The organism is Serratia sp. Ag1 (assembly GCF_000743355.1).
Taxonomy (GTDB): domain Bacteria; phylum Pseudomonadota; class Gammaproteobacteria; order Enterobacterales; family Enterobacteriaceae; genus Chania.
In genome coordinates, this window is sequence record NZ_JQEI01000026.1 from 230,686 (window position 1) to 314,704 (window position 84,019).

The 84,019-nt window shown below is 51.0% G+C and carries 83 protein-coding genes, 4 tRNA genes and 1 other annotated feature; of the genes, 69 read left to right on the plus strand and 18 right to left on the minus strand.

Features of this window, described 5'->3' with window-relative positions; genetic code table 11:
- Positions 1-242 precede the first annotated feature (242 nt).
- The 3 genes from cysJ (at position 243) to cysH (ending at position 4,609) form a co-directional block, all read left to right on the plus strand.
- Positions 243-2,051 (plus strand): NADPH-dependent assimilatory sulfite reductase flavoprotein subunit, encoded by a 1,809-nt coding sequence (gene cysJ, locus IV04_RS17060; protein WP_037401905.1) that lies wholly within the window; start codon positions 243-245, stop codon positions 2,049-2,051.
- Positions 2,051-3,766 carry an assimilatory sulfite reductase (NADPH) hemoprotein subunit gene (gene cysI / locus IV04_RS17065; protein ID WP_037401908.1) on the plus strand — a complete coding sequence of 572 codons (1,716 nt, stop codon included), beginning with the start codon at positions 2,051-2,053 and terminating at the stop codon, positions 3,764-3,766. Before cysJ ends, cysI begins: the two co-directional genes overlap by 1 nt.
- A 108-nt stretch (positions 3,767-3,874) precedes the next feature.
- Entirely contained in the window at positions 3,875-4,609 is a 735-nt protein-coding gene (gene cysH / locus IV04_RS17070) for a phosphoadenosine phosphosulfate reductase (RefSeq protein WP_037401911.1), read from the plus strand.
- Between the two features lie 38 nt (positions 4,610-4,647).
- On the opposite strand, the gene IV04_RS17075 is transcribed toward cysH, so the two are convergent.
- On the minus strand, positions 4,648-5,358 hold the full coding sequence (locus tag IV04_RS17075) for a helix-turn-helix transcriptional regulator (protein ID WP_037401914.1): 711 nt from the start codon (positions 5,356-5,358) through the stop codon (positions 4,648-4,650).
- A gap of 141 nt (positions 5,359-5,499) precedes the next feature.
- Between IV04_RS17075 and IV04_RS17080 the strand changes: the two genes are divergently transcribed.
- From IV04_RS17080 to IV04_RS17205, 27 genes are all read left to right on the plus strand, one after another.
- The gene (locus IV04_RS17080) at positions 5,500-5,859 is read left to right on the plus strand and encodes an antiterminator Q family protein (protein ID WP_072010912.1); all 360 of its coding nucleotides are present in this window, start codon (positions 5,500-5,502) and stop codon (positions 5,857-5,859) included.
- A gap of 748 nt (positions 5,860-6,607) precedes the next feature.
- Positions 6,608-7,948: a DUF1073 domain-containing protein gene (locus IV04_RS17085; protein WP_072010913.1), complete on the plus strand. Its 1,341-nt coding sequence runs from the start codon at positions 6,608-6,610 to the stop codon at positions 7,946-7,948.
- Between the two features lie 201 nt (positions 7,949-8,149).
- On the plus strand, positions 8,150-8,560 hold the full coding sequence (locus IV04_RS17090) for a DUF4054 domain-containing protein (RefSeq protein WP_037401918.1): 411 nt from the start codon (positions 8,150-8,152) through the stop codon (positions 8,558-8,560).
- Between the two features lie 72 nt (positions 8,561-8,632).
- Complete coding sequence (locus tag IV04_RS17095; protein WP_037401920.1) at positions 8,633-9,028, plus strand: hypothetical protein; 396 nt, start codon at positions 8,633-8,635, stop codon at positions 9,026-9,028.
- Complete coding sequence (locus tag IV04_RS17100) at positions 9,012-9,566, plus strand: hypothetical protein (protein ID WP_037401922.1); 555 nt, start codon at positions 9,012-9,014, stop codon at positions 9,564-9,566. The genes IV04_RS17095 and IV04_RS17100 overlap by 17 nt, the downstream gene beginning before the upstream one ends.
- Before the next feature lie 3 nt (positions 9,567-9,569).
- Positions 9,570-11,048: a DUF3383 domain-containing protein gene (locus IV04_RS17105; protein WP_037401925.1), complete on the plus strand. Its 1,479-nt coding sequence runs from the start codon at positions 9,570-9,572 to the stop codon at positions 11,046-11,048.
- Between the two features lie 15 nt (positions 11,049-11,063).
- On the plus strand, positions 11,064-11,504 hold the full coding sequence (locus IV04_RS17110) for a DUF3277 family protein (RefSeq protein ID WP_037401927.1): 441 nt from the start codon (positions 11,064-11,066) through the stop codon (positions 11,502-11,504).
- A 2-nt stretch (positions 11,505-11,506) separates the two neighbouring features.
- Positions 11,507-11,905, plus strand: a complete 399-nt coding sequence (locus IV04_RS17115) for a phage tail assembly chaperone (RefSeq protein WP_037401931.1) — start codon at positions 11,507-11,509, stop codon at positions 11,903-11,905.
- Between the two features lie 35 nt (positions 11,906-11,940).
- Positions 11,941-12,090 (plus strand): NTP pyrophosphohydrolase, encoded by a 150-nt coding sequence (locus tag IV04_RS26845; RefSeq protein ID WP_072010914.1) that lies wholly within the window; start codon positions 11,941-11,943, stop codon positions 12,088-12,090.
- 33 nt (positions 12,091-12,123) lie between these two features.
- Entirely contained in the window at positions 12,124-13,659 is a 1,536-nt protein-coding gene (locus tag IV04_RS24740; protein ID WP_152562907.1) for a hypothetical protein, read from the plus strand.
- The gene (locus IV04_RS17125; protein ID WP_051916845.1) at positions 13,659-14,294 is read left to right on the plus strand and encodes a phage baseplate protein; all 636 of its coding nucleotides are present in this window, start codon (positions 13,659-13,661) and stop codon (positions 14,292-14,294) included. Before IV04_RS24740 ends, IV04_RS17125 begins: the two co-directional genes overlap by 1 nt.
- The gene (locus IV04_RS17130; protein WP_037403533.1) at positions 14,291-14,590 is read left to right on the plus strand and encodes a hypothetical protein; all 300 of its coding nucleotides are present in this window, start codon (positions 14,291-14,293) and stop codon (positions 14,588-14,590) included. Before IV04_RS17125 ends, IV04_RS17130 begins: the two co-directional genes overlap by 4 nt.
- 33 nt (positions 14,591-14,623) lie before the next feature.
- Positions 14,624-15,580: a hypothetical protein gene (locus IV04_RS17135; protein ID WP_037403531.1), complete on the plus strand. Its 957-nt coding sequence runs from the start codon at positions 14,624-14,626 to the stop codon at positions 15,578-15,580.
- The gene (locus IV04_RS17140; protein ID WP_037403530.1) at positions 15,570-16,325 is read left to right on the plus strand and encodes a Gp138 family membrane-puncturing spike protein; all 756 of its coding nucleotides are present in this window, start codon (positions 15,570-15,572) and stop codon (positions 16,323-16,325) included. Before IV04_RS17135 ends, IV04_RS17140 begins: the two co-directional genes overlap by 11 nt.
- A complete protein-coding gene (locus IV04_RS17145; RefSeq protein ID WP_037403529.1) occupies positions 16,325-16,678 on the plus strand; it encodes a hypothetical protein in 354 nt (117 codons plus the stop codon). Before IV04_RS17140 ends, IV04_RS17145 begins: the two co-directional genes overlap by 1 nt.
- On the plus strand, positions 16,675-17,859 hold the full coding sequence (locus tag IV04_RS17150; protein ID WP_037441152.1) for a baseplate J/gp47 family protein: 1,185 nt from the start codon (positions 16,675-16,677) through the stop codon (positions 17,857-17,859). Before IV04_RS17145 ends, IV04_RS17150 begins: the two co-directional genes overlap by 4 nt.
- A complete protein-coding gene (locus IV04_RS17155) occupies positions 17,856-18,524 on the plus strand; it encodes a DUF2612 domain-containing protein (protein ID WP_037403528.1) in 669 nt (222 codons plus the stop codon). The genes IV04_RS17150 and IV04_RS17155 overlap by 4 nt, the downstream gene beginning before the upstream one ends.
- A complete protein-coding gene (locus IV04_RS17160) occupies positions 18,517-19,071 on the plus strand; it encodes a hypothetical protein (RefSeq protein ID WP_051916846.1) in 555 nt (184 codons plus the stop codon). Before IV04_RS17155 ends, IV04_RS17160 begins: the two co-directional genes overlap by 8 nt.
- A gap of 1 nt (position 19,072) precedes the next feature.
- A complete protein-coding gene (locus tag IV04_RS17165; protein ID WP_037403526.1) occupies positions 19,073-19,492 on the plus strand; it encodes a tail assembly chaperone in 420 nt (139 codons plus the stop codon).
- A gap of 24 nt (positions 19,493-19,516) precedes the next feature.
- Positions 19,517-20,569 carry a hypothetical protein gene (locus IV04_RS17170; protein WP_037441155.1) on the plus strand — a complete coding sequence of 351 codons (1,053 nt, stop codon included), beginning with the start codon at positions 19,517-19,519 and terminating at the stop codon, positions 20,567-20,569.
- Positions 20,570-20,571: 2 nt separating this feature from the next.
- Entirely contained in the window at positions 20,572-20,982 is a 411-nt protein-coding gene (locus IV04_RS17175; RefSeq protein WP_037404120.1) for a tail assembly chaperone, read from the plus strand.
- A gap of 9 nt (positions 20,983-20,991) precedes the next feature.
- The gene (locus IV04_RS17180) at positions 20,992-22,347 is read left to right on the plus strand and encodes a prophage tail fiber N-terminal domain-containing protein (protein WP_037404113.1); all 1,356 of its coding nucleotides are present in this window, start codon (positions 20,992-20,994) and stop codon (positions 22,345-22,347) included.
- A gap of 13 nt (positions 22,348-22,360) precedes the next feature.
- Positions 22,361-24,382 carry a pyocin knob domain-containing protein gene (locus tag IV04_RS24745; RefSeq protein WP_051916847.1) on the plus strand — a complete coding sequence of 674 codons (2,022 nt, stop codon included), beginning with the start codon at positions 22,361-22,363 and terminating at the stop codon, positions 24,380-24,382.
- A 134-nt stretch (positions 24,383-24,516) separates the two neighbouring features.
- The gene (locus IV04_RS26600) at positions 24,517-26,283 is read left to right on the plus strand and encodes a pyocin knob domain-containing protein (RefSeq protein ID WP_051916848.1); all 1,767 of its coding nucleotides are present in this window, start codon (positions 24,517-24,519) and stop codon (positions 26,281-26,283) included.
- Between the two features lie 61 nt (positions 26,284-26,344).
- Positions 26,345-26,725: a phage holin family protein gene (locus tag IV04_RS17195; protein WP_037404112.1), complete on the plus strand. Its 381-nt coding sequence runs from the start codon at positions 26,345-26,347 to the stop codon at positions 26,723-26,725.
- Positions 26,715-27,020 carry a phage holin family protein gene (locus IV04_RS17200; RefSeq protein WP_051916849.1) on the plus strand — a complete coding sequence of 102 codons (306 nt, stop codon included), beginning with the start codon at positions 26,715-26,717 and terminating at the stop codon, positions 27,018-27,020. Before IV04_RS17195 ends, IV04_RS17200 begins: the two co-directional genes overlap by 11 nt.
- A complete protein-coding gene (locus IV04_RS17205) occupies positions 27,013-27,585 on the plus strand; it encodes an N-acetylmuramidase family protein (protein ID WP_037404110.1) in 573 nt (190 codons plus the stop codon). Before IV04_RS17200 ends, IV04_RS17205 begins: the two co-directional genes overlap by 8 nt.
- 24 nt (positions 27,586-27,609) lie before the next feature.
- On the opposite strand, the gene IV04_RS17210 is transcribed toward IV04_RS17205, so the two are convergent.
- The gene (locus IV04_RS17210) at positions 27,610-28,905 is read right to left on the minus strand and encodes an aminopeptidase (protein WP_231566324.1); all 1,296 of its coding nucleotides are present in this window, start codon (positions 28,903-28,905) and stop codon (positions 27,610-27,612) included.
- Between the two features lie 404 nt (positions 28,906-29,309).
- Between IV04_RS17210 and cysG the strand changes: the two genes are divergently transcribed.
- The 5 genes from cysG (at position 29,310) to IV04_RS17235 (ending at position 34,222) form a co-directional block, all read left to right on the plus strand.
- Positions 29,310-30,740 (plus strand): siroheme synthase CysG, encoded by a 1,431-nt coding sequence (cysG, locus tag IV04_RS17215; protein ID WP_037404108.1) that lies wholly within the window; start codon positions 29,310-29,312, stop codon positions 30,738-30,740.
- 35 nt (positions 30,741-30,775) lie between these two features.
- Positions 30,776-31,684 (plus strand): sulfate adenylyltransferase subunit CysD, encoded by a 909-nt coding sequence (gene cysD / locus IV04_RS17220; protein ID WP_037404107.1) that lies wholly within the window; start codon positions 30,776-30,778, stop codon positions 31,682-31,684.
- Positions 31,685-31,695: 11 nt separating this feature from the next.
- Positions 31,696-33,135, plus strand: a complete 1,440-nt coding sequence (gene cysN / locus IV04_RS17225) for a sulfate adenylyltransferase subunit CysN (RefSeq protein WP_037404105.1) — start codon at positions 31,696-31,698, stop codon at positions 33,133-33,135.
- A complete protein-coding gene (cysC, locus tag IV04_RS17230) occupies positions 33,065-33,751 on the plus strand; it encodes an adenylyl-sulfate kinase (protein WP_081893240.1) in 687 nt (228 codons plus the stop codon). The genes cysN and cysC overlap by 71 nt, the downstream gene beginning before the upstream one ends.
- Positions 33,752-33,907: 156 nt before the next feature.
- Positions 33,908-34,222 carry a DUF3561 family protein gene (locus tag IV04_RS17235; RefSeq protein WP_037404102.1) on the plus strand — a complete coding sequence of 105 codons (315 nt, stop codon included), beginning with the start codon at positions 33,908-33,910 and terminating at the stop codon, positions 34,220-34,222.
- A gap of 41 nt (positions 34,223-34,263) precedes the next feature.
- Here IV04_RS17235 and IV04_RS17240 read toward each other — a convergent pair whose 3' ends face one another.
- From IV04_RS17240 to IV04_RS17250, 3 genes are all read right to left on the minus strand, one after another.
- A complete protein-coding gene (locus tag IV04_RS17240) occupies positions 34,264-34,986 on the minus strand; it encodes an amino acid ABC transporter ATP-binding protein (protein ID WP_037404101.1) in 723 nt (240 codons plus the stop codon).
- Entirely contained in the window at positions 34,970-35,689 is a 720-nt protein-coding gene (locus IV04_RS17245) for an amino acid ABC transporter permease (protein WP_051916854.1), read from the minus strand. Before IV04_RS17245 ends, IV04_RS17240 begins: the two co-directional genes overlap by 17 nt.
- Before the next feature lie 71 nt (positions 35,690-35,760).
- Entirely contained in the window at positions 35,761-36,531 is a 771-nt protein-coding gene (locus IV04_RS17250; RefSeq protein WP_037404097.1) for a basic amino acid ABC transporter substrate-binding protein, read from the minus strand.
- Positions 36,532-36,926: 395 nt separating this feature from the next.
- On the opposite strand from IV04_RS17250, the gene ftsB reads away from it, so the two are divergent.
- From ftsB to rpoS, 8 genes are all read left to right on the plus strand, one after another.
- Complete coding sequence (gene ftsB, locus IV04_RS17255; RefSeq protein ID WP_037404096.1) at positions 36,927-37,247, plus strand: cell division protein FtsB; 321 nt, start codon at positions 36,927-36,929, stop codon at positions 37,245-37,247.
- 3 nt (positions 37,248-37,250) lie between these two features.
- Positions 37,251-37,958 carry a 2-C-methyl-D-erythritol 4-phosphate cytidylyltransferase gene (gene ispD, locus IV04_RS17260; RefSeq protein ID WP_037404095.1) on the plus strand — a complete coding sequence of 236 codons (708 nt, stop codon included), beginning with the start codon at positions 37,251-37,253 and terminating at the stop codon, positions 37,956-37,958.
- A gap of 10 nt (positions 37,959-37,968) precedes the next feature.
- On the plus strand, positions 37,969-38,442 hold the full coding sequence (gene ispF / locus IV04_RS17265; RefSeq protein WP_037404094.1) for a 2-C-methyl-D-erythritol 2,4-cyclodiphosphate synthase: 474 nt from the start codon (positions 37,969-37,971) through the stop codon (positions 38,440-38,442).
- Positions 38,443-38,446: 4 nt separating this feature from the next.
- Positions 38,447-39,493, plus strand: coding sequence for a tRNA pseudouridine(13) synthase TruD (gene truD, locus IV04_RS17270; RefSeq protein WP_037404092.1), 1,047 nt, complete (start codon positions 38,447-38,449; stop codon positions 39,491-39,493).
- The gene (surE, locus tag IV04_RS17275) at positions 39,474-40,235 is read left to right on the plus strand and encodes a 5'/3'-nucleotidase SurE (RefSeq protein WP_037404091.1); all 762 of its coding nucleotides are present in this window, start codon (positions 39,474-39,476) and stop codon (positions 40,233-40,235) included. Before truD ends, surE begins: the two co-directional genes overlap by 20 nt.
- Entirely contained in the window at positions 40,229-40,855 is a 627-nt protein-coding gene (locus IV04_RS17280; protein WP_037404090.1) for a protein-L-isoaspartate(D-aspartate) O-methyltransferase, read from the plus strand. Before surE ends, IV04_RS17280 begins: the two co-directional genes overlap by 7 nt.
- A 352-nt stretch (positions 40,856-41,207) precedes the next feature.
- Positions 41,208-42,173 carry a murein hydrolase activator NlpD gene (gene nlpD / locus IV04_RS17285; protein ID WP_037404089.1) on the plus strand — a complete coding sequence of 322 codons (966 nt, stop codon included), beginning with the start codon at positions 41,208-41,210 and terminating at the stop codon, positions 42,171-42,173.
- 53 nt (positions 42,174-42,226) lie between these two features.
- Positions 42,227-43,225, plus strand: coding sequence for an RNA polymerase sigma factor RpoS (gene rpoS / locus IV04_RS17290; protein ID WP_037404087.1), 999 nt, complete (start codon positions 42,227-42,229; stop codon positions 43,223-43,225).
- 76 nt (positions 43,226-43,301) lie between these two features.
- Here the strand turns inward: rpoS and mutS are convergent, their stop codons facing one another.
- From mutS to IV04_RS17310, 4 genes are all read right to left on the minus strand, one after another.
- Positions 43,302-45,857: a DNA mismatch repair protein MutS gene (gene mutS, locus IV04_RS17295; RefSeq protein WP_037404086.1), complete on the minus strand. Its 2,556-nt coding sequence runs from the start codon at positions 45,855-45,857 to the stop codon at positions 43,302-43,304.
- Between the two features lie 462 nt (positions 45,858-46,319).
- Complete coding sequence (locus tag IV04_RS17300) at positions 46,320-47,771, minus strand: carboxylesterase (protein WP_037404085.1); 1,452 nt, start codon at positions 47,769-47,771, stop codon at positions 46,320-46,322.
- A 271-nt stretch (positions 47,772-48,042) separates the two neighbouring features.
- On the minus strand, positions 48,043-48,510 hold the full coding sequence (locus tag IV04_RS17305) for a glycine zipper 2TM domain-containing protein (protein ID WP_037404084.1): 468 nt from the start codon (positions 48,508-48,510) through the stop codon (positions 48,043-48,045).
- 364 nt (positions 48,511-48,874) lie between these two features.
- Positions 48,875-49,318, minus strand: a complete 444-nt coding sequence (locus tag IV04_RS17310; RefSeq protein WP_037404083.1) for a periplasmic heavy metal sensor — start codon at positions 49,316-49,318, stop codon at positions 48,875-48,877.
- Between the two features lie 344 nt (positions 49,319-49,662).
- Between IV04_RS17310 and zraS the strand changes: the two genes are divergently transcribed.
- Together zraS and IV04_RS17320 are read left to right on the plus strand one after the other, a co-directional pair.
- Positions 49,663-51,102: a two-component system sensor histidine kinase ZraS gene (gene zraS, locus IV04_RS17315; protein WP_037404115.1), complete on the plus strand. Its 1,440-nt coding sequence runs from the start codon at positions 49,663-49,665 to the stop codon at positions 51,100-51,102.
- Positions 51,089-52,438, plus strand: coding sequence for a sigma-54-dependent Fis family transcriptional regulator (locus IV04_RS17320; RefSeq protein ID WP_037404081.1), 1,350 nt, complete (start codon positions 51,089-51,091; stop codon positions 52,436-52,438). Before zraS ends, IV04_RS17320 begins: the two co-directional genes overlap by 14 nt.
- A 75-nt stretch (positions 52,439-52,513) precedes the next feature.
- On the opposite strand, the gene IV04_RS17325 is transcribed toward IV04_RS17320, so the two are convergent.
- A complete protein-coding gene (locus tag IV04_RS17325; RefSeq protein WP_037404080.1) occupies positions 52,514-53,251 on the minus strand; it encodes a carbonic anhydrase in 738 nt (245 codons plus the stop codon).
- A 229-nt stretch (positions 53,252-53,480) separates the two neighbouring features.
- On the opposite strand from IV04_RS17325, the gene mltB reads away from it, so the two are divergent.
- The 14 genes from mltB to luxS all read left to right on the plus strand — a co-directional run bounded on the left by mltB (position 53,481) and on the right by luxS (position 64,660).
- Entirely contained in the window at positions 53,481-54,557 is a 1,077-nt protein-coding gene (gene mltB / locus IV04_RS17330) for a lytic murein transglycosylase B (RefSeq protein WP_037404078.1), read from the plus strand.
- 295 nt (positions 54,558-54,852) lie between these two features.
- On the plus strand, positions 54,853-55,341 hold the full coding sequence (gene pncC / locus IV04_RS17335; RefSeq protein WP_037404077.1) for a nicotinamide-nucleotide amidase: 489 nt from the start codon (positions 54,853-54,855) through the stop codon (positions 55,339-55,341).
- Positions 55,342-55,452: 111 nt separating this feature from the next.
- Positions 55,453-56,517, plus strand: coding sequence for a recombinase RecA (recA, locus tag IV04_RS17340; RefSeq protein ID WP_037404076.1), 1,065 nt, complete (start codon positions 55,453-55,455; stop codon positions 56,515-56,517).
- Between the two features lie 95 nt (positions 56,518-56,612).
- Complete coding sequence (recX, locus tag IV04_RS17345; protein WP_037404114.1) at positions 56,613-57,110, plus strand: recombination regulator RecX; 498 nt, start codon at positions 56,613-56,615, stop codon at positions 57,108-57,110.
- 133 nt (positions 57,111-57,243) lie between these two features.
- Positions 57,244-59,871: an alanine--tRNA ligase gene (gene alaS, locus IV04_RS17350; protein WP_037404075.1), complete on the plus strand. Its 2,628-nt coding sequence runs from the start codon at positions 57,244-57,246 to the stop codon at positions 59,869-59,871.
- A 253-nt stretch (positions 59,872-60,124) separates the two neighbouring features.
- On the plus strand, positions 60,125-60,310 hold the full coding sequence (csrA, locus tag IV04_RS17355) for a carbon storage regulator CsrA (RefSeq protein ID WP_004091602.1): 186 nt from the start codon (positions 60,125-60,127) through the stop codon (positions 60,308-60,310).
- 312 nt (positions 60,311-60,622) lie between these two features.
- A tRNA-Ser gene (locus tag IV04_RS17360) sits at positions 60,623-60,715 on the plus strand.
- A 3-nt stretch (positions 60,716-60,718) separates the two neighbouring features.
- Positions 60,719-60,795 (plus strand) — tRNA-Arg (locus tag IV04_RS17365).
- Between the two features lie 60 nt (positions 60,796-60,855).
- Positions 60,856-60,932 (plus strand) — tRNA-Arg (locus IV04_RS17370).
- 52 nt (positions 60,933-60,984) lie between these two features.
- Positions 60,985-61,061, plus strand: a tRNA-Arg gene (locus IV04_RS17375).
- Between the two features lie 277 nt (positions 61,062-61,338).
- Positions 61,339-61,905 carry a fructose-1-phosphate/6-phosphogluconate phosphatase gene (yqaB, locus tag IV04_RS17380; protein WP_037404074.1) on the plus strand — a complete coding sequence of 189 codons (567 nt, stop codon included), beginning with the start codon at positions 61,339-61,341 and terminating at the stop codon, positions 61,903-61,905.
- A complete protein-coding gene (locus IV04_RS17385) occupies positions 61,902-62,330 on the plus strand; it encodes a YqaA family protein (protein WP_037404073.1) in 429 nt (142 codons plus the stop codon). The genes yqaB and IV04_RS17385 overlap by 4 nt, the downstream gene beginning before the upstream one ends.
- An 84-nt stretch (positions 62,331-62,414) precedes the next feature.
- Positions 62,415-63,977, plus strand: coding sequence for a glutamate--cysteine ligase (gene gshA / locus IV04_RS17390; RefSeq protein WP_037404072.1), 1,563 nt, complete (start codon positions 62,415-62,417; stop codon positions 63,975-63,977).
- Between the two features lie 167 nt (positions 63,978-64,144).
- Positions 64,145-64,660: an S-ribosylhomocysteine lyase gene (gene luxS / locus IV04_RS17395; RefSeq protein WP_037404070.1), complete on the plus strand. Its 516-nt coding sequence runs from the start codon at positions 64,145-64,147 to the stop codon at positions 64,658-64,660.
- Between the two features lie 68 nt (positions 64,661-64,728).
- Here the strand turns inward: luxS and IV04_RS17400 are convergent, their stop codons facing one another.
- Together IV04_RS17400 and IV04_RS17405 are read right to left on the minus strand one after the other, a co-directional pair.
- Positions 64,729-66,018: an HlyC/CorC family transporter gene (locus tag IV04_RS17400; protein ID WP_037404068.1), complete on the minus strand. Its 1,290-nt coding sequence runs from the start codon at positions 66,016-66,018 to the stop codon at positions 64,729-64,731.
- A 62-nt stretch (positions 66,019-66,080) separates the two neighbouring features.
- Positions 66,081-66,872 carry an inner membrane protein YpjD gene (locus IV04_RS17405; RefSeq protein ID WP_037404065.1) on the minus strand — a complete coding sequence of 264 codons (792 nt, stop codon included), beginning with the start codon at positions 66,870-66,872 and terminating at the stop codon, positions 66,081-66,083.
- A gap of 166 nt (positions 66,873-67,038) precedes the next feature.
- Between IV04_RS17405 and ffh the strand changes: the two genes are divergently transcribed.
- The 5 genes from ffh (at position 67,039) to rplS (ending at position 70,656) form a co-directional block, all read left to right on the plus strand.
- Positions 67,039-68,400 (plus strand): signal recognition particle protein, encoded by a 1,362-nt coding sequence (gene ffh / locus IV04_RS17410; protein ID WP_037404064.1) that lies wholly within the window; start codon positions 67,039-67,041, stop codon positions 68,398-68,400.
- 216 nt (positions 68,401-68,616) lie between these two features.
- Positions 68,617-68,865, plus strand: a complete 249-nt coding sequence (gene rpsP, locus IV04_RS17415; RefSeq protein ID WP_037404063.1) for a 30S ribosomal protein S16 — start codon at positions 68,617-68,619, stop codon at positions 68,863-68,865.
- Between the two features lie 18 nt (positions 68,866-68,883).
- On the plus strand, positions 68,884-69,432 hold the full coding sequence (gene rimM / locus IV04_RS17420) for a ribosome maturation factor RimM (RefSeq protein WP_037404062.1): 549 nt from the start codon (positions 68,884-68,886) through the stop codon (positions 69,430-69,432).
- Positions 69,433-69,484: 52 nt separating this feature from the next.
- The gene (gene trmD, locus IV04_RS17425) at positions 69,485-70,252 is read left to right on the plus strand and encodes a tRNA (guanosine(37)-N1)-methyltransferase TrmD (RefSeq protein WP_037404060.1); all 768 of its coding nucleotides are present in this window, start codon (positions 69,485-69,487) and stop codon (positions 70,250-70,252) included.
- 47 nt (positions 70,253-70,299) lie between these two features.
- Positions 70,300-70,656 (plus strand): 50S ribosomal protein L19, encoded by a 357-nt coding sequence (gene rplS / locus IV04_RS17430; RefSeq protein WP_037404058.1) that lies wholly within the window; start codon positions 70,300-70,302, stop codon positions 70,654-70,656.
- A 118-nt stretch (positions 70,657-70,774) separates the two neighbouring features.
- On the opposite strand, the gene IV04_RS17435 is transcribed toward rplS, so the two are convergent.
- Both IV04_RS17435 and IV04_RS17440 read right to left on the minus strand, forming a co-directional pair.
- A complete protein-coding gene (locus IV04_RS17435; RefSeq protein ID WP_037404056.1) occupies positions 70,775-71,539 on the minus strand; it encodes a YdiY family protein in 765 nt (254 codons plus the stop codon).
- Positions 71,540-71,785: 246 nt separating this feature from the next.
- Positions 71,786-73,132: an anaerobic C4-dicarboxylate transporter gene (locus IV04_RS17440; RefSeq protein ID WP_037404054.1), complete on the minus strand. Its 1,347-nt coding sequence runs from the start codon at positions 73,130-73,132 to the stop codon at positions 71,786-71,788.
- A 656-nt stretch (positions 73,133-73,788) separates the two neighbouring features.
- On the opposite strand from IV04_RS17440, the gene IV04_RS17445 reads away from it, so the two are divergent.
- Positions 73,789-74,862: a 3-deoxy-7-phosphoheptulonate synthase gene (locus IV04_RS17445; protein ID WP_037404052.1), complete on the plus strand. Its 1,074-nt coding sequence runs from the start codon at positions 73,789-73,791 to the stop codon at positions 74,860-74,862.
- 6 nt (positions 74,863-74,868) lie between these two features.
- Complete coding sequence (gene tyrA, locus IV04_RS17450) at positions 74,869-75,990, plus strand: bifunctional chorismate mutase/prephenate dehydrogenase (RefSeq protein ID WP_037404050.1); 1,122 nt, start codon at positions 74,869-74,871, stop codon at positions 75,988-75,990.
- A gap of 56 nt (positions 75,991-76,046) precedes the next feature.
- Here the strand turns inward: tyrA and pheA are convergent, their stop codons facing one another.
- From pheA to bamD, 4 genes are all read right to left on the minus strand, one after another.
- Entirely contained in the window at positions 76,047-77,204 is a 1,158-nt protein-coding gene (gene pheA / locus IV04_RS17455; protein WP_037404049.1) for a bifunctional chorismate mutase/prephenate dehydratase, read from the minus strand.
- An 81-nt stretch (positions 77,205-77,285) separates the two neighbouring features.
- Positions 77,286-77,412, minus strand: a sequence feature (Phe leader region).
- A complete protein-coding gene (locus IV04_RS26605) occupies positions 77,364-77,411 on the minus strand; it encodes a hypothetical protein (RefSeq protein WP_197062210.1) in 48 nt (15 codons plus the stop codon). Its footprint overlaps the feature before it by 48 nt.
- Before the next feature lie 126 nt (positions 77,413-77,538).
- Positions 77,539-77,877: a ribosome-associated translation inhibitor RaiA gene (raiA, locus tag IV04_RS17460; RefSeq protein WP_037404048.1), complete on the minus strand. Its 339-nt coding sequence runs from the start codon at positions 77,875-77,877 to the stop codon at positions 77,539-77,541.
- A gap of 309 nt (positions 77,878-78,186) precedes the next feature.
- Entirely contained in the window at positions 78,187-78,918 is a 732-nt protein-coding gene (bamD, locus tag IV04_RS17465) for an outer membrane protein assembly factor BamD (protein ID WP_037404046.1), read from the minus strand.
- Between the two features lie 133 nt (positions 78,919-79,051).
- Here bamD and rluD point away from each other — a divergent pair, with 133 nt between their 5' ends.
- The 3 genes from rluD (at position 79,052) to clpB (ending at position 83,463) form a co-directional block, all read left to right on the plus strand.
- Positions 79,052-80,029, plus strand: coding sequence for a 23S rRNA pseudouridine(1911/1915/1917) synthase RluD (rluD, locus tag IV04_RS17470; RefSeq protein WP_037404044.1), 978 nt, complete (start codon positions 79,052-79,054; stop codon positions 80,027-80,029).
- Positions 80,029-80,760, plus strand: coding sequence for a purine nucleoside phosphorylase YfiH (yfiH, locus tag IV04_RS17475; RefSeq protein WP_037404043.1), 732 nt, complete (start codon positions 80,029-80,031; stop codon positions 80,758-80,760). The genes rluD and yfiH overlap by 1 nt, the downstream gene beginning before the upstream one ends.
- Before the next feature lie 129 nt (positions 80,761-80,889).
- Entirely contained in the window at positions 80,890-83,463 is a 2,574-nt protein-coding gene (clpB, locus tag IV04_RS17480) for an ATP-dependent chaperone ClpB (RefSeq protein WP_037404042.1), read from the plus strand.
- The last annotated feature ends 556 nt before the right edge of the window (positions 83,464-84,019 follow it).

Below are 84,019 nucleotides of genomic sequence, written 5' to 3' on the forward strand. Positions count from 1 at the left end.
AACGCGATCCATTCCAGGCTGATTTTAAAAAATTATTAATTTTCAGAAAGATATAATTTTTTTATTAGTGCTTTAACCGTTATCCCTTACCAGAAAAACAGCTTAGTCATTTTGGTTATTATTTATTGCTATCCCTTATTTAATCGTTGCTATAGCACTCGGTAACCTTACAAACTCTCCTGAATCTCTCAGGTAAGCAAACAGCGACTGACACTGGCTAAGCATAGGATATCCGTACCGCGATGACGACTCTGGCTCCCCCAACATCTTTGCTCCCGCTGACTCCCGAACAGCTGGCTCGCCTTCAGGCTACGATTGGTGAGTATTCACCAACGCAACTGGCGTGGCTGTCGGGTTATTTCTGGGGAATGGTTAACCAGCAACCGGGAGCTGTCGCCACTGTGCCAGCGGTTCCTGCTGCCGCTGCGGCCAGCAGCATTACCGTGATTTCCGCTTCACAGACCGGTAATGCCCGCCGTTTGGCGGAACAACTGCGTGACGATCTGCTGGCGGCGAAACTGAGCGTCACCCTGGTGAATGCCGGGGACTACAAGTTCAAGCAGATCGCTCAGGAACGCCTATTGGTAGTGATAGCTTCTACCCAAGGCGAGGGCGAACCGGCAGAAGAAGCGGTCGCGCTGCATAAATTCCTGCATTCGAAAAAAGCACCCAAGCTCACCGACACGGCCTTTGCCGTATTCGGCTTGGGGGATACGTCTTACGAGAATTTCTGCCAGTCCGGTAAAGATTTTGATGCCAAGCTGGCCGAGTTGGGTGCAGAACGTTTGGTTGAACGTATTGATGCCGATGTGGAATATCAGGCATTGGCGCTCGCCTGGCGCAAGCAGGTGGTTGAGGTGATGAAAGGGCGTGCGCCCACCGAAAACAGTGTACCGGGTGTTTTGGCGGCAGGTGCTGTCGCTCTGCAAGGCAGCAACCTTTACAGCAAAGAACAACCGTTGACCGCCCAACTGGCGGTGAAGCAAAAGATCACTGGCCGCGCTTCTGATAAAGATGTGCGCCATCTCGAAATTGATCTCGCGGATTCCGGTTTGCGTTACCAGCCGGGGGATGCGCTGGGGGTCTGGTTTGACAACGATCCCGAGTTGGTGAACGAATTAGTGCAACTGCTGTGGATGAAGGGTGATGAACCGGCTGAAGTTGAAGGTAAAACCCTGCCGCTGCGTGAAGCGCTGCGCTCGCACTTCGAACTGACGCAGAACACCACGCCGATCGTAGAGAAATACGCCGCGCTGTCGCGTGACGAAAAACTGATTAGCCTGCTGGCCGATAAAACCAAGCTGCAGCACTATGCGCATAATACGCCAATTGTCGATATGGTGCGCCAGGCTCCGGCGGATTTGCATGCTGAGCAGCTGATCGGGTTGTTACGCCCGCTGACGCCGCGCCTGTATTCGATCGCCTCGTCTCAGGCCGAGAATGAAAACGAAGTGCATATCACCGTGGGTGTCGTGCGTTATGACATCAATGGCCGTGCCCGTGCTGGCGGTGCCTCCAGTTTCCTGGCGGATCGCCTGGAAGAAGAGGGCTATCTGCGGGTATTCATCGAACACAACGACAACTTCCGTCTGCCAGCCAATCCAGAAACCCCAGTGATTATGATTGGCCCCGGCACCGGTATTGCGCCGTTCCGCGCCTTTATGCAGCAGCGTGAAGCCGATGGTGCAACCGGTAACAACTGGCTGTTCTTCGGCAACCCGCATTTTACTGAGGATTTCCTGTACCAGACTGAATGGCAACGTTATGTAAAAGACGGCTTACTGACCCGCATCGATCTGGCGTGGTCGCGCGATCAGCCGCATAAAGTTTACGTGCAGGACAAACTGCGCGAACAGGGGGCAGAGATTTGGCGCTGGATCCAGCAAGGTGCGCACATTTATGTCTGTGGTGATGCCAATCGCATGGCAAAAGACGTTGAAAACACATTATTAGCACTGGTGGCCGAGCACGGTGGTATGGATACCGAGCAGGCAGATGAATTTTTAAGTGAGCTGCGCTTTGAGCGCCGTTATCAGCGAGATGTGTACTGATGAGTGATAAACACCCTGGGCCTTTGGTGGTGGAAGGCAAACTGGCCGATGCCGAACGGATGAAGAAAGAGAGCAACTTCCTGCGCGGCACCATCGCGGAAGATTTAAACGATGGCCTGACTGGCGGTTTCAACGGCGACAACTTCTTGCTGATCCGTTTCCATGGCATGTACCAGCAGGACGATCGTGATATTCGTGCCGAGCGTGCCGAGCAAAAGCTGGAACCGCGCCACGCCATGATGCTGCGTTGCCGCTTGCCGGGGGGGATTATCACCCCGCAGCAGTGGTTGGGCATCGACAAATTCGCTGAAGAAAGCACCCTGTACGGCAGCATCCGTATTACCAACCGCCAGACGTTCCAGTTCCATGGCATCTTAAAAGGCAATGTGAAACCGGTGCATCAATTGCTGAACCGCCTGGGGCTGGATGCCTTGGCAACCGCCAATGACGTTAACCGCAACGTGTTGTGTACCTCGAACCCGGTGGAGTCCGAACTGCATCAGCAAGCCTACGAGTGGGCGAAGAAAATCTCTGAACACCTGCTGCCACGCACCCGTGCTTATGCAGAAGTGTGGCTGGATCAGGAAAAGGTGGCGACCACCGATGAAGAGCCGATTCTCGGGGCGACTTACCTGCCGCGCAAGTTCAAAACCACGGTGGTGATCCCGCCGCAAAACGACGTCGATCTGCACGCCAATGACATGAACTTTGTCGCGATTGCTAAAAATGGCAAGCTGGTGGGCTTTAACCTGTTGGTGGGCGGCGGCCTGTCGATCGAGCACGGTAATAAGAAAACTTATGCGCGCAAGGCAAGTGAGTTCGGCTATATCCCGCTGGAGCACACGCTGGCAGTGGCGGAAGCGGTGGTCACTACTCAACGCGATTGGGGCAACCGTACCGATCGTAAGAATGCCAAAACCAAATACACGCTGGAGCGGGTCGGTGTGGACACCTTCCGCGCCGAAGTGGAAAAACGCGCGGGCATTACCTTCGAGCCAGTGCGCCCGTATGAATTTACCGGGCGTGGTGATCGTATCGGTTGGGTAAAAGGTATTGATAAGCAGTGGCACTTGACGCTGTTTATCGAGAATGGCCGCCTGCTGGATTATCCAGGGCGCCCGCTGAAAACCGGCATGGCCGAGATTGCCAAGGTCCACAAAGGGGATTTCCGCCTGACGGCCAACCAGAATCTGATCGTGGCTGGCGTACCAGAGAGTGAGAAGGCGAAGATCGAAGCATTAGCGCGTAAGCATGGCCTGATCGACGATGCGGTCAGCGAGCAGCGCAAAAACTCGATGGCCTGCGTGTCTTACCCTACGTGCCCACTGGCGATGGCTGAAGCTGAACGATTCCTGCCCGAATTTGTGACTAAAGTGGAAAGCATCATGCAACGCCATGGCGTGGGTGATGAGCACATTGTATTGCGTATCACCGGTTGCCCGAACGGCTGTGGCCGTGCGCTGCTGGCAGAAATTGGGCTGGTGGGCAAAGCCATTGGCCGCTACAACCTGCATCTGGGCGGTAACCGTGAAGGCACGCGTATTCCACGCATGTACCGTGAGAATATAAATGAAGCTGATATTTTGCAGGAAATCGACCAATTGGTAGGCCGCTGGGCGCAAGAGCGTAAAGCGGGTGAAGGGTTTGGTGATTTCACGATTCGTGCCGGGATCGTCCGGGCTGTGGTGGATTCAGCGCGGGATTTTTGGGACTAACCTTGCTGGCTTTCTTCACATTGGGTGCAGTAGCTAAGTTTGTGCACCTTACTGCCCTCTCTCCCGCTGGGAGAGGGGGCACATCATTATTTTCAGGAGGCAAACAACATGGCTGAATTCGATCTGGTAGCGCTGAATGCACTGCCGAAATCCGGGCAGGCGTTGGCACTGGCGGTGGTCAACGGCCAGTTGGAACACCTTTCGGCGCAGGAGCGGGTCGCGTGGGCGCTGGAGCATTTACCGGGTGAATTCGTGCTTTCCTCCAGCTTCGGTATTCAGGCAGCGGTCTGTCTGCATCTGGTCACCCGCATCAAGCCGGATATCCCGGTAATTTTGACCGATACCGGCTACCTGTTCCCAGAAACCTATCAGTTTATCGATCATCTGGTCGACAAGCTGCAGCTTAATCTGCAGGTATTCCGTGCCGAGCATTCACCAGCCTGGCAGGAGGCGCGTTACGGTCAGCTATGGGAGCAGGGCGTTGAGGGTATTGAAAAATACAATCAGATCAACAAAGTTGAACCGATGAACCGCGCGCTGGAAACGCTGGGCGCGCAGACCTGGTTTGCCGGTTTACGCCGCGAACAGTCTGGCAGCCGTGCCAACCTGCCGGTGCTAGCGGTACAACGTGGGGTATTCAAGATCCTGCCGATTATTGATTGGAGTAATCGCCAGATTTACCAGTATTTGACTGAGCACGGGCTGAGTTACCACCCGTTGTGGGATCAAGGGTATCTCTCGGTAGGGGATACGCACACCACCCGTAAGTGGGAACAGGGCATGAGCGAGGAAGAAACCCGCTTCTTCGGCCTGAAGCGCGAGTGTGGTCTGCATGAAGGTTGAGGCCATTGGCAATGAGAGGGGGAACCCTCTCATGCTTGTTACCATAAGGTCGAAGACCAGAAGACCCGCCCAATAATATGGATGCGTTGCTCAAATTCCTGACGGTTCAAAGACTCATCAGGATATTCGGCGCTATTAAAACTCTTGATGATCACCCCACCATCCGGTTTGGCCACCAACTGCTTAACGCGGATTAAATCACCATCTCGAATCGCGTAATAATCGCCATCAATGATTGGAAATTGATTGGCGGTATCGATACCGACGACATCACCACTGCGCAACAGCGGTGCCATACTATTACCGATCACTCTCACCACGCGCGCATCGCGCGCATTCACGCCCAAGCGGCGCAGGGTGTAGCGCCGAAACGGCAAGCGATAGATTTCCCGCTCTTCTTCAGGCATGGCACCACTACCTGCCGAGGCTTCAACGTCAAGCACCGGTATATCAATGAACTCCTTATGATCCTGCTCCATCGATTCCCACTCTTCGACGCGTAAACGGCTTTCTTTGACTTCATCAGGTTTAGGTAATGTTGCCGTTGAGTTTGCTTCACCAAACAACAGCCATTGTGAGGTAACTGACAAGGCAGCGGCCAGTTTCTCCAGGTTGCGTGGCGAGCGGGTCTGCCCGGTCTCAATTTTATTGATGGATTGCTGGCTGACCCCAACTTTCTCTGCCAACGCTTTTTGGCTCAAGCCCAGTTGCTCACGCCGTTTAGCAAGGCGTTCACCTAAAGTTTGCATAATTCGTCTCCTGTTCCCCTGATTGTAAATGAAAAAAATGCAATAACAACCTATGAGCGATGATACAACTTAGTTATGTTGATTTAACAACTATAGGTATGTACTATACAACAACTACACTTAGTTTGTCTTGGAGCAAAAATGAACAATATAAAATCGAGCCTTGAGACGTGGGGAAACTGGGCCCGCTGTAATCTGGGAACCGAGTACTCAACGGTAAATATCACTTTTCAGGAAGCGCTGCCAATGAGCGGCTCCAACCGGATTCGCATTGACGACAAAGAAGGCATGCTGATAGACGCCGCCGTTGCAGGGCTTAAACGCTTTGATTTATTGGCTTATAAACTGATTGTTGCTCACTATGTCTATCACGTCAGCCAGAACCGCCTGGCGAAAGAGATCGGTAAAGCGCAGAGTTATGTCGCAAATTTATTGCGCGTGGCAGAAGCCTTTATCGCCGGGCAAATCTTCTCTTATACCGAGAACGCAGTTAGCGCCTGAAGCCACTTTCCACAGGCTTTCCTGAGATACCGCCGCAAGGCGGTATTTTTTTGTATTCAGAAAACCCCCAGCTAGGCTGGGGGTTCCGTAAAGCTTCCAGCTTTGAGTCGGCTCTTTTAATGGCCAGTAACGCTTGTGGTCAGGTAGCAACAAAGCACCTCTGGAGATAGATAAGCCGCTAATAGTTGATGAGAAAGGCTTAGCGCATACCCGATGAATGAGAGAAGTACCAACACGTTACTTATTCAGTGTCTTGGGGGGTAAGTACAAAGGAAACTGTCATATGCGCTAAGGAAGATATGTGTATAGAAAGATGTGATGGTAACTACAGTCGCCCTTACATTGATGTAGCCCGTTTACGGGCAGTAAGTAACAGAAGTAATGCAAATGTGAGGTAGTCATGCGCCTGTTAGGGCGCGGCAGGTAAGAGAGCCTTACAGGCGCATATGAAAAACCTCCGGCTATGCCGGAGGATATTTATTTTTCACAACCAAAATAAAGATAACAACAAAAAAGTGTTGATATAATCTGATTAACAGGTATAGTAACAACTATAAGGTCAAAGAGTTGTATCTTGAACTCAGCCACCTGAAGCCCTTCTCTCTATGTGAAGGGCTTTTTTGTTTGTGTTTCTGATAAGGCACTCATGACATATGTCGCGGTTGCCGCTCTTTAGGTTCGACTTTAACCAAGGGGAACAACCTGGAAGAAAAATTTTAAAAATTATTCAACTAGATAGGACGGGAGAATGGTAATAGATACCTCACTCAATAATCAGTTGGCGAAGACTTCGTCAACCCAACAGGGCAATGGCGAAGTGACGCTGCGGCCAGGGATTCGTGTGCCCCCCTTTTCGGGGAGCGTGAGCCCTCTTCCTGAAAGAGTCAGTGAGCAGCGGTCATTAATTGATATGGCTTACCGTTCATCATGGCTGGTCGGCGCGGCGGTAGATACCGTCGCAGAGGATATGACCCGTAATGGGATCACGATAACTTCCACTCTGGAGCCTGATGCAAAACAGCATCTGCAGGGGGTCTGGGCGAGCTTGGCCCTGTGGAATAGCCTGAATAACGTCATTAAACAAGGGCGACTATATGGTAGTGCACTTGGGGTAATCCTGCTTGATGGTGACGATATGTCCACACCTTTGCGGGTAGATACCGTGAAAGTGGGTGCATTCCGCGGCATTGTTCCTGTGAATCGCTGGCAGGTTTCACCTTCGTTGAGCGACAGAGAAAGTGCGCTGGGGCCTGATTTAGGGCAGCCACGTTTCTACCAGGTGACAGATACTTCAAGTGGTATTCCGCCGTGGAAGATCCATTACAGCCGGGTCATACGCATTGATGGCATTACTCTGCCCAGCCAGTTCACATCGGATGAAAATGGCTGGGGTATCAGTGTGATAGAGCGCATCTATGACCGGATACTGGCATTTGATAGCGCGACAACCGCCGCCGTGCAACTGATGAACAAGGCTCATCTGCGTACTTACAGCGTGGCCGATCTGCGCAAAATTCTGGCTATGGGTGGGCCAGCGAGAGAAGCATTGCTGGCACAAATGACCGCTATTCAGCAAGGGCAGTCTATTGATGGCTTAACGCTAATGGATGCCAGCGATAAGTTTGAAACCCATGCCTATCACCTCAATGGGTTGCCCGAGGTTCTGGCGCAGTTCGCACAACAGCTCTCCGGGGCGCTTAACATTCCATTGGTCAGGCTGTTTGGTCAATCTCCGGCAGGTTTTACCACGGGTGATGTGGATTTGGCGAATTACTACGATGGCATTGCGGCACAGCAGGCGCGGCAGCTACGCCGCCCCGTCTATACCCTGATGTCGCTTCTACATCGTTCGGTACTAGGTAAACCATTACCCGATAATTTTGCATTTAGTTTCAATCCGCTATGGCAGATGTCAGAACTTGATCGGAGCAAGGTCGCCATGCAGACCGTTGAGGCAATAGGCAACGCCGTAAATAGCGGCGTGATGACGGCTTATGCGGGCGCTGAACAGTTACGTGACTCATCACCGGTTACGGGGATCGGCTCCACCATTCGCCAAGAAGATTTAGCCAGTCTGCGTCAGGGCTGAGAAAGCCCTTTCACGAGGATTAATCACCATGAAATATTTTTTTAATGCCCGGCTCGATAACACCCGTTATCGCTTAGCCGAGGGTTTCCTATTGTGTTTTGGCACACCGCTGGTGCACCGAGCAGTGCCTCCAGCAACGCCGAAAACGGGGCGGAACCGTCAGTTGCCAATAGTGGAAGCCATTAAGGGGAGGCATTGATTATGCCACCGTCCAACAACCAGACGCTGCCCGCCGAGGCACAGTTTCGTACTGATTTTCCGCAATTCAGCGATGTGACCCGCTATCCCTCGGCCCAGATTGCCCTCCATCTGGCTTTGGCCGATCGGCTACTGGATGAAGCACGCTATGACTTGCTCTACCCCTATGTGGTTGAGCTGTTCGTGGCTCACTACCTGACCTTATTTGCAACTGATATGCGGGCCAGCACGCTGGGGGGGAACAGCGGTGACAACAGTGGCGTAATGGCGGCTAAGTCGGTGGATAAAATCAGTATCCGCTACGACAACTGCGCCACCCTCAATCCTCAGGCGAGCTGGTGGAATCATACCCGCTACGGGGCTGAGTTTTACGACCTGCTGCTGCTGTTTGGGGCAGGAGGGCGACAGTTATGATCGCTAACATAATGAAACATAGCGTGAATTCTGTTGTACCTCATCAAGATAAAGGAGCATCAGGAGGTGGCCATGCCGCTACTTGATGTCACCGAGATTCTGCTGGATGCCGATTTTGCCGACTCGACGCTGATCGTCACGCGCAATTTGTTGCAGACGGACGATGATGGCGTCACCAGCGTTGTCCGGCAATCCATGCCGTTTATCGGTGTGGTCACGGTGAACCATGCGCTGATGACCCAGCGCATGCCACCGAGCCAGACGATCAGTGGCTCAATACAGATAGTCACTTTGGAGAGGTTAACTCAGGGGCAAAGTGGGCGTGATGCCGATGTTGTCACTTATCAAGGACGTGACTACCGAGTGACCTTTGTCGATCCCTACCTTGCTTATGGTGCCGGATTCGTACTGGCCCATTGTGAACTGATGCCGTTTGACGGCGGGGTGTCGGATGAGCAGCAACCTTAACAGCAACCACCAAACGACTTACCTAAGACCTATTTCGTCATCACAACAAGATGACATCGAACTGGAGCGCATCCTTTCCCGCTGGATACGGGGTGTCTCTGGATTGCCGCCGAAGTACGTTTTATTGCATTGGACAGCCGAACAGCCGCACCAACCGTCAGCCACGGAAGATTGGTGTTCTTTGGGAATACTGAAATTTCAGGCTAACGATAATCCGGCATTCACCAATCAAGCGGACGACAGCGTGCAGCTATGGCGCAATGAACTGATTGAAATCATGGTCAGTTTTTATGGCCCGCATGGACAGCGGTTGGCTACCGAGTTCCGTGACGGTATCGCCATAGCACAAAACCGGGAAGAACTGAGCCTGGCTGGCCTCGCCTTTGCGGCGTCGGGAGCCATAGTTTCAGCCCATGAACTAAAAAATAATCAGTGGGTTAGACGTTACGATCAGCACTTGACGCTGCAGCGCAAAGTGGTCAGAGAGTACGCGATCCACTCTATCCTCGAAGCACCAACACACTTTTTTGGAGAGTAACTTATGTCACAGGGATTACCTGTTTCTAATATTATCAACGTGTCTGTCAACATGGCGGTTCGCGCCGCACAGGCCCGTAACTTTGGTTCTTTGCTGATTGTTGGCAGTTCGCCGGTGATTGATGCTAACGAGCGCCTGCGTGCTTACAGCGATATCAGCGGTGTGGTGGCCGATTTCGGCCTCAACTCACCGGAATATCAGGCGGCTAACCTTTACTATCAACAATCTCCGCGACCGGTGGATCTGCTGATTGGGCGTTGGGTGAAAACCGATGCCCCGGCTGTCTTGCGTGGTGGTGTGCTAACGCCCACACAGCAGCAGTTAAGCCGCTTTACTGCGGTGAAAGATGCCTCAATGAAAATCACCATTGATGGCATCGTGAAAACAGTGGGACCCCTTGATTTTTCTACCGATACCAGCTTGAACGGTATTGCTGCCAAGGTGGCTACTGCCATAGGTACTGGCACTGCCGCAGTAGTGTGGGATGGTAGTCGCTTTGTCGTTACCTTAAAGGCATCCGGTGCAACTTCGACTCTCAACTATCCTGCTGCCAATACTGGCACAGATTTATCCTTGCTACTGAAACTGACGCAAAATGACGGTGCACTGGTGATTCCACGCAAGACGGCAGAGAAGATTGATGAGTGTGTCGCTGCATTGGCCAACCAATCCACAGCCTGGTATGGCTTGATGATTGCGGATACCTCACTGAGTGATGCGGATATCACCAAAGTCGCTGCGCTGATTGAATCTGACGGTGTAGCGCGGATCTATGGCCACACCACACAGAACAACAGTATCTTCACTGCGGGCAGCGGTTCGGACATTGCCAGCACCCTGAAAGCGGCAAACTATTCACGCACATTAGTGCAGTATTCGAGTGCCAATCCGTATGCGGTGGCCTCGTTGTTTGGCCGGGCTTTTACCGTCAATTTCAGCGGCAACAACACCACAATTACCCTGAAGTTCAAGCAGCAGCCGGGCATTACCGCCGAAACGCTGTCGCAAACTGATGCCAATACCTTGCAAGGGAAAAACGCCAACGTCTTTGTCAATTACAACAACGACACGGCGATTATTCAGGAAGGGGTGATGTGTAACGGTGACTTTATCGATGAGCGCCATGGCCTGGACTGGTTGCAGAACTATGTACAGAACAACCTTTATAACCTGCTGTTCACCTCTACCAGCAAAATTCCACAAACCGATGGCGGTGTGACGCGGTTGTTGACCAATGTCGAACAGTCGTTGGCGAAAGGGGTGGATAACGGGCTGATTGCGCCAGGGGTATGGAATGGCGGGCCACTGGGTATTCTGCAATCGGGTGAGACGCTGACCAAAGGCTATTACACCTATGCTTCACCGATTGCTGAACAGTCTCAGGCTGAGCGTGAGAAACGCCGTGCACCAGTGATCCAATGCGCTATCAAACTGGCGGGTGCAGTGCACTACGCCGACGTCATTATCAACGTAAATCGTTAATTTAAGGAAAAAACTATGGCTACTTATTCATTTGCAGACGTTAGCGCCACTTTGGCCGGCCCGACTGGGGTGATTGATTTGGGTTACGGCGCTTCGAATGCCGATGAGGGGATTGTGGTTGCTATGAGCGGTCCGCAAAACACCATGACGCTGGGCGCTGATGGCGAAGTGATGCACAGCCTGCATGCGGCCAAATCCGGCACCATTACCGTCACGTTGTTGAAAACTTCCCCGGTGAACAAAAAGCTCTCTTCGGTCTATGGCGCACAGGGCATGTCTTCAACTTTGTGGGGCAATAACATCATCACCATCCGTAATACTGCCTCTGGGGATACCATTGTGGCGCGCAATTGTGCGTTTCAAAAGCGCCCGGACCATGTGAATGCCAAAGAAGGTGGCAATGTGAGCTGGGTGTTTGACTGCGGCAAGATCGACCAGATGCTCGGAGAATTCTAATTATGGAATTTGAGCTAAAAGGGCAGGAATATCGGGCTGTAAAGCTCGATGTTTTCGACCAGTTTCGTGTTGCGCGTAAATTACTCCCCGCGGTGGCGGGGGTTTTTGATGAACTGAAAAGTGGTGAAATTACGCTTGCGGCGCTGTTGCCGCAGGTGGCAGATGCCGTTGCCGCCATGAGCGACGCCGACTGTGATGCCATTCTTCATCCATGCCTCTCAGCGGTTGCACGCAAGAACGGCAAAATCTGGACTGCGGTTTTCCAGGATGGGGTGATGATGTTTGACGATATCGACATGCTGGGCATGTTGGAACTGGTCGGCAACGTTATCCGAGATTCCCTTGGCGATTTTTTTCCCGTACCCCTCGCCAGCGAGATAGCCGACCTGCCAGCGGTTTAACACTGGATACCCTGCCGGGGGGGGAAGAGTACCTGCTGCGCCCGGTCGACGCAGGTCTTATTCCGTATACTGCACTGCGCGATCGCTCTATTAGCCTGGCCGATGTGGCACTGATGAATGATTTTCTCGACTTGCAGTTTGATAACGCTGAAAGGATCGAGAAATGGCGCCGAAAAAGTGAGTGACGAAAAATGAGTAAGAGTAAATCGAAACCTAAAATGACACAGAAAGAAGTGGAGAGGATTAGGTGGAATAATTGGCAAGCGGCTAAACCCCTGTTGACTGAAGCAGCCAAGAGTGCTGGAGTTGATCCTGAAATCATAGTCCGAATGGCTTATTTTGAAAGTAGATTCAGAACTAATGTAGGACCAAGTACTTCTACTGCATATGGTCTTGGCCAATTTACAAAAGGTACCTGGTTAGATGTGTTAAGAAAGCATGGCGAAAAGTATGGTATTAAGAATGCTGCGCAGCTTACTATGGCACAAGCTCTTGCATATAGAGATGATGCAAGGCTGCAAGCGGCTATGTTGGCGGAGTTTACCCAAGATAACATTAAACGGGTGCAAGGTTTAGGTAGAAAAGGTAATATTGCTGATGTTTATTCTTTACATAATTTAGGTTCAGGGGGAGGGCCTAAATTTTTAAAGGCGTTAATGGAAAACCCAAATGCTAAAGTAAGTTCTGTGTTATCTCAGAAGGTTATAAAAAACAATAGTATTCTATATGGTGATGGTTCAATATCATTGGCGGACGCCTATGGCAATATGAATCAATATCTATCTGGAGCAGATAAATATGTAAATGATATTATAATTCCAGTTAGTGAATTTCAGGATGATCTCTCTAGTGATAGTGGAAAGTCAAATAATGCAGGTGGAGGGGGGCTTGTTATCAAGCCAAGTGTTGTTACGGAACAACCGGGGAGTTACACTCCTCCCCTGATTACGAAAGATATTGAAGATTCGTATGAGGGTTATAAATATGGTAAAGGGAGGGGGACGCTAAAGGATGGTACTCAGACAATAGACTGTTCGCATTTGGTTAATGAAATATTAAAGCGATATGGTTATAAAATCCCTTACCAAAATACAGCAGCATTAAAAAATTCAAAATTCTTTGATGAGATAGATGCCAAAGATGTTAAACCGGGCGATATTGCATTATGGAATGGACATACAGCGATAGTTCAGGAATTGACCGACCCAGAAAAAGGAATAGGTACAGTTTATGGGTCGCATCTTACCGGTGGCCCTAGTTCTGTCACAATGGGGCCTGATGGGCTGCTTAAAAAGTTAGGGAAACCTAAAACCTATCTACGCCCCAGGGTTGAGTATTTAAACCAGGCTGCCCCAAAAAACGCCACTGCTGCCCAGAAAAAACCATCCCCCCCTAAAGTGGTTCCTGCTCCTGTAGCGGCAAAAAACAGCACTAGCATAGCAGAAGAAAAAAACACACCATCTGGCTATGACTTGCTAAATAGCATGATGTCGGTATTAAAACATTTATCTGTTCCTAATCTGCAGCACGCCAGTCAGGCATTACTCGCGCGTCAGCCAGAGGATTATCGCTCGGCAAAAGGGGGAGGTTGTTGCTGTGCATCGGGGCCACCTTCAACGGTGATTAACCAGAACACCTCAATTACGCTGAATTCCGCGTGTAAGGATCCTCAAGAGCTTGGCAATATAGTGGCTAATGCTCAGGATAAAGTGAACAGAGATGTGGTGCGAAAAATAATACCGAGGACATCATAATGGATCTGTTATCAGTGCTGTTCAATCAGCAAAAACGGCGTATTGGTATTATTGTACCCAGCATTGTCATTAGCGAAAGACACAGTGATAGTACGGTAATCACCGAGCATCCGGTGGGTTTCGGTGCTGCGATTAACGATCATGCTTATAATCGCCCTGCCGAGTTAGTGATGGAATTAGGTTTTACGGGGGCGGGTTCATTAGTTGATTTTTTTGATACCTCGCAGTACCAAATTGCAGGGCACGAACTTTCGATTGGGACCAGTCCTAAAGAGATCTATCAGCAGTTATTGGATTTACAAAGCACCTTTGAATGTTTTAATGTCACTACCGGTAAGCGGCAGTATGAAAATATGTTGATTCGCTCATTGGATGTAACCACCGATGCAACCACTGAAAATGTGTTGATGATTACCATCACTATGCAGCAAATTAATATCACTAATACTCAAACCATTACCACTACACCAGTTGAAAACATGGCACAAGGGCAGAGTACAGCCGGTGTTTCCAATACTGGGGTAAAAAACCCACAGACGGTGAATCCGAATAATATGCTGAGATCCTTTGTCGATACGGTGACTGGTGCAATAAAAACGGGGGTGTCTGAACTTAAAGGAGTATTGGGCCTATGATCGAGATCGCACTGACTGCAGATAATCAACGTTTCAGAATCACACTCGGGGGTGTTGAGTATCAGATGACATTACTCTGGCGCGATAACGCTGGATGGATTTTAGATATCGCCAATAGTACTGGGAGCAGCATCGTCAATGGTATCCCCTTGGTGACGGGTACCAATCTTTTACAACCCTATCGACACCTGGGCTTTAATGGTGCATTGGTCGTTGCCTCTGATGTTGATATTTATGCTGCGCCAACTAAAGATAATCTTGGTAGTGGTGGGCATCTTTATTTTATTGCCAGCTAATTTAAACGGAGTGAATTTATTTGTAGGTGAAAAATGAGTGAAAACTGGATCAGGAAATGCTCCTTGGTGATGGTGGATGAAAAGGGTAATGGGCTGGATTTATCCTCTTTTAAGTTCACATTCTCAATCATCTGGCAAGACACCAAATACCCTAAAAAAGCTGAGTTTAAAATTTATAATCTCTCAGTTGATGTGGCAAATAAAATAACGAGTGGGGAGTTTGCGCAAATACAATTGTTGGCAGGATATCAGGATAACGCCAGCTTGATATTCAGTGGTGAAATCAGTTTTTCTATTGATGGTAGGGATAATGCAACGGACACCTTTGTCACTATCCAAGCATCGGAGAACGACAAAGCCTTCTGCTATGCCACCGTGAATACCACGCTGGCAGCGGGATACAGTAAAACGGATGTATTTCAAGCTTTATTAAAATCGGTGAGGGAGTTTGGGGTTACCGTGGGCCTTATTCCTGAACTTGACGATGTGAAAATGCCCCGAGGTAAGCCGATTTATGGTATGCACCGGGATGAGATGGATCGTTTAGCCTCACAAACCAACGCGACCTGGCAATACGTTAATAACACCATCCAGTTGCGGCCTGATAATACACATAGCACCGAGGTTATCATTCTTAATAATAAGGCCGGATTAATTGGTATGCCTCAGCAAACGATTGACGGTGGTATTAATATTCAATGTCTGATTAACCCAAATATCGTTATTAATAGTTTGGTGCGGCTCAATAATAGTAGCCTTTACCAGGCCACATCCTCAATTGAGAATGTGGGCAAGGATTCGGTTAAAACAGCGAAAAAACAAACCACGATAATGTCTTCAGTATTATCAAAGGATGGTGACTATAAAGTGATTAATATCTCTTATCATGGCGATACTCGCGGCAATGAGTGGTATATGGATCTGGTCTGTACTGCAAAAGACAGGGCTGGTGCCACCACATTAAATAAGGTGACGAGCGATGATTACTAATAAAGAGCGTGCCAGCTCGACGGAAAATATCCTTGATACTTTGCGGAAATCTCTCCATTCAGAACTCCGTGTGGCAATGCCGGGTATCATCGAGTCCTTTAATCCCAACGCGGTGACCTGCGAGGTGCGCCCTGCTATTCGTGGCAGTATTGAAAATCCCGACGGCACAGTTACCCAAACTGAATTACCTCTGCTGGTGGACGTACCGGTAATCTTTCCACGCGGTGGCGGCGTCAGCCTGACATTTCCAGTGAAAACAGGTGATGAATGCCTGGTGGTGTTTGCCGATCGATGTATTGATTTTTGGTGGCAGAGTGGTGATGTGCAAGATGCGGTAGATGGGCGAATGCACCATCTGGCGGATGCTTTCGCCATCCTTGGGCCACAATCGCAGCCCCACAAAATAAGCAATATCAGTACCTCAGCGGCGCAACTGCGCAGTGATGATGGGGCTGCGATGATTGAACTGCTCCCCGACAGCCACGCGGTTAATGTCATCACATCGGGAAAACTGACGGCGAATGCCAATGGTGGAACGGAGATTACCTCTCCCTCCATCGTGCTGAATGGCAGTGTCACCATTAATGGCAGCCTGTCACAGGGGATGGGCAGCGGCGGCGGCGCGGCCACCCTCAATGGGCCGGTGACGGTGAAAAATGACGTTACGGCGGGCGGGATCAGCCTGAAAAATCATAAACACAGTGGTGTACAGACCGGCAGCGGTACTACAGGAGGAGCACAGTAATGCGCTACCGCAGAGAAGACAGCTCCGGCGACTACATTTTTGGTGCGGGAGACAACACTTTTATGATCAACACCCCAGAAGCGGTGGCCCAAGCGGTGAAAACCCGTTTTGAGCTATGGCAAGGGGAATGGTTTTTGGATACGACCGCAGGCACGCCCTACAAAACCGATATTCTGGGTAAGCATAAGTCGCTGGTTTATCAGATGTCTGTTCGTGAACGTATTCTGAGAACCCAAGGCGTGAACGAAATCACCGATTTTCAGGTGCAAGTGAACCCACAGACCCGCCGCGTGACCTTTACTTCCTCAATCAACACCTTGTACGGCACAACCACCGTTAATAGCGAGGCATAATGCTCAATCTCGATACATTAGGGCTATCGGCTAGCGTCGATGCCCGTGGGATCAGTGCGCCCGATTACCAGACTATCCTGAGCACACTGACGGCTTTCTTCCGCCAGATTTATGGCGAAGATGCCTACCTGGAGCCCGACAGCAAAGATGGGCAGTGGATAGCCGTAATCGCGCTGGCGATTCATGATGCCAATAACATGGCAATCGCGGTATTCAACTCCTTCAGCCCAGCAACGGCACAGGGCCGGGCATTGGAAAACAACGTTAAAATCAACGGTATTACGAAAAATGCCGCCAGCCAATCCACCGCAGATGTCGTTATTACCGGGCAAGTGGGCACGCAGATCACCAACGGCGTGGTGCGCGACACCAATGGCATCAGTTGGAGCCTGCCGAGCAGTGTAGTGATTGGTTCATCAGGGCAGGTAACGGTGACCGCCACCTGCCAGGTAATCGGTGCGGTGATTGCGCTACCGGGTGAACTTAGCGTGATTGGTTCCCCAACCCGTGGCTGGCAAGCGGTCACTAACCCACAAGCGGCGTCACCGGGGCAACCGGTGGAATCGGATGCCGAGTTGCGTATTCGGCAATCGCGATCGGTATCGTTGCCGTCGCGTACGGTGTTGGAGGGGATTATTGGCGCCATTGCTACTCTGCCTAATGTCGAGCGCTATCGGGGTTACGAAAACGATACCAGTACCACCGACAGCAATGGCATCCCCAGCCACTCGATTGCAATCGTGGTGGACGGCGGTGATGACCGGCAGATAGCGAAGACTATTGCCACCAAAAAAACGCCGGGTACCGGGACCTATGGCACCAGCGTTGTGCCAGTGACTGACCAATATGGTATTACGCGCTCGATTTCTTTTTTCCGTAAAACCAGCGTTCCGGTCTATGTGCGGGTCACCTTGAAACCTTTGGTGGGTTATACCACCAGTATTGCTGAGTCGATCAAATCGGCCATTGCTGACTACGTGAACGGTGTGGCGATCGGTGATCCGGTATTGCTGCACCGCCTGTTTGTCCCTGCCAACCTTAACGGTGAAGGACGAGTATACGATCTTACCGACTTGCAAATCGGTAAGTCTGCCAATGCGCTGGCCGCCGCCAATATCAACGTTACCTTTAATCAGGCGGTTACCTGCTCGGCAGCGAATGTCACGGTGGTGACAACATGAATCATTATCAAAAGCTTATTACTGCCTACCATGCTGATAAACCGAAATATCTCGACACTATTGGCGTTAGTAGCGAGCCGTTTGCGGCTATCCAAGCAACTCTGGGCGATTTCATCAATAAGTTTGATCTTGATCGGGCTGTAAGTAGCCAGCTCGATGCATTGGGGTTGTGGATCGGTATCGGTCGCGTGGTGAGAAGCATTATTAATGGTGTCTATTTCTCCTTCGATACCAGTGGGTTGGGATATGACCAAGGAAGCTGGCAAGGGGTGTTTGATGAGATGGGATTTACCACGTTGGATGATGAGGTTTATCGCACCATCCTGCGTGCCAAAATCCTGGCGAACAACTGGGATGGCACAATGGCAACCCTCAGTAACATCTATCAGAGTGTTTTCCCCGATGATAAAACTCAGGTCTTCGTTGTGGATAATCTCGATATGACGATGAGTGTTTATCTGACAGGTTCTCCATTACCTGCCGTAGTGCAATCCATCATTGCCTTTGGCTATCTGGATGTAAAACCCGGCGGCGTATGTATTACGGATTACACCATGGTATCGGAACCGGGGCCGTTATTCGGTTTTGATGCTGACAATAAATATCTTTCCGGCTTTGACAAAGGTATGTGGGGCCTGAACCTAAAGGAAATTACTAATGGCTAAAAATGATTTTTTACCCTTCGGCATTGGTGCGGAGGCGAATGTTCTCACACCTGCTGACTGGTCGACACTGCCTGCGCGCAGCAAGGGTTTTGCTGCTGGTGCGGCAAAATCCAAAGAACTGAATACCGCCTGGCGGCAATCCAGTGTGATCAGCAGCGTGGTAGCGCAGTTTATTGCCGATAATAGCAATAATGATGTATTAGATAATGGGGATACGACAACGTTAAAAAATAACCTACTGGCAGCACTTGCTCAGGTTATCGCAAAGCAATCTCCCAGCATGCAATCTGGCAATGGATGGACGAAGCTGCCTACTGGTGTCATTTTTCAATATGGCATCTCTGGGCTGTTAGGCCCTAATGTCACGCAGACTATCAATTTCCCTATTCCATTTCCTAATGGCGTTGTTGGGGCTTCCTTAGGGGTCTACGGAGCAACGGCTGGGACAGCTGAATATACGGCAATAACTAAAACATCAATAACATTGGCTAATGGCTTGGTTGGATCTTCATCTAATCCTATTTTTTATTTTGCGGTAGGTAATTAACATGGCTGATTATATTTTCCATAGCGGTTTGTTTTTTCCTGTGGCATTAAAAAGCGACTATCAGGCATCAGGGGACTGGCCAATGGATGGCGTTGGGGTATCGGCAGAGATCCATGAGGCTTTCAGCTCAAAGAATTGCCCAGAAGGAAGAATATGCGGGACAGGGCCTGATGGTATGCCTGCATGGAGCGATATCGCACCATTGACAGGAGCAGAAAAAGTAATGCAAATGGAGTCACAACGCAATGCTTTACTGACGCAGGCTCAAAATGTCATTAGCATATGGCAAACCGAATTACAGCTTGGACTAATCAGTGATAAAGATAAAAAGTCTCTTATCGTTTGGATTGAGTATATTCAGAAAGTTCGAGCTATCGACACCTCAACTATTCCGGTGAATTGGCCTGAATTACCAGCATGAACTTAAAAATAAAGGATACAATTAATGGCTAAAAATGAATTTTTGCCTTTTGGGCTTAATAGTGGCGCTAATGTACTAAGCCCGACTGATTGGTTGGCTCTCAGTAGCAGGAGTGCTGGTTTTACTACTGGAGTGGCAAAATCCAAAGAGATGAATACTGCCTGGCGGCAATCTAGCGTCATTGCTAATGCGGTAGCGCAGTTTATTGCTGATAACAGTGGTCAAGACGTGTTGGATAATGGTGACACTAAGACTCTGCAAGTTAACTTGGTTAATGCTCTTACTCAATTTATTAACAAAGGTTATCTTCCTCTCACAGGTGGAACGCTTACGGGGGAGTTAGAGATAAAATCAAACACTACTGCAGCGCAATACATCATTAAAGATGCTAATGGTAAGGTGCAGGGTTCGATATCGGCTCCGTCCGATGGGTATGTCAGAGTAACTTCGAATGTTACAGGGAAGTATTTTGAAATTGATAAAAATGGCAATTTTAATACTACGACAGGTGTCGGGGTTTATGAACAAGGACAACGAGTTTATAGCCCGAATAATCCGCCTGATAATCGTTATTTAAGCATCAACGGTGGCCGGTTATTAGGAAATGTTGATACCAGTGCTGGAATCTATGAACAAGGACAACGAGTTTATAGCCCGAATAATCCGCCTGATAATCGTTATTTAAGTATCAATGGAGGCAGAGTATCAGGGGGGCTTGATACCGGGGCAGGGCTTTATGAGCAAGGGCAACGGGTATATAGCCCAAACAACCCACCAACCCAGCGTGTGGTCAGTGGTGATGCATGGTGGTATAAAGATCTCAGCAGTGGAATGATTTTTCAAGGAGGTTTTGCTATCGGTAGTAATAATTCAAATGGCAGTACTGACTGGGTGAATTTGCATATCGCTATGCCGAATAGAATATTATCTGTGTCGTTTACTTTGTGTAACTTTCTGCAAGGGTATGAGACTACCTGGAATGCACAAACAGGATATTTATCAGCAAGTAATACAAGCTTTGCTTGGCTTCATGGTTCCAAGGAACGTGAGGTTTATTGGATGGCAGTGGGGTATTAATTATGTATAAATTTAGTCAAGAAACGGGGGCTTTTTATCCAATCTCAATGCTTGAGGATTATCTCTCAGCGGGTACTTTGCCTGATGATTTAGTTGATATCAGCGAAGAGATTTACAGTCTATATGTTCAGACACCACCAGCAGGAAAAATGCGTGGTGCGGATCTTCAGGGGATGCCGACTTGGGTTGATATTCCTCAGTCAGTGGAAACTCCTGAATCGGCAGAAAATAAAAGGTCTTACTTGCTAGCACAGGCACAAAATACGATCAGCGTATGGCAGACCGAATTGCAACTAGGGATTATCAACGATCAGGATAAAGAGTCCCTTACTGCCTGGATCGGTTATATCCAGCAACTGCGCGCGGTGGATACGTCAAAATCCAGTGTTACTTGGCCTGATATCCCAGCCTAAGGGGGCAATATGATCACATTATCAGGTAGCTACCGTAGCCCTGAGGGTGTACCGATCCCCAGCGCTAATCTGGTTATCACTTCCCGCCATAATACCCGACAGACCTTTTTACAAATTGCCGCTAGCGTTACTACAGGAGTAGGGGGCGAGTATAAACTCGAGCTTTACCCCGGCGAATATACTGTCACGGTGGTATATAAAAACGGGCAACGTGCGGTATTGGGGATGATCACGCTGCTCGAGAGTAGCCCACCAGGAACGCTCAATGACTATTTGGTGGACAGTGCTCCAGAACTGACTGGGCCGATTGTATTGGCAGAAATACGGGCTGCCGCAAAGCAGGCACAAAAGTCAGAAGATAACTCAAAAAGCTCTGAGCTGGCTGCTGCACAGTCAGCTCGCGATGCTCAGAGCAGTGCCAGTCTCGCCGCCAGTTCTGAACTATCTGCCAGTAAAAGCCGTGATGCTGCTGCGAAGAGCGCCAGTGCTGCAGAAGTATCCGCTGCTGCGGCATTGAAGTCAGAAATCAGTGCGCGGGATTCTGCTCAACGTGCGACTGACACCGTGGCTAATAATGCGGCGATGATTGCACAGGTATCACAGCAGGTAGACGCTGTTTCTGTGGCTACCGTGGTGGTAACTGCAAAGATGGATGCTACCCAAAGCCAACAGCGCAGTATCAACGGTGAATTGTCAGCACAGCTTGTAACAGAAGCCACTGCGCGTGGTATTGCGGATAGCGCATTATCGCAGCGTATTGATGGCTCGTTGGCCCGCTTGGATGCGGAAAGCAACACGCGGCTTGCCGCTGATGAGGTTTTGCAGACTAACATCAACCAGTTAACAGCTACGACAGAGGGTGATAAAAAAGCCATGCTGTCGCGGTTTGAGCAACTGGAACAGCAGGTTGATGCAGTTTCTGTCGCAGCGGTGGTTAACACTGACATGCTAAACGTTACCCAGAACCAGCAACGCACTACCAGCAGCATGCTGAATGGCCGACTGAATACGCTTGATAACCAAAGTGAGGCGTTATCCAGCGCTCTTGAAAGCGAAACAAAAAGTCGTACCACTGGGGATTCCGTATTATCACAATCGATATCAGCCCTACGGGGTGATGTGAACGCCGCGAATGTGGCGTTGAGCAATAGTATTACAGCGTTATCGCAATCGCTGAATAATGCCGATCTCGAGCAAACTGCGTTGACTGGCAATATCGACGATCATGTGGAACGAACAGCTATCACAGTTGTTGAAGCGCGTATCGCTAATGCCAATGTATTGCATACATTACGTCAATTAACTTCTTCTCTTTCTACTATCAATGCTCGGTTAACGGCATTCGAATTCAGCAATATTAATTAAAAGGACACTCTTTATGGCTTCTACAGCTTGGTATCGTACAGGCACGATTGCGCTTGCACAAAATTCAACCACCGTTAGCGGAACGGGGACGCAATGGAACAATCCGGTTTACGGTGTGGCTCCTGGTCAAATGCTGTTGATACCCGGTGCGGGTACGGTGGTGATGTATGAGATCCAACGGGTGATCTCAGACACGCTGCTCACACTAGCAACGCCTTATACTGGCAGTGCTGCCACCGGGCAGCAATACGCGATTGTCACTGCGTTGGTGGGTAGCGTGGCGGATTTCTCCCGGCAATTATCGGTGCTAGTGAATCAGTGGCAGAGTCAACTGGACGGTTGGCAGCAGATCCTCAGCGGCAGCGGGGATGTTAAATTGACTGCGCCTGATGGTTCGATGGTAACGGTGAAATCACAGGCGGCATTGACCGCAGCGGTTAATGATGCCCTGAATAAATCCACGACGACGACACAGACGGTGGCGAGTACCGTTGAATTCAAGAAAAGCATTACGTCAAACGGTGACCAGCAAATGCGGGCTACCAGCACAACGCCAAATCTTTTGCTGAGATTCCGTGATGTCAATGATGTGGAAAAAGGGGCGGTATATGCGCAGACGGATACGGGAGTAATAAATATCAGATGGAATGGGACGGCAAGCACAGCAACATTCCGTACAGATGGGTTTGTATCACTATACAATGGCCTCGTATTAAATAATGCCTACACAACTGCAGGGGCAGTACCTGATATTAGTACGCTTCCTTTTATATTTCGCGGTGGTGACCGGGCAGACCTTGTTAACCCGAATAATGCAAGCATAGCAACGAGTAATGGTTTCTCTGTCGTTTCTACAGCAACAACGGGACTTGCATCTAATATAAATTATGGTCAACCGGTATTTTCTGTGGATGCAAGGGCAGGTACTGCGAAAGTATTAAATAATCTGTATATAGGTTCTACTCCTGTAGCCACAAAATCGACATCATTAAGTACGCTTGATTTAAATACAGTTAAGGATGAAGGGGATTATTATCAGGCAGCAACATCGAATGCTACATCTGAGAAAAACTATCCCATTGTGGCAGCAGGAACATTACGCGTGCTTAATCACGTTGCGTCATCAAATGGTCGAAAGGGAGTCACGCAGATTTACTATCCGTGGCATGTTGCTGATTATTATTATCAGCGAGTTTACAATGCTCCTGCGGATGCGTGGGAGGTTTGGCAACTATTTGAATCACGAAGCAAAAACGATACTCGCTATGTAAAAATTGGTGATTATGGTGTAGGGGGGGCATCGTCTGTTATATCGGCCGATGCTAACGTTGCTGCATCAAACCAGTTCGTCACTTGGCCAATTAACACGCCAGGGGCACCAACAGGCCAAGGATTTTTTGGTCTTGAAGGAGCCGACTCCGGCTCGCGTTGGCAAATGGCTTTTATACGTGGTACGGCAACACCTGATCTCTCGATCAGAGTTAGGACACCCGCGGGCGCATGGTCTACGGTGTGGTCAAAAATCTGGCACAGTACAAACACCACCGTAGATGCCAACGGCTTTGTTAAAAAAGCCTCTCCTATTATCCGACTGTCAAATGATCCAGCAAAAATGCCTACAGATTATCTGTCTGGCTTTGTTCTTGCCGGGGTCGGTGCAGTCAACGGGGAAGCCGCAGGAGTTACCGCACAACGGCTAGCTACTGGGCTCTATCAGATTAGTGGTTCATTGGGTTTGGCAACTGAAAGCTGGCAGATAGAGATCCCTCAAGACGTCAATGGTAATCGCCTGGTATTTGCCAGCACCGAAGTCGATGAAGATGGCACTATCAGGGTCTATACCCACAAACGCCGTTTCGATCCAGATAGCGCGATGGTGGTGGCTGGGGAGCCGATGGATATTCCTGAAGGCCGTTGGATCGATCTGCGCTTAAGCATGCCAGCTCAACCAGAACCAGAAATTGTTGAGCCACAAGAGGTGCAACCTGAATCTGAGGTTGTTGCTGAATCTTCTGCCGATGATAACGCTGAATAAATAACTGCTAATCAGTTCTGCAAACGCAGGCTTTCATATTTGAAAAACACGGGGCACATCATGCCATAACCGTGTTGAACCAACATTTTCTAACCTTCTTATCTTCATCAGTATAATCAAAAAGGAAACTTACAATGGCTTCTACAGCTTGGTATCGCACAGGCACGATTGCGCTTGTGCAAAATTCGGCCACTGTGACCGGAACGGGGACACAATGGAATAACCCAGTCTACGGCGTGGCGCCGGGTCAAATGCTACTGGTACCTGGAGCGGGTACGGTAGTGATGTATGAGATCCAGCGGGTGATCTCAGACACGCAACTCACACTAGCAACGCCTTATACCGGCAGTGCCGCTACGGGGCAGCAATATGCGATTGTCACTGCGCTGGTGGGCAGCGTAGCGGATTTCTCGCGGCAACTATCGGTGCTGGTAAACCAATGGCAGAGCCAATTGGATGGTTGGCAGCAGATCCTTAGCGGCGCCGGGGATGTCAAACTGACGGCGCCTGATGGTTCGACGGTAACAGTGAAATCACAAGCGGCGTTGACGGCGGCGGTAAATGATACGCTGAATAAATCCACGACGACAACACAGACGGTGGCCAGTGCCGTTGAATTCAAGAAAAGCATTACGTCAAACGGTGACCAGCAAATGCGGGCTACCAGCACAACGCCAAATCTTTTGCTGAGATTCCGCGATGTCAATGACGTGGAAAAGGGGGCGGTATTTTCAGATACCGCAACTGGGAATATGACTATACGCTGGAATGGCACAGCATATTCCATGAGTGCTAAAGCCGATGGTTCTGTTACCTTTCCCGGTCCGCTTTATTCCAACAATACTCAAGTTGCAACACGTGCAACACCATTGGGAACATCTGATCTAAATACCATCAAAACTGAGGGTGCATATTATCAAAGTATGAACTCTAATATTTCTGGCACAAGTAATTATCCTGCTGTTATATCTGGGACGTTACTTGTTCTGGACTCAAGAGCTGGTGTAGCAGGTGCTAATGGTAATACTTTTGTAACGCAACGATACTATCCATACAGCATTAACGACTATTACTACCAACGAAATTACAGCGCTACATCATCGACATGGTCCGCATGGGATGTCTATGAATCGCGCAGTAAAAACGATACTCGTTATCTGAAAATTGGTGATTATGGGCTCGGTAGCGGACCTCTGCATCAGGATGATACAAAGCAGAGCGTCGGTAAAATTTACCGCATCACGGCTAACTCGGCAAATAAACCAGCAGCAGAACAGTTATATGGTGTTCTGTCTTTACCTATGGATGGGACTCCAACTGTCGGATATGTTTTCGTCAGCGCATCTGGAAAATTGCGGACTGGTTTATCTGGAGCATCAGGCTCTTTGACATCCTACGGCGTTTGGGGTGACTACAACACCACCGTAGACGCCAACGGTTTTATCAAAAAAGCCTCTCCAATCGTCAAATTATTCGGCGATGGCTCCAGCGAACTCAACAATGAAAGCCAAAGTGTCACCACTGAACGTGTTAGCGAAGGAGTTTACCGGGTTTCCGGCACTCTTGGCTTTAACTCGGATGCAGAATGGGGCGGTATTGATGGCGGTATTGAAATACCAACCGATCGCAACAAGTTGCCGCTGGTTTGGGTGGATTATGAAGTTGAGCAATCTGGCGATCTGCTGATTAAGACTTTCCACCGGGCAAATCTGTCGGCTCCTACTTTCGCTCAAAACACTATCTCAGGTTACAAGGACGGCGATCCGATCGATGTACCGGCAGGTCGCTGGTTGGATCTGCGCGTGCAGGTGTATGGCGCAGAGCCTGAACCGGAAGTGGTAGATATTCAGCCCACAACCGAACTTGAGGGTGAACCCGTCAAGGAACACCTTGTCGAGTAACGTTTTTACCTGCTTTACCCAGCCTCGCGATGCGGGGCTTTTTTATTTCTGAGGAGAGTCTATGTCAGAACCTGTTTCAAGTGCGGCAATGGCTACTGCTATCGTCACTGGTGCGACCATCGCCGGGCTGCTGTCTGGGCCAGAGGCAGCCGATGTGGTGATTGGGGCGTTTGTTGGTTCGGTGATCTTTGTCATTAGTGCGAAGGATTATCCCTTTGTCACCCGAACCGTGCTGTTTTTGGTGTCGTTCGTGATCGGTGTAGTTTCAAGTGAGTTTTTTGCCAATGCGTTATCCACTACGTTGCCAGGCGAACTGGCGGTGACCAAGCTGATTGGTGCCATTGTCAGTTCCGCCGTCAGTGTGCGTTTATTAATGGCGTTAACCAAGCGCGCGGCAGATCCCGATCTGCTCAAAAAAGGGGGACATAACAATGAGCCTTGATACTCTGTTGCTGGCTATCAATGGCATCGCCTGTGGGTTGATCGCGCTACGGTTACTCGCTTTCCGGCGGGGTAAAAAAAATCATGACTACTGCGCTGCTTTTTTTGCTTTCGTTATTATTGCCGCCAGCGGTACGGTGGCGATCCGCCTGGCGCTGGGCGTGTACGATGAGGTAGACCCTGCAGAAGCCTTGCTTAACGTTGCGTTATGTATCGGTGTGTTTGCGGTTAGAGGCAATATCAAACTATTAGTCCGTTTTTCTGGTGTGAAAAAAAGTGAGGTCAGCCATGAGTAACCTGACATCTCAGGATTATCAACGGGCTGCAGCGTTACTGGGTGTCCCTGGTGCAGCCGTTCAGGCGGTTGCTGAAGTGGAAAGCGCCGGGGCGGGTATGTTGCCTGATGGTCGGCCCAAAATTCTGTTCGAGCGTCATGTATTCCGCCGTTTGTTGCTGGAGAAGGGGATCAAAGTTGATGGCTTGCCTGTCGATTTAGTTAACAGTGCGGCGGGGGGATATAGCGGTGGTGCGGCGGAGCATGAGCGCCTGGCCCGTGCTGCAAAGATAGAGCGTGAATGTGCGCTCCAGTCATGCAGTTGGGGGGCATTCCAGATCATGGGATATCACTGGAAGCTACTGAAATACCGGACATTACAAGCTTTCATTAACGCTATGTACCGTGGGGATGCCGCGCAGTTGGAGGCTTTTGTGCGTTTTATCAATGCTAATTCGGTGCTGGTTAAAGCTTTGCGCATGCTTGATTGGGCTGCGTTTGCCAAGAGCTATAATGGCCCCGGTTATGCGAGCAATAACTACGATAAAAAAATGGCTGCGGCTTTCAGCCGAGCCGGTGGGCAATGAAGAAAACCTACATTGCCGCACCCCCTATTTTTTCTTTTTACCTTTTTCTTGCTCTATAACCGGTTGCGCTTGCGCCAACTCTTTAATCAAGGGCAACAGGATTTGCACGATATCGTGGCTGCGTTGATCGATTCGCCCTGGCAGATTGCTTTCCAGATATTGCAGGTTGTCGTATTGCGGGCGATGCCAGGTCACCCCTTGAGTGAACTGTGGGCTAACGGCGGTTTGTTGGTAGCCATCTTTATCCCCCAGCGACCAGTTGGTGGCCTCCACCGCTAAAATTGGCATCTTTGCCTCGTCAAAAACTGTGTGATCGGAGCAACAACCGGTTCCTTTGGGGTATTTTTCACTGCCGGGGTTGATGGCGGCGGGAATATCGTAGAGTTGGGCGATTTCCAGTGCGCGATCGCGGGTGATTTTGGCGACTTCCGGTGCGGTATTACGCCCTGAGTGGAAATAGAGTTGATCGCCAGTGATCAGGTTATCGAGGTTGATCACCAACAAAGTGTCATCGCGTTCTTCCTGCGTCATACGCCTCAGGTAGTTTTTCGCCCCCAGTGATTTGAGCTCTTCACCGCTGGTTGCCAAAAAGCGCAGGGTGTATGCCGTGGGGATATCTTTCATCTGTTGTGCCAGTTCCAGCATAACCCCAACGCCGGAAGCATTGTCGTCTACGCCTTGCAGGGCCGATCCGCCCAGATTATTGCCCACTTCACTGTCATTGTGTGGGGTATAGGTATCGAAATGAGCCATGATGATGATCTGTTTGTTCTGCTTGCCTTTTTTTGCTGCGATCACCGAAGTCACAATGATCTTGTTCCAATCTTCACTGGTATCATTTTTGCTATAAAGGTATTGGGCATTAAAGCTACGCGTATTGCTTGAATAACCCATATTGGCAAATTGTTGTTTAAGATAATCTGCAGCCAGCAATTCTGTTGGGCTCCCCGCCATGCGCCCCGGAAAATGCGTGGCGATATGGCGTATTTGTTGGGCGGCAAACTGGCCTAATGGCGTGGTTTTAGGGGGCTTGGTTTTTTTTGGCTCTTTTTTTTCTTTGGCTTTTTTAGCCGATTTGGCAGTGGGCAACGCCTTGTCAGTATTGCTGACGGTGGATAACAGCATTTGCTCAGCAGCAAATTGGCCAGGTGCGGGTTCTGTGGTTGCGGGAGCGTTTGTACTGTTGCTGATCAGGCTATGTTCAGCGGCAAATTGGCCTAAGGAAGCTTCTTTGGCAGGTTTTGTGCTTGCTGAAATACTTGTAATGTAACCAAAGGCGGCCATCATTACAGCGGCTCTCAGGCAAAAGCGGGAAAACATACCGAAAAATCCTTTTTAGGTAACGGTGAGGCCGATTATGTATGCTCGGCACTAGTATGGGGGGCTATTACTAATTACACAATTTCTTCGTTTCTCAATTTATACCCGTCATACTTCAAGTTGCTTGGGTGTTGGCTTCCTTCACTCACCCCAGTCACTTACCTGAGTAAGCTCCTGGGGCTTCGCTCAGTTGCCGCCTACAAGCAACTCGAATTATTTTGGGTATAGAACGAAATAGACCCAAATAATTCGAGCTGCTGGCGGGCAGCCAACACCCAAGAATTTCAGGCCAGAAACTGCGGCCTATATTCCATTATTGAACAAGCCATTCCTTTTCGTCATTTCAGAGGCGAAATCTCACCCCGTATAGTCACACTATCTTTCTGTTATATGAAAAGGCCGTTGTGGACTATCTACCAATATTTGCCGATCTCAAACAACGTCCGGTGCTGGTGGTTGGCGGCGGTGACGTCGCCGCACGTAAGATCGATCTGCTCCAGCGTGCTGGGGCAGAGATTCGGGTGGTTGCGCAGGCGCTTTCAGCGGAAATTGAGCATCTTCATCAGCAAGGCCTGGTTCACTGGCTGGCGCGATCTTTTGATCCGCAGCAACTGGACGAGGTATTTCTGGTGATTGCCGCGACCGACAACAGTCAACTGAATGCTGAGGTGTATGCCGAAGCGGATAAACGCCGCGTGTTGGCGAACGTGGTGGACGATCAGCCGCGCTGTTCCTTTATCTTCCCATCAATTATCGATCGTTCACCGCTGGTGGTGGCCGTTTCTTCAGGTGGCCAAGCCCCAGTGCTGGCACGGATGCTGCGCGAAAAACTCGAAGCGTTGCTCCCGGTCAGCCTTGGGCAGATGGCCATTCTTGCCGGGGGCTTGCGCAGTAAAGTGAAACAGCAACTTTCATCGATTGGGGCAAGGCGCCGTTTCTGGGAGAAAGCCTTCGGTGGCCGTTTCGCCACGCTGGTTGCCAGTGGCCAAACCGCGCAGGCAGAGCGGCAGTTAGCACAGGATTTAGCTGATTTTGCACAGGGCGATGAAGGTCAGAAAGGTGAGATTGCACTGGTTGGGGCTGGCCCTGGCGATGTCGGTTTGCTGACGCTGCGCGGGTTGCAGGTGATGCAACAGGCTGATGTGGTGCTGTATGACCATTTGGTGAGTGATGAAACGTTGGATTTGGTACGCCGGGATGCTGAGCGGATCTGCGTGGGCAAACGCGCTGGTGCGCACTCGGTGATCCAGGAAGAAACCAATCGCCTGCTGGTGGAACTGGCGCAGCAGGGTAAGCGTGTGGTGCGGCTGAAGGGCGGCGATCCGTTTATTTTTGGCCGTGGGGGCGAAGAGCTACAGGTGGCTGCCGCCGCGGGCATTCCGTTCCAGGTGGTACCGGGAGTGACCGCTGCCGCAGGCGCGACGGCGTATGCCGGTATTCCGTTAACCCATCGCGATCACGCGCAAAGCGTGACCTTTATTACCGGCCATTGCCGCCCGGATGGCAGCGGCTTGGACTGGGCCGATCTGGCACGGGCGCGCCAGACTTTGGCTATCTACATGGGCACCATGAAGGCGGCGGATATCAGCCGTAACCTGATCGCTCATGGCCGAGAGGGTAACACGCCAGTGGCGGTGATCAGCCGTGGGACGCGGCCCGATCAGCAGGTGCAGACGGGCACGTTGCAACAACTGGAGCAATTAGCTCAACAGGCACCATTGCCCGCTCTGTTGGTGATCGGTGAGGTGGTGGAACTGCACCATCAAATTGCCTGGTTTGGGCATCAATCGCAGGCGGAGGGGGGATCTCGCCCCGCCGTCGTGAATCTGGCTTAGGCCGAATATAACGGCAAGGCGTTTAAGGATCTGCTATGGACGAAAAACGACTCACTCATTTGCGGCAATTGGAGGCGGAGAGTATCCATATCATCCGTGAGGTTGCCGCTGAATTTGCTAACCCGGTGATGATGTACTCTATCGGGAAAGACTCCTCCGTCATGTTGCACCTGGCGCGTAAGGCGTTTTATCCGGGAACTTTACCTTTCCCATTGCTGCATGTGGATACTGGCTGGAAATTCCGCGAAATGTATGAGTTTCGCGATAGGACGGCTAAAGAGTATGGTTTCGAATTGTTGGTGCACAAGAACCCCGAAGGCGTGGCGATGGGCATCAACCCATTTGTCCACGGCAGTGCCAAACATACCGATATCATGAAAACCGAAGGTTTGAAGCAGGCATTGAACAAGTACGGTTTTGATGCCGCTTTTGGTGGTGCGCGTCGCGATGAGGAAAAATCCCGAGCCAAAGAACGTATCTATTCGTTCCGCGATCGTTTCCACCGCTGGGATCCTAAAAACCAGCGCCCGGAGTTGTGGCACAACTATAACGGCCAGATTAATAAGGGGGAGAGCATCCGCGTATTCCCGCTGTCGAACTGGACAGAACTGGATATCTGGCAATATATCTTCCTGGAGCAGATCGACATTGTGCCGCTGTATCTGGCAAAACCGCGCCCGGTGGTAGAGCGTGATGGCACCTTGCTGATGGTGGATGACGATCGTATCGATCTGCAACCTGGGGAAGTGATCAGCCAGCGCATGGTGCGTTTCCGTACTCTCGGCTGCTGGCCGCTGACCGGCGCGGTCGGTTCTTCAGCACAAACGCTACCGGAGATCATTGAAGAAATGTTGATCTCCACCACCAGTGAACGTCAGGGCCGCATGATCGATCGCGATCAATCTGGTTCGATGGAGCTGAAAAAGCGCCAAGGGTATTTCTAAGGAGCCGCCGGATGAACAACGTTATTGCACAACAAATTGCTGAACAGGGCGGTGTGGAGTCTTATCTGCACGCGCAGCAGCACAAAAGCCTGTTACGTTTCCTGACCTGTGGCAGTGTTGACGATGGCAAAAGTACCCTGATTGGCCGTTTGCTGCACGATACCCGCCAGATTTACGAAGATCAGCTTTCAACGCTGCATACCGACAGCAAGCGTATTGGTACGCAGGGCGAAAAACTCGATCTGGCGTTACTGGTCGACGGTTTGCAGGCCGAGCGTGAGCAGGGCATCACCATCGATGTGGCCTATCGCTATTTCTCTACGGAGAAACGTAAATTTATCATTGCTGATACGCCGGGGCATGAGCAGTACACCCGCAATATGGCGACCGGGGCGTCTACCTGCGATCTGGCGATCCTGCTGCTTGATGCGCGCAAAGGTATGCTGGATCAAACCCGTCGCCACAGCTTTATTGCCACGCTGCTGGGGATTCGTCACCTGGTGGTGGCGGTGAACAAGATGGATCTGGTGGATTACAGCGAAGCGGTGTTTGAGCAATACAAACAGGATTACCTGACGTTTGCCGAGCAGTTGCCAAGCGATCTGAGCATCAAGTTTGTGCCGCTGTCGGCGTTGGACGGTGACAACGTGGCGGCGCAAAGCGAGCGTATGCCGTGGTACAGCGGGCCAACGCTGCTGGAAGTGCTGGAAAGTGTGGATGTGATCAGCCAAAGGGAAAGTCAGCCGCTGCGCTTCCCGGTGCAGTACGTCAATCGCCCGAATCTCGACTTCCGTGGCTACGCAGGCACCTTGTCTGCTGGCGTGGTGCGTGTCGGCCAGCGCGTGAAAGTGCTGCCATCCGGCGTAGAATCCAGCGTTGCGCGCATCGTGACCTTTGATGGCGATTTGCAGCAAGCCGTGCCGGGTGAGGCGATCACGCTGGTGCTGCAAGACGAAATCGACATCAGCCGTGGCGATCTGCTGGTGGATGCAACTGAAACGCTGCAGGCGGCGCAGAGTGCGCTGGTGGATGTGGTGTGGATGGCTGAGCAGGCACTGCTGCCAGGGCAGAGTTATGACATCAAGGTAGCAGGCAAGAAAACCCGCGCCCGGATAGAAAGTATTCGCCATCAGGTGGAGATTAACTCGTTGGCACAGCATCCTGCCGCGCTTTTACCGCTGAACGGCATCGGGCTGGTGGAGCTGACTTTTGACGAACCGCTGGTGCTGGACAGTTATCAGCAGAACCATGATACCGGTGGCCTGATCTTTATCGATCGTTTGACCAACGTGACGGTGGGGGCTGGGCTGATCCGCGAGGCGCTGCACCACAACCAGCAACCAGCCACCGGTAATTACAGCGCTTTTGAACTTGAACTGAATGCGTTGGTGCGTAAACATTTCCCTCATTGGGAAGCGCGTGATCTGCTTGGAGGGAAATCGCGTGGTTGAGATCCGGCCAACCGGGCCAGATGATGAAAATGTGGTGTGGCATCCGCATGCGGTAACGCGTGCGGAGCGTGAAGTGCGTAATGGCCATCAGGGCGTGGTGCTGTGGTTTACCGGGCTTTCCGGCTCGGGGAAGTCCACCGTGGCGGGTGCATTGGAACAGGCGTTGCATCAGCTAGGGATCAGCACTTATCTGTTGGATGGCGATAACGTGCGCCACGGTTTGTGCCGCGATCTGGGGTTTTCTGACGACGATCGGCGTGAGAATATCCGCCGCGTCGGGGAGAGCGCCAAGCTGATGGTGGACGCCGGGTTGGTGGTGCTGACCGCTTTCATTTCGCCACACCGGGCTGAACGGCAGATGGTGCGCGAAATGCTCGAGCCCGGGCGTTTTGTCGAAGTGTTTGTCGACACGCCATTGGCCATTTGCGAAGCTCGCGATCCTAAAGGGTTGTACAAAAAGGCCCGTGCTGGCGAACTGCGCAACTTCACTGGGATCGACTCGGTTTACGAGGCGCCTGTCCAGCCCGAGGTGCATTTGAATGGTGAACAATTAGTAACAAATTTGACTGCGCAATTATTAGACGTACTGCGTGGTCGGGCTATGATCAGATCCTGAGTTCGTGAAAAGCGCGTGGCAGTTTTGTCAGGCGTTTTTTAATCTGCCCCAAGTGACTTTGAGATGCAGCCAGCCAATACTTTTGCATCTTGAAGGGCGATGGGGATAGGCCTGCTGTAAAGCGTGCCGATAGACGATGAATGGACAGGGATCGTTATGCATAATGCCTCGCCAATACTGATTGATACGCAACAACAAGAAGAGCCATCGTACTCTTTCTTGGGTGGTATCAGCGGTTTTGTGTTCTATTGGCTGGCGTTCGCGGTGCCCTTTCTGATTTATGGTTCCAACACGCTATTCTTCCTGCTTTATACTTGGCCGTTTTTTCTGGCGCTGATGCCAGTATCCGTCTTGGTGGGGATCGCCGTTAGCATGTTGCTGCGTGGCAAACTGTTTTTTACCCTGCTGATGACCGGTGCGGTGGTAGTTTGCCTGTTCTGGCTGATGTTCAGTTTTCTCAGCGGCTGGTAATCAGCAGGGCGCAGAAGCCTGCGCCCGAGAAATGCCGAGGATTATAAAACCTTGCTAAGAAATGCCTGCGTGCGTGGATTGGCGGGTTGGCTGAAAATCTGCTGTGGAGTGCCTTCTTCCTGAATAATTCCCTGATCGATAAACAGCACCCGATCGGCCACCTCACGAGCAAAGCCCATTTCATGCGTCACGACCACCATGGTCATGCCCTCATGTGCCAGTGACTTCATCACCGCCAGCACTTCGCCAACCAATTCAGGATCCAATGCCGACGTTGGTTCATCGAACAGCATAATTTTAGGTTCCATCGCCAGTGCCCTGGCGATCGCCACCCGCTGTTGCTGGCCACCGGACAAGCTGCTGGGGTAGGCGTCGATTTTGTCGAGCAGACCAACCTTTTGCAGCAACACTTCTGCTCGCTCGATGGCTTTGCCACGTGGCAACCCTTGCACTTCCATCGGTGCCATAATGATGTTTTGCAGCACCGTCATGTGCGGAAACAGGTTAAAACGCTGGAAGACCATCCCGACGCTTTCTCGCATCTTGTTCAGATCGGTTTTATGGCTGTGGATGGCAAAGCCGTTGACGTCAATTTCACCACCAGAAAGGGTTTCCAGCGCATTGATGCAGCGCAGAAAGGTGCTTTTGCCGGAGCCGGAAGGGCCGATAATGCACACCACTTCATTGGGCGCGATCTCGCAGGAGATACCGCGCAGCACATGGCTCTCGCCAAATTGTTTTTGCAGGTTATGTACGCGAATCACTTTTACCGAACCTTTTTTCCATATGTTGCACCATCAGCGAAAGCAGGAAGGTGATCACCCAGTAGACCAAGGAGATGGCCAGGTAGGGCTCCCAATAGGTGGCATACGCACCGGAAACGGTACGGGCGGCATAGGCCAGATCGGCCAGACCGATGGCGGAAGCCAGCGATGAATCTTTGACGATAGCGATCGCGTTGTTGCCCAATGGCGGCAACATACGGCGAAACGCCTGCGGCAGGATCACTTTGCGCATGGTTTTGCCATAGCTCATACCCAACGAGCGTGAAGCTTCCATCTGGCCGCGATCGATGGATTGAATGCCGGCACGGAAGATTTCCGACACGTAGGCACCAGCGTTCAGGGTGATTGCCACTACGCATGACAGGAAGGCGCCGTAGTCGGAACGTAGCGCGCGGGCGAAGTCGGCGCTCATCAGGCCGCTGGTGACCAGCAACCCATCACGCGGGTTGATGAACAGCGGCACTAACGCGAAGTGTACGACCATGATTTGTACAAACAGCGGCGTGCCGCGAAAAGCGCTGATGTAAATACGCACCGGCCATTGAATGCCATAGTGCAGAATCGGCTTCCAGATGCCGTGCGGTGCCTGCGCCAAGCGGCCCAACCCGAGGATTAATCCCCAGGTGGTGCCCAACAATACGCAGACAATGGTGCATTTGATGGTCATCAGGGCACCTTCCATAAACAGCGGTGCGTATTCCTGAATGATCTCCCAACGGAAATTCAAAGGTAGTTCCTTCTGATTGGTTCAGTTTATTGTGCTGGTAGCGTTGGTACGTTGCTATCGAACCAGGTCTGGTAGATTTTTGCGTAAGTGCCGTCAGCGATGATCTTTTTCAGCCCGGCGTTGATTTTGTTACGCAGATCATCGTTCCCTTTTGCGACCGCAATGCCGAAGTACTGGCGCTCAAACTTGGCGTCAGAAACCAGCTTAAACTCTTTTTCCGGGTGGGTTTTGATGTAGAACTTGGCCACGCCAACGTCACCTACAGCGGCTCCAATACCGTCTTCATACAGCTCTTGCAGCATCAGCGGTGTGTTATCGAAGCGTTTGATTGCCGTACTGTTTTTGCCCAACGTGTCGGAAACCACAATGTCACCGGTACTGGAATTGACTACGCCCACTTTCAGCGCTTTCAGGGCGGCGATGGAGTCTACCGTGGAGTCTTTTGGCACCACAATAGCCTGTTCAGCCGGGAAGTAAGGCGAAGAGAAATCAACCATTTGCTTACGTTTTTCAGTAATGGTGATGCCAGAAATAATAATATCGCGATCGCCCGAGCCCAGGGTGGCAAAAATCCCTTCCCACGGCGTATTCACCAGTTTCACCTGGAAACCTTCAGCTTTAGCGATAGCTTTAATAACATCAATATCAAAGCCTTCCAGCTCCTTATTGCTGTTTTCGAATTCGAATGGGCGGTAAGTACCGCCTGAGCCGACCACGTAGGTGGGTTCCGCGGCGAATGAAGTTGCAGAAAAGGCGGCAGCCAGGCAGGCACCAATCAGCACTAAACGTTTTAACATTGTCTCTCCCTAGAAATTAAAGGTTATATATTGGATTTATTTATGCACTTTACGTGCATAAAAATAAGCTTGTATGAATAAAAATACAACCATTACCTAATGATGAAAATGCTAATAGTGCAAAATATGAATAGTTATTTCTCTTGCGGTGTAAATATCTAGAGGGGATGAGAGAACCTGGTGCTTATTGCTGCATAATCTTGCCGGGATGACTGAAAGTGAATACGGCTTTTTTGTGGCTAAAGTGGCTTTTTTTGCCACTTTTGGGCGAGAATTAAGCGATGAGCTCAGGAAATGCCCATCCTCGCTCTGAATCTGCTGGCTAAATGCCGCTCCCGGTGTGGAGTCAAACAGAAAGTTGTGGGATGATTGGGCGGTTTTTTCAGGGGGCGGAGATGGGAAAACTTACGCTACTATTGCTTGCCTTGCTCGGCTGGCTGCAGTATTCGCTGTGGCTGGGTAAAAATGGTATTCACGATTATGTGCGGGTTAATGAAGACGTAGCGGCTCAACAGAGCAACAATGCTAAATTAAAGGCGCGTAACGATCAGTTGTTTGCCGAGATCGACGATTTGAACGGCGGTCAGGAAGCGATTGAGGAACGTGCGCGTAATGAACTGGGGATGATTAAGCCCGGTGAGACTTTTTATCGTCTGGTGCCTGAGCAATACAGACGCAACGCGTTGTCCTCCACGCCAAATAACGTACAAAAATAACGCATGAATCATTCCGCAATTTCTTTGCCGCAGGTGATCGCTGTCCTGCCCGCTGCCGGTATCGGTAGCCGCATGCAGGCCGATTGTCCGAAACAGTATTTAACTATCGGCCAGCAAACCATTCTTGAACACGCGATCCACGCTCTGCTGCGCCATCCGCGCATCCAGCAGGTGATCGTGGCTATCAGCCCCGACGACCATCACTTTAAGACCTTATCGATCGCTCAAGATCCCCGTGTGCGCACCGCCGTGGGTGGCCAGCAGCGTGCCGACTCGGTGATGGCCGGGCTGCGGCTGGCGGGTAACGCAGAGTGGGTGTTGGTGCATGATGCCGCGCGCCCTTGTCTGCATGCGGACGATCTGGAGCGCCTGTTGGCAATTACCGCACACAGTTCGGTGGGCGGCATTCTGGCTGCGCCAGTGCGTGATACCATGAAACGTGCGGAAACGGGCCGAAATGCTATCTCGCATACCGTTGATCGCCAGGATCTGTGGCATGCGCTGACACCGCAGCTATTCCCGTTGGAACTGTTGAAGCTGTGCCTGCAGCGTGCGCTGGATGAAGGTGCGACGGTGACCGACGAAGCCTCTGCACTGGAGCACTGCGGCTATCATCCGCTGCTGGTTGCGGGGCGTTCGGATAATATTAAAGTGACGCAGCCAGAAGATTTGGCACTGGCGGCGTTCTATTTGACTCAGTTGAACAATTAAGGAGCGCATGATGCGTATCGGTCACGGTTTTGATGTCCATAAATTTGGCGGTGAAGGCCCGCTGGTGATCGGTGGAGTGCGCATTCCTTATGAAAAAGGTCTGCTGGCGCACTCGGACGGTGATGTGGTCTTACATGCAGTCACCGATGCTTTGCTGGGCGCGGCGGCATTGGGCGATATCGGTAAACTGTTCCCTGATACTGACCCGGCATTTAAAGGGGCCGACAGCCGCGAACTGCTGCGTGAGGCGTGGAAACGCATTCGCGCCAAGGGGTATCGATTGGGCAACCTGGATGTGACCATTATCGCTCAGGCACCGAAAATGGCCCCGCATATTCCTCAGATGCGTATCTTCCTGGCGGAAGATCTGCTGTGCCATATGGATGACGTTAACGTTAAAGCCACCACCACCGAGCAGTTGGGTTTCACTGGCCGTGGTGAAGGGATTGCCTGTGAAGCCGTCGCCTTGTTGATCAAGGAATAGACCTATGGATATGGCAAATCTGACCTGGCTGCATGGCCAACCGCAGGCCCACGGGGTGCTGAAGGCTAACCCGGAAGATTTCGTGGTCGTGGAGGATCTGGGATTTACACCGGATGGTGAAGGCGAACATCTGTTGGTGAACATCCGTAAAAACGGCTGCAATACCCAGTTTGTGGCCGATTATCTGGCGAAGTTTGCCGGTATCCATGCGCGCGCTGTCAGCTATGCCGGTCTGAAAGATCGCCATGCAGTGACTGAGCAATGGTTCTGCCTGCATCTGCCGGGCAAAGACTCCCCTGACCTCAGCCAGTTTGCGCTTGAAGGCTGTGAAGTGCTGCAAGCCGCACGTCATCTGCGCAAGCTGCGCATCGGATCGTTGAAAGGTAATGATTTTACTTTGGTATTGCGCCATATCAGCGATCGTCAGGAGGTAGAGCAGCGTTTACAGGCGATCGCTGCTGGTGGCGTGCCGAATTACTTTGGCAGCCAGCGCTTTGGCCGTGGCGGTAACAACCTGGTGATGGCTCGCCGTTGGGCGAAGGACGAGATTCGCGTCAAAGAGCGCAGCAAACGCAGTTTTTATCTTTCGGCCAGCCGTAGCGCGCTATTCAATCTGATCGCCAGCCAGCGTCTGGCTAACCAACAGCAACGCAGCGTGCTGGAAGGTGATGCATTGCAGCTTGCCGGGCGCGGCAGTTGGTTTGTCGCCAAGCCTGAGGAACTGAGCAGCCTGCAACAGCGCCTGGATGCCGGTGAATTACTGGTTACAGCTCCGTTGCCGGGGGACGGTGAGCCAGGTACCGCAGGCGAAGCGCTAAAATTTGAGCAGCAATGTTTGGCGGAACAGCCGGAGTTGCTTACGCTTTTAAGGCGCGAGCGTGTTGAACCCGCTCGGCGGGCCCTGCTGTTGCAGCCGCAGAAACTGCTGTGGAACTGGTGGGATGATGTCACCGTTGAATTGCGCTTTTGGTTGCCTGCAGGCAGTTTTGCTACCAGCGTAGTTCGCGAAATCATACAGCAGGATAACAGTGATGCGGATATTACTGAGTAATGATGATGGTGTTTCGGCACCGGGCATTCAGGCGTTGGCCAAGCGGCTGCGTGAATTTGCCGAGGTGCAGGTGGTGGCACCCGATCGCAACCGGAGCGGCTCTTCCAATGCGTTGACGCTGGAGTCGCCATTGCGCACGCTGACTATGCCAAATGGTGATATTGCGGTGCAACACGGCACGCCAACGGATTGTGTCTACCTGGGCGTCAACGCGCTGATGCGCCCAGCGCCTGATGTGGTGGTTTCTGGTATCAACGCTGGGCCAAATCTGGGTGATGATGTTATCTATTCCGGCACGGTTGCTGCGGCAATGGAAGGGCGCCATCTGGGCCTGCCTGCGCTTGCAGTGTCACTGAATGGCCACCAGCATTACGATACGGCTGCGGTGATCGCTTGTTCCCTGTTACGTGCCTTGCTGCGTGAACCGCTGCGCACCGGTAAAATCCTCAATATCAATGTGCCTGATTTACCGCTTTCGGCGATTAAAGGGATTCGTGTGACCCGTTGTGGCAGCCGACATCCTGCCGACCAGGTATTTTGCCAGCAGGATCCGCGTGGGCAGAATCTGTATTGGATTGGCCCACCGGGAGATAAGTGTGATGCGGGTCCGGACACTGATTTTGCTGCGGTGGAACAAGGGTATGTGGCAGTGACGCCTCTGCAGGTAGATTTGACCGCCTATGGGGCGCAGGATGTGCTAACAGCGTGGTTAACCAAAGTAGGGGTTAGCGGGGAATGGTGAACAAGCGCATACAGACATTGTTGACGCAACTGCGCCAACAAGGGATCAGGGACGAACGGTTGCTCAAAGCAATCGAAGATGTGCCGCGTGAGCGTTTTGTTGATGAAGCTCTTGAACACAAGGCGTATGAAAATACTGCATTACCGATCGGTTCCGGCCAGACGATTTCCCAGCCTTACATGGTTGCGCGTATGACTGAGCTGCTGAACCTGACGCAAACTTCCAGAGTGTTGGAAATTGGTACCGGTTCAGGCTACCAGACCGCGATTCTGGCCCACTTGGTGCAACATGTTTGTTCGGTTGAGCGGATCAAAGGGTTACAGTGGCAGGCTAAGCGCCGCCTGAAACAGCTCGATCTGCACAACGTCTCGACGCGCCATGGTGATGGCTGGCTGGGCTGGGCATCGCGTGGGCCGTTTGATGCCATCATTGTGACCGCCGCGCCCCCAGAGATTCCGCAGGCGCTGATGCAGCAACTGGACGACGGGGGCATCCTGGTGCTGCCGGTGGGTGAGCAGGCGCAAACGTTGAAACGTATCCAGCGTAGTGGCGATGGGTTTTCTATCGATACCGTTGAAGCAGTGCGGTTTGTGCCTTTGGTAAAGGGCGAACTGGCCTAGCCTGAATTTGCTGTACAGGCAGAAATCTGTTGCACTTTTATAATGTCTGGTTAAGGTTTTAGCGTTTTATACCCGTCATACGTCAAGCAACTCGAATTATTTGGGGTATAACGATATTACTTTTTAATACATGCTGTTGTCTGATGATGTGGTTACACCAATGTAGTGGGCATTAGCAGCGCTGCTTTTTTGTCTCCCTGGCAAGAGATGACCTGGAGTTCAGGGATCGGCTGAGGGAACCTTGCAACGTGGAAACTGAGAGAACCTTCAAGCTCAGCTACGATGTAAAGGGTATTTTTGGATATATCACTGATATTGCTGTCATGGGGGAAGCATGAGCACGGGAAGCCCAATGATTACTTTACGCCGCCTTGCGGTGTGTACGATGTTAAGTTTGTGGTTGGCAGGTTGTTCAAATAATAATTCCACCTCGGCACCTATCAGCAGCGTAGGCGGCGATGGGGCTGTTGCATCGGGTAACTCGGGTGGCTCTGGGAATTCACAGGGGCGCATTGTTTATAACCGCAGTTACAATACGATACCGAAAGGAAGCTATAGCGGCAGCACTTACACCGTTAAACGTGGCGATACGCTGTTTTATATTGCCTGGATCACTGGGAATGATTTTCGTGACCTGGCCCAGCGTAATAATATTCCTCAGCCATATAATCTGGAAGTGGGCCAAACCATTCAGCTTGGCGGCAGTTCTGCTAACGGTAATGGCGGTATGTTGGCGGCTACCGATGCCACCAGCGGTGGCGTACCAAAGCCACCATCCAGTACTCAGATACAAACTGCAACGGTTGATTCTCAATCAACTAACGCGTATTCTGGTAACTCGGGTAAACAGAATGTAGGTAAGATGTTACCTGCATCAGGAGCTGCCGTGGCAGGTTCCGCCAGCGCTCCTGTTACCGCGCCAAGCACCCTCAGTAATAGCGCTCCGGTGAGTAGCTGGAGATGGCCGACTGATGGCAAAATTATCGATAACTTCTCTTCATCGGAAGGTGGAAATAAAGGTATCGATATTGCTGGCACCCGTGGGCAACCTATTTTTGCTACCGCCGATGGTCGCGTAGTTTATGCAGGTAATGCTTTACGGGGTTACGGTAATCTAATCATCATAAAACATAATGATGATTACCTGAGTGCCTACGCCCACAACGACACAATGCTGGTCCGGGAACAACAAGAGGTCAAGGCGGGGCAAAAAATAGCAACGATGGGAAGCACCGGAACCAGTTCAGTACGTTTGCATTTTGAAATTCGTTACAAGGGGAAATCCGTAAACCCGCTGCGTTATCTTCCGCAGCGATAGATTGGGCAGGGTGCATTGTATTCTGCTCGCGGTATCACGGGTAGGAGCCGCTTATGAGCCAAAATACGCTGAAAGTTAACGAGTTACATGATGATGCAGATTTCGATGAGAATGCCACGGAGGTTGAATCATTCGACGAAAAAGCACTGGCAGAGGAAGAGTCCAGTGAGAATGATTTGGCAGAAGACGAGCTCTTGTCTCAAGGTGTTACCCAACGCGTATTGGATGCGACGCAGCTCTACCTGGGCGAAATCGGTTATTCCCCTCTGCTGACCGCAGAGGAAGAGGTTTATTTTGCGCGGCGTGCATTGCGCGGAGACGTGCCGTCCCGCCGCCGCATGATAGAGAGCAACTTACGGCTGGTGGTGAAAATTGCCCGTCGTTACAGTAATCGCGGCCTGGCGCTGCTGGATCTGATTGAAGAGGGTAACCTCGGTCTGATTCGTGCGGTGGAAAAGTTTGACCCAGAACGTGGTTTCCGTTTCTCTACTTATGCGACCTGGTGGATCCGCCAGACGATTGAACGGGCGATTATGAATCAAACCCGTACCATTCGTTTGCCGATTCACATTGTTAAAGAACTGAATGTTTACTTGCGTACCGCGCGTGAGCTTTCACACAAACTGGATCACGAGCCGAGCGCTGAAGAGATTGCGGAGCAACTCGACAAGCCGGTTGATGACGTCAGCCGTATGCTGCGCCTGAACGAACGTATTACTTCGGTCGATACGCCGTTGGGTGGTGATTCTGAGAAAGCGCTGCTGGATATTCTGGCGGACGAGAAAGAGAATGGGCCGGAAGACACCACGCAAGACGATGATATGAAACAAAGCATCGTTAAGTGGTTGTTTGAATTGAACGCTAAACAGCGTGAAGTGCTGGCTCGTCGTTTCGGTCTGTTGGGCTATGAAGCCGCAACGTTGGAAGACGTAGGTCGTGAGATTGGCTTGACACGTGAACGCGTTCGTCAGATTCAGGTTGAAGGCTTACGCCGTCTGCGTGAAATTCTGCAAACGCAAGGTCTGAGCATTGAGGCTCTGTTCCGCGAATAAGCGTGTTGATCTTATTAAAATGAAAACGGTGAGCATGAGGCTCACCGTTTTTTTTACGCCTGCAATTTCAACCGGTTCAAACCAGGCTTTTCAGCCGATAGATCCATTCCAGCGCCTGGCGTGGTGACAGGGAATCCGGATCCAGCGCCTCTAAGGCTTCTACTGCAGGTGAAACCTCTTCACTCAGTAAAGTCATCTGAGTGGCATCTACCGTACCGGCTGCAGTTTGGCTAGAAAGACTTTCCAATTCACGCAGCTTCTGGCGAGCTCGTTTGATCACATCACGCGGTACTCCGGCCAGTGCGGCAACTGCCAGCCCGTAGCTCTTGCTGGCTGCGCCATCTTGCACGCTGTGCATAAAAGCGATGGTATCACCGTGTTCCAAAGCATCTAAATGCACGTTGACCACCCCCTCCATTTTCTCAGGCAAGGTGGTGAGTTCGAAATAATGTGTGGCAAACAGCGTCATGGCTTTGATGCGATTAGCCAGATTTTCTGCACAGGCCCAAGCTAAAGACAACCCATCGTAGGTCGAAGTGCCACGACCAATCTCATCCATCAATACCAGGCTGTTTTCTGTGGCGTTATGCAGGATGTTGGCGGTTTCGGTCATTTCCACCATAAAAGTGGAGCGACCGGAGGCCAGATCGTCTGCCGCACCAACGCGAGTAAATATTCTATCCACCGGGCCAATGATGGCTTTTGTTGCAGGCACAAAACTGCCGATATGCGCCATCAGCACGATGAGTGCCGTTTGGCGCATATAGGTACTTTTACCACCCATATTTGGGCCAGTAATGATCAGCATGCGCCGTTGCGGCGACAATGAAACCGGGTTGGCAATAAAAGGTTCACTCAGCACTTGCTCTACGACCGGGTGACGTCCTTCTGCGATGCGGATACCCGGTTGTTCACTCATGGTTGGGCAAGCGTAGTTGAGTGTTTCGGCCCGTTCAGCCAGGTTGGCCAAGACATCCAACTCTGCCAACGCTCCGGCGCTTTGTTGCAGTTCTTCAAGGTGCGGCAATAACAGATCGAACAGTTCGTCGTACAGCCCTTTTTCGATCGCCAGTGCTTTCCCTTTTGAAGTCAGCACCTTGTCTTCGTATTCTTTCAGCTCTGGGATGATATAGCGTTCGGCATTTTTCAGCGTTTGGCGGCGGACATAGTGGATTGGCACCAGGTGGCTCTGCCCACGGCTGACCTGAATGTAATAGCCATGCACGCCGTTGAAACCCACTTTCAATGTATCCAGGCCGAGTTTCTCTCGCTCACGGATCTCAAGGCGATCCAGATAGTCACTGGCTCCATCGGCCAGTGCTCGCCACTCATCCAGCTCTTCGTTATAGCCAGGTGCAATCACGCCACCATCACGAACTAGTACGGGCGGTGTTTCAACAATCGCGCGCTCCAAGAGCGCTTGCAACTCATCAAACTGACCGATTTGTGACAACAATTTTTGCACATGCGATGTTGCCGTGTTTTCCAGCAATGCGCGGATCTCCGGCAATTGTTGGAAAGCATGGCGCATACGTGCCAAATCGCGTGGTCGAGCAGTACGCAGTGCCAAGCGTGCCAGAATACGTTCCAGATCGCCGACTTGACGCAGCGGCTGCTGCAGATCGCTGCTCAATTCTTGCAGCGCAGCGATAGCCTGCTGGCGATTGTTCAGGATGTTGACGTCGCGAGTAGGCATATGCAGCCAGCGTTTCAGCATACGGCTGCCCATCGGTGTGACGGTGCGATCGAGGATCGCCGCCAGCGTGTTCTCACTGCCACCGGCAAGGTTTTGTGTGATTTCAAGATTGCGGCGGGTCGCTGCATCCATGATGATACCATCCTGCTGCCGCTCCATGGTGATCCCACGGATATGCGGCAGCGAGGTGCGCTGGGTATCTTTGACATATTGCAGCAGGCAACCTGCGGCGCGTAGTGCCTGATGTGCCTGTTCCACGCCAAAACCAGTGAGATCGCGGGTGCCGAATTGCAGGTTCAACTGCTGGCGGGCGGTTTCCAGCTCAAATTCCCACAACGGGCGACGGCGCAGGCCGTGACGCTGTTCAATCAGCGCCATCTGCTCAAAACTTTCTGAGTATAAAAGCTCTGCCGGATTGGTGCGTTGCAGTTCTGCGGCCATGGTTTCTATGTCTGCCGGTTCGGCAACGCGGAAGCGGCCAGAACTGATGTCCAGCGTAGCGTAACCAAAACCGCGGGCATCCTGCCAAATAGCGGCTAGCAAGTTGTCTTGCCGTTCTTGCAATAAGGCCTCGTCGGTGATGGTACCGGGGGTGACAATGCGGACCACTTTACGTTCCACCGGGCCTTTACTGGTAGCCGGATCCCCAATCTGTTCGCAAATCGCGACCGATTCACCCAGTTGGACCAGTTTAGCCAGATAATTTTCTACCGCATGATGAGGAACGCCTGCCATTGGGATAGGCTCGCCCGCAGAGGCACCGCGTTTGGTCAGCGATATATCCAGCAACTGTGATGCGCGCTTGGCATCATCATAAAACAGCTCATAGAAATCCCCCATCCGATAGAACAGCAGGATTTCTGGATGCTGAGCTTTGAGCCGGAGATACTGCTGCATCATTGGCGTGTGTGAATCGAAACTTTCGGTGCTTGTCATAAGGTTACCGTTTCCAATCCATTGAATTTAAAGTTGATTGTGATCTTTTTTGTCATTATTGAGTATCGCGTTATCTCATGAAAAATCACTAGGTTTCACTTGTTGAGCTGGAGGTAAGGGTCAGCATAATTAAATCAATTAGTTGGTCATAAAGCGGAGCATATATGACGGGCAAACAGGCTGGCAAACCTTTGTCGCCAATGATGCAGCTTATGGATAAAAACTGAACGGATATCGGTAAGCGCCGGAACCTGGGTATTGCAATTTTCTCTGGCGCTATACTAGCTCAGCGCTCAACCAGCCGATACGGGGGAAAATTGGAAACGTATCGCAAACCTCGATTGTAATGGCTCGTGCGGTTTGCAAGAACCGAAAGGGGCCTCAAATATGTACAGCAGAAATGATTTTAAGGGGATTGTGATGGCTGGCGTTGTTATATACGCCAGCCATCTGAGATTGACTTTATTTCGTTGGTCGCCCGATGTTGTCATCAATGCGCTTGAGCATATAGGGGAAGAACGGGTTCGAAGAGATACGCATCAACGAATCCAACCCCACGACGAGCACGGCCCGTTCACCACGTGCGGCAAATGTTCCCAAGCTGATTCCATACTGATTACGCGGTTCTGGATAGCGCCCATACAGTGAATCGTTCAATGGGAACGGTAAAGCAACGTGCGAAAGCGAGAAGATATCCGGCAAATAGGTGATACCCAGCATTTCAGTGGTAGCCGTAGTTTGCCCGGCAGCGGTGGTGCGCGCCAGCGTGTCGGTACTGTCTGGTGAAACGTTGGTGACAATGGTGGCTTTATAGTTACGTGGCGGTGGCGGCAACAATCTTGGCAGGGCAGTGTAGGACGAGGTTCTGAGCAATGGCCCGAAGCTGACCGCCTGGTTCAGATCGAACAGCACTACTTCGCTGCCATTGGCAGGCAGATGGTTATACAGTGCCGTAATGACCGCACGGGTACTGACCGTTGAATCCATGACCGATTGGAAAGTCAGAATCGGTGGCAATTCCCCCATCTTGTTGTTGCGCGAATCGCGGGCGATCTGCTTTTGCAGTTCCTGAGTCAATTGGAAAGACTGACGCGCTGCATTCACCGGGAATGAATTGTATTTAAACGGGTTGAATTCGGGCACGATACCCAGCCAAGCCGCTTTGGCAAACGCCGGGAAGATCGCGGGCCAACCGGCAACACCAGCAAATCGGGCAAAACTGGTCACGCCGATCATGGGGGAGATCAGCACTACGCGCTCAGGTTTTGCCAGCGTGGCATCATCAAGCGTATCCAGAGTGTATTTCATCGCCAATGCGCCACCGTTAGAGAAACCGATCAGGTGCAAGGGAACGTCGTTACCCGCGAGGCTTTTAGCTTCGCGCACGGCCAAGCGAGTGGCGGCCAGCCAATCCTGCCAATCTACATTGGTCAAGGCACCCGGCACGGTACCGTGTGCGGGCAGGCGAATACCGACGGCGACATAACCTTCTTGGCGATAGTTATCCGCAATGTGCCTCAGGCTGTAAGGGGTATCGGTCAATCCGTGTAACAACACCACCGCACCTTTGGGTTTGCCTTCCGGCATCATCACGTACGAGCGATTCCAATCGGTAGGGAATTTTTCTGGGTAGATAGGGCTGCCGGAATAATAGCGGTTCAAGGACGTTTGTGCGCTGCTGTCCAGCTTATCGGTAACGTTCTGCCGGACCTCTTTGAAAATCGCCTCTTCAGCTTGCAGATAGTCAGCCCAATTGGCTTTATCTATTGCGTCGGCCCGCATTTCGTGCGGCACAAAAGTATGCCAAAGCTGCAGAGCCGGGCCTTGCTGAGTGTAATAAATACGCCCAATCAGTGCGCCGACAAATAACAGCAGCATTGTCAGTACGAGACGTTTAACCCATTTTATAAGCATATCTATTAACTCCGTTTCTTATTGTAATAACTGAGCCGGAAAACCCGCAATACTCTAGATAGTTCAAGTTGCCTGCAGGCGGCAAGTCCGAGAGCCACCAGGTCATCGCTGACTATGTCATGGGCGCTAGCGGCGTAGCCAGCCCCCATGCAACTTGACGTATGACGAGCATATCATCCCGAAAAGTTTATCAATTTTGTACATAACCCCCTTCTGATAAGCCATTCAGTTGTGAACGGCTTAAACCAGAAGGTAACGTTTTAAACGACTCTTAGCGCGGTGATACGGTGACGGTGCGGCCATTGGTGGCAATAGCAACGCGTTGACCAGGATGAAACTGGCTGCTGCCTTGTGCTTGAACCACAATAATGTTCGTGCCATCGTCGCGGCGTACTTCAAGTTCGACGCCGTTGCTGCGATTCATGGCGCTCTGCACGTTTTGGCCGACAACGGCTCCCCCGACGGCACCGGCTCCCGTTGCCAGATTCCGTCCACGACCACCACCAACGGTGTTACCCAATAAGCCACCCACCACGGCTCCGCCAACGGCACCAGCGACATTATTACCATCACCACCCTGAATGGTGACTGGGCGTACTGAGACTAAAGTACCGTAGGTAACGGTCTGAACCTGCCTGGCCTGCGCGGCGGTAAAAGTATCGCCAGAGGAGGTCTGATTGGCGGCACAACCACTCAGGGCTGCTGCTATAACAGCGATAGCGACGATTGTTTTAGTCATATAAACCCCAAAAATATCTAGTGAATGTAATAAGTGACGAAACCAACAGTCTCGTAGTTTAAAGTATGGCAGGAACTTGATTTTATTCAGGTAGCGGTGGAAAAAATTATGGGAAAGGGCGCGGACTCGGCAGGTAGAATGCAGTATTTTTATGAATTATCCATTTAAATCATGCGGTTGGTTTTTTTGCCCTCTATGGTGAAAACAATAATCCATTTTTCAGGGAAATAGCGGTGCGAATCGGCAAGGAGAGAGTCTCTCGGTTGTTGAGAGTTCTCTCCATTTTGCCTTGCAAAGCAAAGAGGGATGAGCCTTCGCTGCTAGTGTTGCCAGCAACGAAGGCAGGTAAGTGGTGGGCCGAAATTTAACGGCATCCGCGGCCACCATGCATTCCAGCGCCACCCATTCCCATATGATGCCCCATGGCAGGAACTCCAGCTTTTGCCAACTGGGTATCCAACGCTACGCGTTGCTGGTGGAGATTGTCGCGTAACACGGTGATCTCTTTACTGACGGCCAACACTTTTTGCTCGTCCAGAGGCTTACTGGTCAACAGCGCGTTGTACTCGTATTGTTTAGACATCATCTGTTGACGTAAATCTGCCGTTTTAAGCTGGAATTCATCAAAAGCTTTTTGGCTAATAGCCTGTTGCTCTGGTGTCAGGCTGGCCATATAGCCCTGCTGATATCCCATACCCCGTTGGGAGTTTGGTCCATTCATACCATTTTGTGCCATGGCAAGGTGGCTAAAGCCTGCCAGCGTGGCAATGGAGAAAAGGGCTGCGAGGGTGAATTTGTTCAGTGCCATGATTAACTTCCTTATGTGTGAAATCGATAAATGAAATATCACCAGGTGTTCCATCATGTTGTTGCAACCCGCGTGCCAGGTTCGGTTTGGCACGGGAATTGTATGGTTTAACGATCATGATTGATGAGTGCTTGCTCTGCTCAAGCGCGTCAGTCAAGGCGTCAGGGCGCTGAAGAGCGTTAATATACTGGCAAAAATAAAAATAGCGCGGGCAGAAAATGGTGATAGCTATACCAATACCCAGGTTAAAAGTGGGTTATTTTTACTCGTAGGGCTGACATTGTGAGTAATAATTACCCGCTTGGGTGATAAGCCAGATTGAAAGGGGGCCTATGGCAACGGAAATGAAAAAAAAGTCGGGCATATCTTCTGCTTTACTGGCCTGGATCGTGATCGGCCCGGTCGTGATAGTGCTTGGGATTATCATCACGCTGGCCGTTAAGGATTTGCAGAGCGGGCGTGCAATTGAAATACAGACGCTACGTGATAAAAGTGCCGTGCTTATCCGCGCGTTTGAATCTGGCACCCGTACTGGCATGGGCATGGGCATGGGCATGCGCTGGCGTCAGGATCAGCGCCAGATCTTGCTCGAGGAGATGGCCTATCAACCGGGGGTGTTGTATATCGCGATGACTGACCCTTCAGGCAGGATCCTGGCTCACAGCGATCCGATGCGCGTGGGCAGCCAGCTGTATAGCAAGCAGCAGATGGATGCGTTGCAGGCGACGGGGGTAGAGCAGTGGCATATGACATCTTTTGTCGATCAGCAGCATAACAGCCAGAATACCTTTGAAGCTTATCGCTTTTTTAAACCGCTGAAGCGCGCTAATGGCCACGGTAGCCACATGATGAACATGCATCGAGCGGCAGAAACGGACGCTAAAGGGAGCGAAAGTGATGAGCAACTCCTTATTTTTGTTGCCTTTGATACCCAGGCTCTGGATGCCGCTCAAGCGAAAGATATCCGCAATACTTCTATTTTACTGACCATCCTCTTGCTCCTGGTGTTGAGTAGCTTGCTGACGTTGTTTTGGGCGCGACGTTATCAGCGCTCCAGCCGCCAGTTGCAAGATGAAATTCGCCGCAAAGAGAAACTGGCCGCGATTGGGGATTTGGCGGCGGGCTTGGCGCATGAAATTCGCAATCCTCTTTCCTCGATCAAGGGGTTTGCCAAATATTTCGAAGGCCGTTCGCTGCCGGGTAGTGAAGAGCAGGAGCTGGCGAAAGTGATGGCGAAAGAGGTTGAACGTTTGAATCGCGTGATTAGCGAGTTATTAGCTCTGGTACGCCCTGTGGATTTACATATACAGCAGGTGGATATTAACGAGGTGCTCGAGCATTCGTTGCACCTGATCCGCCAGGATGCCGAGAGTAAAAACATCACCATCCGCTATTGCCGTAATCAGGCTTTACCGCTGGCTGAACTCGATCCGGATCGCCTGACTCAGGCTTTACTGAACCTCTACCTGAATGCGATTCAGGCGATTGGGTCTGACGGTTTGCTGGAGGTGAGCGTGGTGTTGGTGGGGGGTGAAGGGTTGCGCATTAGCGTTACGGACTCTGGTAAAGGTATCAAGCCGGACGATTTGGCGAAAATCTTCAACCCGTATTTCACGACCAAGGCGGCAGGCACTGGCTTGGGGCTTACCATCGTGCAGAAAGTGATTGAGGAGCATCAAGGCAGCATTAGCGTGAGCAATCATGCCCCATCGGGTTGCCGTTTTGAGATGACGATTCCATTGATACATAAAAAACGGGAGGCCCCTGAAGATGGCGATGCCTAACGCGCATATCCTGGTGGTGGATGACGATCTCAGCCACTGCACGATTATTCAGGTCTTGATGAAAGGTTGGGGGTATCAGGTAACGTTGGCACATAACGGCTTGCAAGCCGTGGAACTGGCAAAGTGCACGCCGTTTGACCTGATTTTGAGCGATGTCCGCATGGCGGAAATGGATGGTATTGAAGCGCTTAAGGCGATCAAAACCTACAATCCGGCGATCCCGATCCTGATTATGACCGCTTACTCTAACGTTGAGTCGGCGGTTGAGGCGATAAAAGCGGGTGCCTACGATTATCTGACTAAACCGTTAGATTTCGATATGTTGCATATCACCCTTGAGCGGGCGCTGGAGCACACTTCCCTGAAGTCCGAGAATAAAACCCTCAAGCAGCAACTGAATGCGGATTATTACCACATGATTGGCCGTAGTGCTCCCATGCGCCGCCTGATGGAGATGATTGCCATGATCGCTCCTTCAGAGGCGACTGTGCTGATCTGTGGCGAGTCGGGCACCGGTAAAGAGCTGATCGCTCGGGCTGTGCACGCCAATAGCCTGCGTAAAGATCGGCCTCTGGTGAGTATCAACTGTGCGGCGTTGAGTGAGTCTTTGCTGGAGTCTGAACTGTTTGGCCATGAGAAAGGGGCTTTTACCGGGGCCGATAAGCGCCGTGAAGGGCGTTTTATGGAAGCGGACCAAGGGACACTGTTTTTGGATGAAATTGGTGAAGTTTCAACGTTAATGCAGGCTAAACTTCTGCGGGCGATTCAGGAACGTGAGATTCAACGGGTTGGCAGCAACCAGACGCTATCTGTCGATGTACGGCTGATCGCCGCTACCAATCGGGATCTGCTGGCCGATGTGGAGGCGGGCAGGTTCCGCCAGGATCTCTACTATCGCTTAAATGTGGTGACGGTGGACAGCCCGCCATTGCGGGAACGTCGCGAAGATATCCCCTTGTTGGCAATGCACTTTCTGGCAAAATTTGCCGAACGTAATCGTAAGCCTGTCAAAGGGTTTACCCCACAGGCGATGGATATGTTGCTGAAATATCACTGGCCCGGCAACGTGCGAGAATTGGAGAATACCGTCGAGCGTGGCGTGATTCTGCTGACTGGTGATTTTATCAGTGAAAAAGAACTGCCATTAAGCATGAGTTCGTTGGCTGACGAAAAGTTGGAAGCGCGTCCGGATCAATCGATTCAACCGCTGGAATTAGTAGAAAAAAATGCGATTCTTGCCGCACTGGAAAAAACTGCCGGGAACAAAACGGAAGCCGCAAAACAGTTAGGCATTACGCGTAAAACGCTGTTAGCCAAGCTGCAGAAATCGCCCTGAGGAAGGGATAAAAGGAAAGCACCGCGGCATGATTGATTTCAACTGCGGTGCGCATGCTAGTTAAAGATGATGGGGTTAGGAGAGAAAGTCCACTTTACCGCCAACCAGATGGTACATGCTGCCAACGATTTTTATTTTCCCTTCTTCCTCCAGTTTTTTCAGTACCGGGCTGTTTTTACGGATTTCTTCAATCGTCATCACCACGTTGGTTTTAGCCACCGCATCCACAAAAGCATCATTCTTGCCAGAGCGATCGCCTTCAAAAACGGTTCTTTCGACCGCCGGTTTTATTTTGTTGAGTAGGCCGGTCAGATTGCCCAGTTCAGCCTTATCAATGGCACCGCGTACCGCACCGCAGGCGGTATGCCCCATCACCAGGACCACTTTGGCACCGGCAACGGCACAGGCGAACTCCATACTGCCCAGAATGTCGTCGTTCTGGATGTTACCAGCGACGCGGGCGTTAAAGGTTTCACCAATCCCGACATCCAGCAGGATCTCCGCCGGAGCGCGTGAGTCAATACAGCTTAAAATGACTGCGGCTGGGTACTGACCCCCTTGGCTGGCCTGCTTCTGAGCCACATAATCGTGCTGCTGCATCTTCCCTTCACGGAATCTCATGTTGCCTTGTTTAAAGCTTTCAATAATTTGATCCGGTGTCATTTTATCGCGTTGTTCTCTGGTCATCGCAGCGGCATAAGTGACAGAGGGCGCGGTAAAACCAGCAATACCGGTAATAGCAAGAGCGGAAAGCGCGGCGGTACGCTTTAATAGCGTTCGGCGTGCAGGTTCTTTGGCGGGAAGCTTACTCATAACTTAAATCCTCTATGTTATCGGATAAAATGGCAACCTTGCATTTTGCTGTTGGACTGATAACGCCTGTAGACATGTGCGCATAAGTAAGTGTATATGCCTCTTCACTTTTTGCCGGAGTATTTTGCCATTGCCGATAGGGTTAATGCGGTACACATTCCTGTTTGTTCGCGCTGAACAATGCCTTAACATAGCAACCACTCTTTCTGCCCGGCTATATGGATATCCGATGCGCCACTTGGTTACTCTTTTACCCTTGTTCTCATTGCTTGTTGCGTGCAGCAGTGAGCCAGCCCCTCAAGAGCAAACTCCGCAAGCCAGCCTGGTCCAGAGCGGTTTCCAACTTGAGCCAGAACACGCCATTCACCCGCTGAGCGGGGATTTTGCCGATAATCCGGCGACGGCTCGCTTTATCGATAAAATGGTGCGGGAGCATGGTTTCGAACGCCAGCAATTACACGATGTGCTGGCGCAGGCGCAGCGGTTGGATTGGGTGGTGCGCTTGATGGATAAGCAAGCGCCCGCGGGACGGCCATCATCAGCCCCTAATGGGGCCTGGATCCGTTATCGCAGCAAATTCCTGACACCTGATAACGTGCAAAACGGTGTGGCGTTCTGGAATCAGTATGACGAAGCACTACAGCGTGCCTGGCAGGTTTATGGGGTACCGCCAGAGATTATCGTTGGCATTATTGGGGTGGAAACCCGTTGGGGCCGGGTGATGGGCAAAACGCGTATTATTGATGCCCTGGCTACGCTGTCATTTGAGTACCCACGCCGTGCAGAGTTCTTTAGCGGTGAACTGGAAACATTTCTGCTGATGGCGCGTGCGGAAGGGGACGATCCGCTGTCACTGCGCGGTTCCTACGCCGGGGCAATGGGGTATGGGCAGTTTATGCCTTCCTCATTTAAAAACTATGCGATTGATTTTAATGGGGATGGCCACATTAATTTGTGGGATCCTGTTGATGCCATTGGCAGCGTTGCCAACTATTTTAAAGCTCATGGTTGGACTCGAGGGGCTGCAGTAGCGATTCCTGCTAACGGCCAGGCGCCCGGTTTGGAAACGGGCTTCAAAACCAACTATGACATCACCACTTTGGCCGCAGCCGGTTTAACGCCGCAGGGCTCATTGGCAGGCTATCAGCAAGCCAGCCTGTTGCGCCTGGATATGGGCAACCGGTATCAATATTGGTATGGGTTGCCGAATTTCTATGCCATTACTCGCTACAATCACAGCGTTCATTACGCGATGGCGGTTTGGCAGTTGGGGGAGGCGGTTGGTAGAGCGCGCCGTGGGCAATAAATTCTCAATGGTCATAGCGGCGGAATGAGTTAAGAACGGTGCTGGTTTTGTGACTGGGAGGCTGAGCTTGGAAAGGCTCAGCCTCTTTGCATCTAGGGTAGAATGCCGAATTTTTCCACCCCTGGCGGGCTGATCTGTATCCTCAGACAATGAACAATCATCGCATTGCTTCGCGTACTCATCGTTTAAAACCATTGGCCTGCGAGGCATTACGCACTTCCAGCACGATACCGTCGGTGATGCTTGATAAATGTTACTATCTGACGCATACAGCTTGATTCACTAAGGAGAGATGATGAGTGAAAGTACACTGCGTAAGCTCAGTATTTCTATTGGGCAACAGCTAAAAGCCAGCGGCAGGTGGATCACCTGTGCAGAGTCTTGTACCGGTGGAGGGATCGCCAAAGCCATTACGGATATTGCGGGCAGCTCGGCTTATTTTGATCGTGGTTTTGTCACCTACAGCAACGCGGCAAAACAGGAGTTGCTTGGGGTGGCGGAAACGACCCTACTTGAACACGGGGCGGTGAGCGAAGCGGTGGTGTGTGAGATGGCTCAGGGTGCGCTGCATGCGGCCAAGGCCGATCTGGCACTGTCGGTGAGCGGCATTGCGGGCCCCGATGGCGGTAGCGCCGAGAAACCTGTTGGTACCGTCTGGTTCGGTTTTGCCGCACGTTCTGGCCGCGTGCTGGCACGTAAAATGCAATTTACTGGCGATCGTGATGCTGTCCGGCTACAGGCGACAATTTTTGCGTTGCAAACGGCGTTGGATGAATTTTTGTAAAATTAGTCTTGATACTGTATGACCATACAGTATAATTAGCAGCATTTCCTGCACAACATACATTCAGTGGCAGTGTGGGGTAACACCGGCATTGCAAAACGAGGAGCAAACATGGCTATTGATGAGAACAAGCAAAAGGCGTTAGCTGCGGCACTGGGCCAGATTGAAAAGCAATTTGGTAAAGGCTCCATCATGCGCCTGGGTGAAGACCGTTCAATGGACGTAGAGACGATCTCCACGGGTTCCCTGTCACTGGATATCGCACTGGGTGCGGGTGGCCTGCCAATGGGCCGTATTGTCGAGATCTATGGTCCAGAATCCTCCGGTAAAACTACTCTGACCCTGCAGGTTATCGCCGCTGCTCAGCGTGAAGGCAAAACCTGTGCGTTTATTGACGCCGAGCATGCGCTGGATCCGATCTATGCCAAGAAGTTAGGTGTTGATATCGACAATCTGCTGTGTTCTCAGCCCGATACTGGTGAACAGGCTCTGGAAATCTGTGACGCTTTGACCCGCTCCGGAGCGGTTGATGTAATCATCGTTGACTCCGTTGCGGCCTTGACGCCAAAGGCAGAGATTGAAGGTGAAATCGGTGACTCACACATGGGCCTGGCGGCGCGTATGATGAGCCAAGCCATGCGTAAGCTGGCCGGTAACCTGAAAAATGCCAATACGCTATTGATCTTCATCAACCAGATTCGTATGAAAATTGGCGTCATGTTTGGTAACCCAGAAACCACAACCGGTGGTAATGCGCTGAAATTCTACGCTTCTGTTCGTCTGGATATCCGCCGTATTGGTGCGATCAAAGAAGGCGATGAAGTGATCGGTAGTGAAACTCGCGTAAAAGTAGTGAAAAACAAGATCGCAGCACCGTTTAAGCAGGCTGAGTTCCAGATTCTGTACGGCGAAGGTATCAACAGCCGTGGTGAATTGGTTGATCTGGGCGTGAAGCATAAAATGATCGAAAAAGCCGGTGCATGGTATAGCTACAATGGTGAGAAGATCGGCCAGGGTAAGTCAAATGCCTGTAATTTCCTGAAAGAGAACCCGGCAATTGCTGCTGAACTGGATAAAAAACTGCGCGATCTGTTGCTGCACAGCAATGGTGAGTTGGTAGCCACCGCTGCTGAAGATTTAGATGATAACGAAGCAGAGACCAGCGAAGAGTTCTAATCTTTGCTGGTAAGCATACGCACCCTGGCCGGTGCGTATGTGGATCACTAAGGTTGTACGGTATGAATGATGTTTCGCCACCCTTGCGTAATGGGTTGAATGCCTTGATAAGCCGCGCGATGCGCTTATTGTCTCAACGCGACCATAGTGAAGCTGAACTGCGCCGCAAACTTGCGGCGCAGCCGTTTGTTGCTAACGCCCGCTCGGGCTCTATATCCTCCAATAATCCCCCTGAAGACCCTGTTGATCCGGCAGTTATTGAACAAGTGATCGTCTATTGCTATCAGCATAACTGGTTAGATGACCAACGTTTTGCTGCAGGTTTTATCGCTGGACGTAGCCGTAAAGGCTATGGTGCACAACGTATTCGCTCTGAATTAATGCAAAAAGGGGTAGAAAAAGAGCTCGTGCAGGCCGCACTGGCGGCGTGTGATATCGATTGGTGTGAACAGGCCAGGCAGGTTGCGCTGCGTAAATTTGGCGATCCGCTGCCGGTAGAATGGAAAGATAAAGCTAAAGTGCAACGCTATCTGCTTTATCGTGGCTTCTTTCAGGAAGAAATTCAGTCAATTTACCGTGATTTTGCGCAATGAGCGCACGCGGGGTTTTACTTCCCTCTGAAGAAAATTTATCTTATTCACACTTTTTGTCCGTGGGCTAGGTGATATCGTCAGGATATCGCGCTTCTTGCTCACGTATCGTTATTCTAGCCTTTCCAGGAAAATTATGAGCAAGAGCACCGCTGAGATCCGTCAAGCGTTTCTCGATTTCTTTCATAGTAAAGGTCATCAGGTTGTAGCAAGCAGCTCTCTGGTACCTAACAATGATCCGACATTACTGTTTACCAATGCCGGTATGAACCAATTCAAGGATGTTTTCCTGGGGCTGGATAAACGAGCTTATTCTCGTGCCACCACTTCACAACGTTGTGTGCGCGCAGGTGGTAAACACAACGATTTGGAAAACGTAGGCTATACCGCCCGTCACCACACCTTCTTTGAGATGCTGGGTAACTTCAGTTTCGGCGACTATTTCAAGCATGATGCTATCAGCTATGCCTGGGAACTGTTGACTGGCGAAAACTGGTTCAACCTGCCAAAAGAGAAGTTGTGGGTTACCGTGTATGAAACCGATGATGAAGCTTTCGACATCTGGCAGAATCAGATCGGTATTCCAGCCGAACGCATTATCCGCATCGGTGACAACAAAGGTGCAGCCTTTGCTTCCGATAACTTCTGGCAGATGGGTGATACCGGCCCCTGTGGCCCCTGCACCGAGATTTTCTACGATCATGGCGATCATATCTGGGGCGGCCCGCCAGGCAGCCCGGAAGAAGATGGCGACCGCTATATTGAGATCTGGAATATCGTATTCATGCAGTTCAACCGCCAGTCTGATGGCACTATGCAGCCGCTGCCGAAACCTTCAGTGGATACCGGTATGGGCCTGGAGCGTATCGCTGCAGTTCTGCAACATGTTAACTCCAACTATGATATCGATCTCTTCAGCACCTTGATTGCCGCCGTTGCTAAGGTAACTGGGGCTACCGATCTGAATAACAAATCACTGCGTGTTATTGCCGACCACATCCGTTCGTGCGCATTCCTGATCTCTGATGGTGTTATCCCTTCGAATGAAAATCGTGGCTATGTACTGCGCCGCATCATTCGTCGTGCGATTCGCCATGGCAATATGCTGGGTGCGAAAGATACCTTCTTCTACAAGTTGGTTGCGCCGCTGATTGAAGTGATGGGCCCAGCCGCCGATGAGCTTAAGCGTCAGCAGGCACTGGTCGAGCAGGTACTGAAAACCGAAGAAGAACAGTTTGCCCGTACATTGGAGCGCGGCTTGGCGCTGTTGGATGATGAGTTAGCGCAATTGCAGGGTGATACTCTGGATGGCGAAACAGCGTTTCGTTTATACGATACCTACGGCTTCCCGGTTGATCTGACGGCTGACGTTTGCCGTGAGCGTGGCCTGAAGGTTGATGAGGCAGGATTTGAGCAGGCCATGGAAGCACAGCGCCGCCGTGCGCGTGAATCCAGCGGTTTTGGGGCTGATTACAACAACATGATCCGCGTTGAAGGAACTAGCCAATTCAACGGTTATGAGCGTGATGAGCAACAGGCTAAAGTCGTGGCATTATTCCGCGACGGTCAGCCTGTGGAGGAAATCCAGGCGGGTGAAGACGCTGTTGTGGTGTTGGATGAAACCCCATTCTATGCAGAGTCAGGCGGCCAGGTAGGTGATAAAGGTATACTGAAAACTGCCGATATTAAGTTTGTGGTCAGTGATACCCAGAAATATGGTCAGGCAATCGGTCATCAGGGCAAACTGGCGGCAGGGACACTTAAGTTAAATGACCGGGTTGATGCACTGGTTGATAGTGCCCGCCGCGATCGTATTCGTTTGAACCACTCGGCGACTCACCTGCTGCATGCCGCTTTACGCCAGACTCTCGGCGATCATGTTGCACAGAAAGGGTCGTTGGTGAATGACAAGTATCTGCGTTTTGATTTCTCGCATTTTGAAGCGATGAAACCGGAGCAGATCCGTGTGGTTGAGGATTTGGTAAACCAACAGGTACGTCGCAATCTTCCAGTACAAACTGCGGTTATGGCACTGGACGAAGCCAAAGAGAAGGGCGCAATGGCGCTGTTTGGCGAGAAGTATGATGATAACGTTCGTGTGCTGAGTATGGGCGACTTCTCCACTGAACTCTGTGGTGGGACTCATGCCAATCGTACCGGGGATATTGGCCTGTTCCGCATTCAGAGTGAGTCGGGCACGGCTGCGGGTATCCGCCGTATTGAAGCCGTGACTGGTGAAGGTGCAATAGCGATCCTACACCAGCAAAGCGATCTTCTGCAGGATGTTGCGTACCTGGTCAAGGGGGATAGCAATAATCTGGCTGACAAAGTGCGTGCAGTGCTTGATCGCACACGCGCATTGGAAAAAGAGTTGCAACAGTTGAAGGATCAGCAGGCTGCGTTTGAAAGTGCTTCTCTATCGAGCAAAGCAAAAGTGGTCAAGGGTGTTAAACTGTTGGTTAGCCAACTGGATAACGTGGAACCGAAAATGTTGCGTACCATGGTTGATGACCTTAAAAATCAACTAGGTTCTGCCGTTATTGTTCTGGCTACGGCGGAAGAAGGAAAGGTTAGCCTGATTGTCGGTGTGACCAAAGATCTCATTGACCGGGTGAAAGCCGGGGAATTGATCGGCAGCATCGCACAGCAGGTTGGTGGCAAGGGTGGGGGCCGCCCAGATATGGCGCAGGCGGGGGGGAACGACGTTCAAGCTCTGCCAGCGGCATTAGAAAGCGTTGAAGCTTGGGTAGCCTCAAAGCTGTAAATATAAATAAATAGGTACATGAAAACGCTATAGCTTTATGTAAATTATGGCGTTTTCATTCGATGCCAACGCATTGTAGTTACAATTACGGGAACAAAGTTTTTCAGGTCGGCTAAACTTATTGTAATCAGTAGTGACACTAGGTCTGCTTACATTTATTGTGGGCTCTACGGCTTACGTTTTCACTGAATATGATGGATAATGGCGGGGAAACTGAGAGACCCGACTCTTTTAATCTTTCAAGGAGCAAAGAATGTTAATTCTGACTCGTCGAGTTGGTGAAACCCTCATGATAGGTGATGAGGTCACGGTTACAGTACTAGGGGTTAAAGGCAACCAAGTTCGTATTGGTGTGAATGCTCCTAAAGAGGTGTCTGTGCACCGTGAAGAAATCTACCAGCGTATCCAAGCCGAGAAGTCTCAACAGACGACTTACTGATTTCTGAGCTGCGTCTCGTTTTATTGCGAGACGCTCTTGCTGCTTTACTTGTGCCTATCTTTCCAATTCTTCCGTACTTCCCCCAATAATTTTTCTTTTCAGCATGCTCTTTTGCGCTATCTAACCGCAGGTTTGCTTGTTGATAAAACACTCTTTTTGTCGTGAAATCACGCATGTTGCCTGTGATTTGTGCAAACGCGCAGGAGTTAGGAAAAATTGTTTGACTTATAAGTCGGGGAAAGTAATATGTGCGCCACGCAGTGCCGATGAGCTTATCTAAAGCAAGTTAGGCACAATTCGCAAGAAGCGTATGGTGAGGTGGCCGAGAGGCTGAAGGCGCTCCCCTGCTAAGGGAGTATGCGGTCAAAAGCTGCATCCGGGGTTCGAATCCCCGCCTCACCGCCATTTGCATCCATAGCTCAGCTGGATAGAGTACTCGGCTACGAACCGAGCGGTCGGAGGTTCGAATCCTCCTGGATGCACCATATTTAGCCATATGGTAAGCGATTGAAGTTATACCATAAGGTATCAAAAAGAATTCCTGTGCATCCATAGCTCAGCTGGATAGAGTACTCGGCTACGAACCGAGCGGTCGGAGGTTCGAATCCTCCTGGATGCACCATTCTTCAAGTGAAGTTTCACGGAACGAAACCAACTCTCTAAGAAATCAAATTGCATCCATAGCTCAGCTGGATAGAGTACTCGGCTACGAACCGAGCGGTCGGAGGTTCGAATCCTCCTGGATGCACCATTCTCAAACGCACTTGCCGCAAAACTTCTGTTTCAATGAGATGCGAATGAGAAAGTTCCTCTACGGAGGATAACGTTGCGTTAGCAACGGCCCGAAGGGCGAGGCGTAGCCAAGTCATCCTCCTGGATGCACCATATAAGAAAAACCCGCCTCGGCGGGTTTTTCGCTTTGTACCCCTTGTTGTTTCCATTCAGCACTTTCCGTCATGTTCAAGCAGCGACAAGCTTTCTGCTTTACGCTAAAGTGGCTCTCTTTCTGCAACGGCAATGGGGGTGTAATGTACGATCGCTATCAGGGTCTGATCTTCGATATGGATGGTACGATTCTGGATACGGAATCGACGCATCGCCAGGCGTGGCATCAGGTATTGGCGCGCTATGACATGAAGTTCGACGAGGCGGCGATGGTGGCATTGAACGGCTCGCCGACTTGGCATATTGCTCAGGCGATCATTGTGGCGCATAGGGCGGAGCTTGATCCCCATCATCTGGCTGCAGAGAAAACTCGAGCGGTAGAGGCGATGCTGTTGGATAGCGTTCGCCCATTGCCATTGATTGAAGTGGTAAAATCTTATCATGGCCGCCGCCCAATGGCTGTGGGAACGGGCAGTGAGCACCGCATGGCAGAGATGCTGTTGCGCCATTTAGGCTTACTCAATTATTTCGATGCTATTGTGGGGGCGGATGATGTACAGCGGCATAAACCTGAGCCAGATACCTTTCTGCGCTGCGCCGAACTGATTGGGGTACTACCAGAAAATTGTGTGGTGTTTGAAGATGCCGATTTTGGTATCCAAGCTGCCAAGCGTGCGAAGATGGCTGTTGTCGATGTTCGCACGCTGTGAGTAGTACCTTGGCCATTCTGTCATTGTTCGGCAGCAGCTTTCTTAGTGCAACGTTGCTGCCGGGCAACTCTGAAGTGGTGTTGGTCGCTTTGCTAACCAACAGCAGTGTTTCACCAAGTCTATTGGTGCTGGCTGCGACGTTGGGTAATACCCTGGGTGGATTAACCAACGTCATTATTGGGCGTCTATTACCGGAGTTGAAACCACAACGGGGGCTGGAAACGGCGCTCGGTTGGTTAAAACGCTTTGGCCCTGCTGCGCTGCTGCTCAGTTGGTTGCCGGTAGTGGGCGATTTGTTGTGCGTGTTAGCAGGTTGGCTGCGCATGCCATGGGGCTCTGTTACGCTGTTTCTGTGTCTCGGAAAAGCGCTGCGTTACATCCTATTAACTATGATTACGCTGCAGGGGATCGCCTGGTGGCATTAAGCAAGTGAATATCATTCAATATTCACTTGGGAGCGGATTCAGCATGCTTACAAGTTATCGTTTTTTTAGCTGCGGGAGGTCAATTTGATCCCGAACGTATCACAGGCGCTTTCCTGGTTGGAAGCCCACCCTCATGCATTAAAAGGGATCCGGCGTGGTATTGAGCGTGAGACACTGCGAGTCACCGCAGATGGCACGCTTGCTACAACGGGTCATCCAGAGAAACTAGGGGCGGCATTAACGCACCATTGGATTACTACCGACTTTGCTGAGGCGTTGTTAGAGTTTATCACGCCGGTTGATGACGACATCGAGCACTTGTTGACGTTCTTGCATGATATTCATCGTCATGTGGCGAGGAACCTGGGCGATGAACGCATGTGGCCGCTGAGCATGCCATGTTTTATCGGCGCTGAGCAGGATATCGAACTGGCGCAATTTGGCTCATCAAATATTGGCCGTATGAAAACGCTTTACCGCGAAGGGCTGAAGAATCGCTACGGCGCGTTGATGCAGACCATTTCCGGTGTGCACTATAATTTTTCTCTGCCGCTGGAGTTCTGGCAAGCGTGGGCAGGGGTTGAAGATGCCGAAAGTGGTAAAGAACAGATTTCGGCGGGGTATTTCCGCCTGATCCGTAACTATTACCGTTTTGGTTGGGTGATTCCGTATCTGTTTGGGGCCTCCCCGGCAATTTGCTCCTCGTTCCTGAAAGGGCGCGAGACCGATTTGCCGTTTGAGCGCAACGAGAATGGTATGTGTTATTTACCTTATGCCACTTCGTTGCGTTTGAGCGATCTCGGCTATACCAATAAGTCACAGAGTAATCTTGGGATTACTTTCAACAATCTGCAAAGCTACGTTCAAGGGTTGAAGCGTGCGATCGCTACACCTTCTGAAGAATACGCCAAGTTAGGAGTGAAAGAGGGCGATCGCTACCTGCAGCTCAATAGCAACGTATTGCAAATAGAAAATGAGCTTTACGCGCCAATCCGGCCAAAGCGTGTCACTCGCAGCGGTGAAACGCCTTCAGATGCGTTGTTACGCGGCGGCATCGAATATATCGAAGTTCGCTCGCTGGATATCAACCCATTCTCGCCAATTGGTGTGGATGCGGTACAGGCACGTTTCCTGGATCTGTTCCTGGTATGGTGCGTATTGGCTGATGCACCGGAGATGAGCAGTGACGAACTGCTGTGTACCCGTAAAAACTGGAATCGCGTGATTCTGGAAGGGCGCAAGCCTGGGCAAACTATTGGTATCGGCTGTGATGATACCCGCGAACCATTGGAAAAGGTGGGGAAAGCGTTGTTTGGCGATCTACGGCGTGTGGCTGAGGTGCTGGATAGCGAAGCGGGCAATCAGCAGTATCAACAGGTTTGTGATGAGTTGGTCGCGGCGTTCGACGATCCTGAGCTGACATTCTCGGCCCGTATTCTGCAAGCGATGAAAGCCGAAGGCATTGGCCGTGTTGGCCTTGGTTTGGCGGAACAGTATCGCCAGATGCTGACGACAGAACCACTAGAGCTGTTAACTGAGGAGCAGTTGGCTCAGGAGCAGAAAGCATCATGGCAGCGTCAGCGCGATCTGGAAGCCAGTGATACGTTAAGCTTTGATGAGTTCCTGAAAGCAAACGGTGGGAGCTAAAAAAGAAAAGGCCACGTCAATGTGGCCAAATATACATCTCTGATAACAGGGATGAGGATGATAACAAATGCGCGTCTTTCATATACTCAGACTCGCAGTGTTGAAAAAGGTTTCCCGTGACGGGAAAAAAGTTTCGGAATAAATGCAATTTATGAAGGGGAGGACACATGCCATTGTTGGATAGTTTTACCGTAGACCATACCCGTATGGCAGCTCCGGCTGTCCGCGTTGCTAAAACCATGAAAACTCCTCATGGCGATCTCATCACCGTATTCGATCTGCGCTTCTGTCGCCCGAATCTGGAAGTGATGCCGGAACGTGGTATCCATACGCTAGAGCACCTGTTTGCCGGTTTTATGCGCGATCATCTGAATGGTAACGGTGTGGAGATTATCGACATTTCACCAATGGGTTGCCGTACTGGGTTTTACATGAGCCTGATTGGTGAGCCAGAAGAGCAGCGTGTGGCCGATGCCTGGCAAGCGGCGATGGCCGACGTGCTGAAAGTGACTGACCAGCGTAAAATTCCTGAGCTCAATGAATTCCAATGTGGCACTTACCACATGCATTCGCTGGAAGAAGCGCAGGAGATCGCCAAGCATATTCTCGACCATGGCGTTGCTGTGAACCATAACGATGAATTGGCACTGCCAAAAGATAAACTGCAGGAACTGCATATTTAGTCCTGCCAGCATTCAGAGACTAAAAAAGACGCGAATCCGCGTCTTTTTCTTTTTATATCAAAGCGTAATTAATGATTCTGTACGCTGGCCTGCAAGGATTTTATTGGTGTGACGCGCACCTGTTTAATCATGTTGTCCTGCACGTCGAGGATATCGATATCGTAATGGCCGATACGCACCCGTTTACCGATATCGGGGATCTCTTCCAACGCCTCCAACAGCATGCCATTGATGGTGCGGGCTTCTGTAGCGGGTAAGTTCCAGTTGAAGGCCTTATTCAGCTCACGTACGTTGGCTGTGCCGTCAATCAGTACCGAACCATCGCTTTGTGGATTGACTTCCTCAGCCAGAGTTGGCGACATTGAGGTGGTGAAATCACCAACGATCTCCTCAAGGATATCTTCTACCGTGACCAAGCCCTGAATATCGCCGTATTCATCGACCACAATGCCTACTTTCTCTTTGTTACGCTGGAATTTAACCAGTTGCACATTGAGCGGTGTGCCTTCCGGCACAAAGTAAATCTCATCGGCGGCGCGCAACAGGTTTTCTTTGTTGAACTCTTTCTTTTCAGTCATCAGACGGTAGGCTTCACGTACGCGCAGCATGCCGATGGAGTCGTCCAGCGAGCTGCGATACAGCACAATGCGGCCATGTGGGGAGTGGGTGAGCTGGCGCATGATCGACTTCCAGTCATCATTGACATCGATACCGACGATTTCGTTACGCGGCACCATAATGTCGTCTACCGTGACTTTCTCCAGATCCAGCACCGAAATCAGCATGTCCTGATTACGACGCGAAATCTTTGACTGCGATTCATTCACGATGGTGCGTAGTTCATCTTGGCTCAAGGCCCCGCTGATCCGTACATTGGTGCGGATCCCGAAAATGCGTAAGAACAGGGTGGTGAGGCCGTTTAACAACCACACCAGTGGGAACATAACTTTTTGCAACGGTGCCAGCAGAAAACTGCTGGGAAACGCGATACGTTCAGGGTAAAGCGCCGCAAAGGTCTTCGGCAGCACTTCAGCAAACAGCAGTACCGCAAAGGTCAGGATCCCTGTAGCAATGGCTACACCGAGATCGCCATACAGGCGCATACCAACGATAGTTGCCAAGGCAGAAGCCAGAATATTGACCAGGTTATTGCCGATCAACACCAAACCTATCAGGCGATCGGGTTTTTGCAGTAGTTTCTCCACCCGACGAGCGCCCCGATTACCGTGCTTGGATAAATGACGTAAACGGTAGCGATTGAGCGTCATCATGCCGGTTTCGGATGCCGAAAAATAAGCGGAGATCACAATCATAATCACCAGAATGAGAATGAGGGTCTCTGTCGAAACATGCTCCAAGGCGATATTCCTTATGCATAGAGAAAGAAAGCCTCACCGGAATGAGGGCTCTAGATTGTATTCTAGCGCACCATCACTTCCTGAATCAGGCGGCTGCCGAAATAGGCCAGCGTAAGAAGAAAGGCACCGGCAAAGCTGAACCAGACCACGCGGCGGCCACGCCAACCTTCGTGATAGTGGCCCCATAATAAGACGATGTAGACAAACCACGCCATGATGGACAGCACGGCTTTATGCACGTTCTCTTTGCTGAACAAATTATCCATGTAGAGCAGGCCGGTACACAGGGTCAGAGTCAGCAGCACCACACCAATCTGGGTGATATGGAACATCTTGCGTTCAATGCTCATCAGCGGTGGCATATCGGCGCTGAAGCTGAGCTTCTTGTTTTTCAGCAGATAGTCCAGCCAGGCTAACTGCAGGGCGTAAAGTGCGGCAATCATGAGGGTGGCGTAAGAAAATAGCGCCAGGCCGATATGCACCATCAGTTCTGGGCTGGCTTCCAGATGGGTAATGAACTCACCAGGCACAAAGCTGGCTAAGGCCAGATTAATAATCGCAAAGCTGTAAATAATGGGCAGCAGGAACCAGCCGCGATCGCGTGAAGCGACGAAGGTCATCACCGAACAGATGATCAGGCTGACAACCGAACCAATGTTCAGCAGGCTGAGGTTTTGCCCGGTGTTGACATCGAAAATGCGTTGCTGGAGTGCTATGGCATGGCAAATCAGCGCGATGATGGCCGAAACGATAGCCAGCCGACGGTAAGCGCTATTCTTCCGCAACAAACTGGGAATAATCAGTCCAAGGCTCAACAGGTAGGCTATCAAAGCCACAATAGAGAAAACTGGCATAGCGTTATTTAATATCGGCGTGGTTAATTGGAATCTCAGTATAACGTCGAGCGTGCCTGAGACCAACCGATCTCCAACGCCGAGGCAGAGATCGCGTTTGCTTCGTGTTATAATCGCCGCAATTGTGTCGCCACTGCGGCCTGACTCTTACGTTGAGCATGAGACGATGTTTGAAAATTTAACCGATCGATTGTCGCGCACCCTGCGCAATATCAGTGGCCGTGGGCGGCTGACCGAAGAGAATATCAAAGATACCCTGCGTGAAGTGCGTATGGCGCTGCTGGAAGCGGACGTTGCGCTGCCAGTGGTGCGTGACTTCATCAACCGCGTTAAAGAGAGTGCGGTGGGTCATGAAGTGAACAAAAGCCTGACGCCGGGGCAAGAATTCGTCAAGATCGTTAAGAGCGAACTGATTGCCGCGATGGGGGAAGTGAACACTGAGCTGAACCTGGCGGCACAGCCACCGGCAGTCGTGCTGATGGCGGGCTTGCAAGGTGCGGGTAAAACCACCAGCGTGGGTAAGCTAGGCAAATTTCTGAAAGAAAAACAGAAGAAAAAAGTTCTGGTGGTTTCTGCCGACGTCTATCGCCCTGCGGCGATCAAACAACTGGCCACTCTGGCAGAAGGCGTAGGGATCGACTTTTTCCCGTCTGACGTGCAAGAAAAACCGATCGATATCGTTAACCGGGCGCTGCAACACGCCAAACTGAAGTTTTACGACGTTCTGATTGTCGATACTGCAGGCCGTTTACACGTTGACGAAGCGATGATGGATGAAATCAAACAGGTACATGCGGCGATCAAGCCGGTGGAAACCCTGTTTGTGGTCGATGCCATGACGGGCCAGGATGCGGCCAACACCGCCAAAGCGTTCAACGAAGCGTTGCCGCTGACCGGCGTCGTGCTGACCAAGGTGGACGGTGATGCGCGTGGCGGTGCAGCGTTGTCTATTCGCCACATCACTGGCAAGCCGATCAAATTCCTCGGTGTGGGTGAAAAAACTGAGGCGCTGGAGCCGTTCCACCCGGATCGGGTTGCTTCGCGTATTCTCGGCATGGGCGATGTGCTGTCGCTGATCGAAGATATTGAAAGCAAAGTTGACCGTGCGCAGGCAGAAAAGCTGGCAAACAAGCTGAAAAAGGGTGACGGTTTTGATCTCACCGACTTCCTTGAGCAGTTGAAGCAGATGCGCAATATGGGCGGTATGGCCAGCATGTTGAGTAAATTGCCAGGTGCCGGGCAACTGCCAGATAACGTGAAATCACAGATGGACGATAAGGTTCTGGTGCGAATGGAGGCGATTATCAACTCCATGACGCTGAAAGAACGCGCTAAGCCTGAGATTATCAAGGGTGCGCGCAAACGCCGCATCGCGGCAGGTTCTGGTATGCAGGTGCAGGACGTTAACCGCTTGCTGAAGCAGTTTGACGAGATGCAGCGCATGATGAAAAAGATGAAGAAAGGCGGGATGGCGAAGATGATGCGTGGCATGAAAGGCATGATGCCACCAGGCTTCCTAGGCCGCTAAAACGGTTTGCATTTGAGATGTGAACGCGTTCAAAGAGTTGCCGCTTGCGGCAAAAACTGCTCGAAATTATCAAGGCTGCAAAAGTGAATTCTTGGCAAGCGACGCTTTAGATTGCTTTTTGCGCCAAAATGAGTAAAATTTTCGGGCTTTTTATATTGCAACCGGGCCCCGTTCCCTCAATGGGGCCCGGCTGTTTTATTAACTAAAGAGGATGTTATGGTAACAATTCGTTTGGCACGTGGCGGCGCTAAAAAGCGTCCGTTCTATCAAGTAGTAGTGACCGACAGCCGTAATGCTCGTGATGGTCGTTTCATCGAGCGTGTAGGCTTCTTCAACCCGATCGCATCTGGTCAGGCTGAAGCACTGCGTCTGGACCTGGATCGTATTGAGCACTGGCAGGGTCTGGGTGCAACGGTTTCTGATCGCGTTTCTGCGCTGATCAAAGAAGCCAAGAAAGCAGCTTAATCTGTCGCGGTGGTGGCAATGAGCAAGCAACTCAAACCGGTAGCACCGATCGCGCCGATTGTACTCGGTAAAATGGGGTCTACTTACGGCATTCGTGGTTGGCTCAGAGTGTTTTCATCCACCGAAAACGCCGAAAGCATATTTGACTATCAGCCTTGGTTTATCCAGCGCTCGGGTCAGTGGCAGCTCATCGAGTTGGAAGACTGGAAGCGCCACAGTCAGGATCTGATCATCAAAGTTAAAGGTATTGACGATCGGGATGCGGCGAATTTACTGACCAATTGCGAAATTGTCGTAAATTCCGACCAGTTGCCTCCGCTGGAAGGTGAAGATTATTACTGGAAAGACCTGATGGGTTGCCAGGTAGTCACCACTTCCGGATACGAGCTGGGTAAAGTCATTGATATGATGGAAACCGGTTCAAACGACGTGATGGTCGTGCGGGCAAACCTGAAAGATGCATTTGGCATGAAGGAGCGGTTGATCCCGTTTCTTCATGGGCAGGTTATCAAGAAAGTCGATCTCGCCGCCAAGATTATTGAGGCTGAGTGGGATCCTGGTTTTTGACCTCCGGATTTAGCGGTCGAAGCAAGTGGAATAACAAGATGGGGATTGGCTGGTGTTCATTGGTATTGTAAGCCTGTTTCCTGAGATGTTCCGCGCAATCACCGATTACGGGGTGACTAGCCGGGCAGTAAAAAATGGCCTGCTGAGCGTGCAGTGTTGGAGTCCACGCGACTTCACCTACGATCGGCATCGTACCGTGGACGACCGTCCTTATGGCGGCGGACCGGGAATGTTGATGATGGTGCAACCTTTACGGGAAGCCATTCATGCAGCAAAAGCAGCGGCAGGCGAGGGAGCAAAGGTGATTTATCTGTCACCTCAGGGGCGCAAGCTGGATCAAAACGGTGTGCGCGAACTGGCGGCTAATCAGAAGATGATTCTGGTGTGTGGCCGTTATGAAGGGGTTGATGAGCGCGTGATTCAAACCGAAATTGACGAAGAATGGTCAATCGGCGATTACGTTCTCAGCGGTGGGGAACTGCCGGCAATGACTCTGATTGATTCAGTCGCCCGTTTTATACCGGGTGTGCTGGGCCATCAGGCTTCAGCAGAAGAGGACTCTTTTGTTGATGGATTGCTGGACTGCCCACATTATACCCGCCCCGAGGTGTTGGAAGGGATGGAAGTTCCGCCGGTTTTACTGTCGGGCAACCATGCCGAGATACGTCGCTGGCGCTTAAAGCAGTCGCTGGGCCGTACCTGGCTTAGAAGACCTGAACTTCTAGAAAGCCTAGCTCTGACTGACGAGCAAGCGGTGTTGCTGGCTGAGTTCCAACGGGAACATCAGACCAAGCAGCAGGACTATGAAGGGAACGTCTGAGACAGACGGGACCGATATATCAGTTTACCTAGGGTAAGAGACATATTATGAGCAACATTATTAAGCAAATTGAACAAGAGCAGATGAAGCAAGACGTGCCTGCATTCCGTCCGGGTGATTCCGTGGAAGTTAAGGTATGGGTCGTTGAAGGTAGCAAAAAACGTCTGCAGGCATTTGAGGGCGTGGTTATCGCTATCCGTAACCGCGGTCTGCATTCTGCATTCACTGTTCGTAAGATTTCCAACGGCGAAGGTGTTGAGCGTGTATTCCAGACTCACTCCCCAGTAATCGACAGCATTACTGTTAAGCGTCGTGGTGCCGTTCGTCAAGCTAAACTGTACTACCTGCGTGAGCGTACTGGTAAGGCTGCTCGTATTAAAGAGCGTCTGAACCGCGTTAACTAACGCTGCATCCAAAAGTTAATAGTTATTGAGGGCTTACCGTATGGTAAGCCCTTTTTTTATCTTCAATAAAAAGCCCATCAATGACGGGCTTAGAAGAGAAGCGTTGGAACGTGCGGAATTACAGGCCGTACACCAGGGTGACAGAAGTGGTGGTGTCCGTGCTCTTTGGTGCTGAGGCCGGAGGCTTGCTGTTGTATGTCACGGTGTAAGCCAGGCGCAAAGAGAAATCGTCGTTGATTGATACGTTCAACGCGGTTTCTGAGTTGATGGTGGTTTCATCGTTAGCCAGAGCTGACAGGCCCTCCGATAAACGGGCATTGTCCGTCAACCGATAAGAATAGTTGGCTGCGCCGTAAGCCAGTGCACGAGTGGAACGACCGCCACCGCGATATTCGTCGTGGCGCACGCCTGGGCCGAATTCCACGCGCAGGTCATGAGGCGGATCGCTAAAGATCTGGCGACCATAACCCCCAGTGACCGTCGTACGTGAGTTATAGCCGTTGAAACGATCGTTCAACCAACCGGCCTGACCAAACATATAGTTACGGTCAGCCAGGTTGTGACGGGTACGGCCACCTGCCTGATATCTTTCTGAAGAGCGTACATTGGAAGAAGTGGTGTTGTTGGCTGCGCCCCACAGGCTATAAGCCGTGTCGCTGTTAAACCAGGTCATGGTGGTGTTGGCTAACAGGGTGGAGTTCTGCGAGTTGCCCGATTGGGAGTTATAGCCCGCCTGAATATTACCATCAAACGGCTTCTTGGCGCTGGAAGGGTCATCCATCGCGGTGAAGAGGGTGTTGTCGGCAAGAGCTGGGATACTGGTGAAAGCGGTCAAGCAGCTGAAATACAGCGGAATGGCGCGGCGAGCGCGTAAAGAAAGCATTTTGGATCCAGTTGTTGAAAGTGATAATAGGTGATAACGCTCACATTATATCGGTTCATCATGGCGACCAAAATAGCTTCGATTAGCTTAAGTTTTTAATTTTTATTCGCGACTTATTCATTTTTCTTCTACTGAATTTACTCACCTTCACGGTACAAAATGCTTTTACCCTGAATGTTTGGCCTGTTACTGGCGCGAGGCCTGGTTGCACGGCAACGGTAGCCATTCGTTGCCGTGCAGAGGTTGTTACAGGAAGGTGGTCACCAGAATATAACCGGTGATGCAAGAGCACAGCACACCAATCAGCCCTGGAATGATAAAGCTGTGATTGATGATAAATTTGCCGATTCGCGTCGTCCCCGAACGGTCAAAACCGATACAAGCTAAATCGCTCGGGTAGGTTGGTAAGACAAAGTAACCATAAGCGGCAGGGAAAAATGCCAACAACATTTTAGGGTCAACGCCTAACTGCAATGCCATCGGAGCAATCGCGGTCAGAGCAGCGGCTTGGCTGTTGACCAGTTTTGATACCAGGAACAGTACGATAGCGTAAGTCCAAGGCTGGCTTTTGACGACATCCTCCAACAGCAGTTTTAAATCGCCCATATGCGCCTGGAAAAAGGTATCGCTCATCCAGGCTACACCGAATACCGAGAAAATGGCCACCATCCCGGCTTTGAACACGGCACCGTTAGCGATATCTCCCGGCTTCACTTTGCAACCCATCAGGATGACGGCACCGGCAATGAGCATCATCATCTGGATAACCAGATTCATCGACAGCGGTTTGAGCACGCCTTTTGCATCAGCAAACGAAGGGCGTATCTCAGCAAAGGCCCCCAGCAGTACCACAATAGCGATGGCAGCGAAGAAAATGGCCGTGGACCAATAAGCCTGTTTCGGGAATTTCTGGTTGAGCAGCGTTTCGGTACTGCCATAAATGTACGCGCGTTGCTCTGGGTCCTGAATTTTCGCTTGGAACTCAGGATCTTTATCCAGATCTTTACCACGGCGCAGGCTCCACAAGGCGGCCATCATGACCCCAACCAATGAAGCAGGAATAGAGACCGCAAGAATTTCAACCAGTGTATAAGCCTTACCGATACCATGACCGGCAGCAATGATCGAAACCAACGAGACAACGGCCACGGAAACGGGTGAAGCGGTAATAGCCATTTGCGAAGCAACAGAGGCCACGGCCATCGGGCGTTCAGGACGGATCCCTTTTTTGATGGCGATGTCGGAGATAATCGGGAACATGGTGTAGACCACATGCCCGGTGCCGCACAAAAATGTCAGCATCCAGGTGGTGAACGGGGCTAACAACGTAATGTGCTGAGGGTGGCGGCGTAGCAAGCGTTCAGCATATTGCATCATAACATTCAGGCCGCCAGCGGTTTGTAAAACCGAAGCACAGCCAATGACCGCCAGAATAGTCAGCATGACATCAACAGGAGGTTTTCCGGGCTCAAGCCCGAATATAAAGCACAGCAGGAATAAACCAATGCCGCTAATTAAACCGAGCCCCATACCACCAAATCGGGTGCCGACTAATAAGCAGAGAATAATAATCGCGAATTCCAGAGTTATCATGAGTGTCCCTTGTGGAAAATGAAAAAATGCTAACGTTTATCACCTCTCAAGGCAGATGAGGCGGGCTCTGTCTCTGCAGATTACCTCTTAAGAGGTGCAAGCGATTTGCAGCCATGATTATTTATTTAGCGAGGGATAACTGTGAGATTAAGCAATTTTTATTCAATACTTATTTTAAATTTTCAGGAATAAATTGAATTGAATAATTATTGAAAATTAATTGCCAGTTAATTGTAGGGTAATTGTTTTTTAGTTGTTTAATTCGCGGGGGCTAATAATTGCCATGCTGCACGTCGTATGTCGCGTTGGTTATGTCGTTCATACCACTCCCCCTTTTAGGGAGTCACGAAGGTTCTGTCTTCATGAGGATGGTCTTTGGTGTAAATATTTTGGTACACATGGCGTGTATTTGCGTGAAGTCGCGAGATGGTCAGGTAGGATTTACCAATGCCTCTTGCTTTATTTTGCCATATAAAACAATTAATTGAATTGTTTTATTTGTGTTTTTTGAGCTTTACTGGCCGGATGCTTGTAATGGTAATTTTTTATTTACATTAAATGGATTGAAATCTTTACATTGCATGGTAATGTAGGCGGCATAACAGTCGAACGACTATCAACATTCACGTATAACGGCACAAGACAGGAATAGCATCATGCAAAAAGACGCGCTCAACAACGTACACATCAGTGCTGAACAGGTTCTGATTACCCCGGAAGAGCTGAAAAACCAACACCCACTCAGCGCTCGCGATGAGAATGAAATCTCTGTTGCGCGCCAAACCATTGCCAACATTCTGAAAGGGCAGGATCACCGCCTGTTGGTAGTGTGTGGGCCTTGTTCGATCCATGATCCTGATGCGGCACTGGATTACGCGCGTCGTCTGAAAGTGCTGTCGGCTGAACTGAGCGATCAGCTGTATATCGTTATGCGTGTCTATTTCGAAAAGCCAAGAACCACGGTTGGTTGGAAAGGGTTGATCAACGATCCTCATATGGATGGAACGTTTGATGTTGAGGCCGGGTTACACATCGCGCGTCGTCTGCTGTTGGATCTGGTGGGCATGGGCTTGCCGCTGGCTACCGAAGCGTTGGATCCTAACAGCCCGCAATACTTGGGCGATCTGTTCAGTTGGTCGGCGATCGGCGCTCGTACCACAGAATCACAGACGCACCGCGAGATGGCGTCTGGCCTTTCAATGCCGGTCGGCTTCAAAAATGGCACGGACGGTAGCCTGGGGACGGCGATCAACGCCATGCGTGCTGCTTCAATGCAACACCGCTTTGTCGGGATCAATCAGGCCGGGCAGGTCTGTTTGCTGCAAACTCAGGGCAACCCGGACGGCCATGTGATCCTGCGTGGTGGCAAGACGCCAAACTACAGCGCTGAGCACGTCGCCGCTTGCGAAAAACAGATGCAGGATGCAGGACTCAAACCTTCCTTGATGGTAGATTGCAGCCATGGCAACTCAAATAAAGATTATCGCCGTCAGCCGGTTGTTGCCGAATCCGTCGTTGAGCAGATCAAAGCAGGTAACCGTTCAATCACTGGTATTATGCTGGAGAGTAATCTGCATGAAGGGAATCAGTCGTCTGAACAGCCGCGCGCAGAGATGCGCTACGGTGTTTCAGTGACCGATGCCTGTATCAACTGGGAGAGCACAGAGACCTTGTTGCGCCAAATGCATCAAGAGCTCGGCGCAGTGCTGACGGCTCGCACTGGAGAATAGTGAGTTATGGTGGCCGAACTGACCGCATTACGCGATCAAATTGACGAAGTAGATAAAGCATTACTGGGGTTGCTGGCAAAGCGCCTGGAACTGGTTGCGGAAGTGGGGGAAGTTAAAAGTCACTACGGTTTACCGGTCTATGTCCCTGAGCGCGAGGCAGCAATGCTGCTCTCGCGCCGTAAAGAGGCCGAAGGCCTGGGTGTGCCGCCTGATCTGATTGAGGATGTGCTACGCCGGGTGATGCGTGAGTCCTACACCAGTGAGAATGACAAAGGTTTTAAAACGCTGTGTCCGCAACTGCGTCCGATTGTCATTATTGGTGGTAATGGTCAGATGGGGCGTTTGTTTAACCGCTTGCTGACCTTGTCCGGTTATCAGGTGAAAGTGCTGGATCAGGAAGATTGGTCACAGGCAGATGCTCTGCTGGCTGATGCCGGGATGGTGATTGTCAGCGTACCTATCCATGTCACCGAACAGGTGATCGGCCAGTTGCCACCGTTGCCGGAGGACTGCATCCTGATCGATCTGGCTTCTGTCAAAAATCGGCCACTGCAGGCCATGCTGGCCGCCCATGGTGGGCCGGTTCTCGGGCTTCACCCGATGTTTGGCCCGGATGTTGGCAGTGTAGCTAAACAGGTGGTGGTGTATTGCGATGGACGCCAGCCGGAAGCCTATCAGTGGTTGCTGGAACAGTTGCAGGTCTGGGGCGCACGGCTGCATCGTATCAGCGCCGTTGAGCATGACCAGAACATGGCTTTTATCCAGGCACTACGACATTTTGCGACTTTTGCCTATGGCCTGCATCTGGCTGAAGAGAATGTTCAACTGGAGCAGTTGTTGGCATTGTCTTCACCGATCTACCGGTTGGAATTGGCGATGGTTGGCCGCCTGTTTGCACAGGATCCGCAGTTGTATGCAGATATCATTATGTCTTCAGAAGAAAATATTCATCTGATCAAACGTTACTATCAGCGTTTTGGTGAGGCGATTCAGCTGCTGGAACATGGCGACAAACAGGCATTTATCCAAAGCTTCCAGAAAGTGGAACACTGGTTTGGTGATTATGCCCAGCGCTTCCTGGTGGAAAGCCGCTCGTTGTTGCGACAGGCAAATGACAGCCGCCAATAGTTCGCTGTTTGTTGATGGATAAGAGGCTCGGTTTTACCGAACCTCTTTTTTTGCCTTTAAGACGGGTTGACTGGCACTACATTTTCACTTGGATAGCACCCTAGCACCTTCAATGAGCGGGTAATCGGGGCTAAATCTCTCAACGCCTTCTGCATGGGCTCTGAACGCAGATTGGCCTGCACATCAATATAAAACATCTCTTCCCATGGATTGCCGTTGATCGGGCGCGATTCCAATTTGGTCATAATGATGTCGTTGTCGCGCAATACCAGCAAGGCTTCTACCAGGGCACCTGACTGTTGTCCTGTAGCCATAATGAGTGTGGTTTTAGCCGGAACCTGTTCTGAGACCTCGATCGCCTTGCGTGCCAGCACGATGAAGCGGGTGATGTTCTGCTGCTGATTAGCCAGATCGTGCTCAAGTACCTGCAACTGATAGAGTGCTCCACCTGCTTCGCTACCCAAGGCCGCCGCTTTTGGTGAATTCAGCTCTGCCACTTTCTCCATGGCGGCAGCAGTGCTTTCGCAATACTCGATTCTCCAGTGTGGATAACGGTTAATAAACTGGCTGCATTGCTGGAAAGGTTGTGGGTGGCTGTAAACGACCTCGATCTGCTCCAGATCGGTTTTGCCTGCAACCAACACACAGTGATCGATCGGCAACGTCAACTCACCCACAATCGACAGGCTGGTATGTTGCAGCAGGTCATACACGTCGTTGATCGAACCGGAACTGGTGTTTTCGATCGGCAGAATGGCGTAATCCGCTTGGCCGGTTTCAACTTGAACAAAGATGTCCTGGAATTTCTGACAGCCGCATTCGATTAACTGATCGAAATGGCGTGCGCTGTATTGGCGTGCTGCAAGATGTGAATAGGAGCCTTTGGGGCCGAGGAAGGCAATGCGTGCGGAGTGCTGGCTGATTTGATTCAACTGATGTTGCAGCAGCGCCTGCTGGGTGAGCACGGAATCTTCGATGATCAACTGGAACAGACGGGTGACGTAAAAACCATCCAGGTCGTAAGGTTTGGCGGCGGTAATAAGTGCGTTTAACAGATCGCGTTCACGTTCTTTATCACGGATTGGTCGGTGGGAATGCAGTTTGGTTTTGCCCACCTCCACCGCCAGTTCACGGCGTTCTGCCAGCAGTGCCAGCAGTTTCAGGTCCAGTGCGCTAATTCGTTCGCGCAGCACGAGTAACGGGTTATCAGTCATAATCAGCCTTGTTTTGTGTTCTTATATACCCGTCATACTTCAAGCAACTCGAATTATTTTGGGCATAGTCGTTGAATCGCCATAAAAAAAGCCCCCTGGTTTCAGGAGGCTTAGTGGTTCGTCTTCGCATTCTTTATCACACGACGAAACGCCTCCCAATCAGGGGAAGGTAAAAAAGAATGCGAAGAAAAACGGTTTACGCGTCATTGGTATCCAAAAAATAGGTGTGTACAGGGTTAAGGTAACCGCAGGCTTTTCGTCCTGTCAATAAAAACCGACAGGCAAAAAACGCGCCCTCGAGCGCGTTTGATGTAAAACAACCGTGGAAAAGTGATTACTCTTCCGGTGCCACTTCAGGGGCGAGGTCTCTCACACTCGCGTATGCGCGGCGTGCTTCACTCTTGTGCTGCACTTTATTCAGCTGTCGCTCAAGTTTGGCGATCAGGTCATTAACGGCGGTATACATATCTTCATGCTTGGCGCTGGCAACCAGCGGGCCGTTAGGTGTGGTAATGGTAGCGTCTACAGCAAACCCTTTAGGTTCTTTAGACAAAACAATATGAGGGTTGATCAGCTGGGCCTGCCATTTATCCAGTTTAGTGAGACGGTCTTCGACGTGACTACGGATTGCGGGGGTGATATCCATGTGTTTGCTGGTAATGTTGACTGTCATATAACCTACCTCTCTGTCTTTCCGTCTTGGATATATTCAGCATAACCCTCTTTTTGTTGAAATGGGTGAAAGAAATCACGTTTTTTTGTCACTTCTTGCAAAGTTAACTCGATCTGTGATTTAGGCTCTGAAATAGTTATCTAACGCTTGAGTCTTGCCAATAGAGCGCGCATTATCGATAGGTTAACGTGCCTACCGCCTTGTTAATATGTTGTTTTATCTTGTGAGTCTACTTTGCTTACCTGAATTTGCCGCCAATGAAAATGGCAGCCTAAGCTGCCATTTTTGTACCTGTTACAGCCTACATTGTTACGCCGGGTTAGCAGCGATGATTTTCGCCACTTTGTCCGCCTGCGCGTTCAACTCCAGTTGACGGTAGGCGTTTTCCATCAGCGGTAACGCATCGCGAGTCGCTTTAGTATCTGGGAATTCACGCATCATCTGCTCAACGCGATTAACAACCGCGACGTAAGCACCGCGTTTAGTGTAGTATTCCGCCACCGAAAGCTCATACTTAGCCAGACGGTTTTTCAGGAACACCAGACGTTTGTAAGCGTCAGTGGCGTACTGGCTGTTCGGATACTGCTGAAGTAGCTGGCTGAAATCGCGAAAAGCGATGCGAGCATGCTGCGGATCGCGGTCAGAGCGGTCAACCCCGAAGAAGCCTTGCAACGCACTGTCGTCCAGCGCCATATCTGTCAGACCGCGCATGTACATGACGTAATCAATGTTCGGGTGCGTAGGGTTCAGACGCATAAAGCGATCGATCGAGGCCTGCGCCATCGGTAAATCGGCAGATTTATAGTAGGCATAAATCAGATCCAACTGGACTTGCTGGGAGTACGGCCCGAAAGGATAGCGGTTATCTAACGCTTCGAGTTGTTTAATCGCGCCCTTAAAGTCCCCGTCCTGCAGTTTTTGCTGGGCAGTAGCATAGATTTCCGAAGGTGGGTTGTCGGGAACCGCATCCTTGGATGTGGAGCAACCAGCCAGCGCCAGGCTCAACGTGGCTGCCGCCACCAGATATTTCATACGCGTCATGACGTTTTGATTATCCTCAGGGTGTTATTCCGGGAGACTGTCCGTTAAGCTCCCGACAAAAGACCAGTTACAATAGCACATTATATTAAACGGCATCGCCGTGAAAACCCAACGTTAACGAAGAATCCTGTATATGGCACAACAAGTACAACTCACCGCAACGGTTGCCGAAACGCAACTCGGACAACGTTTAGATCAGGCTTTGGCTGAATTGTTCCCTGATTATTCCAGATCACGCATAAAAGATTGGATCCTGGAAGACCGGGTGCAGGTCAATGGTAAAACCGTCAACAAGCCGAAAGAGAAGGTCCTGGGGGGGGAAACGGTCGCCATTGATGCACAGATAGAAGAAGACGCCCGTTGGGAACCGCAGGATATCGCCTTGGACATCGTCTATGAAGATGCCGATATCCTGGTGATTAACAAACCCCGTGATCTGGTAGTACACCCGGGTGCAGGCAACCCTGATGGTACGGTGCTTAATGCGTTACTGCACTATTATCCGGAAATTGCCGATGTACCGCGTGCGGGTATTGTTCACCGTCTGGATAAAGATACCACTGGTCTGATGGTGGTGGCGAAAACCGTTCCGGCACAGACCCGCTTGGTAGAAGCGTTACAGGCGCGTGAAATTACCCGTGAATATGAAGCGGTGGCGATTGGTACGATGACGGCGGGTGGCACAGTGGAAGAGCCGATTGCGCGCCATTCCACCAAACGCACCCATATGGCCGTGCATCCTATGGGAAAGCCCGCAGTAACCCATTACCGTATTATGGAGCATTTCCGCGCACATACTCGCCTGCGCTTGCGCCTGGAGACCGGCAGAACTCACCAAATCCGTGTCCATATGTCGCATATCAACCATCCGTTGGTGGGCGATCCGCTGTACGGTGGCCGTCCGCGTCCGCCGAAAGGGGCATCTGAGTCGTTTATCAGCACCCTCCGTGGGTTTGATCGCCAGGCGCTGCATGCCACGATGCTGCGTTTGTATCATCCGATCAGTGGCATCCAGATGGAATGGCATGCGCCATTGCCACAGGATATGGTTGATCTGATCAATACGTTGAAAGCCGATACCGAAGAATTCAAAGATCAGATGGATTGGTAATGGACTCGCTCATTCTGCCCGATTGGCCAATACCGGCTGGGGTAAAAGCCTGCAGCACTACTCGCCATGGTGGTATCAGCCTACCACCTTACGACTCCTTGAACCTTGGGGCTCACGTAGGCGATACCATGCATGCAGTGGCTTGTAATCGCCAACGGCTGGTCGAGGGCGCTGGTTTGCCGCAGATGCCATATTGGTTGGAGCAAGTGCATGGGACGCGTGTGCTGGAGTTAGACGGCAAAATACCCAGCGACTTGCAGGCCGATGCGGCTTACAGCAACCAGCTAGGGCAGGTGTGTACGGTGATGACGGCAGATTGTCTGCCGGTACTGTTTGCTTCACAGGCTGGTGACGAAGTGGCGGCAGCCCACGCGGGTTGGCGTGGGCTCTGTGATGGTATCTTGGAACGTACGGTAGAACGTTTTACTGCAGCGCCGAGTAAGATCACCGCTTGGCTCGGCCCAGCAATCGGCCCACGGCAGTTTGAAGTGGGGGCGGAAGTGCGTGCAGCATTTATTGCTGCCGACCATGCTGCTGTTTCAGCATTTACTCCTCGGGGTGAAAAATTCCTCGCTGACATCTACCATTTGGCTCGCCAGCGCCTTCAGCGAGCGGGTATTTTCGCCATTTACGGTGGGAATCGTTGCACAGTGACTGAAATGAGTCATTTTTTCTCCTATCGGCGCGATGGAGTAACCGGACGTCTGGCAAGTTTGATCTGGGTGATATAACCTACTGCCCTAGGACGATCCACAGATGCATGACGTTGTACCTAAATATAGTGTCAAAATAACCTTGAAAATTTGAGGGATGACCTCATTTAATCTCCTGTAGCAATTTTGAACACTATTGGAGGTGTTATGCGTCTGGATCGTCTTACCAATAAATTCCAGCTTGCCCTCGCCGATGCCCAATCTTTGGCCCTAGGGCGCGACAATCAATTTATCGAACCGTTACATTTGATGAGTGCATTGCTCAATCAGGATGGAGGCACGGTTCGCCCATTATTAACTTCTGCCGGGATCGATGCTGGGCGTGTACGCAGCGAAATCGATCAGGCGCTGTCTCGTCTGTCACAAGTTGAAGGTACCGGTGGTGATGTTCAGCCATCACACGAACTGGTACGCATACTTAACCTGTGTGACAAACTGGCGCAAAAGCGCGCCGACAAATTTATTTCTTCCGAGCTGTTTGTTCTGGCGGTACTTGAAGATCGTGGTACGTTGACCGACCTGCTAAAAGCCGCTGGCGCGACGGCTGATAAAATATCTAAAGCCATTGAACAAATGCGGGGTGGCGACAGCGTGGATGACCAAGGTGCTGAAGATCAGCGTCAGGCGTTGAAGAAGTACACCATCGATCTTACTGAGCGTGCTGAGCAGGGTAAACTTGACCCGGTTATTGGTCGTGATGAAGAGATTCGCCGTACCATTCAGGTATTGCAACGTCGAACCAAAAACAACCCGGTTCTGATCGGTGAACCGGGTGTCGGTAAGACCGCCATTGTTGAAGGTTTGGCACAACGCATCATTAACGGTGAAGTGCCGGAAGGGCTTAAGCACAAGCGTGTACTTTCTCTGGATATGGGAGCTCTGATTGCCGGGGCCAAATATCGCGGCGAGTTTGAGGAGCGCCTGAAAGGTGTATTGAGCGATCTTTCCAAACAGGAAGGCAGCGTTATTCTGTTTATCGACGAACTGCACACCATGGTGGGCGCCGGTAAGGCCGATGGTGCGATGGATGCGGGCAATATGCTTAAACCTGCGCTTGCCCGCGGCGAGTTGCATTGCGTTGGGGCAACCACGCTGAATGAGTATCGCCAGTATATAGAGAAGGATGCCGCGCTTGAGCGTCGTTTCCAGAAGGTCTATGTGGCAGAACCTACGGTCGAAGATACCATCGCCATTCTGCGTGGGCTGAAAGAACGTTACGAACTGCATCACCATGTGCAGATTACCGATCCGGCGATTGTGGCTGCGGCGACCTTATCGCATCGCTATATTTCCGATCGTCAGTTACCGGATAAAGCCATCGACTTAATTGATGAAGCCGCATCCAGTATACGCATGCAGATGGATTCCAAGCCGGAATCGCTCGATCGTCTGGAACGCCGTATCATCCAGTTGAAACTGGAACAGCAGGCGCTGAATAAAGAATCTGATGATGCCAGTAAGAAACGCTTGGAAATGCTGAGCAGTGAGCTTGAGCAGAAAGAGCGTGAGTATTCTGAGTTGGAAGAAGAGTGGAAAGCGGAAAAAGCCTCGCTTTCTGGTACGCAGAATATCAAGGCTGAACTTGAACAAGCCAAAATTACCCTGGAGCAGGCTCGTCGCTTAGGTGACCTTGCTCGCATGTCTGAGTTGCAGTACGGCAAAATTCCAGAGCTGGAGAAACAACTTGCTGCCGCGACGCAGGCCGAAGGCAAAACGATGAAGTTGCTGCGTAACCGTGTTACCGATGCGGAAATTGCCGAAGTGCTGGCAAAAGCGACAGGTATTCCGGTTGCCAGAATGCTGGAAGGCGAGCGTGACAAACTGTTGCGCCTGGAGCAAGAGCTGCATTCGCGGGTGATTGGCCAGGATGAAGCCGTGGTTGCAGTATCGAATGCTATTCGCCGTAGCCGTGCAGGCCTTTCTGATCCGAATCGACCGATCGGTTCATTCCTGTTCCTTGGCCCAACTGGGGTAGGTAAAACCGAGCTGTGTAAAGCGTTGGCTTCATTCTTGTTTGACAGTGACGATGCTATGGTGCGCATCGACATGTCCGAGTTTATGGAAAAACACTCGGTCTCAAGGCTGGTGGGGGCACCTCCTGGCTATGTCGGCTATGAAGAAGGCGGCTATTTGACGGAAGCGGTACGCCGTCGGCCTTATTCTGTGATCCTACTTGATGAAGTAGAAAAAGCGCATCCGGATGTGTTCAACATTCTATTGCAGGTGTTGGACGATGGACGACTGACCGACGGACAAGGTCGTACCGTTGATTTCCGCAATACCGTGGTGATTATGACCTCTAACCTGGGCTCGGATATGATTCAGGAGCACTTTGGGAAGGTTAACTATGCGCAGATGAAGGAATCAGTGATGGAGATGGTAAGTCATCATTTCCGCCCGGAATTCATCAACCGTATCGATGAAGTGGTGGTCTTCCACCCACTTGGTCAGAAACATATTGCAGCAATCGCTAAGATTCAGTTGGCGCGTCTGTATAAACGACTGGAAGAACGTGGCTATGAAGTCAGTATCACGGAGCCTGCGTTGGAGTTGCTGGGTAAAACCGGTTATGACCCTGTTTATGGGGCTCGACCATTGAAGCGTGCAATTCAGCAGGAAATCGAAAACCCGTTAGCGCAGCAAATCCTTTCAGGGAAGCTGATACCGGGTAAACATGTGACGCTGGATGTGGAAAACGAACATATCGTTGCTAAGCAATAAGCATTACCGGTATTTCGGCTATAGATAGGGGCAGTTCTTACTGCCCCGGTTCTTTTTATGGGGTTGCTGTTGGTGTATTTCTGCGGTTCCCCAACCTGAAAACGGTCATTTTAGGACGATAAATACTCGAAAATGGCTTTTTTGTGTTTTTATTGAGCGATTGAACCGTTTTTTGAATTTAGGGGTTGCGGCCTGCGCGGAACTCCCTATAATGCGCCTCCACTGACCGGGAACAACGACCAACACGTCGCCCAGGCAGGAAGAATCAACCCGGTAAAGATACCGGTTCTCGCAAGAGAAAAAAGGTTGACTCTTCAGCGGGAAAGCGTATTATCTGCCTCCCGCGTTACCGAGAAACAACCCGGTAACCACGCTCTTTAACAATTTATCAGACAATCTGTGTGGGCACTCACAAGACGATATCCAGCTGCTTCGGCAGCACAAAAAATATCAAGTCTTGAAGAGTGACCAAGCAGTAATTCATTTAAGTGAATTATTACAAACGTTGATTTTCGAGCATCGCTGCACATGTTGCAGCACATCAAGCTTTTAATTG

Excerpts from the sequence above, each read along its gene's own strand:
- rplS (WP_037404058.1), top strand. The coding sequence starts at position 70,300 with ATGAGCAACATTATTAAGCAAATTGAACAAGAGCAGATGAAGCAAGAC.
- clpB (WP_037404042.1), top strand. The coding sequence starts at position 80,890 with ATGCGTCTGGATCGTCTTACCAATAAATTCCAGCTTGCCCTCGCCGAT.
- truD (WP_037404092.1), top strand. The coding sequence starts at position 38,447 with ATGGATATGGCAAATCTGACCTGGCTGCATGGCCAACCGCAGGCCCAC.
- pncC (WP_037404077.1), top strand. The coding sequence starts at position 54,853 with ATGAGTGAAAGTACACTGCGTAAGCTCAGTATTTCTATTGGGCAACAG.
- tyrA (WP_037404050.1), top strand. The coding sequence starts at position 74,869 with ATGGTGGCCGAACTGACCGCATTACGCGATCAAATTGACGAAGTAGAT.
- alaS (WP_037404075.1), top strand. The coding sequence starts at position 57,244 with ATGAGCAAGAGCACCGCTGAGATCCGTCAAGCGTTTCTCGATTTCTTT.
- raiA (WP_037404048.1), bottom strand. The coding sequence starts at position 77,877 with ATGACAGTCAACATTACCAGCAAACACATGGATATCACCCCCGCAATC.
- IV04_RS17210 (WP_231566324.1), bottom strand. The coding sequence starts at position 28,905 with ATGTTTTCCCGCTTTTGCCTGAGAGCCGCTGTAATGATGGCCGCCTTT.
- bamD (WP_037404046.1), bottom strand. The coding sequence starts at position 78,918 with ATGACGCGTATGAAATATCTGGTGGCGGCAGCCACGTTGAGCCTGGCG.
- ispF (WP_037404094.1), top strand. The coding sequence starts at position 37,969 with ATGCGTATCGGTCACGGTTTTGATGTCCATAAATTTGGCGGTGAAGGC.
- IV04_RS17145 (WP_037403529.1), top strand. The coding sequence starts at position 16,325 with ATGCGCTACCGCAGAGAAGACAGCTCCGGCGACTACATTTTTGGTGCG.
- IV04_RS17155 (WP_037403528.1), top strand. The coding sequence starts at position 17,856 with ATGAATCATTATCAAAAGCTTATTACTGCCTACCATGCTGATAAACCG.
- IV04_RS17245 (WP_051916854.1), bottom strand. The coding sequence starts at position 35,689 with ATGGAAGGTGCCCTGATGACCATCAAATGCACCATTGTCTGCGTATTG.
- ftsB (WP_037404096.1), top strand. The coding sequence starts at position 36,927 with ATGGGAAAACTTACGCTACTATTGCTTGCCTTGCTCGGCTGGCTGCAG.
- IV04_RS17105 (WP_037401925.1), top strand. The coding sequence starts at position 9,570 with ATGTCACAGGGATTACCTGTTTCTAATATTATCAACGTGTCTGTCAAC.
- IV04_RS17075 (WP_037401914.1), bottom strand. The coding sequence starts at position 5,358 with ATGCAAACTTTAGGTGAACGCCTTGCTAAACGGCGTGAGCAACTGGGC.
- IV04_RS17445 (WP_037404052.1), top strand. The coding sequence starts at position 73,789 with ATGCAAAAAGACGCGCTCAACAACGTACACATCAGTGCTGAACAGGTT.
- IV04_RS24740 (WP_152562907.1), top strand. The coding sequence starts at position 12,124 with ATGACACAGAAAGAAGTGGAGAGGATTAGGTGGAATAATTGGCAAGCG.
- cysD (WP_037404107.1), top strand. The coding sequence starts at position 30,776 with ATGGACGAAAAACGACTCACTCATTTGCGGCAATTGGAGGCGGAGAGT.
- cysJ (WP_037401905.1), top strand. The coding sequence starts at position 243 with ATGACGACTCTGGCTCCCCCAACATCTTTGCTCCCGCTGACTCCCGAA.
- IV04_RS17320 (WP_037404081.1), top strand. The coding sequence starts at position 51,089 with ATGGCGATGCCTAACGCGCATATCCTGGTGGTGGATGACGATCTCAGC.
- IV04_RS17140 (WP_037403530.1), top strand. The coding sequence starts at position 15,570 with ATGATTACTAATAAAGAGCGTGCCAGCTCGACGGAAAATATCCTTGAT.
- IV04_RS17440 (WP_037404054.1), bottom strand. The coding sequence starts at position 73,132 with ATGATAACTCTGGAATTCGCGATTATTATTCTCTGCTTATTAGTCGGC.
- IV04_RS17080 (WP_072010912.1), top strand. The coding sequence starts at position 5,500 with ATGAACAATATAAAATCGAGCCTTGAGACGTGGGGAAACTGGGCCCGC.
- mltB (WP_037404078.1), top strand. The coding sequence starts at position 53,481 with ATGCGCCACTTGGTTACTCTTTTACCCTTGTTCTCATTGCTTGTTGCG.
- surE (WP_037404091.1), top strand. The coding sequence starts at position 39,474 with ATGCGGATATTACTGAGTAATGATGATGGTGTTTCGGCACCGGGCATT.
- IV04_RS17325 (WP_037404080.1), bottom strand. The coding sequence starts at position 53,251 with ATGAGTAAGCTTCCCGCCAAAGAACCTGCACGCCGAACGCTATTAAAG.
- IV04_RS17300 (WP_037404085.1), bottom strand. The coding sequence starts at position 47,771 with ATGCTTATAAAATGGGTTAAACGTCTCGTACTGACAATGCTGCTGTTA.
- IV04_RS17435 (WP_037404056.1), bottom strand. The coding sequence starts at position 71,539 with ATGCTTTCTTTACGCGCTCGCCGCGCCATTCCGCTGTATTTCAGCTGC.
- IV04_RS17125 (WP_051916845.1), top strand. The coding sequence starts at position 13,659 with ATGGATCTGTTATCAGTGCTGTTCAATCAGCAAAAACGGCGTATTGGT.
- cysI (WP_037401908.1), top strand. The coding sequence starts at position 2,051 with ATGAGTGATAAACACCCTGGGCCTTTGGTGGTGGAAGGCAAACTGGCC.
- rpsP (WP_037404063.1), top strand. The coding sequence starts at position 68,617 with ATGGTAACAATTCGTTTGGCACGTGGCGGCGCTAAAAAGCGTCCGTTC.
- recA (WP_037404076.1), top strand. The coding sequence starts at position 55,453 with ATGGCTATTGATGAGAACAAGCAAAAGGCGTTAGCTGCGGCACTGGGC.
- IV04_RS17135 (WP_037403531.1), top strand. The coding sequence starts at position 14,624 with ATGAGTGAAAACTGGATCAGGAAATGCTCCTTGGTGATGGTGGATGAA.
- IV04_RS17110 (WP_037401927.1), top strand. The coding sequence starts at position 11,064 with ATGGCTACTTATTCATTTGCAGACGTTAGCGCCACTTTGGCCGGCCCG.
- IV04_RS17280 (WP_037404090.1), top strand. The coding sequence starts at position 40,229 with ATGGTGAACAAGCGCATACAGACATTGTTGACGCAACTGCGCCAACAA.
- luxS (WP_037404070.1), top strand. The coding sequence starts at position 64,145 with ATGCCATTGTTGGATAGTTTTACCGTAGACCATACCCGTATGGCAGCT.
- yfiH (WP_037404043.1), top strand. The coding sequence starts at position 80,029 with ATGGACTCGCTCATTCTGCCCGATTGGCCAATACCGGCTGGGGTAAAA.
- IV04_RS17115 (WP_037401931.1), top strand. The coding sequence starts at position 11,507 with ATGGAATTTGAGCTAAAAGGGCAGGAATATCGGGCTGTAAAGCTCGAT.
- IV04_RS17250 (WP_037404097.1), bottom strand. The coding sequence starts at position 36,531 with ATGTTAAAACGTTTAGTGCTGATTGGTGCCTGCCTGGCTGCCGCCTTT.
- ispD (WP_037404095.1), top strand. The coding sequence starts at position 37,251 with ATGAATCATTCCGCAATTTCTTTGCCGCAGGTGATCGCTGTCCTGCCC.
- IV04_RS17100 (WP_037401922.1), top strand. The coding sequence starts at position 9,012 with ATGAGCAGCAACCTTAACAGCAACCACCAAACGACTTACCTAAGACCT.
- IV04_RS17130 (WP_037403533.1), top strand. The coding sequence starts at position 14,291 with ATGATCGAGATCGCACTGACTGCAGATAATCAACGTTTCAGAATCACA.
- IV04_RS17165 (WP_037403526.1), top strand. The coding sequence starts at position 19,073 with ATGGCTGATTATATTTTCCATAGCGGTTTGTTTTTTCCTGTGGCATTA.
- yqaB (WP_037404074.1), top strand. The coding sequence starts at position 61,339 with ATGTACGATCGCTATCAGGGTCTGATCTTCGATATGGATGGTACGATT.
- IV04_RS17200 (WP_051916849.1), top strand. The coding sequence starts at position 26,715 with ATGAGCCTTGATACTCTGTTGCTGGCTATCAATGGCATCGCCTGTGGG.
- IV04_RS17170 (WP_037441155.1), top strand. The coding sequence starts at position 19,517 with ATGGCTAAAAATGAATTTTTGCCTTTTGGGCTTAATAGTGGCGCTAAT.
- IV04_RS17090 (WP_037401918.1), top strand. The coding sequence starts at position 8,150 with ATGCCACCGTCCAACAACCAGACGCTGCCCGCCGAGGCACAGTTTCGT.
- IV04_RS17195 (WP_037404112.1), top strand. The coding sequence starts at position 26,345 with ATGTCAGAACCTGTTTCAAGTGCGGCAATGGCTACTGCTATCGTCACT.
- nlpD (WP_037404089.1), top strand. The coding sequence starts at position 41,208 with ATGATTACTTTACGCCGCCTTGCGGTGTGTACGATGTTAAGTTTGTGG.
- IV04_RS24745 (WP_051916847.1), top strand. The coding sequence starts at position 22,361 with ATGGCTTCTACAGCTTGGTATCGTACAGGCACGATTGCGCTTGCACAA.
- IV04_RS17305 (WP_037404084.1), bottom strand. The coding sequence starts at position 48,510 with ATGACTAAAACAATCGTCGCTATCGCTGTTATAGCAGCAGCCCTGAGT.
- IV04_RS17235 (WP_037404102.1), top strand. The coding sequence starts at position 33,908 with ATGCATAATGCCTCGCCAATACTGATTGATACGCAACAACAAGAAGAG.
- IV04_RS17180 (WP_037404113.1), top strand. The coding sequence starts at position 20,992 with ATGATCACATTATCAGGTAGCTACCGTAGCCCTGAGGGTGTACCGATC.
- rpoS (WP_037404087.1), top strand. The coding sequence starts at position 42,227 with ATGAGCCAAAATACGCTGAAAGTTAACGAGTTACATGATGATGCAGAT.
- IV04_RS17310 (WP_037404083.1), bottom strand. The coding sequence starts at position 49,318 with ATGGCACTGAACAAATTCACCCTCGCAGCCCTTTTCTCCATTGCCACG.
- IV04_RS17205 (WP_037404110.1), top strand. The coding sequence starts at position 27,013 with ATGAGTAACCTGACATCTCAGGATTATCAACGGGCTGCAGCGTTACTG.
- pheA (WP_037404049.1), bottom strand. The coding sequence starts at position 77,204 with ATGACTGATAACCCGTTACTCGTGCTGCGCGAACGAATTAGCGCACTG.
- rluD (WP_037404044.1), top strand. The coding sequence starts at position 79,052 with ATGGCACAACAAGTACAACTCACCGCAACGGTTGCCGAAACGCAACTC.
- ffh (WP_037404064.1), top strand. The coding sequence starts at position 67,039 with ATGTTTGAAAATTTAACCGATCGATTGTCGCGCACCCTGCGCAATATC.
- IV04_RS17160 (WP_051916846.1), top strand. The coding sequence starts at position 18,517 with ATGGCTAAAAATGATTTTTTACCCTTCGGCATTGGTGCGGAGGCGAAT.
- zraS (WP_037404115.1), top strand. The coding sequence starts at position 49,663 with ATGAAAAAAAAGTCGGGCATATCTTCTGCTTTACTGGCCTGGATCGTG.
- mutS (WP_037404086.1), bottom strand. The coding sequence starts at position 45,857 with ATGACAAGCACCGAAAGTTTCGATTCACACACGCCAATGATGCAGCAG.
- IV04_RS17095 (WP_037401920.1), top strand. The coding sequence starts at position 8,633 with ATGCCGCTACTTGATGTCACCGAGATTCTGCTGGATGCCGATTTTGCC.
- IV04_RS17175 (WP_037404120.1), top strand. The coding sequence starts at position 20,572 with ATGTATAAATTTAGTCAAGAAACGGGGGCTTTTTATCCAATCTCAATG.
- rimM (WP_037404062.1), top strand. The coding sequence starts at position 68,884 with ATGAGCAAGCAACTCAAACCGGTAGCACCGATCGCGCCGATTGTACTC.
- csrA (WP_004091602.1), top strand. The coding sequence starts at position 60,125 with ATGTTAATTCTGACTCGTCGAGTTGGTGAAACCCTCATGATAGGTGAT.
- cysC (WP_081893240.1), top strand. The coding sequence starts at position 33,065 with ATGCGTTGGTGCGTAAACATTTCCCTCATTGGGAAGCGCGTGATCTGC.
- IV04_RS17405 (WP_037404065.1), bottom strand. The coding sequence starts at position 66,872 with ATGCCAGTTTTCTCTATTGTGGCTTTGATAGCCTACCTGTTGAGCCTT.
- IV04_RS17085 (WP_072010913.1), top strand. The coding sequence starts at position 6,608 with ATGGTAATAGATACCTCACTCAATAATCAGTTGGCGAAGACTTCGTCA.
- cysH (WP_037401911.1), top strand. The coding sequence starts at position 3,875 with ATGGCTGAATTCGATCTGGTAGCGCTGAATGCACTGCCGAAATCCGGG.
- IV04_RS26600 (WP_051916848.1), top strand. The coding sequence starts at position 24,517 with ATGGCTTCTACAGCTTGGTATCGCACAGGCACGATTGCGCTTGTGCAA.
- cysN (WP_037404105.1), top strand. The coding sequence starts at position 31,696 with ATGAACAACGTTATTGCACAACAAATTGCTGAACAGGGCGGTGTGGAG.